Source organism: Collinsella aerofaciens (genome assembly GCF_040926405.1).
Taxonomy (GTDB): domain Bacteria; phylum Actinomycetota; class Coriobacteriia; order Coriobacteriales; family Coriobacteriaceae; genus Collinsella.
In genome coordinates this window covers 86,750-182,833 of the sequence record NZ_JBCOIG010000001.1, presented here as the reverse complement: position 1 = coordinate 182,833, position 96,084 = coordinate 86,750, and the positions used below count along the sequence as shown (strand labels likewise).

General features: G+C 59.4%; 86 protein-coding genes and 6 tRNA genes. 72 read left to right on the top strand and 20 right to left on the bottom strand.

The genetic code is table 11. The features are described from left to right. Positions 1–334: 334 nt before the first annotated feature. From cobT to cobK, 9 genes are read left to right on the top strand one after another with little or no spacing between them, the layout of a single operon-like run. Entirely contained in the window at positions 335–1,477 is a 1,143-nt protein-coding gene (gene cobT / locus AB5758_RS00860) for a nicotinate-nucleotide--dimethylbenzimidazole phosphoribosyltransferase (protein ID WP_368141554.1), read from the top strand. Next, complete coding sequence (locus AB5758_RS00855; protein WP_195444312.1) at positions 1,474–2,022, top strand: bifunctional adenosylcobinamide kinase/adenosylcobinamide-phosphate guanylyltransferase; 549 nt, start codon at positions 1,474–1,476, stop codon at positions 2,020–2,022. The genes cobT and AB5758_RS00855 overlap by 4 nt, the downstream gene beginning before the upstream one ends. Next, complete coding sequence (locus tag AB5758_RS00850) at positions 2,019–2,786, top strand: adenosylcobinamide-GDP ribazoletransferase (RefSeq protein WP_368141555.1); 768 nt, start codon at positions 2,019–2,021, stop codon at positions 2,784–2,786. Before AB5758_RS00855 ends, AB5758_RS00850 begins: the two co-directional genes overlap by 4 nt. Next, positions 2,783–3,784 carry a histidine phosphatase family protein gene (locus AB5758_RS00845; protein ID WP_368141556.1) on the top strand — a complete coding sequence of 334 codons (1,002 nt, stop codon included), beginning with the start codon at positions 2,783–2,785 and terminating at the stop codon, positions 3,782–3,784. Before AB5758_RS00850 ends, AB5758_RS00845 begins: the two co-directional genes overlap by 4 nt. After that, positions 3,784–4,758 (top strand): adenosylcobinamide-phosphate synthase CbiB, encoded by a 975-nt coding sequence (gene cbiB / locus AB5758_RS00840; protein WP_161161406.1) that lies wholly within the window; start codon positions 3,784–3,786, stop codon positions 4,756–4,758. Before AB5758_RS00845 ends, cbiB begins: the two co-directional genes overlap by 1 nt. Beyond that, on the top strand, positions 4,755–5,978 hold the full coding sequence (locus AB5758_RS00835; protein WP_225093548.1) for a pyridoxal phosphate-dependent aminotransferase: 1,224 nt from the start codon (positions 4,755–4,757) through the stop codon (positions 5,976–5,978). The genes cbiB and AB5758_RS00835 overlap by 4 nt, the downstream gene beginning before the upstream one ends. Next, positions 5,971–7,974 carry a cobyric acid synthase gene (locus AB5758_RS00830; RefSeq protein WP_368155318.1) on the top strand — a complete coding sequence of 668 codons (2,004 nt, stop codon included), beginning with the start codon at positions 5,971–5,973 and terminating at the stop codon, positions 7,972–7,974. Before AB5758_RS00835 ends, AB5758_RS00830 begins: the two co-directional genes overlap by 8 nt. After that, the gene (locus AB5758_RS00825; RefSeq protein WP_161145596.1) at positions 7,975–8,616 is read left to right on the top strand and encodes a precorrin-8X methylmutase; all 642 of its coding nucleotides are present in this window, start codon (positions 7,975–7,977) and stop codon (positions 8,614–8,616) included. Beyond that, positions 8,613–9,386, top strand: a complete 774-nt coding sequence (gene cobK / locus AB5758_RS00820) for a precorrin-6A reductase (protein WP_161144927.1) — start codon at positions 8,613–8,615, stop codon at positions 9,384–9,386. Before AB5758_RS00825 ends, cobK begins: the two co-directional genes overlap by 4 nt. Before the next feature lie 211 nt (positions 9,387–9,597). On the opposite strand, the gene AB5758_RS00815 is transcribed toward cobK, so the two are convergent. The 6 genes from AB5758_RS00815 to metK form a co-directional block, all read right to left on the bottom strand. Beyond that, positions 9,598–10,812 carry an ABC transporter permease gene (locus AB5758_RS00815; protein WP_138374705.1) on the bottom strand — a complete coding sequence of 405 codons (1,215 nt, stop codon included), beginning with the start codon at positions 10,810–10,812 and terminating at the stop codon, positions 9,598–9,600. After that, entirely contained in the window at positions 10,809–11,582 is a 774-nt protein-coding gene (locus AB5758_RS00810; protein ID WP_368141999.1) for an ABC transporter ATP-binding protein, read from the bottom strand. Before AB5758_RS00810 ends, AB5758_RS00815 begins: the two co-directional genes overlap by 4 nt. Beyond that, positions 11,582–13,015, bottom strand: a complete 1,434-nt coding sequence (locus AB5758_RS00805) for an efflux RND transporter periplasmic adaptor subunit (RefSeq protein ID WP_368152654.1) — start codon at positions 13,013–13,015, stop codon at positions 11,582–11,584. The genes AB5758_RS00810 and AB5758_RS00805 overlap by 1 nt, the downstream gene beginning before the upstream one ends. 131 nt (positions 13,016–13,146) lie before the next feature. After that, on the bottom strand, positions 13,147–14,871 hold the full coding sequence (locus AB5758_RS00800) for a L,D-transpeptidase (protein WP_368141789.1): 1,725 nt from the start codon (positions 14,869–14,871) through the stop codon (positions 13,147–13,149). Positions 14,872–15,020: 149 nt separating this feature from the next. Then, positions 15,021–16,628 (bottom strand): L-serine ammonia-lyase, iron-sulfur-dependent, subunit alpha, encoded by a 1,608-nt coding sequence (gene sdaAA / locus AB5758_RS00795; protein WP_138112491.1) that lies wholly within the window; start codon positions 16,626–16,628, stop codon positions 15,021–15,023. Positions 16,629–16,939: 311 nt separating this feature from the next. Then, entirely contained in the window at positions 16,940–18,220 is a 1,281-nt protein-coding gene (metK, locus tag AB5758_RS00790; protein ID WP_022094972.1) for a methionine adenosyltransferase, read from the bottom strand. Positions 18,221–18,538: 318 nt separating this feature from the next. Between metK and gltX the strand changes: the two genes are divergently transcribed. From gltX to AB5758_RS00755, 7 genes are all read left to right on the top strand, one after another. Continuing rightward, on the top strand, positions 18,539–20,014 hold the full coding sequence (gene gltX / locus AB5758_RS00785) for a glutamate--tRNA ligase (protein ID WP_138112493.1): 1,476 nt from the start codon (positions 18,539–18,541) through the stop codon (positions 20,012–20,014). An 89-nt stretch (positions 20,015–20,103) separates the two neighbouring features. Further along, the gene (gene priA / locus AB5758_RS00780) at positions 20,104–22,557 is read left to right on the top strand and encodes a replication restart helicase PriA (protein ID WP_368152717.1); all 2,454 of its coding nucleotides are present in this window, start codon (positions 20,104–20,106) and stop codon (positions 22,555–22,557) included. An 18-nt stretch (positions 22,558–22,575) separates the two neighbouring features. Continuing rightward, the gene (def, locus tag AB5758_RS00775) at positions 22,576–23,112 is read left to right on the top strand and encodes a peptide deformylase (protein WP_138112497.1); all 537 of its coding nucleotides are present in this window, start codon (positions 22,576–22,578) and stop codon (positions 23,110–23,112) included. A gap of 362 nt (positions 23,113–23,474) precedes the next feature. After that, positions 23,475–24,395, top strand: coding sequence for a methionyl-tRNA formyltransferase (gene fmt, locus AB5758_RS00770; protein WP_138112499.1), 921 nt, complete (start codon positions 23,475–23,477; stop codon positions 24,393–24,395). Further along, a complete protein-coding gene (locus tag AB5758_RS00765; protein WP_368141928.1) occupies positions 24,392–25,792 on the top strand; it encodes an RsmB/NOP family class I SAM-dependent RNA methyltransferase in 1,401 nt (466 codons plus the stop codon). Before fmt ends, AB5758_RS00765 begins: the two co-directional genes overlap by 4 nt. A gap of 190 nt (positions 25,793–25,982) precedes the next feature. Continuing rightward, the gene (locus AB5758_RS00760; protein WP_368141926.1) at positions 25,983–26,372 is read left to right on the top strand and encodes a hypothetical protein; all 390 of its coding nucleotides are present in this window, start codon (positions 25,983–25,985) and stop codon (positions 26,370–26,372) included. Between the two features lie 309 nt (positions 26,373–26,681). Continuing rightward, positions 26,682–26,918, top strand: coding sequence for a hypothetical protein (locus AB5758_RS00755; RefSeq protein ID WP_368141925.1), 237 nt, complete (start codon positions 26,682–26,684; stop codon positions 26,916–26,918). A gap of 87 nt (positions 26,919–27,005) precedes the next feature. Here AB5758_RS00755 and AB5758_RS00750 read toward each other — a convergent pair whose 3' ends face one another. The 7 genes from AB5758_RS00750 to glgB form a co-directional block, all read right to left on the bottom strand. Beyond that, entirely contained in the window at positions 27,006–27,242 is a 237-nt protein-coding gene (locus tag AB5758_RS00750; protein WP_225093557.1) for an FmdB family zinc ribbon protein, read from the bottom strand. An 88-nt stretch (positions 27,243–27,330) separates the two neighbouring features. Continuing rightward, positions 27,331–30,627 (bottom strand): 4-alpha-glucanotransferase, encoded by a 3,297-nt coding sequence (locus tag AB5758_RS00745; protein WP_368152623.1) that lies wholly within the window; start codon positions 30,625–30,627, stop codon positions 27,331–27,333. 429 nt (positions 30,628–31,056) lie between these two features. Continuing rightward, positions 31,057–33,321 (bottom strand): glycogen synthase GlgA, encoded by a 2,265-nt coding sequence (gene glgA, locus AB5758_RS00740; RefSeq protein ID WP_368141574.1) that lies wholly within the window; start codon positions 33,319–33,321, stop codon positions 31,057–31,059. Positions 33,322–33,411: 90 nt separating this feature from the next. Then, positions 33,412–34,539 (bottom strand): glucose-1-phosphate adenylyltransferase subunit GlgD, encoded by a 1,128-nt coding sequence (gene glgD / locus AB5758_RS00735; protein WP_368141573.1) that lies wholly within the window; start codon positions 34,537–34,539, stop codon positions 33,412–33,414. Between the two features lie 4 nt (positions 34,540–34,543). Continuing rightward, positions 34,544–35,692 (bottom strand): glucose-1-phosphate adenylyltransferase, encoded by a 1,149-nt coding sequence (locus tag AB5758_RS00730; RefSeq protein WP_006233920.1) that lies wholly within the window; start codon positions 35,690–35,692, stop codon positions 34,544–34,546. A 108-nt stretch (positions 35,693–35,800) separates the two neighbouring features. Then, entirely contained in the window at positions 35,801–38,227 is a 2,427-nt protein-coding gene (locus AB5758_RS00725) for a glycogen/starch/alpha-glucan phosphorylase (RefSeq protein ID WP_138374690.1), read from the bottom strand. A 94-nt stretch (positions 38,228–38,321) separates the two neighbouring features. Next, positions 38,322–40,583 carry a 1,4-alpha-glucan branching protein GlgB gene (gene glgB, locus AB5758_RS00720; protein ID WP_368141572.1) on the bottom strand — a complete coding sequence of 754 codons (2,262 nt, stop codon included), beginning with the start codon at positions 40,581–40,583 and terminating at the stop codon, positions 38,322–38,324. Between the two features lie 331 nt (positions 40,584–40,914). Here glgB and AB5758_RS00715 point away from each other — a divergent pair, with 331 nt between their 5' ends. From AB5758_RS00715 to AB5758_RS00635, 17 genes are all read left to right on the top strand, one after another. Next, positions 40,915–41,604: an HAD family hydrolase gene (locus AB5758_RS00715; protein ID WP_138374689.1), complete on the top strand. Its 690-nt coding sequence runs from the start codon at positions 40,915–40,917 to the stop codon at positions 41,602–41,604. 9 nt (positions 41,605–41,613) lie between these two features. Next, positions 41,614–42,255, top strand: a complete 642-nt coding sequence (locus AB5758_RS00710) for a thiamine diphosphokinase (protein WP_368141571.1) — start codon at positions 41,614–41,616, stop codon at positions 42,253–42,255. Between the two features lie 70 nt (positions 42,256–42,325). After that, positions 42,326–42,401, top strand: a tRNA-Ala gene (locus tag AB5758_RS00705). A 766-nt stretch (positions 42,402–43,167) separates the two neighbouring features. After that, a complete protein-coding gene (loaP, locus tag AB5758_RS00700) occupies positions 43,168–43,722 on the top strand; it encodes an antiterminator LoaP (protein ID WP_368155317.1) in 555 nt (184 codons plus the stop codon). A 129-nt stretch (positions 43,723–43,851) separates the two neighbouring features. Next, positions 43,852–44,538 carry a sugar transferase gene (locus tag AB5758_RS00695; RefSeq protein ID WP_368155316.1) on the top strand — a complete coding sequence of 229 codons (687 nt, stop codon included), beginning with the start codon at positions 43,852–43,854 and terminating at the stop codon, positions 44,536–44,538. Further along, positions 44,538–45,314 (top strand): WecB/TagA/CpsF family glycosyltransferase, encoded by a 777-nt coding sequence (locus AB5758_RS00690; RefSeq protein ID WP_368141568.1) that lies wholly within the window; start codon positions 44,538–44,540, stop codon positions 45,312–45,314. The genes AB5758_RS00695 and AB5758_RS00690 overlap by 1 nt, the downstream gene beginning before the upstream one ends. Then, a complete protein-coding gene (locus AB5758_RS00685; protein ID WP_368141567.1) occupies positions 45,315–46,373 on the top strand; it encodes a polysaccharide biosynthesis protein in 1,059 nt (352 codons plus the stop codon). A 1-nt stretch (position 46,374) separates the two neighbouring features. Then, the gene (locus AB5758_RS00680) at positions 46,375–47,592 is read left to right on the top strand and encodes a polysaccharide biosynthesis C-terminal domain-containing protein (protein WP_368141566.1); all 1,218 of its coding nucleotides are present in this window, start codon (positions 46,375–46,377) and stop codon (positions 47,590–47,592) included. Between the two features lie 4 nt (positions 47,593–47,596). Next, positions 47,597–48,778 (top strand): non-hydrolyzing UDP-N-acetylglucosamine 2-epimerase, encoded by a 1,182-nt coding sequence (gene wecB / locus AB5758_RS00675; RefSeq protein ID WP_368141565.1) that lies wholly within the window; start codon positions 47,597–47,599, stop codon positions 48,776–48,778. A 2-nt stretch (positions 48,779–48,780) separates the two neighbouring features. After that, positions 48,781–49,311 carry an acyltransferase gene (locus AB5758_RS00670; protein WP_368152605.1) on the top strand — a complete coding sequence of 177 codons (531 nt, stop codon included), beginning with the start codon at positions 48,781–48,783 and terminating at the stop codon, positions 49,309–49,311. Beyond that, entirely contained in the window at positions 49,298–50,404 is a 1,107-nt protein-coding gene (locus AB5758_RS00665; protein ID WP_368141563.1) for a glycosyltransferase family 4 protein, read from the top strand. The genes AB5758_RS00670 and AB5758_RS00665 overlap by 14 nt, the downstream gene beginning before the upstream one ends. Next, the gene (locus tag AB5758_RS00660) at positions 50,401–51,009 is read left to right on the top strand and encodes a hypothetical protein (protein WP_368141562.1); all 609 of its coding nucleotides are present in this window, start codon (positions 50,401–50,403) and stop codon (positions 51,007–51,009) included. The genes AB5758_RS00665 and AB5758_RS00660 overlap by 4 nt, the downstream gene beginning before the upstream one ends. Continuing rightward, positions 50,988–51,641 carry a hypothetical protein gene (locus AB5758_RS00655; protein WP_368141561.1) on the top strand — a complete coding sequence of 218 codons (654 nt, stop codon included), beginning with the start codon at positions 50,988–50,990 and terminating at the stop codon, positions 51,639–51,641. Before AB5758_RS00660 ends, AB5758_RS00655 begins: the two co-directional genes overlap by 22 nt. Before the next feature lie 69 nt (positions 51,642–51,710). Beyond that, positions 51,711–52,718: a stealth family protein gene (locus tag AB5758_RS00650; RefSeq protein WP_368141560.1), complete on the top strand. Its 1,008-nt coding sequence runs from the start codon at positions 51,711–51,713 to the stop codon at positions 52,716–52,718. A 9-nt stretch (positions 52,719–52,727) separates the two neighbouring features. Continuing rightward, positions 52,728–53,861 (top strand): hypothetical protein, encoded by a 1,134-nt coding sequence (locus AB5758_RS00645; RefSeq protein WP_368141559.1) that lies wholly within the window; start codon positions 52,728–52,730, stop codon positions 53,859–53,861. Continuing rightward, the gene (locus tag AB5758_RS00640) at positions 53,858–55,057 is read left to right on the top strand and encodes a hypothetical protein (protein WP_368152606.1); all 1,200 of its coding nucleotides are present in this window, start codon (positions 53,858–53,860) and stop codon (positions 55,055–55,057) included. The genes AB5758_RS00645 and AB5758_RS00640 overlap by 4 nt, the downstream gene beginning before the upstream one ends. Beyond that, the gene (locus AB5758_RS00635; RefSeq protein WP_368141919.1) at positions 55,057–56,376 is read left to right on the top strand and encodes a lipopolysaccharide biosynthesis protein; all 1,320 of its coding nucleotides are present in this window, start codon (positions 55,057–55,059) and stop codon (positions 56,374–56,376) included. The genes AB5758_RS00640 and AB5758_RS00635 overlap by 1 nt, the downstream gene beginning before the upstream one ends. A gap of 72 nt (positions 56,377–56,448) precedes the next feature. Here the strand turns inward: AB5758_RS00635 and AB5758_RS00630 are convergent, their stop codons facing one another. Further along, positions 56,449–56,946 carry an RICIN domain-containing protein gene (locus AB5758_RS00630; protein ID WP_368141918.1) on the bottom strand — a complete coding sequence of 166 codons (498 nt, stop codon included), beginning with the start codon at positions 56,944–56,946 and terminating at the stop codon, positions 56,449–56,451. Between the two features lie 124 nt (positions 56,947–57,070). Next, positions 57,071–58,285, bottom strand: a complete 1,215-nt coding sequence (locus AB5758_RS00625; RefSeq protein ID WP_368155315.1) for a transglutaminase domain-containing protein — start codon at positions 58,283–58,285, stop codon at positions 57,071–57,073. A 290-nt stretch (positions 58,286–58,575) separates the two neighbouring features. Here AB5758_RS00625 and AB5758_RS00620 point away from each other — a divergent pair, with 290 nt between their 5' ends. The 36 genes from AB5758_RS00620 to AB5758_RS00450 all read left to right on the top strand — a co-directional run bounded on the left by AB5758_RS00620 (position 58,576) and on the right by AB5758_RS00450 (position 89,652). Beyond that, a complete protein-coding gene (locus tag AB5758_RS00620; protein ID WP_368141914.1) occupies positions 58,576–59,403 on the top strand; it encodes a DUF2971 domain-containing protein in 828 nt (275 codons plus the stop codon). A 240-nt stretch (positions 59,404–59,643) separates the two neighbouring features. After that, complete coding sequence (locus tag AB5758_RS00615) at positions 59,644–60,594, top strand: macro domain-containing protein (RefSeq protein ID WP_368152608.1); 951 nt, start codon at positions 59,644–59,646, stop codon at positions 60,592–60,594. Beyond that, positions 60,548–61,096 (top strand): TIR domain-containing protein, encoded by a 549-nt coding sequence (locus AB5758_RS09730; protein ID WP_438266097.1) that lies wholly within the window; start codon positions 60,548–60,550, stop codon positions 61,094–61,096. The genes AB5758_RS00615 and AB5758_RS09730 overlap by 47 nt, the downstream gene beginning before the upstream one ends. Before the next feature lie 296 nt (positions 61,097–61,392). Next, entirely contained in the window at positions 61,393–62,496 is a 1,104-nt protein-coding gene (locus tag AB5758_RS00610) for a hypothetical protein (RefSeq protein WP_368141724.1), read from the top strand. A 269-nt stretch (positions 62,497–62,765) separates the two neighbouring features. Further along, positions 62,766–63,275, top strand: a complete 510-nt coding sequence (locus tag AB5758_RS00605) for a Panacea domain-containing protein (RefSeq protein ID WP_368141725.1) — start codon at positions 62,766–62,768, stop codon at positions 63,273–63,275. Then, a complete protein-coding gene (locus tag AB5758_RS00600; RefSeq protein WP_195361984.1) occupies positions 63,275–63,772 on the top strand; it encodes a Fic family protein in 498 nt (165 codons plus the stop codon). The genes AB5758_RS00605 and AB5758_RS00600 overlap by 1 nt, the downstream gene beginning before the upstream one ends. Before the next feature lie 523 nt (positions 63,773–64,295). Further along, positions 64,296–64,370, top strand: a tRNA-Val gene (locus AB5758_RS00595). A 379-nt stretch (positions 64,371–64,749) separates the two neighbouring features. Continuing rightward, the gene (locus AB5758_RS00590) at positions 64,750–65,907 is read left to right on the top strand and encodes a putative endonuclease domain-containing protein (protein ID WP_368141727.1); all 1,158 of its coding nucleotides are present in this window, start codon (positions 64,750–64,752) and stop codon (positions 65,905–65,907) included. A gap of 422 nt (positions 65,908–66,329) precedes the next feature. Next, positions 66,330–66,402, top strand: a tRNA-Ala gene (locus AB5758_RS00585). Positions 66,403–66,599: 197 nt separating this feature from the next. Further along, positions 66,600–66,675 (top strand) — tRNA-Ile (locus AB5758_RS00580). Between the two features lie 447 nt (positions 66,676–67,122). After that, positions 67,123–67,195 (top strand) — tRNA-Ala (locus AB5758_RS00575). A gap of 75 nt (positions 67,196–67,270) precedes the next feature. Next, a complete protein-coding gene (locus tag AB5758_RS00570) occupies positions 67,271–69,304 on the top strand; it encodes an ABC-F family ATP-binding cassette domain-containing protein (protein WP_368141585.1) in 2,034 nt (677 codons plus the stop codon). Beyond that, complete coding sequence (locus tag AB5758_RS00565) at positions 69,291–69,587, top strand: hypothetical protein (RefSeq protein ID WP_055287415.1); 297 nt, start codon at positions 69,291–69,293, stop codon at positions 69,585–69,587. The genes AB5758_RS00570 and AB5758_RS00565 overlap by 14 nt, the downstream gene beginning before the upstream one ends. A gap of 9 nt (positions 69,588–69,596) precedes the next feature. Continuing rightward, complete coding sequence (locus tag AB5758_RS00560) at positions 69,597–70,280, top strand: site-2 protease family protein (protein WP_195503900.1); 684 nt, start codon at positions 69,597–69,599, stop codon at positions 70,278–70,280. An 84-nt stretch (positions 70,281–70,364) separates the two neighbouring features. After that, positions 70,365–71,177, top strand: a complete 813-nt coding sequence (locus AB5758_RS00555) for a segregation and condensation protein A (RefSeq protein ID WP_152068179.1) — start codon at positions 70,365–70,367, stop codon at positions 71,175–71,177. A gap of 11 nt (positions 71,178–71,188) precedes the next feature. Then, the gene (gene scpB, locus AB5758_RS00550) at positions 71,189–71,908 is read left to right on the top strand and encodes an SMC-Scp complex subunit ScpB (protein ID WP_368141584.1); all 720 of its coding nucleotides are present in this window, start codon (positions 71,189–71,191) and stop codon (positions 71,906–71,908) included. Beyond that, on the top strand, positions 71,895–72,869 hold the full coding sequence (locus AB5758_RS00545; protein ID WP_349129058.1) for a pseudouridine synthase: 975 nt from the start codon (positions 71,895–71,897) through the stop codon (positions 72,867–72,869). Before scpB ends, AB5758_RS00545 begins: the two co-directional genes overlap by 14 nt. A gap of 67 nt (positions 72,870–72,936) precedes the next feature. After that, entirely contained in the window at positions 72,937–73,623 is a 687-nt protein-coding gene (gene cmk / locus AB5758_RS00540; RefSeq protein WP_368141583.1) for a (d)CMP kinase, read from the top strand. A 3-nt stretch (positions 73,624–73,626) separates the two neighbouring features. Continuing rightward, on the top strand, positions 73,627–74,355 hold the full coding sequence (locus tag AB5758_RS00535) for a lysophospholipid acyltransferase family protein (protein ID WP_368141582.1): 729 nt from the start codon (positions 73,627–73,629) through the stop codon (positions 74,353–74,355). Between the two features lie 2 nt (positions 74,356–74,357). Beyond that, positions 74,358–75,257 carry a 4-hydroxy-3-methylbut-2-enyl diphosphate reductase gene (locus AB5758_RS00530; protein WP_148346665.1) on the top strand — a complete coding sequence of 300 codons (900 nt, stop codon included), beginning with the start codon at positions 74,358–74,360 and terminating at the stop codon, positions 75,255–75,257. Positions 75,258–75,259: 2 nt separating this feature from the next. Further along, a complete protein-coding gene (locus AB5758_RS00525) occupies positions 75,260–76,702 on the top strand; it encodes a DUF512 domain-containing protein (protein ID WP_368141581.1) in 1,443 nt (480 codons plus the stop codon). 10 nt (positions 76,703–76,712) lie between these two features. Then, entirely contained in the window at positions 76,713–78,047 is a 1,335-nt protein-coding gene (gene der / locus AB5758_RS00520; RefSeq protein WP_006236029.1) for a ribosome biogenesis GTPase Der, read from the top strand. Further along, complete coding sequence (plsY, locus tag AB5758_RS00515; protein WP_148346663.1) at positions 78,040–78,723, top strand: glycerol-3-phosphate 1-O-acyltransferase PlsY; 684 nt, start codon at positions 78,040–78,042, stop codon at positions 78,721–78,723. Before der ends, plsY begins: the two co-directional genes overlap by 8 nt. A gap of 9 nt (positions 78,724–78,732) precedes the next feature. Continuing rightward, complete coding sequence (locus AB5758_RS00510; protein ID WP_368141580.1) at positions 78,733–79,740, top strand: NAD(P)H-dependent glycerol-3-phosphate dehydrogenase; 1,008 nt, start codon at positions 78,733–78,735, stop codon at positions 79,738–79,740. Between the two features lie 18 nt (positions 79,741–79,758). Next, positions 79,759–80,430 (top strand): ribulose-phosphate 3-epimerase, encoded by a 672-nt coding sequence (gene rpe / locus AB5758_RS00505; RefSeq protein ID WP_196031248.1) that lies wholly within the window; start codon positions 79,759–79,761, stop codon positions 80,428–80,430. 6 nt (positions 80,431–80,436) lie between these two features. Continuing rightward, positions 80,437–81,615, top strand: coding sequence for a cysteine desulfurase family protein (locus tag AB5758_RS00500; RefSeq protein ID WP_368141579.1), 1,179 nt, complete (start codon positions 80,437–80,439; stop codon positions 81,613–81,615). Further along, positions 81,612–82,421, top strand: a complete 810-nt coding sequence (locus AB5758_RS00495; protein WP_368141578.1) for a Nif3-like dinuclear metal center hexameric protein — start codon at positions 81,612–81,614, stop codon at positions 82,419–82,421. Before AB5758_RS00500 ends, AB5758_RS00495 begins: the two co-directional genes overlap by 4 nt. Further along, complete coding sequence (locus AB5758_RS00490; protein ID WP_117877380.1) at positions 82,418–83,137, top strand: zinc ribbon domain-containing protein; 720 nt, start codon at positions 82,418–82,420, stop codon at positions 83,135–83,137. The genes AB5758_RS00495 and AB5758_RS00490 overlap by 4 nt, the downstream gene beginning before the upstream one ends. 3 nt (positions 83,138–83,140) lie before the next feature. Further along, entirely contained in the window at positions 83,141–84,352 is a 1,212-nt protein-coding gene (gene coaBC, locus AB5758_RS00485; RefSeq protein ID WP_368141577.1) for a bifunctional phosphopantothenoylcysteine decarboxylase/phosphopantothenate--cysteine ligase CoaBC, read from the top strand. An 80-nt stretch (positions 84,353–84,432) separates the two neighbouring features. After that, positions 84,433–84,509: transfer RNA gene (locus AB5758_RS00480), tRNA-Pro, on the top strand. A 293-nt stretch (positions 84,510–84,802) separates the two neighbouring features. Beyond that, positions 84,803–85,507: a CDP-alcohol phosphatidyltransferase family protein gene (locus AB5758_RS00475; protein ID WP_138374202.1), complete on the top strand. Its 705-nt coding sequence runs from the start codon at positions 84,803–84,805 to the stop codon at positions 85,505–85,507. Between the two features lie 66 nt (positions 85,508–85,573). Further along, on the top strand, positions 85,574–86,008 hold the full coding sequence (locus tag AB5758_RS00470) for an FHA domain-containing protein (RefSeq protein ID WP_006236002.1): 435 nt from the start codon (positions 85,574–85,576) through the stop codon (positions 86,006–86,008). 3 nt (positions 86,009–86,011) lie between these two features. Continuing rightward, complete coding sequence (ftsR, locus tag AB5758_RS00465; protein ID WP_368155314.1) at positions 86,012–86,890, top strand: transcriptional regulator FtsR; 879 nt, start codon at positions 86,012–86,014, stop codon at positions 86,888–86,890. Between the two features lie 40 nt (positions 86,891–86,930). Beyond that, positions 86,931–87,461 (top strand): adenine phosphoribosyltransferase, encoded by a 531-nt coding sequence (locus AB5758_RS00460; protein ID WP_118227237.1) that lies wholly within the window; start codon positions 86,931–86,933, stop codon positions 87,459–87,461. 59 nt (positions 87,462–87,520) lie between these two features. Further along, on the top strand, positions 87,521–88,621 hold the full coding sequence (locus tag AB5758_RS00455) for a coiled-coil domain-containing protein (RefSeq protein ID WP_052044182.1): 1,101 nt from the start codon (positions 87,521–87,523) through the stop codon (positions 88,619–88,621). A gap of 164 nt (positions 88,622–88,785) precedes the next feature. Next, complete coding sequence (locus AB5758_RS00450) at positions 88,786–89,652, top strand: DegV family protein (RefSeq protein WP_138112615.1); 867 nt, start codon at positions 88,786–88,788, stop codon at positions 89,650–89,652. Positions 89,653–89,725: 73 nt separating this feature from the next. Here AB5758_RS00450 and AB5758_RS00445 read toward each other — a convergent pair whose 3' ends face one another. Next, positions 89,726–90,337 (bottom strand): DUF1836 domain-containing protein, encoded by a 612-nt coding sequence (locus tag AB5758_RS00445; RefSeq protein ID WP_368141586.1) that lies wholly within the window; start codon positions 90,335–90,337, stop codon positions 89,726–89,728. A 153-nt stretch (positions 90,338–90,490) separates the two neighbouring features. Further along, positions 90,491–91,429 carry an NAD(P)/FAD-dependent oxidoreductase gene (locus AB5758_RS00440; protein ID WP_349091206.1) on the bottom strand — a complete coding sequence of 313 codons (939 nt, stop codon included), beginning with the start codon at positions 91,427–91,429 and terminating at the stop codon, positions 90,491–90,493. Positions 91,430–91,489: 60 nt separating this feature from the next. On the opposite strand from AB5758_RS00440, the gene AB5758_RS00435 reads away from it, so the two are divergent. After that, entirely contained in the window at positions 91,490–92,848 is a 1,359-nt protein-coding gene (locus AB5758_RS00435; protein ID WP_368155312.1) for an MGDG synthase family glycosyltransferase, read from the top strand. 495 nt (positions 92,849–93,343) lie between these two features. Here AB5758_RS00435 and dut read toward each other — a convergent pair whose 3' ends face one another. Genes dut through AB5758_RS00420 form a run of 3 tightly spaced genes read right to left on the bottom strand, consistent with a single transcriptional unit; the run spans position 93,344 to position 94,736 of the window. Continuing rightward, positions 93,344–93,787: a dUTP diphosphatase gene (gene dut, locus AB5758_RS00430; RefSeq protein WP_035138481.1), complete on the bottom strand. Its 444-nt coding sequence runs from the start codon at positions 93,785–93,787 to the stop codon at positions 93,344–93,346. 4 nt (positions 93,788–93,791) lie between these two features. Further along, positions 93,792–94,235: a transcriptional regulator NrdR gene (nrdR, locus tag AB5758_RS00425; protein ID WP_022093781.1), complete on the bottom strand. Its 444-nt coding sequence runs from the start codon at positions 94,233–94,235 to the stop codon at positions 93,792–93,794. Between the two features lie 51 nt (positions 94,236–94,286). After that, the gene (locus AB5758_RS00420; RefSeq protein ID WP_035138484.1) at positions 94,287–94,736 is read right to left on the bottom strand and encodes a LysM peptidoglycan-binding domain-containing protein; all 450 of its coding nucleotides are present in this window, start codon (positions 94,734–94,736) and stop codon (positions 94,287–94,289) included. Between the two features lie 163 nt (positions 94,737–94,899). Between AB5758_RS00420 and lexA the strand changes: the two genes are divergently transcribed. Both lexA and AB5758_RS00410 read left to right on the top strand, forming a co-directional pair. Continuing rightward, positions 94,900–95,544 (top strand): transcriptional repressor LexA, encoded by a 645-nt coding sequence (gene lexA, locus AB5758_RS00415; protein ID WP_035138488.1) that lies wholly within the window; start codon positions 94,900–94,902, stop codon positions 95,542–95,544. Further along, positions 95,544–96,084 (top strand): heparan-alpha-glucosaminide N-acetyltransferase (locus tag AB5758_RS00410; RefSeq protein WP_368155311.1); only part of this gene is annotated, 541 nt, incomplete at its 3' end. The genes lexA and AB5758_RS00410, both read left to right, overlap by 1 nt.

Sequence of the window (96,084 nt, the reverse complement as noted above, 5' to 3'; positions counted from 1 at the left end):
GGGCGGCGCTGGCCTGTTGTGGGCGCCCTTGTGGGCGCAAGCGAGAACGGGGGAAGGCTGTCACATTTCGGGTACGTGGAGCTCACTTCCCAACGCGACGGGCTCTACGGGCCGCGCGGCACACGCATCCGCGCGCACGAGTTCCACTACTGGCAGTCCACCTGCCCGGGCGGCGACTTTTGGGCGCAAAAGCCCCGGCGCGACAAAGGCTGGCCGTGCATGACGACTACCCCGTCCCTGGTTGCGGGCTTCCCGCATGTGTACTATCCTGCGAACCCCGACGTTGCGCGCGCGTTCGCGTCTGCCGCAGCGTCGTTCGCAGAGAGGAGACGGCATGGCTGAAGCAACCGAAACCGCGCTTGCCTGCATCCGCGAGGAAGTCGAGCGCGCGTTCTCGTCGGCGCCGGGCGCCGTGCTCGAAGCCGCGCTCTCCCGGATCGCGCCCGCAGACGAGTGCGCCCGCGCCGCCGCGTACGCCGCGTGGGACTCCATCGCGCACCCCTTGGGGGGATTGGGCGACTTTGAAGATGCCGTCGCGCGTATCGCCGCAGCTCAGGGGAGCGCCGAGGTGGCCGAGTTTCCCCGTGCGCTCGCAGTATTCTTCTCCGACAACGGGGTCGTTGCCGAAGGCGTGTCGCAAAGCGGACAAGACGTGACGCGAGCCGTCGCGCGCAACATGTGCGAGGGAGCCACGAGCGCCTGCCGCATGGCGGCGTTCGCGGGTGCCGAGGTCGTGCCCGTCGACGTGGGTATGGCCCGGGGCATAGAAGACGCGCGCATGGTACGCGCGAACGTGCGGCGGGGGAGCGGCAACATCGCGCACGGCCCCGCTATGTCTCGCGATGGGGCTGTGCGCGCGATCGAGGTAGGAATCGCCGTCGCGTGCGGGCTTGCTCGCGCCGGCGTGCGCCTTCTCGCCGCGGGCGAGATGGGCATCGGCAACACGACCACCTCGGCGGCGGTGGCCGCAGTGCTCATCCGGGCGGACGCGCGGAGCCTCGTCGGCCGCGGCGCGGGGCTCTCGGACGCCTCGCTCGCGCGCAAGCGCGACGTGGTCGAGCGCGCTATCGACGCGAACTCGCCCGATCCCGCCGACCCGATCGACGTGCTCTCGAAGGTGGGCGGATTCGACATCGCGGCGATGTGCGGCTTCTACCTGGGGGCCGCGGCCTCGAAGGCGCCGGCGCTCCTCGACGGGGTCATATCCTGCACGGCGGCCCTGTGCGCGGTGCGCCTTTGCCCCAACGCCTTGGGCTACCTCGTGGGCACCCACGCATCGAGCGAACCCGCAAGCCAGGAGCTCCTTCGCGAGCTCGGCATAAAGGCACCCCTCGTCGCAGGCATGCACTTGGGCGAGGGCGCGGGCGCCATGGCGTATCTGCCCCTTCTGGATTCGGCGCTGCGCGTGTACCGGGATGGGAAGACGTTCACGGCGACTGGCATGGCTGCTTACGAGCATTTCGAGGCTGGGAAATGACGGTGACACTCGTCATCGGCGCCGCCGCGAGCGGCAAGAGCGCCTATGCCGAGTCCCTGTGCCTCGGGCACGACGGCCCCCGCGTGTACCTGGCAACGATGGAGCCCTTCGGGGAAGAGGGCGCCCGCCGCATCGCGCGCCATCGGGCGCTGCGCGAGGGCAAGGGGTTTTCCACCCTCGAGCGCACGCGTGACGTGGGCGCCGCAGCGTCCGGGCTTCCGTGCGGCTGCACGCTTCTTTTGGAGGACGTGGGCAACCTGGTTGCGAACGAGCTCTTCGCGGAAGGCGGCTTGTCCCCACGTGACCCCGACGCTGCGGCGCGCGAGGTGCTCGGAGGCATCGAACGGCTCGCTCAGGCCGCTGCGTATACGGTGGTGGTCACCGTCGACGTGTTCGCCGATGGGATGCGCTACGATGAGGGGACCGAGGCATGGAGGCGCGCGCTCGCGCGCGTGAACGCGGGCGTGGCGGCGCTGGCCGACCGCGCAGTCGAAGTGGTATGCGGGATTCCCGTGTGGATGAAAGGCGAAGGACCTACAAGGTGAAGATAGCAGAGGCAATCGGCGCGGCGTTCGGAACGTTCTCGCGCATCCCCGTCCCGAAATCGGCCTGGACCGATTTCGGGTCAACCCATGCGCTTGCCGCGTTTCCCCTGGTGGGCCTTGCGGAAGGCTTCCTCATGACGGCGTGGGGGCACGTGGCGAACCTGCTCGGCGTGGCCGCGACCATCGTCGCGGCCGTGCTCGTGGCGTTGCCTGTGGCGGTGACGGGAGGCATCCACCTAGACGGGCTCTGCGACACCTCCGATGCGCTTGCAAGTTGGGCCCCGCGCGAGCGAAAGCTCGAGATCATGCACGACCCGCGGGCGGGCGCCTTCGGGGTCATCGGTGTTGTCGTGTACCTTATTCTGCAGTTTTCCCTGTTCACCGCGCTGCCGCTTACGGCGGGGGCGTTCCTCGCGCTTCTGTGCTCGCTCGTGTTCTCCCGCGCGCTTTCGGGGCTCGCCGTAGAATGCTGGCCTGCCGCGCGGGCGGACGGCATGGCCGTGGGGCTCTCGCCTGCGAAGAAGCGCGCGGCGATCGTCGTGCCGCTTTGCGCTTTCGCTGCGGCTTCGGCTGCAGGGATGGTCGCGTGCGCTCAGGCCGTCGGCGCCCTTATGGCGGTGGCGGGGCTTTTGGCGCTCGCGTGGTACCGCCATGTTGCCCTGTCCCGCTTCGGCGGGGTGACGGGTGATTTGGCCGGATGGTTTCTGCAATGGGCCGAGCTCGCGATGCTTGCCATGCTGGTGGCGGGGGGCATGCTCCTATGATTCTCGTGGTAGGTGGCGCGCATTCGGGGAAGAGGACCTTCGTGCGCGAAAGGCTCGGGTTCGCGGCGGACGATTTCGTCGACGCGGCGCAGCTTGCGGAGGGCGGCGTGCCCGCGGCTTTTGCCGGCCGTGTCGCGTACCGTGCTGAGGAACTCGTACGCGCGCTCGACGCTGACCGGGCGCTCGAGCGGCTGATCGGCTTCGACGCAGTGATTCTGCCCTTGGTCGGCTCGGGGGTCGTCCCCATGCGTGCGGAAGACGCCCAATGGCGCGAGCGCGCGGGGCGCCTGGGATGCGCGCTCGCTGCGCGCGCCGACGTCGTCGTGCGCATGACGTGCGGGATTCCCCAGGTCATCAAAGGAAACCTTGCCGATGCGCCTCGAGGGACGCAGGGCGCGGGCGCGCCTTTGGAAGTCGTCTTCGTGCGCCATGGTGCCACGGCGGGCACGGAAGACCATCGCTACAGCGGGGCGGGCACCGACGAGCCCCTGTCGAGTGCGGGCGAGCGCGCTTTGCGCGACCTCGCGTGCGATCGTGACGTGTTCCGTGTTATCACGAGCGGCATGGCCCGCACCGACCAGACGGCTCGCATCCTCTTCCCGAACGCGGAGCTTATGGCGTGCCCCGGTCTGCGCGAGATGGATTTCGGTGACTTCGAGGGGCGAAGCGCCGCCGAGCTTAAAGAGGATGTGCGCTACCACGCCTGGGTAGACTCCTGGTGCGAGACGCGCTGCCCGCATGGCGAGGGCAAGAGCGATTTCACCCGCCGCGTCGTCGCGGCGTTTCGGGAGGCGTGCGAATCGGAGCGCGCCCAGGGGAGTAGGCGCGCCGTCTTCGTCGTTCACGCGGGTACCGTGAAAGCGCTACTCTCCGAGCTAGCTGTCCCGAAAATGGGATATTTCGACGTGCATACCGAGCCGGGCGGCGCATGGGCCGCCACCTGGGATGGGCGCTGCCTTCGCGACGTTCGCCCCGCTTCGGGGGGCGATGCCCGGTGATGACGATTCTTGCCGTCGCCGCCGGGTTCGCGGCCGACCTTGCCTTCGGCGACCCGCGCTGGCTTCCCCATCCCGTCGTCGCCATGGGGCGCGCGATCACGTGGGCCGAAGGCCGCCTTCGAGGCGCATTCCCGCAAACGTCCGCGGGCACGCGTGCCGCAGGGCTTGTGCTCGCCGTGGCGCTTCCGCTTGCGTGTGGGCTTTTGACCTGGGGTATCCTACATCTTTGCGGCATGGTTCACTCCGGCTTGCGCTTCGTGGCCGAGGCATGGGCGAGCTATCAGGTTCTCGCGACATGCGAGCTGCGCCGCCAGAGCCTGGCCGTGGCCCACGCGTTCTCGAAGGGCGGCCTTGTCGCGGCGCGCGAAGCCGTCGGGCTCATCGTGGGACGCGACACGTCTGTTCTCGACGAGCAGGGCGTCGCGCGCGCCGCCGTGGAAACGGTGGCGGAGAACGCGAGCGACGGCGTCATCGCGCCACTTTTCTACCTTATGATCGGGGGTGCGCCCTTGGGCATGGCGTACAAGGCGGTGAACACGCTCGACAGCATGGTGGGCTACAAAAACGAGCGCTACATCGACTTCGGTCGCGCCTCGGCGCGCCTCGACGATGCGGTGAACTGGATTCCCTCGCGCTTATCGGCCCTGTTCATGATCGCCGTGTGCCCGATCGTCGGGCTCGACGCGCGCGGGGCGGCGCGCATCTGGCGCCGCGACAGGCGTCGCCATGCGAGCCCCAACTCGGCGCAGACCGAGTCAGCGTGTGCGGGCGCGCTCGGGCTGCGCCTGGCAGGACCCGCGGTGTATTTCGGCAAGCTCGTTGAGAAACCGACGATAGGCGACGCGTCCCGCGAAATCGAGTGGGGCGACATCGCCCGGGCGACAAGGCTCATGCTCGCCGCGTCCGTATGCGCGCTCGTCGTCTTCGGCGCCGCGCGCGCGGCGGTCGTGCTCGCCTTGGGGGCGATGGCATGAGGGAAGACCACGCCGCGCTCCGGGCTGCCGGGGGAATCCTGCGCGCCCGTACGCATGGGGGCAGCGCGCAATCGCTCGGCATCGGTTGCGAAGGGGGCGCCTCCGATCTCATCGACTTCTCGGTGAACGTGAATCCGGCAGGCCCCTCGCCGCGCGCCGTCGCCGCAGCTTGCAAGTCGCTTTCTCGAATCGACGCCTACCCCGATAGGGAAAGCCTCGCCCTCGTTCGCGCCCTAGCGCGCGCCCAGGGCATTCCCGAAGATACTATCGTCTGCGGCGCGGGCGCGTCCGACATCATCTGGCGGCTCGCTGCGGCGGTGCGCCCGAAACGCATCGTCGTGTGCGCGCCGACGTTCTCTGAATATGCGGAGGCGGCATCGTACTACGGTGCATGCGTGCAGGAGTTCCCGCTCTCCGAAGCGGACGACTTCGACGTGCCCGCCTCCTTCGCCCGCGCGATCGAGGGGCCGGGAGACGTGGCGTACCTCTGCAATCCGAACAACCCGACGGGGCGCCTCGTCGACCCCAGCGTGATCGATGCCGCGGCTTGCCGCTGCGAGCAGGTGGGCGCGCTGCTCGTCGTGGACGAGTGCTTCCTCGGATTTGCGCCCGACGCCCGCGAAAGGAGCGTGGCCGCACGCGCCGCGTGTTCGCACCATGTGGCCGTGCTCTCCGCGTTCACCAAGCTCTACGGAATGGCAGGGTTGCGGTTGGGGTATCTGATCAGCGGAAACGCCCAACTCCTCGAGGGGATTCGCCGGGCGGGACAGGCGTGGCCCGTCTCCTCGGTCGCCGAGGCCGCAGGCATCGCCGCCCTGGAAGACGTCGAATACGTCTCGCGCACGCGCGATGTACTGGCGGGCGAGCGAGCGTGGCTTTCCCACGAGCTCTCCTCGCTCGGGCTTTCCGTCGTGCCGTCGGATGCGAACTTCCTTTTAGTCCGCATGCCGGCGAAAGACATCCCCGAGCGCCTGTATAAACAGGGGGTTTTGGTCCGCACGTGCGACTCGTTTTCGGTACTGTCCCGTTTCTGGTGCCGCGTCGCGGTGCGCACGCGCAAGGAGAACGCCCGGCTTGCGATGGCGTTCAGCCGCGCGCTTCGGGCGGAAGGCGCATCGGGCGAAGGCGAACCCGACGAACGGGGCGGCGCTTCTTGCAGCGACGCTATGGCGGGCGCGGATGGCCGAGGCTCGGCGAAGGAGGTCGATACCCGTGGGTAGGGCGAAGCCCATCATGATCCAGGGCACCATGTCGAACGCGGGGAAGAGCCTGCTTGCGGCGGGGCTGTGCCGTGTGCTTTCGCAGGACGGCCTGCGCGTGGCTCCCTTCAAGAGCCAGAACATGGCGCTCAACAGCGGTGTCACGGCCGATGGGCTCGAGATGGGGCGCGCCCAGATCATGCAGGCCGAGGCGTGCGGCATCGCGCCCGACGTGCGCATGAACCCCATCCTGCTCAAGCCCGAAAGCGACCACCGAAGCCAGCTCATCGTGGCCGGCAAGGCGCAGGGAGCCTTCGCTGCGAGGGACTACTTCGCGCGAAAGAAGGCGTTCATGCCGCAGATTTTGGAGGCGTTCGATTCGCTCGCGGAGGAAAACGACGTCATCGTCATCGAGGGCGCCGGCAGCCCCGTCGAAATCAACCTTGCCGAAAACGACATCGTCAACATGGGGCTCGCGCGCGCCGTGTCCTCCCCCGTGCTGCTCGCGGGCGACATCGACCCAGGCGGGGTGTTTGCCCAGCTCTACGGCACGGTCGCGCTCTTTGCGCCCGAGGATCGCGCTCTTTTGCGGGGGCTTGTGGTGAACAAGTTCCGCGGCGATGTGGAAATCCTGCGCCCGGGTTTGGCCCCGCTCGAGAAGATGTGCGGGGTTCCCGTCGTGGGGGTCGTGCCGTATCTTACGCTCGACCTGGACGACGAGGACTCGCTCGCGCCGCGCCTATCTGCCCGCGAGGCGCGCGGCGTCATCGACGTCGCCGTCGTGCGCCTTCCACATCTGTCGAACTTCACCGACTTCGACCCGCTTTCGCGCGTGCCCGGCGTGGGCGTGCGCTACGTTTCCTCGACGACCGATCTGGGCCGACCCGACCTGGTGGTGCTCCCCGGCTCGAAGACCACGCTCGACGACGCGCGCTGGCTTGCGGCTAGCGGCATCGGAGCCTGTGTACGCGCGCTTTCGGGTGCGGGCACGCCGGTGCTCGGCATATGCGGAGGCTACCAGCTTTTGGGTGACGAGCTTTCCGACCCGCACGGCAGGGAAGGCGCTGGCACCGCGCGCGGGCTCGGGCTCATCCCTGCAAGTACGGTGTTCAGGGAGGAAAAGCGCCTCGCCCAGTCGGAGCTGCGCATCACAGGCGCCCAAGGCGCGTTCTCGGTGTGGAACGGCATGACGGCTCGCGGGTACGAGATCCACGACGGCGAAACGATCGTCTCCTGCGCCCCTGCGGGCACGATTGGCGGCAAACCAGACGGCGCGGCCTGCGGAAACGTGTTTGGAACCTATCTCCACGGCCTGTTCGACGAACCGGGGGTGGCGCTCGCCCTCGCTCGCGCGCATGCGTGGCCTGCCCGAGAGCGTCGTGGGTGCTGTGGGCGCGGCGTCCGCGGCCGATCACCGTGCGCGCGAGTTCGACCGCCTGGCCGACTCCGTGCGCGTGGCGCTCGACATGGAGTATGTCTACCGCATTATCGAGGAGGGCGTATGATCCACGTGTATCATGGCGACGGCAAAGGCAAGACCACGGCGGCGATGGGCCTCGCCCTTCGCATGCTCGCCGCAGGCCGCCGCGTCGTCGTCGTGCAGTTCCTGAAAGACGGCGAAAGCGGGGAGGTGCGCCTGCTCGCCGAGCATTTCGGCGTGCCCGTGTTCGCGGGGAAGGCGTCGGACAAGTTTACCTGGTCCATGACGTCGGAAGAACTTGCCGCGACGCGCGAGCTGCACGATGGGAACCTCGCTTCCGCGCTCGCCGAGCTCGAGGGCGCGCAGGAGGGACTGCTCGTGCTCGACGAGGCGCTCGACGCGCTTTCGAAGGGGCTTGTCGACGAGGCGCTCGTGGACCGCGCGCTCGATATGTCCGCGCGCGGCGTCGAAGTAGCGCTCACCGGGCGCGCGCCTTCCCGCAAGATCGTGGAGAAGGCCGACTACATAACCGAGATGCGGTGCGAGAAACACCCCTACGCTCAGGGGATAGGTGCAAGGGAAGGAGTGGAGTACTAGATGGATTCCAAGGAGATGGCGCCCGGCGACATCGAGCGGCGCAGCTTCGAGATCATCACCGAAGAGCTCGGCGGCCGCACGTTCCCGCCGCTTGAAGAGCCCGTCGTGAAGCGCGTCATCCACACCACTGCCGACTTCTCGTACGCCGATTCCCTCGTATTCACCCATGACGCCGCGCACTGTGCTCTCGACGCACTGCGCGCAGGGGCCACGGTGCTCACCGACACGAACATGGCGCTCGCAGGCATAAGCAAGCCCGCGCTCGCAAAGCTCGGCTGCAAGGCCGTGTGCTACATGGCCGACCCTAATGTCGCCGCGGCTGCGCGCGCCGCGGGCACGACTCGCGCCGTTGCGAGCATGGACAAAGCTTGCGGCATCGAGGGTCCGCTCATCGTGACCGTCGGTAACGCCCCCACGGCACTTCTGCGCCTCGCCGAGCTCATGGACGCGGGGAAGATCGCGCCCGCGCTCGTCGTTGGGGTGCCGGTCGGGTTTGTGAACGTGGTCGAGGCGAAAGAGGAGCTACTCGCGCGACGCGTGCCGGCCATCGTCGCGAGGGGTCGCAAGGGCGGTTCGACCGTGGCGGCCGCCATTATGAACGCGCTGCTCTACCAGATCACGCGCCCAGGCGGCCCGAAGTGACGGCGCCCGCATCCGCGCCGGCGCTGCGCATCTTCGCCGGCACCACCGAGGGCCGCCTTCTGTGCGAATGGGCGAGCGGGGCGGGCATCCCCGCCCGTGCCTACGCGGCAACCGAGTACGGAGGCGAGCTTTTGGGCCAGCTTCCGGGCATCGAGGTGCATGCGGGCAGGCTCGACGAGGCCGACATGGAGCGCGAGCTTTCCGGCGCGTGCATCGTCGTCGATGCCACGCACCCCTTCGCCACGCTCGCAAGCGGCAACATCCGGGCCGCTTCGCTCGCCGTGGGTGCACGATGCCTGCGCCTTGCGCGCCCGGCCGAGGCGCTGCCCAAAGGCGTCGTGCCGGTCGCGTCGATCGCCTGCGCGGCGCGCTTTCTCTCCGAGAACCCGGGTCGCGCGCTTCTCACGACGGGGAGCAAGGAGCTTGCTCCCTACACGCGCGTCGCCGATTTCGCGGAGCGCTTCTTCGTGCGTGTGCTCCCGCTGCCCGGTGCTATAACGAAGTGCATCGACGCGGGGTTTTCGCCGTCGCACGTCATCGGCATGCAGGGGCCCTTCACCCGCGAGCTCAACGAGGCGATGCTTCGGCAGGTGGGCGCCCAGTGGCTTGTGACCAAGGACTCGGGAACCGTAGGCGGCACGGCTGAGAAGCTCGCCGCAGCGCGCGACGCTGGAGCGCGCTGCATCGTGGTCACCCGTCCCGCCGAGGGAGGCGGGGCCCTTTCGCTTCGGGAAGTGGAAGACGCGCTCTTACGGGAGTTCGCGCGCTAGGTGCTCGCCGCGCATGCGTGCCCTCCCGCCTGCGAGGAGGAGCGCCCCGAGCAAGCTCGAACCGTACAAGACCGTCATCCGCCAATAGCTCGAGGACGACGCCCGGAACTGGCGCAAGCAGCCCTTCAATAAGTTGCGGTGAAATAGTGTCTGTATTTGCTGCTAGATAGCATATTTAGTCCCTAATTCACCGCAACTTGTTGGTGGTGGCTTACTGGTAGCGTAGGCACTCCACCGGGTCGAGCTTCGCCGCGCGGCGAGCGGGGTAGAAGCCAAAGATCACGCCGATGCCGACGGAGACGGCGAAGGCCAGCATCACCGTGGCGATTGAAAAACTCGGTGTGATTTGCCCGCTGGCACCGAGCTCGCCAAGAATCCCGGATCCGGAGGCAAACATCGCGAGGCCCCATGCCAGCAGATAGCCAATCAGGACACCTAGCAGTCCGCCGGTGACGCACAGCGCCGAGGATTCGGCCAAAAACTGCGCGGTGATATCGCGACGACTTGCGCCCAGAGCACGGCGGATGCCGATCTCACGGATGCGTTCAGATACGTTGGTGAGCATCATATTCATAATGCCGATACCGCCGACAAGCAGCGAGATGCTGGCGACAGCACCCATGATGAGCGAGAATGCGCCCATAAAGGAGTTGAGTGCATCGATAGCGCTTTTCATGGAGGTTGCCGATACACTGTCGTACTCGTCCTCCTCCTCGATGCCCTTCATCGCGCGCACCTTGGACTCGATGGTTTTGCAGAGCTCATCCATGTCCGTGCCCTCGGCGGCAAGTGCCGTCACGCTGGGGAATGAAGGATTCTCGTCGCCAAACAGTCCGGAGATAGTTTCGCGTGGCATATACAGCGTGAGCGAGCCCATGGAGTCGCTGCCGCCATCAATCACGCCTACAATCTGCACCTCGCCGTTGGACACCTTGATGGTTTTCCCCAGCGCATCCTGTTCGTTGCCGTAAAGCTGATCGGCGCCGTTGCGGCTGATGAGCGCCACGCGCGAGCCTGATTGGGACTCGGCCTGGGAATAGGTGCGCCCCGCAACGAGCTTGCTGGCCCCCACGGCGTCGAGCATGTCGCTATCGACACCCTGTGCCATGACGGTATAGCTTTTATCGCCGGTCTTATACTCGGTATACGCGCTGTCGACAATGCCGATCTGCTCTATCTGCGGCACCAGTTTTTGAAGCTTCTCGATGTCCGACTCGGTGAGTTCTTGCGACGAATAGATTTGCACCATGCGTGCCGCATTGAGGCCCAGACTGTTGACCAGGCTGTTTTGGATGCCGCCGATGAGCGAAGTCATGGCGATAACCGAGGCGATGCCGATGACAATGCCCAGAATGGTGAGCAGGCTGCGCCCCTTGTTGGCCTCGAGCGAGTGAAGGGCTTCCTGGATGAGATCGCGGGCGCTCATGCCACCACTCCTTTCGGCGGGTTGGCGGAGGCGGAAATCATGGGCAGGCTATCTACGGCGCTGCGCAGGGTCCGCGGTGCATGTGGAATATACGCGCCGTCGTGAATGCGACCGTCGCGGATGGTCACGGCACGGTCGGCCTCGGCGGCGATGCCGGGGTCGTGTGTGATAAGCACGATGGTTTTGCCGCGTTTCTGGAGCTTATGGAAGGTCTCCATCACAAGCGCTCCGGTAGCGGAGTCCAGGTTTCCCGTAGGCTCGTCGGCCAGAATGATGGGCGGGTCATTGACGAGGGCGCGCGCGATTGCGACGCGCTGCATCTGGCCGCCCGAGAGCTCGGATATGCGGTGGTCCCAGTGGTCGACGGGCAGCGTGACAGCCTGCAGCGCATGCACGGCGCGCATTTCGCGCTGGCTACGGGGCACATTGGTGTAGGCCAGCGGCAGCATCACGTTTTCGATAACCGACAGGCGCGGCAGCAGGTTGAAGCTCTGAAAGACAAAGCCAATGCTCAGGCCGCGGGCTTCGGTGAGCTCGTCATCGTCAAGCTCGGCCACGTTGAGCCCTTGCAGGTAGTAGTCGCCCGCCGTCGGCTTATCCAGGCAGCCTAGGATGTTCATGAGCGTTGATTTGCCCGAGGCCGAGGGGCCAGTGATAGCGACGAATTCGCCGGGATTTACCGCCAGGCTCACGTTGTGCAGGATGTGGGCGCAACCCGCCTCGCTCTCAAAGATGCGGTGCACGTTGCGGATGTCGATAACGGGACGCATTACATGTCCTCATCGGCAGACATACTGCCCGAATCCGCGCTGTAGCCGCCGTCAGCCGTTGCGTCCGCTCCGGTGTCCATGACGAGCGTGTCGCCATCGCGCAGCTTGGTAACCGGTACGTTGGGGTTGATCTCGTTGCCCTGGTCGTCGCGCTTGACCTGTGTCTTGCCGACTACGGCTTCGTTGTCGTTTTGCGTCACGACGGTCACCTTGACGCGGCGCGTTTCCTTGCCTTCGTCATCGGTTGCCACGTTGACGTAATAGTGTTCGCCGTCTTCGGTCATGAGCGCCATCGTCGGCACCATCACCACGTCGTCGAGCTGCTCGGTCACCACCGATACCTCGGCCGTCATGCCCGGCTTCAGGCGCGCGTCGGGCGCCTCGATGAGGATGTCGACGTTAAAGGTCACGCTGCCGCCGCCGTTGGCGGCGTCGGAGTTTGCCACCGACGCGATAGCCGTGACGGTGCCCTGGCTCACGATATCGGGAAAAGCGGGATACGTGACGTTGGCGCTCTGCCCAACGGCGATCTTGGCGATGTCCTTTTCGCCCACCTGCACGGTCACCTTCATCTTGGATAGGTCGGCGATCTGCATGCACTGCTTGCCGCCGCTCGTATCGCTTTCGCCCATGATCATGCCGCCTGTTACCGTGGCGCCCACCTTGGCGTTGAGCTCCACGATGCTACCCGAGCTCGGGGCCGTGACCGTGCGACTGGCGGCCTTGGCGTTCGCCTGGTCTAGGTTTGCCTGGGCCGAAGCGAGGCTGCGCTGCGCGGCCGATACGGCGTTCGTGTCCACTGATGCAGCGGAGACGCCAGCCGCTGCGGAAGCTCCATCGACGTCCGTCGTTGGGGTGGCCTGCGCGACAGCGGCGGCTTTCTGCGCGTTGGTGAGGTCTTCCTGGGCGGCTGCAACTGCACGCTGCGCCTCGGCAACGTTGCGATCGAGCTCGTCGTTTTTAATGGTCATAAGCACGTCGCCCTCGCTGACGGATTGGCCTGCCTGCACGTTGATCGAATCGACCGTGCCGTCGACAGAAGGGGAGACCACTGAGGATGAAATGGGTTTGAGCTGGCCTTTCGCCTCGACCGTTGTGCTAAACGTGCCCTCGGTCACCATGTCGGTCACAGCCCCGCTAGCGCCCTGTGGCTGCGCATTGATAACCAAGGTTGCGACAATGGCAATGAGTGCGATGGCACCTACGACGCCGGCGGCAATACCGCGTCGAATCAGCTTTTTGTGTCGACGTTCGGCGCGTTTTGCCTTGAGCTTGGCATATGCCTCTTCATCGGAAATCTCGGCCGTATCGTTCGTGCGTTCGCTCTGCTTGTCGGCATGTACGTTTGTAATCAGAGGAATCGTTTCGGTGGCACCTTCGGGCGTGCACTCGGTATCATCTGGGCCCGGGGTGATCGTGGGGACATTCGGCATAGCGTCTCCTTTATAGAAAAACCTCGATAATTATAAGCGCCCACCGGTTGGGGCGGGCGCATAGGACGGTTTCTTTCGGAACTGTTAGATTGGTCGCAGCAGTTCCACGTTGTAGGAATGCGCGCGTTGCACTACGAGTGGACAACCACGCACAGGCCGACTTTGATGCAGTCGTGAAGTGCCTTGGCGTCGGCCAGGCGCAGGTTGATGCAGCCGTGACTGCCGCACCACTTGTACGACTCGGCGTTATCGAAGCTCTTGTCGTTTTGCCAGGTGGCATCGTGGAAGCCGATCATGTTGCCCTCAAACGGCATCCAGTAGCTCACCGGGCTCTCGTATTTGGGCTTACCGGTTTCGGGGTCCTTGGCTCCAATCAGGGTGCTGCCGCCGTCGTTGCTGTTGATCTGCCACACGCCCTCGGGGGTTGCGTCTTCGCCCGGTTTGCCGGAAATAAAGTTGGCCTCCCAAACGATATTACCGTTCTCGTCATAGTAGCGCGCGTGCTGCTCGGACAGGTCGACGTCGATATACGCCTTCCAGTCGGGCTCTCCCTTTGCGGTAAAGGTGTCGGCCTTCTGGGAGTACTTGATCTCGATTTCGCCGGTCTGTTTGTTGTTAATGGCGTCCTCGACCTGCTTGGCGAGCGAGCTGCTGTCGATGGACCAACCAAAGTCACCGCCTTCGACGGCGCACTGCTTGCCATCGGCGCGCGTCCACCAGCGAGTGGAGCCCACGGTATTAAAGCCGTTGGCGAGCTCGGCTGCCCAGCTTCTGATCTGCGTCGTATCGAGTGTGGGGTTGGCGGGATCGGCAAAGCTGATCCACTGCAATACGGAGCTGCCATCAACCTTGCCGGCATCCTCGCCGTTGAGCTTGAGGGTCACGTTGACGCCTAGGAAGTTGTTGGCGGCATCGCATGCGGCCTGAATCTGATCATCGGTCAGCGTTCCATTGAGCGGCTCATAGGCATCGTTGCCGAGCTTGGAAAGATCTACGGTCTCGGCCAGCGAGGCAAGTTCGAGCTCGGCATACTTAATGACGTGCTCGCGGTTGAGTTTTTCGTTGGAGCGCGCCTTCTCGACGGTAAACTTGCCCGCTTGCTCGTCATAGGAGCTATTGGCCTCGAACGTGCCCGAACGCCCCTCGTTAAACTCGTCGATGGCGGCGCCCAGATCCTTCTCAAATTTCTTATGGTCAAAGGTGCCGGAGAGCATGGACAGGTCGACGTCTTGATCAAGATCGACTTCGTTGGAGGTAGCGGTTGTTTTGGTCTTGCCGCTTAAGGATTCCACAAGGCGGACCGGCCATATAAAGGCCTCGTTGTGGCCGATAATCTCTTTTGCGGCAGCTTCGCCGTCGACGATGGGCTCATCGGAGTCGGGCTGATAGGTCCAGCTAAAGTCATCGCCTGTCACGGTGAGCTTATAGTGCTTCCATGCCGAGTTGACCTTGGTTGCGGCAGACGAAGCGTTGGAGAACGAGACGTCGACGCCGGCGATGGTGGTGTTGGGGTAGGCTACCTGCGAAAACGCTACGACGCCCACGATATAGACAATGACGATAAGACCCAAGACGACAAAGAGCGTCGTCTTTTTGCCCGACTTATTGTTGCCGGCGGACTTGCGCGCGGGGCCGCGATCACCTCGGGTGTGCGTGGGGGGCAGCTTGGGCGCGTTGCCGTTTGCCTGGCGTTGCTGACGTTGTTGACGCTGCTGGTTCGGGCGTTGGGAAGCGTTTGTCGCACCACGCTGCTGACCGTGGCTCGGCGCGATAGGACGCGGCGACTGAACGCCGCCGGTGTGCTTGCTCGGCTGCTGCGGATCGGGAATCAGTTGAGTTCGATCGTTTTGCGACATCGTATGCATATCCTTCGAATTTCGCCTTGCGGCTCATCGTGTTTTTACTGGGCTTGCATTATAGCGATTGCCCTGCTGTTTGTGGTACGGAAACGGTGGCATTCAAAAGAGGTGGGACATTTGTCCCACCTTTGAGTCGTTCTTAGCCGTTATCCGCACACACCGCATTTTGCACAGGCTGAAAGTGCGGCCGGTGCCTGCGCGATGCCGCCCTTTGCCGTCTCGCGTAGCGTGGCCGGCAACGCGTGACCCACCGAGAGCATGACATGTGCCATCTGGTCAAACGGCACCAAGCTCTTAATGCCTGCGAGGGCGAGTTGTGCCGAGCTAAAGGCCGCTGCCACGCCGATGGCGTTGCGGTTTTGGCAGGGCACCTCCACGAGGCCACCGACGGGGTCGCAAACGAGGCCCAGCAGGTTACTCAGCGCGATGGAACTGGCGTCGAGAGCCTGCTCGGGCGTGCCGCCGAGCATCTGCACCAGAGCGGCGGCTGCCATGGCGGCGGCGCTTCCCACCTCGGCCTGGCAGCCGCCCTCGGCGCCGGCGACGCAGGCGCTCGTGGTGAGGTTGAGACCGATGGCGGCTGCGCAGTAGAGCGCGTCCATGACCTGCTCGTCGTCGAGCTGAAGGTGATCGGCGAGCGCCAGCACGCAGCCGGGCACAACACCCGCGGAGCCGGCCGTGGGGGCGGCGACGATCACGCCCATGGTAGCGGAGCGCTCGAGAACGGCCATGGCGCGGGCAACGGCGTCGGTCTGGACGGCGCCCATCAGGCTTGCACTCAAATCGTTGCGGCGGGTTGCTTCGACGAGCTTGGCCTCGCCGCCGATAAGTCCGCCGAGCGAGCGCTGCGGATTTGCGATAGGGGCTGTGGTCTCTTCGCGCATGACGTCGAGCACGCGGCGCATGGCGGCGACGGCGTGGGTCTCGCCGGTCAGACGCGCCTCGCGCACGGCCATGACGGCACCGATGCTGAGTCCCAGTTCCTCGCACGCATCGAGCAGCTGCTCGCCGTCGTCGAAGATCTCCTTTGCCGAGACACCGGGGGAGAGCGACGAGGCAGAACCGGGGAGCTCGATAAAGGTCGCGTAATCGACATTGTCGAGTTTGCGTAGCATGGGGATAACGGTGTCGTCGGGCGCGCCGTCGGTCTCAAAGACGGAGTAGGCCTGGCCGCCCACTTCGGTGCGGTAGGTACGGCAAAACGCGATGTTTACATGGGCGTAGGCGAGTAAGTTCGTGAGTGCGGCGAGTACGCCGGGAACATCCTGGTGCGCCACGAAGAGCGTGGAGTACATGCCCGAGATGTCGACGCCGACGCCGTTGATGCGGCTGATACGCATCTTCCCACCGCCCAGACTTTCGCCGCGGACCTGTGCCGTGGCGCCCGTGTCGTCTACCATGTCAATGTCGACGGTATTGGGGTGGATGGAGGCGTCGTCGCCCTTGATGTCAAAGTGATATTCGAGGCCCTGCTCGCGAGCGAGGTCGAAGGCCTGCTTGATATTCTCGTCATCGGTGTCGAGGCCTAGGATGCCCGCGACGAGCGCACGATCGGTGCCGTGGCCGCGGTAGGTGTGGGCGAAGGAGTTCCACAGGCCAAAGGTGGCTTTGGTGATGCGGCCTTCCAGCAGGCTGGCGGCAACTTGGGCGCAGCGTAGGGCGCCGGCGGTGTGCGATGAGCTGGGGCCGACCATGACGGGGCCCAAGATCTCGAATGCCGAGGTCGTAGCTAGTGTTTGCGGCTTGCCTGCCATGGCTGCTCCTTCTTTGTCCCGTCGTTCCGAGGGCTTTGGTATTTGGTCGCCTGCTCGGGCAGTCCTGCTCGCACGGAGAGCACATTAAGTGCTCTCCGGCTCGTGCGGAACTCGCGACCGACCAAATACCAAAGCCCTCGGAACTAAGGATACATGGTAGAGGCGCGTGTGCTGCAAAATTCATTAGCTGGTGACGCAGCGTGGGCTCATATCGAAGCATCTTCACCACCGTTTAAATAAAAAGAAGTACCGGTTGGGAGCGGTACTTCTTTTTTAAGCGCTTATGTCGTTGAAACCTTGGCGGTTCTTAATTACAGGCCGCAGGCTGCTTTGAGTTCTTCGACTCGATCGGTTTTCTCCCAGGTGAAGTCGGCGTCTTCGCGGCCGAAGTGACCGTAGGCTGCCGTCTTTTCGTAGATGGGGCGACGCAGGTCTAGGTCGCGGATGATTGCGCCCGGGCGCAGGTCGAAGGTCTTCTCTACGGCCTCGACGATCTTGTCCTCGGCAACATGCGCGGTACCGAAGGTGTCGACCATGATTGAGAGGGGCTTGGAAACGCCGATGGCGTAAGCAAGCTCGACTTCGCAGCGGTCGGCCAGGCCGGCGGCGACCACGTTCTTGGCGACCCAGCGCGCGGCATACGCGGCGGAGCGGTCGACCTTGGTGCAGTCCTTGCCGCTAAAGGCACCGCCGCCGTGACGGCCGTAGCCGCCGTAGGTGTCGACGATGATCTTGCGGCCGGTGAGGCCCGTGTCGCCCATGGGGCCGCCCACGACAAAGCGACCGGTGGGGTTCACGTAGATGTCCGCGTTGTCCCACGGCATGTTCTCGGCGGCCATGACCGGGGTGATGACGTGCTCGATAAGGTCGGCCTTGATCTTGCCCATGTCCTCGATCTCGGCGGCGTGCTGCGTGGAGATGACGATGGTCGTGACCTCGACGGGCTTGCCTTCCTCGTAGCGCACGGTGACCTGGGTCTTGCCGTCGGGACGCAGATAGGCGAGGGTACCGTCGTGACGCACGGCGGCCAGGCGCTCGGCCAGGCGGCTTGCCAGGTAGTGTGGCATGGGCATGAGGGTCTTGGTCTCGTTGGAGGCATAACCGAACATCATGCCCTGGTCGCCGGCACCGATCAGGTCGATCGGGTCGGTGGTAGCGCCGGTCTGGGTCTCGAAGGACTCGTCAACGCCCTGGGCGATATCGGGTGACTGTTCGTGGATGAGGCTCATAACGCCGCAGGTGTCGCAGTCAAAACCGAACTTGGCACGGTTGTAGCCAATGCGGCGGATAACACCGCGGGCGATTTCCTGTACGTCGACGTAGGCCTGGGTGCGAATCTCGCCGGCGACGATGACGGTGCCGGTGGTCACGAGGGTCTCGCAGGCGCAGCGGACGTTCTCCACGTTGGCCGGCACGCCGTTGGGGGCGATGTAGCCCTGCTCCTGGAGCTCTATTTCTTTAGCGAGGATTGCGTCGAGGACGGCGTCGCTGATCTGGTCAGCGATCTTATCGGGATGACCTTCGGTCACCGACTCCGACGTAAAAACAAAGGACCCGTGTTGGGGCGGGATGGAACGAAGTTCTTCTGACATGATTGTCCTTTCAAAAACGTGTCCCGGCGACCGTTACCATTCCGCCGGGCTCTCTATGCAAGGGCACATCATAGCGCGTAAATCAAACATTCACACCCTTTCCGCACCTACTCATTGGGGACAGACATAAATGGCCGGCCGGGTACTCATTGGGGACAGGCTTAAACGAACAGTCTTACCTAAATGCCGACAGGTTGCCCAAAGACTGGTCATTTAAGTCTGTCCCCAATGAGTAGGTCGGTGCCCTTTGTGCGGAGGTTGCTTTGATGCTTTATACTGGTGCGGTTAGACATCCATCCTGCAATCGAGGAGATTTCCATGGCATCAGACGTTCGCGTCCGCTTTGCACCCTCACCGACGGGCAAGCTGCACATCGGCGGCGCCCGCACCGCTATCTATAACTGGGCTTTCGCCCGCGCAAACGGCGGCACGTTCATCCTGCGCATCGACGACACCGACCCTACCCGCTCCACCGACGAGAACACGCAGATCATCCTGCGCGCCATGCGTTGGCTGGGCCTGGACTGGGACGAGGGTCCCGAGGTGGGCGGCGATTTTGGCCCCTACGCCCAGACCGAACGCCTGGACCTGTACAAGCAGGCTGCCCAGAAGCTTTGGGACGAGGGCAAGGCCTATCCGTGCTTCTGCACCAAGGAGCAGCTCGACGCCGATCGCAAGGCCGCGCAGGAGCGCAAGGACCCCTTCCAGGGCTATCAGCGCCGCTGCCGCGATCTTGATCCCAAGGAGGCCCGCCGCCGCATCGAGGCCGGCGAGTCCTACGTCCTGCGCATCAAGGTGCCCGAGGACCGCGGCGACGTCGTCATCCACGACGCCGTCCACGGTGAGGTGACCTTCGACGCCAAGGAGCTCGACGACTTTGTCATCTTCCGCTCCGATGGCACGCCCACGTACAACTTCGCGACCGTCGTCGACGACGCTATGATGAAGATCACCCACGTCATCCGCGGTGACGACCACCTGTCCAACACCCCGCGTCAGGTCATGGTCTACGAGGCCCTCGGCGCGCCCGTGCCCACGTTCGCCCACATCTCCATGATCCTGGGCGCCGACGGCAAGAAACTCTCCAAGCGCCACGGCGCTACCTCGGTGGAGGAGTACCGCGACGCCGGCTACCTGTCCGACGCCTTCGTCAACTACCTGGCGCTGCTCGGCTGGTCGCTCGACGGCGAGACCACGATTATCCCGCGCGATGTCCTGGCCAGCAAGTTCTCGCTCGATCGCATCTCCAAGAACCCGGCGACCTTTGACCCCAAGAAGCTCGATTGGGTCAACGCTGAGTACATCAATGGCATGTCCGATGCTCAGTTTGCCGACGAGATCATGGTCCCCGAGCTGCACGAGGCGGGTCTCATCGAGGGCAATGTCGAGTACGGCGAGGATTGGATCGATGCGCTTGCCGCCATCGTCAAGCCGCGCACCAAGATGCCGACCGACGCCGTGACCGTCGCCGCTCCCATCTTCGCTACGGCCGAGACGCTCGAGTATGACGAGAAGTCCGTCAACAAGGGCCTGGCCAAGGAGGGCATGGGTGCCATTCTGGATGCCGCCAAGGCCGCGCTCGAGGGCGTGGACGAGTGGACGGCTGCCAACATCGACGCCGCGCTTGAACCGCTGCCCGAGCAGATGGACCTTAAGAAGCGCGTGGTGTTCCAAGCCGTGCGCGTTGCCGTCTGCGGCAACATGGTGAGCCCTCCGCTGGGCGAGACCATGGCACTCGTCGGCCGCGACGACTGCCTGGCGCGCATCGACCGCGCCCGCACGATGGCGCTGTAGCAGCCGTGTAAACGCACGTATCCGAGCCCCGTTCACCCCGAGCGGGGCTCTTGTTTCTGAAGACGAATGGGATGGGAGGTGCTGGGGCCATGGCCGAGCAACTGTCGCTGTTTGGTTCGCCGGAACCGGAGGAGGCTTCGAAGCCCGCGGCTCCTGCCGCCGCTCCGGCGCAGCCCGGGCCCGCACCCGAACCCGTCGCCGCCTATGCGAGCGTGGTTCTCGACATCCCGACGCGTGCGCTGTCCGAGCCGTTTGCTTACGGCATTCCGCAATCCCTCGCCAACGAGGCCCAAGTCGGGTCTACGGTCCTGGTCCATTTTGGCAACCGTGCGGCCGCGGGCTATATCATTGACATTGCGTCTGAGCTGGGCGACCTGCAAGGCAACAAGGTCCTCGATCCTGCGCGCATCAAGCCCGTCGAGGCGATTCTCAGCAAACCGCTCTTTACCGCGGAGGCTGCCCGTATCGCACGTTGGATGAGCCGCGAGTATGTCGCGACGCTTTCCGAGTGTCTGCGCCTGTTCTTGCCCCCGGGCGGCAGCCCGCGGGTGGTCAAGGGCGACGACGGCGTGTGGACGGTTGAACGTCCCGCCGTCAAGCCTATCCAAAACCGCTGGGTCATGCTCACGCCCGAGGGATTTGACTATACGCCGCCCAAAACCGCCGTTCGCCAGCGTCAGCTCATCGAGGCGCTCCAGTGCGGCCCGGTCACGACGCGCGACCTCAACCTGCTCTATAACAGCATGTCGGCGACCATCAAGGCGCTCGAAAAGCGCGGCGTCGTGGTGGTAGAGGAGCGCCGTGCTTGGCGTGGCTGCAACGAGCAGACCACGCTGTCCTCGGCAAGCGGTAAGGCGCCGGTCTCCCTTACCAACGGTCAGCAACAGGCACTCGCACAGATTGAGCGCGCCCGTCTGGACGCTCATGGCGACGTGGTGCTGGTTGACGGCGTCACCGGCTCCGGCAAAACCGAGGTGTACCTCTCCGCCATCGAGCGCGTGCTAGCGGCCGGCCGTTCGGCCTGCGTGCTCGTGCCCGAGATCTCGCTGACGGCTCAAACTGTCGGCCGCTTCCGCTCGCGCTTCGGTGAGACGGTCGCTGTATTCCATTCGCGTCTTTCTGCTGGTGAGCGTCTGGACCAGTGGGATATGGTCGCCAGCGGTGCCGCACGTGTGGTCGTGGGCGCCCGCTCGGCGCTCTTTTGCCCGCTCAGCGACTTGGGCCTCATCATCATCGACGAGGAACATGAGACCAGCTACAAGCAGGGTTCCAGCCCGCGCTACCACGCGCGTGAGGTGGCGGCCGAGATGGCTCGCCGCTATCGCTGCCCGCTTGTGTTGGGCTCGGCCACGCCTTCTGCCGAGGCCCTCGACCGCTGCCGTCGCGGCATGTACAACGGTGCCACCTGGACTCGTGCCGAGATGCCCGAGCGCCCGGGACACGCCGTTCTGCCCGAGGTCCGCATTGCCGACCTGCGGCGCGAGTTTTCGCACGGCAGCCGCTCAATGTTTTCAAAGCCGCTGATGGAAGGCTTGGAACGCGTGGTTGAACGTCGCGAGAAGGCCGTGCTGCTGCACAACCGCCGCGGTTTTGCGCCGTTCCTTATGTGCCGCGAATGCGGCTGCGTTCCCACCTGCAACCACTGCTCCACCGCGCTCACGTATCATGAACGCACGCACACGTTGCAATGCCACACCTGCGGTTCGTCCTGGCGCGTGCAACCCTATCCGGCGCCCACGAGCCGCTGTCCCAAATGCGGCAGTCGTTATCTGGCAAAAATGGGCCTGGGCACGCAGCAGATTGAGGACGCGCTGCACCAGATGCTGCCCGAGGACGTCGCCATCATTCGCATGGACGCCGATTCCACGCGTGGCAAGGACGCGCATAAAAAGCTGCTCGAGCAGTTCGATGCGGCCGATTGCGCGGTGCTGCTGGGTACCCAGATGATCGCCAAGGGCCTCGACTTTCCCGAGGTCACGCTCGTGGGCGTGGTCAATGCCGACTTTGCGTTAAAGCTGCCCGATTTTAGAGCGGGGGAGCGTGCCTACGATTTGCTGGAGCAGGTCGCGGGCCGCGCCGGTCGCGGCGATCGCCCCGGTGAGGTCATCATCCAGACCTATCTGCCCGAGGACCCGGTCATTCGCGCCGTCGCCGAGCACGACCGTTCGATCTTTACCGACTACGACCTGGACCAGCGTCGCGACGCGCTGTATCCGCCGTTTGTTCGCCTGGTCAACATCTTGGTGTGGTCGGCGAACCGAGACGAAGCGCAAGACTACATCGGTCGCATCGCGAAACTCCTCAAGCGCCGCTGGCATGTCGCCGCTCCCGACTTTTTGAGGGCGGGGAGTGCTGCGCCGCAGGTGCTGGGCCCTGCTTCGTGTGTAATCGAGAGAGCAAAGGACCGTTATCGCTTCCACCTGCTTGTGAAGTCGCCCGTGGGGTACCATGTCTCTGATGATATCGATGCTTGCCTCAAAGAGGTGGGTTCCGTGCGTGGCGTGAGCGTGAGTGTTGACGTCGACGCCTATGATTTGATGTAACAACCCGAAAGGATGGCCATGGAAGCCAACGGAATCGTACTGTCGCCCGACCCTCGTCTGCGCCAGGAGTGCGCTGTCATCGAGGAAATCACCCCAGCGATCGAGGCGCTTGCCGAGAAGATGAAGAAGATGATGTTCGAGAACGGCGGCTGCGGCCTGGCTGCTCCGCAGATCGGCGAGCTCATCCAACTCGTCACCATCGACTGCGATTACAGCGACAAGAACGACTATGACCCGTACGTGCTCATCAACCCTGTCATTGTTGAGCAGAGCGACCATCTGGTGCCGTTTAGCGAGGGCTGCCTGTCCATTCCCGGCATTAGCTGCGAGATCGAGCGTCCCGACCATGTCGTCGTCGAGGCGTATGACCTGGATGCCAGCCTGATTCGCTACGAGGCCTCGGGCGATCTGTTCTGCGTGTGCCTACAGCACGAGATCGATCACCTGCACGGCAACACCATGTTCGAGCGACTCAAGCCCATGCAGAGGCTCAAGGCAGTCAAGGAGTACCAGGACGCCTTGGCCCGCGGCGCTCGACCGGGCGAGACGGAGTAGGTCCCTCCGTCCCCTTCCGCCGCAGGGCTTAGGTTATTGCTCCATGCTCAAACAGTCCTGCTCGCACGAAGAGCCCATTAAGTGCTCTTCGGCTCGTGCGGAACTGCGCGTGGAGCAATAACCTAAGCCCTGCGGCGGAAGGGGACTGCGTTTTCGTGCTCCTTTTCGCCCGGGTGCCGTCGGGCCAGGGAGGGGCGTCTTCGCTGATAGTCTTTGTTGAGAGGGAGCTGCTTTTATGCGGCTCTTTCTTTGGTTTTGGGTATATTTGTTCTTGTTGAATTGTTATTGCGGATGGGCTGGGTACTTGGCTTTCCGCTGTTATTTGTAGCCGTCTCGGCTTTGGTTGAGGGGAGACGTTCTCTATGCGTATTGTGTTTATGGGTACGCCTGATTTTGCTGTGCCTTCGTTGGCTTCGCTTGTTGAGGCTGGGAACGAGATTGCGCTTGTCATTACTCGTCCTGATGCTGTTCGTGGGCGTGGTAAGAAGCTTGAGCCTTCTCCCGTTAAGGCCAAGGCGCTTGAGCTGGGGTTGCCGGTTGTTGAGGCTAATCGTATGACGCCGGAGGTTGTTGAGGCGCTCCAGGCTGCGCAGGCTGATATTTTCTGTGTGGCTGCCTATGGCTGCATTTTGCCCGATGAGGTGCTGCATATGGCGCCGCTCGGTATTGTGAATGTTCACGCTTCGCTGCTGCCGCGTTGGCGTGGCGCTGCTCCTATTCAGCGTGCCATTCTTGCTGGTGACGATGTTGCCGGCGTTTCCATTATGCGTATTGGACATGGCGTGGATACCGGCGCTTATTGCGCGCAGGCCTCGACCTCGGTTGCCGGTAAGCATGCCGAGGCACTGACGATGGAGCTTGGCCAGCTGGGCGGTAAGCTGCTGGCCGATACGCTGCCCGCGCTTGCCGATGACACGGCGGTGTGGACCGAGCAGGATGAGTCCCTTGTCACGCATGCTGCCAAGATTTCTAAGCAGGAGATGCGTTTGGATCCTCAGATGTCGGCGCTCGATTGCGTGCGTCATGTCCTGGCTTCGTCTGACACCGCACCCGCCCGTTGTGTGATTGCCGGCAAGACGGTTCGCGTGCTCGATGCTGCGCCGGCTGATGTGTCGCTTGGCGAGGGCACTGTTGCCGTCAAGAGCAAGCGTGTCTACCTGGGGCTTTCCGATGGTGCGGTTGAGCTGCTCGAGGTTAAGCCCGATGGCAAGCGTGCCATGGCTGCTTCTGCCTGGGCTGCCGGCCTGCAGGGTGCCGATCTGACGTGGGGTGTTTTGTCATGAGCAAGCTTTCCCCCGCGCGCAAGCTTGCGCTCGATGTGTTGATGGAGGCCGATCGCCGCGGTATGTACGCACGCGACGTGCTCTCTGCCCGCGCTACAGCTAAGGCCATTGACCAGCGCGATTCTGCTTTTGCGGCTCGTTTGGCACTTGGTGTTGCAGCCACCCAGGGCATTTTGGACGAGCTGCTCGACCAGTTTCTCGATAAACCCAAAAAGGTCGCGCCGCGTGTTCGCATGGCGCTTCGCATCTCGGCCTTTGAGATGCTCTACCTGCATACGCCTGGCCGCGTTGCGGTGAGTCAGGGCGTTGAGCTGGTGCGCAGCGGAGCTAAGTCTGCCGCCGGTTTGGCCAATGCCGTGCTGCATAAGGTCGCGGACAACGTCGAGGACTTTGCCACTGCGGCGGATGCCGATGAGTCCGAGCGCCGATTGGTTCGTCTGTCGCGCCTGTTGGGTCTGCCGCGTTGGCTGTGCGCTCGTATTATGGCTTCGTTTGACACACCGGAGGGCGCGCTTAGCTTTGCCGGTAATCTGGCCCCCGCTCCGCTGGCCCTGCATGAGAACGCCTTTGCGACCAAGCCCGATCCGTATATCTCGCAGTTTGTTGCGCCTGTGTTCCCGGGTTGCCATGCGCCGGTCGATGCACAGGCCACAGTTGCGTCGGGTGTGTTTGAACGCGCGGCGGCCGTGGCCTCGGACCTTAACGCTCAGCTCATCGCTACTGCGGCTACTCGTCCCGGGCGCTGCCTAGAGATTGGCGCCGGTCGTGGTACCAAGACGTATGTGATGATGTGCCAGGCTAAGCGTGCCGGCTACGACCGTCAGCACAATGCACTCGATTTGCACGATCGCAAGTGTGATCAGAATCTTGCGCGCCTGCATAAGGCTGGTATCAAGGGCGTTCGTACCGTCTCGGGTGATGCGTGCGAGCTCGATACGGTCCTCACGTCGTTCGATGCGATGCTTGGTAAACCCGTTCTGTTCGATACGGTGTTTATCGATGCCCCGTGCTCGGGTACCGGCACCATGCGCCGTCATCCTGAGATTCCGTGGCGCTTGACCGAAAAGGACGTGACGGTTGAGCTTCCTAAACTGCAGCAGACGATGCTCAAGGAAGCCGCCGCGCGCGTGGCTGCCGGCGGTGAGCTTATCTATGCCACCTGCTCGGTTTTTGCTGAGGAGAACACTCAGGTCGTGGATGCCTTCCTGGCTTCTCCCGAGGGTGCCGGCTTTACCGTGGCGCCGCTCTCCGAGGCGCAAATCCTGCAGCTGCCCGAGTTTGCCCAGGCTAAGAAACTCGTCTCCGTCCGCCAGAACGCTCGAGGCCTCTTCCAAAGCGTGCCGGTAAACGCCGACTCCTACGACGGCCACTTCTGCGCCCGCCTGGTCCACAAGTAACAACTAAGTTGCAGTGAAATAGGGATTGAATAGCGGCTTCTACCCACCAAACAGTCCCTATTTCACCGCAACTCATAAGGAAGATTTTTCTGGAACTGGGATTAATAAATGGGGTATGAAAGTAAGCGGTTGGGTTTGGTAAGTTTCTGGATGCATGAACCGCTCGCAGATTTAATATTGAGGGGTTAAAATGAACGAACTTAATAGTGACAAGATTGACAATCCTGAAGATAATACTCAGGAAAATGAAGAGGTTGAGAATTCTTCGATTAAAAAGCGGGTAATTATTGGTGCCGGTATTGTTGCTCTGCTCATTGCTGGTTGTGTCGGTGGTTATGCTGGTTACAATTACAAACAAGCATGTAGTGAACATAATCAGCAGGTTGAAGTTTTGTATTCAAAGGCTAGCGATAGTGTTGCTGCCTTTAAGGCTGATCCTGGGTTACTAACTTTTGAGCAACGTCTTGATACCATTAAAAATGCTCAAAATAATAAAGAGATTTTGAATAAAGAAATCTCTAATGACAGTTTTAAGTATGCGGATGGCACTTCCCCTGATTGGACGAAGTTGCTCAATTAATACGATTCCATTATTAAAGACTGTCGTAATGCTCAAAATGATGAGTGGAATACTTCTGTAACTGACCATGTTAATTTTGATGTAAATTCTACTGAAGATACTGACTCTCTCCAGCAGCATATTAATAGCCTCAATGGCCTTCTTAATGATATTTCTAATAAAGATAATCAGAAGCTTATTTTTGAAGATGCCAAAAAGGATTCTAAGAAGTTCATTGATCAAATCAATGAACAGATTAGTCGTTATCAAACTCGTATTGATGATGTAAATAAGGCAAAAGCAGAGGCTGAGGCGAAGACTCAAGAGGAAGTGGCGCAGACTCAGCAGCAGGCTTCTCAGCAAAACAATTATTCCAACAATTCTTATAGCGGTAATAATTATTCTGGTGGAAGCGGCTATTCGGGAGGCTCCTCTAACGGCGGCGGCAAAGTAGTCATTAAAACTATGGATGTTTATGACGAAAATGGCAATTACGTGGGGTCTACTCATTGGTATAGCGATGGTACCTGTGACGATCCCTATTCTGCTGGTATGGGCGGATTTTAAAATATGCTAATTATTAAAAATTAATTAGCTACCTATAGCGTAAAGAAGCGGCCTCGCGATCGGGCTTGATCGCGGGGCCGCTTGTCACTAGTGGTTATGCGGGCAGTTGGCGCAGCAGCCACTGGTGGCGCTGGTGCTGGAGCCGCCACTGCGCTGGTCGGTGTTGTAGAAACCGCTGCCGTCGAACTTAATGCCGCTGGCCGAAAACGTCTTGGATGCCGGGGCACCGCAGCTAGGGCATACGACCTCGGGCGTCTCGGACATGGGGTGCTCAACCTCAAACACGTTGCCGCAGCTCGTGCACTTGTAATCGTAGCGCGCCATAATACTTCCTTTTCAGCACAAAGCGGGCAGATCGCTCTGCCCGCAAAAATTCAAACAGCTGTAACTGTACCCTATATCGGGGGTTTTATCACGCTTCGCCCCAGAATCTATGGGTGCTGCGCAGGAGCTTCGCAGTTTTCTGTTCGGCCGCAGCAATGTCGGCCTCCTGCGCCTGCCATGTCCAGTTACCCGTGGCCACGCCCGGCACGTTCATACGTGCATCGTCGCCCAGCCCCAGCACGTCCTGCAGCGGCATCATAACGAGCGGAGCATCGCTGGCCAAGGCGTTGCCCATGAGCTCGCCTGCCAATGCAATGCCGCTCGGCTCGTCGCCGCCCGCAAAGGAGTGCGTGCACCAGCCGGCAAGCGTCGAGGTGTCGTGCGTCGAGGTGTACAGGATCTTGCCCGGCGTGGGATGAATTCCGCAGCGAACGTCGTAGTTGCTAAACTCCAGTACGTCCATGCCGGGGAAGCCACAGGTCGAAGCCATCGCGCGAACACCAGGCGTCAAATAGCCCAGGTCCTCGGCAATAAAGTTGAGCGGACCCAGCTCGTCGTAGGCCGTCTGGAACAGGTCCTTGCCCGGACCAGCCAGCCAGCGACCTTCAGAACAGGCCTTGCCGGCGGGGATGCTAAAGTAGCTGTGGAAACCCAGGAAGTGGTCCAGGCGCACGCGGTCGTAGAGTGCGAACGCACGGCGCAGGCGGTCGAGCCACCAGCGATAGCCATTCTCCTTCATGTGATCCCAGCGGAAGGTGGGGTTGCCCCAGACCTGGCCCTCGGGTGCAAAGTTGTCGGGCGGCGCCCCCGAAATCTCAATCGCCTTGCCGGTGTCGGACAGCCAGAAGTTTTCGGGCTCGCTCCACGCGTCGGCCGAATCGTCCGAGACATACATTGGGATATCGCCGATGACCTCGATGCCCTTCTTGTGTGCATAGTTCATAAGCTCGCACCAGGCAAGGTCAAAGCGATACTGCATGTACGCCTGCAGCTCGGCCTCGTCGTGGAATCGCTTGTCATCGATCAGGTACTCGTTGTAGCGCGCGACATCCGCCGGCCAATCGTGGCGTGACAGTCCCTCAAAGTGCTTCTTTACCGCCATGTAGACGCAGTACTTCTCGAGCCAGTCGGCGTTGCGATGTTTAAACGCCGTGTACAGCGGGTCGGCATCCTCGCCGCCGCGGGCCTTCCAGGTGACGAAGTCGGCAGCCAGCTCCTCGTGGCCCTCGGGCAGCAGGTCGATATTGCCTGCAAAGGCCGAGGGGCCGGCGTAGGGGGAGCGGAAGAAGTCCGTGGGATTGACGGGCAGGACCTGCCAGTAACGCATGCCCATGGCGGCCAGATGGTCGATAAAGCGACGCGTGGGCGCACCGATTGTGCCGGGTTTGCCGTCATCGGTCGGCACCGAGGTGATGTGGCACACGACGCCCGCGCCGTGATCGAGCGGCTCCTGCAGGCGCTTCTCGGAATGGTGATAGATGATCGAAGAGCCCAACGGGTACAGGTCGAGCGTGACGGTACCGTTGTGGATCTCGCACTCGTGGCCGCTGATAACGTCGCTTGCACATTCGCCGAGCGCTGGGATCGTCACGCAGTGCGAATTGCGCAGACTGCGGTTGATGATAACCGTCGCGGCCTCGCCGTCTTTGCCCGTGCGGGTGTAAGCCAAGACTTCGTCGTTGAGCGCAAAGGCCTTGATCTCGCCATCGACCATAAAGGGCAGCGCGCGGCGCACGGCAGACGCGTTCTTAACGATGGCCAGCGTGTCGAAGTCGTGGAGTTGGTCCTTGGTCGGCAGGGTACGGCGGTTGCCCGGATCGGTGAGGCCCTCCAAGCCGTACTCATCGCCGTAATAGATTGAGGGTACGCCCGGGAAGGTCATCTGCATGAGCGTCGCCAACCAAAAACGGCTCTTGGCCAGGCCCATCGAGTTATCGTCCAGGCGCCATTTGCTGCGCTCGCTCTCGGGCAGCTGTGACTCGTCGGGGCCACCGCCGAGTACTGAGATGATGCGAGGACGGTCGTGGCTCGAAAGCAGATTGAGTGCGCAGGCCAGTGCCTCGCGCGGGTAGTTCTCGCGCAGGGTCTCGATGTCCTCGGCAGCCTGATATGCGTTCTTGTAGCCCATCAAAAAGCCGATGACCATGTCGCGGAAGGGGTAGTCCATGGCAGAGTCGAGCTCAGAACCCTGCAGATAGCGGCGTAGATGGCCATAGCTGATCTTGTTGGAGGCGTCTTCCCAGACTTCGCCGAGCAGCAGCGCATCGGGCTTTTCGGCGAGCACGGCCTTTTTGATCTCGGCCAGGAAGTCGTCGGAAAGCTCGTCGGCCACGTCCAATCGCCAGCCGTGGGCACCGGCGCGCAGCCATTTGCGAATCACGCCGTCCTTGCCCAGGAGCTTCTCGCGCACCAGCTCGGAGCTCTCATTGATGGCGGGCATGTTGCCCACGCCCCACCAGCAGTCATACGAACCGTCTTCATGGAAGTAAAACGCATCGCGCCACGGCGAGTCCTCGCTCTGCCAAGCACCGACGCCGGGATAATTGCCGTAGCGGTTAAAGTAGATCGAATCGTCGCCCGTGTGGTTGAAGACGCCGTCCAGGATGATAGAAATGCCGAGCTTCTCGGCCGCCTTGCACAGCTCCGTAAAGTCCTGCTCGGTGCCCAGAATCGGGTCGATCTTGGTGTAATCGGCCGTGTCGTAGCGGTGGTTGCTCGCGGCCTCAAAGATGGGGTTGAGGTAGATGGCCGTAAAGCCTAGCTCGGCAATGCGGGGCAGGTCATTTTGGATACCCTTGAGCGAGCCGCCGTAAAAATCCCAGGTCTTGATGGAGCCGTCTTCGGCACGCTCGTACTCGGGCGGCTCGTTCCAGTCCTCGACCATGCGGCGCTGGATTCCGTTGCGCGGTTTTTCGATCTCGGCCAGCGTACGCTCGCGCCAATGCTCGTCGCGGGCATAGCGGTCGGGGAAGATCTGGTAGACCATGCCCCGCTCGTACCAGGTGGGACGGTTCTCGCGGTGCTTGTAGACGGTAATCTGGAACGACGGGACCTCGGCGTAGTCGTAGGTCACACCCTCGCCGCCGGTGCGGCCCTGCGGTGCACCCAAGCGGACCTCGGGCTGGCCCTCGATATTGCAGATAAAGCTGTACCAGATAAGACAGGGCTCAGTGCACTCAAGCTCTACGGTAAATATGCCGTCGCCCTCGTGCGTCATGGGGTACAGAGACTCACCGACTTCATCGACCCAGGTACGCAGGGTGAGCGTTGCCTGGTTGGGGTCGGCATCCTCCAAAATCACCGATAGCGAAACGGAAGTTCCAGTGGTCACAGCGCCAAACGGAGTACGAAACTGCGGCAGACGGCTGTTGTGAATCAATCTCATAATACGGTCCAGTTCAATAGAATCACGGCCTGCGGGCCATGGGCTTTACGCACAGGATATAAGTATATCTGTTGTACACAGGCTGTATAAACAACATTCGTTTACCATCGGCGAACGGTTGTCCTAGAAAATCGTTTTACCACCCAAATTATCGCGATATTCGAAAACGCCCAGGCGGATACTATTTGTAGTCAAACAAAAGTACATCGGTTTACTACGACGAATTGAATGATCTCAACCACGGTCAATTTGGTGATATTAAATCCGCAGGTAGAAGCGTTGCCAATTTCATAGAATACTCTCCGTGGTCGGCCAGAGCTATTTTGTCGTAGTAAACCGGCCCTCTTTTTAATAGAGAAGTTCAACCAAGAAGAGGGCGCCTGGTTGGGGCGCCCTCTTTTGCGTTGGATTAAGTTTTAATCGTCCAGACTAGTGACGCTTGCGGGTGGCCGTTGCCTTGCGGACGGAGGTCTTCTTGGTCGGAGCCTTTTCCTCGGCTGGAGCGGCGGGGGAGACCGGGGCCTTCTTGGTGGGCTCGGTCTTTGCCTTAGTCTTGGGAGCGGTCTTGGCCTCAGCGGCCTTCGGCGCCGGCTCGGCCTTTACTGCGGGCTTGTCCTCGTCCTTAGCCTCTGCCTTGGAAGCAGCAGCCTTGGTCGTGGCCTTTTTGACCGTCGTCGTAGCGCGCTTGCGCGTGGTGGTTTTGGCGGCCGGCTTTGCCTCGACAGCTACCTTGGCCTTGGGCTCGGAGGGCGCCTCCTCGACCTTGACGGCGGGCTTTGCAGCGGCCTTCGGGGTCGTCTTCGCGGCGGCTTTCGTCGTAGCAGCCTTGGTCGTCGTCGACTTCGCAGCCGTGGCCTTCTTAGCGGTCGTGGTCTTGGTCGCGGTCGTCTTCTTGGCAGCGGTCTTGGCCGGAGCCTTTGCCGCGGGCTCGGCCTTTACCTCGGGAGCGACCTCGGCCTCGGCGGCCTTTTTGGCAGCGGCGGTCGTACGCTTGCGCGTAGTCGATGCCTTGGCAGTAGTTGCCTTAGCGGCGCTAGTCTTGCTAGCAGCGGCCTTCGTGGTCGTGGCCTTCTTAGCCGTCGTCTTGCGGACCGTCGTCTTCTTGGCGGCAGGCTTCGCGTCGGGCTTAACTTCGGCCTTGGCCGCCGGCTTCTCCTCGGCCTTGGGCTCCTCAGCGGCAGCGGGCTCATCGACAGCTGCAACATCAGTCACACCCGCCGGCCTCTCAATCTCCGGGTGCATAAAGAAGTACAGGTCCAGATACTTGTCGGCCGAGCGCGTCCAGCTAAAGTCCTGGCTCATGGCCTGCGTGACCAGCTGGTTCCAAGCGTCGCGGTTATCCCAGAACAGGCGCGCCGCGCGGAAGACCGCGTCGCCCATCTCGTCGCCATTAAAGTTGCTAAACGAGAAGCCCGTACCCTCGCCGGTAAACTCGTTATACGGGATAACGGTGTCCTTCAAGCCACCGGTCTCGCGCACGATTGGCAGGGTGCCGTAGCGCATGGCGATGATCTGCGACAGACCGCAGGGCTCAAACTTCGAAGGCATCAGGAACATGTCGGCGGCGGCGTACATACGCTGCGACAGTGCCGGATCGAATTCGATGCGCGCGGCCATGGTGCCAGGGTACTTGTCCTGGAAGTAGCGCAGGCCGTCCTCGTAGTCGCGGTCGCCTGTGCCCAGCACGGCCACCTGAACGCCGCCGGACAGGATGCGGTCGAGCGCGTACATGACCAGGTCCATGCCCTTCTGGCGCGTCAGGCGAGTAACCATCACCATAAGCGGGCGGTCGTCGCGAACCTCGAGGCCTAGCTCTTCCTGCAGCTTGGCCTTGCACACGGCCTTGCCGGAACGATCGTCAATCGTGTAGTTGGCGGCAATGCGCTTGTCGGTTGCCGGGTCAAAGCCCGCCACGTCAATGCCATTCAAAATGCCCTGCAGCGCGTAGGAACGCTCGCGCAGCACGCCGTCCAGGCCCTCGCCAAACTCGGGTGTCTGGATCTCGCCCGCATAGGTGGGGCTCACCGTTGTGATGGCGTCGGCATAGTGCAGCGCGCCCAGCATGTAGTTGATGCTGCAGGCGTCGCAGCGCAGCTGCGAGGCGGCCGCCGGAATATGCGCCACACCCAGGATGTCCTCCATCACGGTGTCGCTAAACTGGCCCTGGAACGCCACGTTGTGGATCGAGAACACGGTCTTGACGCGGTCGTACAGCGGCAGGCCCTGGTAGAACTCGCGTAAGAACACTGGTGCCAGTGCCGTCTGCCAGTCGTTGCAATGCAGGATGTCGCACTCAAAGCCGGCCGGCAGGTGCTGCAGGCTCTCGGTGATGGCCTTGGAGAAGAACGCAAAACGCTCGCCGTCGTCAAAGAAGCCGTACGGATAGTCGCGCGCAAAGTAGCGCTCGTTGTCGATGAACATATAGGTGACGCCGTCGTGCTCGAGCTTCTCGAGTCCACAGTACTCATTGCGCCAGCCCAGGCTCACGTAAAAGTCGGAGAAGTGCTCCATCTGCGCCTTGTACTCGTCCTTGATGGTGGCGTACTTGGGCACCATCACGATAACCTCGGCGCCGGCGCGCACGAGCGCCGCAGGCAGCGAGCCCGCCACGTCGCCGAGGCCACCGGTCTTAACAAACGGTGCGCACTCGGCCGAGGCAAACACGATCTGCATCTTTTTGCTGGAATCTGCCATATTGTCTCCCATGTTGCAATTCGAGAATAGCCGCCTGGCGCTAACCGGGCGGCTATTCTACATGTTTCGAGCGATGTTGCGGTGCCAACGTTAACGTACGATGGTGGTGTCGGAAGTTAACGGAGCCTTGCCCAGCACCAGGATGTTCTCGGGCGTGCCCCGAAGCTCGGTGTTGGTGGGAACCACGTTGTTCTTGTCCAGAATGGCGTTCTCGACGCGTGCGCCGCTCTTGATGATGCAGCTCTGGTTGATGATCGAGTTGGTCACCGAGGCGCCTTCCTCGACCACAACGCCGCGCGACAGGATCGAGTTGCGCACGGTGCCCTTGATGATGCAGCCGGCCGAGATGATTGAGTTGCACGCGTGGCTGCCGGTCGCATAGCGCGAAGGCGGCACGTCGTGGGCCTTGGTCAGGATCGGGCGCTCGGGATCGAAGAGCTGGTCGGCAACGGTCTGGTCGAGCAGGTCCATGCTGCGGCGATAGAGCGACTTCTCGCTAAATACGCCCACGACCTCGCCCTTGTACTCGTAGCTGCATACATCTATGTTGCCAAAGTCGCCCTGGAGTGCCTCGAGCAGGTCCAGATAGTCGGCGGCCTGGTAGTGGTCGATAATCTCGAGCAGCGTCTCGCGGTTGACGATGCAGCAGTCCATAGAGGCGTTGTCGCCGTACACGACGCCGGCGCTCACGCCCGTCAGGCGGCCGTTCTCGTTAATTTCGAGTTTGGTCTCGTCATCGACGTTGTGCGTGGCCTTGCAGTACACCACGGTCATCTGGGCACCGGAGTTCTCGTGCGCGTCGATGATGGTGTTGAGGTCCATGTTAAAGATGATGTTGGTGCCCATCATCACAACATAGGGCTTGTCCGAGCGCTGGAACAGCGTATTGTTGGAGATGATGTCGCGTAGCAAGAAGCGCATGCCGCCCTTGGTGGTGCCATACGCGTTGCCGGGCACCATGAACAGGCCGCCCTTCTTGCGGTCCAGGCCCCAGTCCTTGCCCGAGCCCACGTGGTCGATCAGCGAGCGATAGTTGCCCGGCATGACGACGCCGACGGTCTTAATGCCGGCATTCATCATGTTGGACAGCGGGAAGTCGATCAGGCGGTAGCGGCCCAAAAACGGTACGGACGCAATGGGGCGGTCCTTGAGCAGCACGCTGCCGTAGGTCGAAGAGTAGTTAGCGGTGATATAACCGATGGCCTTGCGATTGATCATCGGATCATTCCCCCTTCCCGATAACGACGTCATTTCCAACGACGGCCGTATCCTTGGTGGTATCGACAGAGCCGAGCTTCACGCCCTCTTCGACCGTGGAGTTCTCGCCCAGAATAGCGCGGCATATGTGCGCACCGCTCTTAACGTGCGCACCCGGCAGCAGCACGGAGTCCTCGACCACGGCGCGCTCCTCGATGATGACATCGGTCGAAAGGATTGAGTGGCGAGCGGTGCCGTAAATCTTGCAGCCGTTGGAGACCAGGCAGTCATCCAGGCGGCCGTCCGGGCCAATGTAGTGCGGCGGACGCGTGGTGATGTTGGACATGATGGGGAAGTGCTTGTCGAACAGATCGAACTCAGGGTTGTTGCCCAGCAGGTCCATCGAGGTCTCGTGGAAGCTGGCGATGGTGCCGACGTCCTTCCAAAAGCCGTGGAACTCGTAGCTGTACAGGCGCTTGCCCTCGCCGAGCAGCTTGGGGATGATGTCCTTGCCAAAGTCGTGGCTCGAGCGCTGGTCCAGAGCGTCCTCCTCGAGTGCTTCGATCAGCACGTCGGCCGAGAAGATGTAGATGCCCATGGACGCGAGGTTCGAATCGGGCTTATCGGGCTTCTCGGTGAACTTGGTGATGCGGCCGTCCTCGGGGTCGGTGGTCAGGATGCCAAAGCGGCTGGCCTCCTCCCACGGCACGGGCATAACGCTCACCGTGAGGTCGGCGTTGTTCTCGATGTGCGTCTTGAGCATCTTGCGGTAGTCCATGCGATACAGGTGATCGCCCGAAAGAATCAGGACGTACTTGGGGTCGTTGGCCTTGATGTAGTCGAGGTTCTGCGTAATGGCATCGGCCGTGCCCGCATACCAGGCACCACCGGTCTGCGTCTCGTACGGCGGCAGGATCGACACGCCGCCGTCGCGGCTGTCCAGATCCCACGCCTCGCCGGAGCCCACGTAGGCATGCAGCAGGTAGGGGCGATACTGCGTCAGAACGCCCACTGTGTCGATGCCCGAGTTGGAGCAGTTGGAGAGCGAAAAGTCGATAATGCGGAACTTGCCACCAAAGCTAACCGCCGGCTTGGCGATCTTTTGGGTGAGTGCCCCCAATCGGCTGCCCTGTCCTCCTGCGAGGAGCATCGCGATGCATTCTTTCTTACTCATCGATTTCTCCTTCTGTCATCGATGTTCCTAAACCCATTAGCGACGGGCGCGGCGCAACGTCACGCCCGTCGAGTAATGCCGTGCTGGCATAGGGGAGCTCGCGCGCCTTTACGCGTGCCAGATCTCGTCGCGGTACTCGCGAATGGTGCGGTCGCTCGAGAACCAGCCACTCGAGGCGGTGTTGAGCAGGGCCTTGCGGTTCCAGGTCTCCTGGTCGCCGTAGCTGCCGGTGAGCTTCTCCCACGCATCCACGTAGCTGCGGAAGTCTGCCATGACTAGGTCGGGGTCGTTGTTGTTCATGAGCTCGTTGTAGATGCTCTCGAAGTTGCCCGAAAGACCCGCAAAGGTGTTGTCCTTGAGCTCGTCCATCACGCGGCCCAGACGCTCGCGATCGTTGTTGAGCGTATCCCAGGCAAAGTAGCTGTTCGATGCCCAGAGCTGCTCGACCTCGGGAGCGGTCAGGCCAAAGATAGCCTCGTTCTCGCGGCCGGCCAGGTCGGCGATCTCGATGTTGGCGCCGTCGAGGGTGCCCAGCGTAATGGCGCCGTTCATCATGAGCTTCATGTTGGACGTGCCCGAGGCCTCCTTGCCGGCCGTGGAGATCTGCTCCGAAATCTCGGCGGCGGGGTAGATGAGCTGGGCGTTGCTCACGCGGAAGTTGGGGATAAAGCAGACCTTCATGACCTCGTTGACGCGCGGGTCGTTGTTGATGACGTCGGCCACGGAGTTAATGAGGCGGATGGTCTCTTTGGCGAAGGTGTAGCTCGAGGCAGCCTTGCCGCTAAAGATGAAGGTCGTCGGCGTCACGTGGAAGTTGGGATCCGCGATGCGACGGTTGTAGATGTCCATCACCTTCATGATGTTCATGAGCTGGCGCTTGTAGGCGTGGAAGCGCTTCACCTGAACATCGAAGACGGTGTTGGGGTCGATGACCAGACCGGTCTCGGCCTTAACGTAGGCGGCCAGGCGCTCCTTGTTGGCACGCTTGGAGGCACCAACGGCCTTCAGGAACTCGGTGTCGTCCTTAAACTCCTTGAGTTTCTCCAGCTCAAAGGCGTCCTTCAGCCAGCCATCGCCAATGGCCTCGGTCACGAGCTTGGCGTAGGTGGGGTTGGCCTCGGCAAAGAAGCGACGGTGCGAGATGCCGTTGGTCTTGTTGTTGAACTTTTCGGGCGTCAGGGCATAGAAGTCCTTGAGCACGATGTTCTTGATGATGTCGGAGTGAATCTTGGCCACGCCGTTGACGCTGTGGCTGCAGATCACGGACAGGTTGGCCATGCGAATCTCGCCGTCCCATAGAATGGCGGTCTGGCGCAAACGCTCCTGCCAGCCCTCCTGGGTGGTGTCGAACGACTCGTGCCAACGACGGCTGATCTCATCGATGATCTGATACACGCGGGGGAGGAGCTTGGAGAACGTGCCGATGGGCCACTTCTCCAAGGCCTCGGGCAGGATGGTGTGGTTGGTGTAGCTCACGACCTGCGTCACGATGTTCCAGGCGTCGTCCCACTCGAGCTTCTTCTCGTCGATGAGGATGCGCATGAGCTCGGGGCCGCACATGGCGGGGTGCGTGTCGTTGGTGTGGATGGCCACAAACTGCGGCAGCAGGTCCCAGTTCTCGCCGTGCTCCTTCTCAAAGGTGTCGAGCAGGCTGTAGATGCCGGCCGAGACAAACAGGTACTCCTGCTTCAGGCGCAGCAGACGGCCGTGCTCGCCGGCGTCGTTGGGGTAGAGGATGGCGCTGATGGCCTCGGCCTCGGCGCGCTCGGCGTCGGCCAGGGCATAGTCGCCGCGGTTGAAGGCCTCAAGGTCAAAGTGCTCCTCAACCGGCTCGGCGGCCCAGACGCGCAGCTTGTTGACGGTCTCGCCGGCATAGCCCACAACGGGGATGTCATAGGGAACGGCCAGGATATCCTGCGTGTCCACCGTGCGGTAGAACGTGCGGCCGTTCTCCTCAAAGCCCTCAACATGGCCACCAAACTTGATGGTCACGGCCTTGTCCTGACGGCGGACCTCCCAGGGATAGCCGTGGGTGAGCCATTCGTCGGTGGCCTCGACCTGGCTGCCGTTGACGATTTCCTGCTTAAACAGGCCGTAGCGGTAGCGCATGCCGTTGCCGTAGCCGGCAATGCCCTCGGCTGCCATGGAATCCAGGAAGCATGCGGCCAGACGGCCCAGGCCACCGTTGCCCAGAGCCGGATCGGGCTCCTGGTTCTCGATGACGGACAGGTCGAAGCCCATGTCGTCGAGCGCCTCGGCGACCATGTCGCGCACGCCAAAGTTGAGCAGGTAGTTGTCAAGCAGGCGGCCGATCAAAAACTCGATCGAGAAGTAGTACACGCGCTTCTTGCCCTCGGCGGTGACGCGGGCGTCGCTCTTGGTGGCAACGGTGCGTGCCTTCTCGGCCACGAGCTTGGCCAGGGCGTTAAAGCGGTCCAGATCGCTGGCAGCCTCGACGCTCTTGCCGCTGATGCTCATGACGGCATCGCGATAGAGCTCGGTAAACTCCTGCTTGTTGTCGAAGATCTTATTCATACGTTCCTTTCCCCCGGGGATGTTTCTCCCGGAACGGTTATGACTTGTATCCTACGCCCCCGCGGGGCGGGTAATTACAGCTGTAACGCTTTTGTTACGCATCCTTGGCAGATGGCTTAACAGCAGCTGCCTTGGCCTTGGGAGCAGCCTTTTTAGTGGATGCCTTTTTGGCCGTGCTGGACTTGGCCGAAGCCTTGGCAGCAGACTTGGCAGCCTTCGTCTTAGCCGGAGCCTTCTTAGCAGCCGCGGTCTTGGGCTTTACCGAGGACGTCCGCTTGCGCGTCACCTTCTTGGGCTCTTTAACCACGGGCGGCTTATAGCTGCTGGGACCGCGGCGCTTAAGCACCACGCCTGCCAGGCCGGGCACCTTAATTTCGATGGAGTCCATCTGCCCGTTCCAGGGATAGGGCTCGCTCGAGCAGGTGTAGGGCTCCTCGCCGGCGTAGCCGCTGCCGCCAAACTCGGGACGGTCGGAATCGAAGATGACCTCCCAATCGCCCTCGCGCGGCACGCCCACGCGGAAGCTCTCATAGCTCGCCGGGTCAAAGTTGATCAGGATCACCAGGTCGTCATCGACGTCCTCGCCCTGACGGACAAAGCTCACGATGGACTGCTTGGAGTTGTCCGCGTCGATCCAGGTAAAGCCATCGTCGGTGTAGCCGCGCTCGTACAGGGCGGGCTCGGCGGTATACAGGTGGTTAAGCGCCTTGATAAACGCCTGATGATGACGGTGGGTCTCGTACTCCTCGGTCAAGAACCACTGAATGGACTCGTAGTAGCGCCATTCAATAAACTGGCCGATCTCGTTGCCCATAAAGTTGAGCTTGGCACCGGGGTGCGTCATCTGGTAGAAGGCCAGCGTGCGCAGGCCGGCAAACTGGCGCCACCAGTCGCCCGGCATGCGGCCGATGAGCGAGCACTTGCCATGCACGACTTCGTCGTGGCTCAGCGGGCAGATGAAGTTCTCGGTAAAGGCGTACATGATGGAGAACGTGAGCAGGCCGTGGTTGCCGGGGCGCCACGGAAAATCGGTCTGCATGTAGTGCAGGGTGTCGTTCATCCAGCCCATGTCCCACTTGTAGTGGAAGCCCAGGCCGCCGTCCTGCGGCGGATAGGTCACGAGCGGCCATGCGGTGGATTCCTCGGCCATCATCATCACGTCGGGGTAGTGCGCCTCTACGGCACAGTTGACCTGACGGATAAACGCGCTGGCGTCCAGGTCCTCCTCGGTACCGTACTTGTTGAACTTCTTTTGGCTGGGATCGTCAATGCCAAAGTTGAGGTACAGCATACTGGACACGCCGTCCATGCGAATGCCGTCCACGTGGAAGTTCTCAAGCCAGTACAGCACGTTGGAGACCAGGAAGGAGCGGACCTCGCCGCGGGCGAAGTCAAACTTGTGCGTGCCCCAGTTGGGGTGAATCTCGTGCTCAAACAGCATGTGGCCGTTAAAGGTGGCAAGGCCGTGGGAGTCGGCGCAAAAACCGCCGGGTACCCAGTCCATGATCACGCCGATGCCTGCCTCGTGGCATGCATCGATAAAGTGCATGAGCTGCTGCGGGTTGCCGTAGCGCGACGTTGCGGCGTAATAGCCGGACGTCTGGTAGCCCCAGGAGCCATCGAAGGGATGCTCCATAAGCGGCATGACCTCGATATGCGTATAGCCCATGTCGCGCACGTAGTCCACGAGCTCCACCGACAGGTCGTCGTAGGTATAGAACTCGCCGCGCTGCGCGGGGAAGGGATCCATGGGTCCGGGGTAGTTGCCGTACTCGTCGGGCTCGCCCTGCGGCGCGTCGCCGTGGCGCTTCCACGAGCCAATATGCACCTCGTAGATGTTAAGGGGCTGCGACATGTGGTTATGGCTGGCGCGGCGCTTGAGCCATGCGGCGTCGTTCCAATTGTAGCCATCGAGGGTCCACAGCACGCTCGCGGTACCCGGAGGGCACTCGGCCTTAAAGGCGTACGGATCGGCCTTGTAGAGCTTTTCGCCCTCGTTGGTCTCGATGAGATACTTATAGAGCTGGCCCTGCTCGGCGCCAGGAATAAAACCTTCCCAAATAGCACTCGTATGCATGGGCGCCAGTGGGTTGGCTTCCTCGTCCCAGTCGTTAAATTCACCAATGACATGGACGCTCTTTACGTCGGGAGCCCAAACGCAAAAACGCCAGCCGCGCGTACGGTTCTGCGTGTCGGGGTGCGCGCCCATCTTTTCCCAGCTGCGCTCCCACGTACCGATGCCAAACAGATAGACATCGTCCTTGGTGAGCTCCGGCGCGTGCGGGGCGGCTTTACGGATAGCAGGCTTTTTGGTTGCTGGCTTTAGCTTTGTATCGCTCACGTTTGATCCCATCATGACGCGGCAGCGTGTTGCCTTGGTGACTAGATGCGAAAGGTCCAAGGCTGCACGAATCGAAGGGACGGCGATAGTTCTATGATTCGTTCCACCTCGCGTGCTCGGTGGAACTTTCGGCAGAAACTACGATAACACCTGTGCGTTAGTTTTATGGACGAAAGCGGATTTGCGGGGGCGTTTAATCGGTAAGCGACATGTTTATACCACTGGCAGAATTGACGTGGTAAAACTCTTGACAGTTTTACCAATTTGGGTTTCAAAATTGTTTGGCTGACGTTTGGTAAAACGTTTTTAGCAGGATGTTTACCATTTGATATCGAAAGGTTCGTTTATGTCCCATACCGCCGCTCCCAAGGTTGCTTTTATTTTCGATTGCGACGGCACGCTGGTTAATAGCACCCCCGTTTGGGCCTATGCACAGCCCGAGTTATTGCACCGCCACGGTGTCGACGTGACCGTGGATGACTTTGCCCAATTTGAGCACCTGTCGCTGGAGGACGAGTGCCAGGCCTACCACGACACGTGGGGCATTGGCGCGAATGGCGAGGAGCTGTATCGCGAGCTGGGCGAGATTTTGATTGATGGGTACTCCAAGGTGCCGCCGCGCGAGGGTCTCCTGGCATTTTTGGAGCAGGCGAAGGCGGCGGGCATTGCCATGTGCGTGGCTACGTCCACGCCGGCCGAGCTGGTGCAGTCCGCGCTCGCTGGTGCCGGGCTCGACGCTTACATGGAATTTGTTACCACGACGGGCGAGGCAGGACGCTCCAAACAGTTCCCCGACGTATACGAGCTGGCGCTGCGCCGCCTGGAAGAGCGCCATGGGCACAAGTTTGAGCGCGCATGGGTGTTTGAGGACGCCGTTTTTGGCCTTAAGAGCTCTGGGGTCGCCGGCTTTAAGCGCGTGGGCATCTATGACCCGCACGGCCGCATGAAGCGCGACGAGGTGCGTTCCAACTGCGATATCTTTATCGACAGCTATGAAGAGCTGGACCTTGACCGTGTGCTTTCGTTTGAGGGATAGGCGAGGGCTGTGGCTTGCAAAGTATTAGTGGTCTGCGGCTCGCCCGTGGTGGCAAGCGCGGATCTGTTGCGTAGGCTAGCAGGGGAGTGCGACCACGTTGTCGCCGTGGACCGCGGACTCGACGCGCTGCTGGGCGCGGGATTGGGCTGCGACGTATATGTAGGGGACGCCGATACGGTAAGCGAAGCCGGTCGCGCTCTTGTTGATGCCGCTGAGGACTTTGAAGTTGAGCGCCACGACCCGTACAAGGACTATACCGATCTGGCACTGGCGCTCGATTCCGTCCGTCGCCGCTGGCCAGGTGCCGAAGTAGTTGCGACCTGCGCCACTGGCGGCCGTCCGGACATGGCGCTTTCCGTACTGGGGCTGCTTGCAGGCTACGAGGATGCCCCTATCTGGATCGCCGAGGATAAGGTGGTCGCCCGCTTCCTTCGCGCAGGCGAATCGTGGACCATCGAAGGTGCCGAAGGCAAGACGTTCTCCATCATCGCCATAGCCCCTGGGACGGTGGCAAGCGAATACGGCCTAGAATGGGAGCTAGATCACAGCCCCCTGGGCTTGTTAGCCGACACGGGCATCAGCAACGTCGTCAGGTCAACAGCCACGATCCAAGTCCACACCGGAACCGCCATCGCTTACCTATATCAATAGGCATTTAGAGTCTGACCCAAAAAAGTCCTTGCACGTCGCGCCAACTTCCCCTATAGTATCTCCTCGTCACGGGGGCGTAGCTCAGCTGGGAGAGCGCTTGACTGGCAGTCAAGAGATCAGGGGTTCGATCCCCCTCGTCTCCACCATCGTGAATGCAAAGGCCTTCGGGATTTCGAAGGCCTTTTTTCATGCCAAAACACCACGCGCTACAAACCCCACCTACGCCAACAAAAAGTTGCACAATTAATTTCCCATCTCTGTACATACTTTGTTAGTCAAGCGCAATTACCAGTGCAGCTCGCTGCTCCATTTAGGCTTCAGGAACGTCTCCAATCACCGCCAATACCTCAATAACCTGCATCAATGTGAACAACATCCCAAAACAACCCCCTTAAGCACGTCAAATGAACGATATGTTGTCCAACGCAGCCTAAATCAGTTTCACTAACAGCTTGTGCTAGAATAACTAACGTTACATGGGTTCAACTGTGCTCACGGCTCCAGCAAGTCACAAAGCGCAGGGTCGATCAGCATCCGGCCGTAACGGCGGTGCCAGAAACACCACGAGCTCCAATAAAGAAGTCATGCGGCTCTTTTAATTTGCGTTGATTTATTTATGAGATGCAAATTCTGGTAGTTCGTATGCCAAAACGTAGCAGTCCTGCAGCTGACTGCGTGCGGTCCAGTTTTGTACCCGCTTGACTGGCCCGCACGCAGTAAGCTGGGGACGCGGTCATTTTGCGATACACGTCCGCGTCTCGAGCAACTGCACTTATACATACCGTTCACGGTGGGGCAGAGCCACGTGCTTGTCTAACTGGGCTCAGGGTTTGAATATGGAGCGCCTTCGCGCACAAGCGCCCTGGCGAAGCCATACCCAAACCCCGTGAGCCACACGTAAGACAGAAGGGGGTGGTGCTCGTGTGGTATGTGATCCAGGTCATTAACGGTCGCGAAGACATAATGCGAGAGCGCATCGAGCACATGGTGCCGGCTTGTGCCATGCAAGAGCTTTTTTATCCCCAATTTCAAACCGAGATTAAAGTTCACGGCGAATGGGTCAATACGACCAAATCGCTCTTTCCCGGTTATCTTATCTGCGACACGGCAGATCCCCGTACCGTGCAACAGTATCTGCTGCGCATGGACGACTTTGCCCGAGTGCTTTCCCAGGACGGTCAGTTTGTGCCGCTGGCAAAAGAAGAGGTCCAGCTTATTGGCGGCTTTACGCACAGGGGAGACCGCGTAGTGCCCATGAGCGAGGCCCTAAAAGACGGTGACCAGGTCATAGTGACGGCAGGTCCGCTGTTGGGCCACGAAGGCCTTATCAAAACCATTAACAGACGCAAGAGCACTGCTTATTTGGAGCTCGACCTGTGCGGTCGACGAGTGACTACGCGCGTTGGCCTTGCCGTGCTTTCGGTCGAGCAGCGTGTAATGCGAAACCTTAAAAAGGCGATCGCTTAGCTGCGGGCTGTCGCTATGCAGAACAGGGAGGATCCCCGACCTGGGGACGAAGTGTTGGAAGAGAACGTGTCGGATAAACCTCAATATGCAACGGATGCGCCCGCGGGGGCGGCGTTCATCGCTCGGGCCATGGAACGGCGTGAGGGCGCCGGTCGCTACAAGGCCATGCAATCCATCATGGACTGGGATCGCTCGCGCCTGGCCTACCGTGCCGTTAAGCGCGCGTTCGACATCGTATTCAGCAGTGTCGCGCTCGTCGCTATCGCGATCCCAAGCCTAATTCTCGCCGCGGCCATCCGGTTGGAGAGCGAGGGCAGCCCCTTCTACAGCCAGATCCGCGTGGGACAGACCCGCCCCGACGGCAGCCTGACAACATTCCGCATGTGGAAGTTCCGTTCCATGTACAAGGACGCCGACGAGCGCCTCATCGAGCTAATGGATCAAAACGAGATCGACGGCGCCATGTTCAAGATGAAGGAGGATCCGCGCATCACCAAGATCGGGAAATTCATCCGCAAACATTCCATCGACGAGTTCCCGCAGTTCCTGAATGTGTTCCTGGGCCAGATGTCGGTCGTGGGCCCGCGTCCGCCGTTGCCGAATGAGGTGGCCGAGTACACCGAGTACGACCTACAGCGCCTGGCCGTGAAGCCCGGCATTACCGGATGGTGGCAGGTTGCTGATCGAAACTCAACTGGTTTCGACGGTATGGTCCAGCGAGATCTTGAGTACATTGCGAGGCGTGGCATTCTCACTGACTTAAGGATTATCGCCCTCACCGTTATTGAAGTAATCACGGGAAAGGGTGCGTTTTAGTGCTTAAGTCCTATCATCATTATCCCGAATTAAACCGTGTGCCCGTGATCGATGTCCCGATCACGGGCACCAATATGTCTGAATGCGTCGATTTCATTACCCATAATATCGATAATCTGCATGGCGAGTATATCTGCGTCTCTAACGCCCATACGTCGGTCATGGCCCATGACGATCCCAGCTACTGGTCCTGTCAGGCTGAGTCCGTTATGTCCGTTCCCGATGGGAAGCCCCTATCGGTTGTCGGCCGAAAGACGGTCGCGTCGATGGGGCGCGTGACCGGTCCGGATCTGATGCGCGAGATTTTCAGTATTTCCGCTCAGCACGGATGGAGCCATTACTTCTACGGCAACGAACAGAAAAACCTCGAGGCGCTCAAGGAATCGCTTCAGGAAGAGTATCCAGGCTTGGAAATTGCTGGCATGGAGCCTTCCGTCTTTCGTCCGCTTTCCGATGGCGAGAAACGAGACCTTTCACGACGCATTGCCGATTCTGGCGCCGACTTTGCATGGATTGCACTTGGCGCTCCGCGCCAGGAAGTCCTCATGCATGAGCTTAAAGGCGGCCCTCAGCCACTGATGATCGGCGTAGGGGGAGCCTTCAACGTCCTCGCCGGCGTGGTGCCGGAGGCACCGATTTGGATGCAGAACCTAAGTCTCGAGTGGCTATACCGCCTGATGCAGGAACCGAAGCGACTATTCAAACGATATCTCGTTACTAATACCAAATTTCTCTTTTACCAGTTCACGGGCGCTAAACGCAAGGAAGGCAAGTAGATGAAACCCACCACCGCATTCAAAGACAAGACCCTCATGATCACGGGCGGCACCGGCTCGTTCGGCAACACCGTGCTCAAGCACTTCATGGACACCGACCTGGCCGAGATCCGCATCTTCTCCCGCGACGAGAAGAAGCAGGACGACATGCGCCACCGCCTGCAGGAGAAGTCGCCCGAGCTCGCCTCCAAGGTGCGCTTCTTCATCGGCGACGTCCGCAACGCCCAGAGCGTTCGCGACGCCATGCACGGCGTGGACTACATCTTCCACGCCGCCGCCCTCAAGCAGGTTCCCTCCTGCGAGTTCTTCCCCATGGAGGCCGTGCGCACCAACGTCATCGGCACGGACAACGTCCTGCACGCGGCAATCGACGAGGGCGTCGACCGCGTCGTGTGCCTGTCCACCGACAAGGCCGCCTACCCCATCAACGCCATGGGCAAGTCCAAGGCCATGATGGAGTCCATCATCTACGCCAACGCCCGCAACGGCGCCGGCCGCACCACCATCTGCTGCACCCGCTACGGCAACGTCATGTGCTCGCGCGGCAGCGTCATCCCGCTATTCATCGACCGCATCCGCAAGGGCGAGCCGCTGACGGTCACCGACCCCAACATGACCCGATTCCTGATGAACCTTGACGAGGCCGTCGACCTGGTGCAGTTCGCCTTCGAGCACGCCAACCCGGGCGACCTGTTCATCCAGAAGGCGCCCGCCTCCACCATCGGCGACCTCGCCGAGGCCGTGCAGGAGGTCTTCGGCCGCGTGGGCACCCAGGTGATCGGCACCCGCCACGGCGAGAAGCTCTTCGAGACCCTCATGACCCGCGAGGAGCGCCTGCGCGCCGAGGACATGGGCGGCTACTACCGCGTCGCCTGCGACTCGCGCGACCTGAACTACGACAAGTTCGTCGTCGACGGCGAGGTCGAGACCCAGGCCGACGAGTCCTACACCTCCCACAACACCGAGAGGCTCGACGTGGAGGGCACCATCGCCAAGATCAAGACCGCCGAGTACGTGCAGCTGGCCCTGGAGGGCCGCGAGCACGAGGCGGAGCAGTAGGGTGCGCGTCCTCGTCACCGGAGCCAGGGGTTTCGTCGGGAAGAACCTCTGCTGCGCGCTGAAGAACATCCGCGACGGCAAGGACCGCCGCGAGAGATACGCGGGCCTGCTCCCGCTCGAGGTCATGGAGTACGACGTCGACTCGACGCCCGGGGAGCTGGACGGCTACTGCTCCCGAGCGGACTTCGTATTCAACCTGGCCGGAGTCAACCGCCCCGAGGACCAGTCCGAGTTCATGGAGGGCAACTTCGGGTTCGCCTCCACGCTGCTCGACATGCTCGAGCGCCACGGCAACACGTGCCCCGTCATGCTCTCCAGCTCCGCGCAGGCGAGCCTTTCGGGTCGCTTCGAGGGATCGGTCTACGGCGAGTCCAAGCTGGCGGGGGAGGGCCTGTTCCGCGAGTATTCCGAGAGGACCGGCGCGCCGGTGCTCATCTACCGCTTCCCGAACCTCTACGGCAAGTGGTGCCGCCCGCGCTACAACTCCGCCGTGGCCACCTTCTGCGACGCCATCGCCAACGGCCGACCCTACACCGTGAACGACCCCAATGTCGAGCTCGAGCTCCTCTACATTGACGACCTGGTAGACGAGATGCTGGGGGCGTTGCTGGGCCAGGAGCACCGCTGCGGATACGAGGGGCTCGAGCGCGTCGAGGGCGACGGGTTCTGCTACGTCCCCGGGACCGACGTGAGGACCCTGGGCGAGATCGTGTACCTGCTCGGCTGCTTCCGCGACAGCCGCGAGACGCTGTCGGTTCCCGACCTCGCGGAGGGCTCCTTCTCCAAGAAGCTCTGGAGCACGTTCCTTTCCTACTACGAGCCGGGGCGCTTCGCCTACGGCCTCAAGCCCAACGTGGACGCGCGCGGCTCGTTCACGGAGTTCCTGCGCACGCCGGAGCGCGGCCAGGTGTCGATTAACGTGTCCAAGCCCGGCATCACCAAGGGCAACCACTGGCACATGAGCAAGTGGGAGAGGTTCCTGGTGGTCTCCGGCACCGCCTCCATCAAGCTGAGGAAGGTGGGGGAGGACGCCGGGGGCAACCCGTTCCCCGTCGACGAGTACGTCGTCTCGGGTTCGGACATGCACGCCGTGGAGATGATCCCCGGCTACACGCACTCCATCACCAACCTGTCCGACACCGAGGACCTCGTGACGGTCATGTGGGCCAACGAGCCCTTCGACCCCGAGGACCCCGACACTTACTACGAGGAGGTCTAGCCGCATGGGCAAGGACTATTCCGACATCGCATTCAAGGACGACGGCCGCCTGAAGCTGCTGATCATCGTGGGCACCCGCCCCGAGGTCATCCGCCTGTCCGAGGTCATCAAGAAGTGCCGACGCCACTTCGACTGCCTGCTGGCGCACACCGGGCAGAACTACGACTACACGCTCAACGGCATCTTCTTCCGCGACCTGGAGCTTGACGACCCCAACGTCTACCTGGACGCCGTGGGCGCCGACCTGGGCGAGACCGTCGGCAACATCATCGCCGCGAGCTACAAGCTCATGGTCCAGGTGAAGCCCGACGCGCTCCTTATCCTGGGCGACACCAACAGCTGCCTGTCCGCCATCGCGGCCAAGCGCCTGCACATCCCCATCTTTCACATGGAGGCGGGCAACCGCTGCAAGGACGAGTGCCTGCCCGAGGAGACCAACCGCCGCATCGTCGACGTGATCTCCGACGTTAACCTGGCCTACTCCGAGCACGCCCGCCGCTACCTCAAGGACACCGGCTGCGCCCCGGAGCGCACCTACGTCACCGGGTCGCCCATGGCGGAGGTCCTGCGCGCCAACCTGGACAAGATCGAGGCTTCGGATGTCCTTGCCGCGCTCGGCCTGGAGCCCAAGCGCTACATGCTGCTCTCCGCCCACCGCGAGGAGAACATCGACACCGAGGCGAACTTCACGAGCCTGTTCACGGCGATAAACGCTCTGGCCGAGAAGTACGACATGCCGATCCTGTACTCCTGCCACCCCCGCTCGCGCAAACGCCTGGAGGCCACCGGCTTCCAGCTGGACCCGCGCGTGCGCATGCACGAGCCCATGGGCTTCCACGACTACAACTGCCTGCAGATGAACGCCTTCGCCGTTGTGTCCGACTCCGGCACCCTGCCAGAGGAGTCGAGCTTCTTCGCGAGCGTCGGCCGCCCGTTCCCGGCGGTGTGCATCCGCACCTCGACCGAGCGCCCCGAGGCGCTGGACAAGGCCTGCTTCACGCTGGCCGGCATCTCCGAGAAGGGTCTGCTGCAGGCCGTCCATACGGCCGTCGAGCTCGACGCGGAGGGGTCGTTGCCCGAGGCGCCCGTGCCCGACTACGCCGACGAGACCGTGTCCACCAAGGTGGTCAAGATCATCCAGAGCTACACCGGCGTCGTGGACAAGATGGTGTGGAGAAAGGCTTAATAATGGATCTCGCCTATAGGATCCTCGACGGAGTCTCCCGTGCTTATAACAAGCTACTTCTTATGCCCTCGCTACGAAGCTCCTTTGCTTCATGCGGCGAGAACGTGACACTCGGCCGCCGCAGCGAGATCTCCGGAGCGGGAAATATCTACATGGGTCACGATGTGTACCTGGGTCCCGGAACAACGCTGCTCACGTCCCGAGCGAAAATTCGCATCGGCAACTATGTCATGAGCGGACCTAACTTAACCGTGGTTACAGGTGACCACCGCACGGATATTCTCGATCGTCCCATGATGAAACTTACAGATGAGGAGAAGACTCCCGATAACGACAAAGATGTCGTTATCGGTAACGACGTGTGGATGGGCTGTGGCGTAACGATCCTCAAGGGTGTCCATATCTCTAATCACTGCGTAATTGCCGCTGGCGCCGTCGTGACCAAAGATGTGGAGCCTGAGTATTCAATTTGGGGGGGGGTTCCCGCTCGCTGCCTAGGTTCGCGGCTTAAGGATGACGATGGTTTCAGTTGAAAATAAAGTGAACGCGAAAGTTCTGATGGTCGGCCCCGACCTTTCTCTGCATGGCGGGATTGTCTCCGTCGTACGGGGCTATCTTGATGGAGGTCTCCCTGAGGCATGCAACGCCTTCGAGTACCTGGGGACGGGGGTCGGTTCCTCAAAATTCGGTAAGTCTCTCGCATTTACGCGGGCGCTAGCTCGCTATGTGAGGGTTATGTCTTCCTATGACATCATTCACCTACACATTAGTGCCCGTGGGTCCTACAAACGTAAGTCAATTATGGCCCGTATGGCACATAAAGCAGGCAAGTACGTAATACTGCACGATCACGACGGGGAGTTTAAGAAGGCTTTTGAAGAGGGTGGAGACGCCTACCGTCGTGACGTAAGGGAGACCTTTAGCATCGCCGACCGAGTAGTGGTTTTGTCGGAAGAGTGGCGTGACTACTTTGCAGAAAACGTTTGTGACTCTGAAAAGATTGACGTTGTCCATAACGGTGTTAAAGTGCCGGCGCAGCCGTGCTCACCTTGTTCGCGTCAAGACGTCCTGTTTTTAGGACGTCTTGACGCGAACAAGAGCCCGGATGTTCTCTTGCGCGCGTCAAGAGAAGTCCTGTCGCGTTTCTCGGAGACTAAAATTGTCTTTGGCGGAGACGGTGAAATCGAGAAGAACAAAGCGCTCGCTGAGGAGCTAGGCATTGCTGACCGCTGCGAGTTTTGCGGCTGGGTCACCGGTGGCGAACGCGAAGCCCTGTTCGAGCGGGCCGCGGTGTACTGCCTTCCCTCTAAGAATGAAGGTATGCCCATGAGCGTTCTCGAGGCAATGTCTCACGGTATACCCACCATAGCCACAGCCGTCGGCGGAGTACCACGGCTCATTGAAAGCGGCACTAATGGATTCCTTATCAAAGTCGACGATGTCAATAACCTCGCTCATTTGATTGATAAGTTGTTGTTCGATTCTGAACTTCGTAAAGAAATAGGCGATGCTGGAAGAAAAGTTGTTGCCGATCGATTCAATTCCAAACATTCAATTGAACAAATACTAAATCTGTACAAAGAAACAGATTCATGCATTCAATATGGCAGCAGGGATGATGAATGACCTCGATTGAAAAGGCCAAGAAGCCACAAAATTACGGAAATTTATATCAATACCTATTATGGCTTAGTATTTTTCTGTTGGTGTTTGAAGATCCAATCCAGCAGTGCTTTCCGATATTTGGATATTATGACGAAGTTTTTGCACTGTTTGGGGGATTGTATTATTTATTTTCTCGACGCAGCAAAGTGTTTTTAGGAATATGGTGGCTCATTGTTCTATATGTAACTGCTGGTTTGATGAGTTCATGTCTATATTCAACCCAGCCAATACTAGCATGCATAGGAGATATATTCCTAAATTTAAAATTCTATCTGGCCATGGCATTTGGGCTTGCAGCAAGTAACGACTTTGTTTCCGTTCATCGAGAAAAGATGATCCTCATTGTTCGTATTTTGACATACTGCCTGACGGGATTATTGCTTCTAAATTTAGTTTTTAACTGGTTTCCTGGTCAAGAGTTCAGATTTGGTATAGCGATACCAAAATTGTTTTTTTCTCATTCTGAATACCTTGCCGGAGCGCAAATTATTCTTCTCGCAATCGGATTATATTTGACGAGAAACCTTGGCGTAGGAACTTACGCATGGGTTTTTTTGCTGCATTAAATGTATTTTGCACATTTCGATATAAAGCAATGGCAGCTGCCATCTTTGCCATTGCTCTGTTTTATGTTGTGCTAGTCCGGCGTAAATCTATTTCAAAATGGAATTTGATTTGCTTATGCATCATTGCTGTATTCATTGCTTGGGGTCAAATAGTTGAGTATTACTTCGCTGGAAATGAAACTGCACGTGACTTGCTCGGGACCACATCCTTGCAGATAGCTTTTGATTATTTTCCGCTTGGCACTGGTTTTGGGTCGTTTGCATCTTACATGTCTAAAGTTTATTACTCTCAAGTGTATTTTTCTTACCATCTATCATCTGTTTACGGTCTTATGAATATTCCTGATGGCGGCTCCTTTATTTCGGATGTGTACTGGCCTATGGTTCTTGGGCAAACCGGGTTTTTAGGACTCCTTTGCATTCTTTCAATTTATATAAAGCTTTTTAAAATGATTCAGAGTGGATCCAGTAAGGACCCTAATAGGTACATTTGCTTACTTCTTCTATTTCTATATTTGTTGATACAGTCGACAGCTTCAGCAGCTTTTGTTGGCCCCCTTTCAGTTCCAATTGGCTTTTTACTAGGGGCGTTAGCTTTTGATAGAAGATTTAAAGTCGGTTCAATTAAATAATTGTCTCCTTGAACGGGGATAAACAATCACTACTGATAACTAGGAATTCTTTCGAGGTCACAGAACGTTATGAAGATTGATTTTGTAATTCCATGGGTTGATTGCACGGACCCAAATTGGCTTTTTGATCGATATAAATATAGCAATGAGTCAAGCGAGATAATCACCCCCAATCAGGATAAACGTTATAGAGATTGGGGTTTGCTACGTTATTTTTTTCGAAGTGTTTCTTCCAACGCGCCATGGGTTGGCACTATTCATTTTCTGACATATGGTCATTTACCCGAATGGCTTGATTGTTCAAATCCAAAAATCAATGTTGTAAAGCATAGTGATTTTATCCCCAATGAGAATCTCCCAACTTTCAATTCCAATGTTATCGAATTGAATGCCTACAAAATTGAGGGGCTTTCTGAGCACTTTGTTCTATTCAATGATGATTTGTTGATTCTTGATAAGACCACAGAAGACGATTTCTTTCATAAAGGACTACCAAGAATTACAGCAGTTCTAAATGCAGCAAGTCTTGCACGAGGTGACAATTTCTACGTCCCCTTTAACTGCGCTAGCGTTTTAAGCTCACATTTTAAACCACTTGCGTGTGTAAGCAGACATCCACTAAAGTGGTTCAGCCCAGGCTATGGCATCATGTGCTTGAGAACGCTCGTTTTATTGATATATCCTACATTCAAAGGTTTTTATGAACCCCATCTCTGCAATTCATTTTTAAAGTCTACCTTCGAAGAAATTTGGGAGGTAGAAAGGCAAGAGCTTGAGGCGACTTCTTCTCATCGTTTTAGAGAGGCAACCGACGTATCTAACTGGCTCATGAAAGATTGGCAGTGCGCAAAAGGAGATTTTTATCCACGTCCAGTTTCTTTCGGACGGTCCTTTTCATTTGGTGCTAATTTCGATTCAACCCTGGAAGAGGCTGAATCGTATCTTCGCGGGCGCAAGGGAAAGGTCGTCTGCCTCAATGACGGCGACCTCACGCCGGAGCAGTACGAGACTGCACGGACGAGGATTCTCGCCTGCCTTGACGAACTTTTCCCCGACAAATGTGAATTCGAGCTTTAGGGGCAAACGATGCACGTAATCAAAGAGGCTGCCAAGACCCTTGTCGCAAAGCTTGGCTTCCAAACGAATAGGCGTATCGTCGTCTTCGAGTCCGACGATTGGGGTGCCGTGAGGGTCCCGGATTCTGATTCACTTGCGGCATTTGAGAATCGCTTCCCCTCTTTCAGGCTCGATCACTACCAATCTTTTGACGGCTTGGAGAAGAAGGCCGACGTAAGCGCCCTCTCTTCATTGCTGCGCGAGAATGCGGTGCGATTTCGGGCTTCCGCGCCAGTGTTCACACTGAACTTTGCAACCGCCAACCCAGATTTCAATCGATGCGTTCCTGGCAACGTTGATGTAGCGCACTTTGGATTCGAGCCCATCGATAAAACCTACCGAATCTATGACGGAGACGAGGGGGTACTTGATTTCGTTCGGCTGGGCTGCGGTGAAACAGCACTGCATCCTCAGCTCCACGGACGAGAGCATCTCAACGCTACGGCATGGCTCGCCGATGCGGCCACCGACCCTGTTGTGGAATATGCCCGCGGCTTGAGAATGGTGGGGCTGGACGACGCCCTCTACAATGGGATTGACGCACTCAACATCGGAAACACTCTGATCGACGTGAGCGGATACCTTGAAGACGCGGTCGCGATTTTCAAACGCCTTTTTGGCTTCACTCCTAGGAGCTTCATCCCGCCATGCTACGTTGCCAATAAGGAATGTGAGCGCATCGCCGCTGGGCTGGGCATCGAGACGATCCAATCGTCGCCGAAGAGGAATGTCCCGAAAGGGAACGACTCGTATTTGAGGAAGATTAACGTTTTCGGACACTCCAACGTGCCTGGGCAGTGCCGCTTAATCCGCAATGTGCAGTTCGAGCCCTCGCGTTCTATGTTTCAAGGCAAGAGCGTCGACGAGTGCATCGACGCTGCTTTCGCCGAAATCGAGACGGCTTTCAGGCGTAGGCAGCCGGCGGTGGTGTGCACCCATCGCGTCAACTACACTTCACGCGTGGATGAGAGACATCGTGCATTCTCGCTCGAGGCCCTCGACGGGCTTCTGCAGGAGTTGGCGAGGCGGTACCCGGACTGCGAGTTCATGACGTCCGACGAATTGGGACGGGCGATTCTTTCTGGAGGTGTTATAGATCGATGACTTGTGAAAGACACATCGACTTCCCCAAGGGTTGGCGTATTCTGGTCGTAGGCGGCGACCACCACAACACCCTGGCGAGCCTGAGGAGCCTCGGAAGAGACGGGGTCCCGTTCGACTTGCTTCTTCATTCGGGTATGAAAAGCGCCGACAGTCTCATAGTACCGTCCTCTAAGTATTGTCCCAAGAACTTCGAGCTTGTCGATAACAACGTAGAGGCCATCTCCGAAGGTTATCGGTCCTGGCTTACGGACAAAGATCCAAGATTGTGCATCGTTCTCGCCAGCTCGGACCTTTCCGCCTACGTCGCCGACCGCGAGCTTGCCCCGAAAGGCATCGTCACGTATTCGTTTTCAGGCGAGCCCGGCAGGGTTGCGGGATTGATGGACAAGTACGAGCAGTATGTTTGGGCGCAAGCGCACGGCGTGCCCATGGCGCGTTCGGTCATCGTAACGAGTCGTGATCACGCGGCGGCCGGGCTCACCTTTCCCCTCATATTGAAGCCGCTCGTGAGCGCGTTCGGCGAGAAGACCGACATCGCGATTGTGGACTCCCCGGATTCCTACGCCGCTGCCATCGCCCGCCTATTCGCGGACGGCTACGAGCGACTCTTGGTCCAGGAGGTCGTGGATTTCGACTACGAGGCCGTGGCCTCGGGGTGCATCTTCCTTTCGAATGGAAAGGAATCGCATATTACGCTGCGAAAAGAGCTCACGTTCCCAAGGAAGGCCGGCAACGTCGCCATCGGGCGTTCCGAGGCGGCTCCCGAGATGGAAAAGCTCCTCGAAAAAGTAATCGGCGAGCTCTCGAGCGAGGGCTTCAGGGGCATGTTCGACATCGAGGTCTTCGCCACCAGGGATGGGGCGGTCCTAAACGAGATTAACTTCAGGCAGAGTGGAAACATGTTCGCCTGTCTCGACGGCGGTATGTCGCTGCCGCTTCTTTGGACCCTCGACGCGGCGGGGGAGGTTATTTGCCCTCCCGAGCCATTCGGTGGACGGTTGAGGATTGTCGCCGAGCCACAGCTCGTCTCGGGAGTTACCCACGGGCAGATAGGCGTCGGCGCAGCGATTGCTGCCATGGCGGGGGCAGATAGCTTCGCCTTGCGCGCGAAAGACGACAAGGCGCCGTCTCGGAGGTTTTTCCTCGGCGGCTTCGCGGCCAAGCTCTCCAAGGCGCTACGCAAGAAGGGACGTTGATGGGCGGTAGGTTGAAATTGCTGCTGGATCGGCTCAACGGCAACGAGTTTTGGCTGAAACTCGCCAAGAACGTCTCCACGATTGTGGTGGGGCAGGGGGGCGCCTCTGCGCTTAACATGGTTACGACGTTCTTGTCCGCCGGGTTCCTTGGGGCCGCAGGCTACGGGTCGTTGATGATCGGCCAGACGTTCATGCAGGCCGTAGACGCGTTCCTCAACTTCCAGTCTTGGCAGGGAGTGATTCGTTATGGGTCGATTTGCCAGGAGCGAAGGGACGACGCCGGACTCGCCGCGACTATAAAGGCTGGTTTCTTCGTAGACATCGCCTCCGCCCTCATGGGTTGCGCGGTCGCTTTCGCGATTGTTCCGCTCGTCTCGAGCTTGCTCGGATGGGATGACGTCTCCACGCTCGCCGCGACGATATTCTGCTTCGAGATTGCTGTGCATGTCGAGGGCACGCCGACCGGAGTGCTGAGGCTTTTTGATAAGTTCAAATATGTCGCCATCCATGCGGTCGCCGTGTCGGCGCTGAAGCTCGTCCTCGTCGCGGCAGTGTTCTACGCTGTTGGCCCGAACGTCGCTGCAATTGCGTTTGCCTACTGCGCGGCGGACGTCCTAAAGAGCGTGTCGTTGTTCGCTATCGCACTCTTCGTTGTCGGTAAGCGCGTCGGTCTGAAGGGCGTGGCTGCTGCCAGGAGGCGCGACCTCCCTAGGGGCTTCTTCTCTTTCACGATGTGGTCGAACCTGGCCGCGACCGCCGACGCGCCAATCCAGTACTTCGACGTATTCTTCCTATCCATGCTTTCCAGCGAGGTCGTTGGTGTGTTCAAGTTCTTCAAGCAGCTGCTCTCGGCTTTCACCTTACTCTCGACGCCGGTGCAGCAGGCGATTATGCCTCAACTCGCGGAGCTGATGGCCAAGGGGCAGGACGACCAAGCTTTTGCCGTTGTGAAAAAAATCGAGCGCATGGTCTTCAAGGTCGTCGCACCATGCGCGGCCTTGGCAATCATCGCGGTTCCGCCCGCTCTCTCGTTTTTCATGGATCCAGTCTACGGGGGCTACTGGCACTTGTTCGCCACCCTTGCAGCGCTGACTGTCGTTAGCATCACCTTCTCGGCGCTACACCCATGCTTTACAGCCTACGGGCTGTCGAAACAGTCTGCGGGGATAACACTTCTGGCCAACGTAATCTACCTCATCGCCTGCTACCTTCTTCTGGGTGTTATCGACATTATGGCGATTCCGCTGGCCATGGGCGTCCAGTATGCATTGACGATCGGCCTTAAATCCTTGTTTATCAAGAAGGTCGTTCTTGCCTAGGCCTGTGGCCCGTTGATGAAAGACGTAATTCTCCTTGAAGGCTCGGCGCAGCTCATATGCGCCGAGCCTTTTCTAATGGCTTTCGAGCACCCACTTCTGTGCCGTGGTGCCGTTTGACCGGTACAGCTGGACGTTGGTCCCGGGGGCGGACTTGCCGCCCGCGGCGTCGAGCACGCACGAGGGGTTCTTCGCCGAGGCGATCGTCACGGTCCCGTCCGCGTTGTCGGCGATTGCCCAGCGCTGGGCGCCCGTCCCGTTGCGCGTGAATTGCTGGACGTTGCCGCCGGGCCGGGCCGAGCCGCCTTGGACGTCGAGCGCCAGCCCCGATTTCGCGTTGGTTATCTCGTAAGCACCGGCATGCGCGTCGTATCGGAAGCGGAGTACCTGGGCCGAGGTTCCGTTTGCCGTCCAGAGCTGCACGTTTGCGCCGGGGTCGAGCGAGCCCGACGCTACATCGAGCGAGGCATCGCCGGACAAGGCGCTTTTAACGGTGAAGTAGCCGTCGAATTCGGTTGGTTTCGGGTCGGGTTTTGCCTCAGGATAGTTAGCCTCGAAGTTGAACTTCGACAACCACCGGTAGCTCGAGACATTTGTAACGTTAGATATGGCCGTGAGTGCGACTCTGCCGTTGGCTGTGCGCCATTCCCGTTGGTTCATCGCGTACGCCACGAGCGCGTTTTGTATCCCCGAGATGCTAGGTGGGAAGCTGCCGTTGTCGGCATTGATGGAAAACAGGTCTCCTTTGCATCCAAGTGTTGCTGGATGCGCTCGGCGTAGGTGGAAGCCCACTCGTCGGCCTTGCGGTTTTGGATGAAGTAATTGTCTTTGAGGCTCGTTGAGCGGGTAGCGTAATCGTCGGTGGAGTAGATTTTTCGTGTCCCGGATGCGCAATTGCCATGAGCTCGTCAGTGAGGCAGAAGTACAGATGACACTGATCTAAATCACCGTAGAAGTTATCAGACGTATCATCCCAGGTACAGTCGACCTGATACCATTCGTCATCGAACTTAACTGCATTCCACGTATGCCCATCATAGGTATCGCGGGTTTCGGCGTTTTCTATACCTGCGGTGGAAAGTAGTTTCGCATACGCTGATTCATAGGCCTGACACGTCCCAAGCCCCCTCGTAAGAGCGCTTTCCGCCGAGGACCACTTGAGCGAATCGTCGTATTCAAGTTGATCGAGAAGCCAGTCATGAAGGTAGAGGGCTATTTCGTATTCAGTACCATCTGTCTCTAGCTTGGCTTGTGACACTGCTTTATTGACAATGCTCGCAACGCTGGGATATGCATCATCTGCAACCTGGATATACGTGTTGGTGCGCAAGTAGTAAACGCCCGACGCCTTGTCCATGAGGTAAAAGCGGAAGTTATATGATCCGGTAGCCGTCGTTGTGAACGTAAAGTCGTGGCTAGCGCACGCGTCGGTGTACTTTGTCCACTCTCCGCGGCTTGGGTCGGCGACCGACTCGTAGACGTACTCATTGGGGTTGGAGTACGAGGGCGCATCCATGCGGAAAAGATAACTGCCACTGCCGCCTGTTGCGCTCACGTGGAAGGTCGTTAGCTGTCCAAGTACTGGATCGTTCCATTCGACGGTGAGGGTGACACTGCCGCTATTGGCGCTATCGCTGTGCTGATATCCACTTACTGCGGCCTTTATGGCTTGTTCCGAATTAGGAGACATGTCGGAAGCTAGGGAAACCTGAGGTTCCGCCTGATGTGAAATTGGATTCGTGAGATCGGAATCATTTTTGATGGACTCATTGCCGATCTCTCTTGTATCGATGTCGCCTGTCATGCTACCGCTCGAATTGTCCGCTGCGCCAGTCTCAGACTGCTCCAAGGTGTTTTCTTGAAGCCGTTCTTCTTCCGCTAAAACCCTTACAGGTATTGCTGCGCTAAGCATGGATACGCAAAGAACTGCGCAGAGCGATCGGTAAAAGACTCGTTTCATAGCGGTGCCTCTCGACAAGGTGGGTGCCAAGGCCCGGAGGCGGCGCCAGGCCAACACTCCGTGTATATGTAAGTGGGGTTATTTTACGGTAACGTCAGTCAACAACTGCGAACTTTTTGGATAAAGTTGGGGAGGGGAGAGGGGTGCTTGGGACAGTTTGGCACAGATTGATTTTTCATAATCATGTCTATAAATTTTGATAAACAGTGATATGGACTCATTGTTATAGCTAGGAGCTAAACATGGAGGCACCCGCCGTTCTCTATCATTATGCAAGCCTAGATACGCTGGCCTTGATTCTGCATAATCGGACTATCAGGTTCAGCCGGTTAGATAAGGTTGATGACCCACAAGAACAGCGTTCAGCAGACTCTCAAAATCTTGGAAAAATGAAGCTCGTCAGTTGTTGGACCTCTTCTGATGAGGAGAGCATCCCCATGTGGCGCGAGTATGCTGGAGCTGAATGTGGAGTAAGAATCCAAATGAAGAGTCATCCGTTTAAGCGGTACTCTGTGTCTACCGAAAGCCTAAGTAAGCTATCTAGTGACGCAGTTTTGAATACTCCTAGTGGCAAGTTTGATGGACTTCAATTGCCGCTCGAAGACTTTTGGGATAAAAAATATCATTTTAAAGAAATGGCCCGAAGCGTTGAGATGCTTCATGAAGTCCAGTATACGAACGATAAGTCGCTTCTATTTCCAGAAGTGATACGAAGTTGCGGGAACGGTTGGATCGAGGCTGATTTAAGTGCGCTTGGGATCCACAAGGCTACCGCCTGGTCATACCAGAAAGAATGGCGCTATGTTTTGACGGGAGTTCCTGTGGGCATCGCCTCCATTATCAAGGGTGACGCTGAAGCAGTTAAGAAAGCTGCTGAAGTCATACTTGATAGATGCGATCCCGGAATTCCTTCCTTTTACGATTTGGCTATCTCAGACGAAGCATTTTCCTCGATGAAGATCGTCGCCTCCCCAAAGATGACTCCAGGCAACCGAGTGATTTTGGACGCGTTGGTGCAGAAATACGCACCCGGTATTGAGGTTGCAAAGAGCACGATTGAGCTTTCTTAAATAGACGGTAACGTGAAGCCGGAAGTCACCATGTGTTGCCCCTGCGACTTCATAGTGGGGAAGATGATGCTCTTCTATTCCAAAGTTCAAAAGGTCAGATCGTACCCTCAGATTGCTCTAGAAGTACTTAGTAATAGTGATTATCGGCAATATGGGAGGGGCCTATGAGCAGCTGCTGATGCATCCCATCGTATTAAAACCAATTTGTTACTTCTTGGGGTACAAAAATGAGCAGGCTACATGAGGAAAAATGGCAAACTAGATGAATGCGAAAAGGCTAAGATGGAATCAGCATTTAATTTCGTCTGTGGAAGAGTTCGCTTGCTAAAACAAATTATTCATATAGTTACATGGTCGCTCGTAAAAAAGTCTTTTAAATGGTCGTTTGCAATCATTGGTGCAATTTCGACGATTATGGGAGTTGCGGGCGTGTCTCTCATCGACCTGCTTCCGAAAGATTCGGGATGCCCGTTTAGGCTCTTTGTGCTCGTCATCCTATTTGTCTTACTGGCCTTCTTCGCAGCGATTGTCACATACCATCACAATAAAGACGGAGTCCATTTGGTTATTAACGGAATGGACGTAGACATTGTGGTCGACGACCTTTTTTGTACTGAGGGCGTTAAGGTCATTCCGTTCAATGAATATTTCGACATTAAGGTTGACGACAGGGTAATTTCAAAAAATTCCCTTAACGGCATTTTTATTGAGAAGTATGCCGACCGGAACGCTCTCAAGCAGGCTGTCGAAGAAAGGCAACCGAGTTTGCTGAAACCCTATAAGGCTGGGGATGGCCGAATTTGCTATCCTCTCGGCACTATTAAGGATTGCGACGGATTCGCCATGCTCGCCTTCACCCATATGGATGAAGTGAATCGTGCTTATCTTCGTCGTGGTCAGTATGAGGAATGCTTGCTCAATATGTGGGACGAGCTCGATCGGATGTATGCAGGCAGGCGAATCGTACTTCCGTTGTTGGGGTCTGGAATAACAAGGTTCGAAAACGGAAAACCCTCAGAGGATGATCTTCTTCGTTGCATGCTTTGCACCCTGAGGGCTTCGAAGCATCATTTTAAGGAAGGCGTTGTTGTCGTGTTAACGAAGAAGACCGCTGCACGCATGAGGTTATTCGAGGTTAACGGTTATGCAGAGGCCTGGAACAATAGGATTGGAGAGAAAGATGGTTTATAGGACAAGAACCTACATCGCCGCAGACTGGGACGGTGATCGAGATGTGGTCGAGCAGCTGCATAAATGGAACGACAGTAATTATTGGGGGCTTTCGTTCCCGGACGCTCACGACCTACAGCAGTCGCGCGACTCCAGTTTGCCATGCAGCATAAAGAGCTCTCTGAAAAAGAGAATGGACGGATCCAAACGATTTGTACTTATCGTTGGGGATGCGACCGACACAGTAACTAAAGGAAGCTGCCAGTACTGTGGGAGCTATGATTCGGGAACTTCGAGCTGCGATCGCTTGCATAGCATCGACTATCGTAGCTACATTAAGTACGAATGCGATAAAGCCGTTGAGGCCGGCATTGACATTGTTGTTCTGTACAACTCCGCGCGCGTCACTAGGTCGAAATGCCCTTTAAAAGTTAGATTCGAAGGAAATCATGTTCCTATGAAATGCTGGAAAGATGGTGTACTCAAATGGGATTACGACGCTGTCAAAAAAGCACTCCAGTAAAGACTTTCCACGTGCAGTGCTGAATGATGGGGCAAGAGGCCTTACCGGAAAGTCTGTTTAAATCCATCCAAATTGTCATGAAACACGCGAAAAAAGGGCGTGCTCTTGGTGGCCTACGCGATTATGTTAGGCATAATCTCCTTTCACCGACTGACAAAACGATTTACGCCTAATTATTGGCGCTGCTCAGGGACATTTTCTTTGTTTACGGCTTGATCTCGCTAAACTAATAGCTGCTGCTACCAGGGCATTTTCTGGTGCACATTCTATTGGCTCCTGCGAAGATCGGAGCGGGTATGTTTGCTGCCGAGTCCTACAGCAGCCGTCATTACATTGCGTTTGTTGCCGTGGCCTGCCTATGCGTTTTGCTAGGCGGGCCTTCTTATGCCGCGGGCGCGGAGAGCCTCATCATCGCGGGCGCGACGTACTACGAGCCGGGCGTGTCGGGCCCCGGCTGGGCCTGGACCGATGCCGACCAACTGGAGCTTAACGGCTACGCGGGCGAGGCCATCGGCGCCGAGGGCGACCTGGTGCTGACGCTTGCCGGGCAAAACTCCGTGACGGAGTCGCATGCGCCCGATGCGGACATCACGCTGTGCGGCATGGAGGTGTGGGGCAACCTGACGCTTCGCGGAACCGGGACCCTGACGGCGACGGGCTCGCAGTGCGGGATCCACGTTTCGCAGGCGCTCGTGGTGGACGGATGCACCGTCGATGCCCGGGCGGACGGGGCCGATATTACGGACGAGGCGGTTGCCGGCGCGATCGCAGGCGACATGGCCGTGCGCGGCGGCGGGCGCGTCGTTGCCGCGGGCGCCGGGTCCGGAGTGGGCGTGCGCGCCTACGGCGTGTATCTGCAGGACGATGGCATTGGGGATGGCGCGGCCGGCAGTCGGCTTTCCGTCGATGCCTCGTGGCTGGATGCGACCGGTGCCGATGGCGGGGTTGCTTGCACGGGTGGGTCGCTTGTGTCTGCGCGGTTTGTGGCGCCTGCTGGTGGGGTCTTTGGTGCTAGTGGCGTGGTGGATGCCGGCGATGCGTTGGCACCGCATGTGGTGGTTGAGCCCGATGTCGCCACACCTCCGGCGGGGGAGACCGAAGGGGTCGATGTGCCTGGCGGTGGGGCGGACAAGTCTCCCGCCGATACTAGCCCTGCTGCCGCAGAGCCCACCACAGGGCCCACGGCAAATCCCTCGCTGAAACCCGCGGCCGCGACAACCAAGTCAACAACGACAGTAACCAAGACCACAGTGTCCACGCCGTCCAAGTCCAAGTCCGCCACCGCGACCACTGTGGTACTCCCCAAGACCGGCGACAACTGCTGGATTACAGCATCAATGACGCTTTTCCTTCTTGGCATAACGCTCCTAGGCGTCGCGAATCACTGCTATAACGTCTAATAAGTATTTTGCTGACAACGATTTGAATCTGAGCTTCGGCTGACTCTTAAAGCCAGCGCAAACGGTTAGCATCTGCTAAACCATTTTTGCTCTCGGTCTTTTGAGAAAGTACGCACGACGAATTCATGTCCGCGCGTTATGAAAAAATTTGTCGTGTAGATTAGAAGAGAAATCATCGAGGCCCAACTCGACATATCTTTAAATTGGGTACATAATCAGCCCGTTTAAGGTCTATAGGATAAGTTTTGCCAACTGAGGGGAGAGTGAAAATGGAAGCGCTGAACGTTGCGAATTACATCATTGATAACTGGAGTGACAAGTTCGAGATTACGAATCTCAAGCTGAATAAGCTCGTCTATTATTCGCAAGTCGAATCGTTGCGCAAATACAATCGTCCGCTTTTCGATGACATCGTTGAGGCTTGGCAGTACGGTCCAGTTGAACCTGTGGTCTATCATACGTTCTCCTCGTATGGCCGAAACTGCATCACCAACTCGAGTGACTTAGCGATACTTGACGGGACTTCTAAAAAACTCATTGATTCCGTGATGGATAAGCTTGGGATGCTCACTGCGTTTGATTTGGTCACCTTGTCGCATAAGCCAGATGGGGCATGGGCGAGCGTATATTCGCCGAACAGGGATAACCCCATCACTCCGGAGGCAATTCTTGCGTCTAATGATGGTTTAGACATTAACGACGTCGTAACAATCGATCAGGCCGTGCAATCAACAATTGCAGCCATGCCCAATGCGCTGAGGCTGCTGGAGAACTCCTAATGTCTCTCATAATGGGGCAATCGGCCCCTATCGATCCCCTTGTATTTGATGATGAGGAAGCGATAGGGGCTCTTGCCTCTTCTGTAATGTATGCGCACGAACGCTTGCTTGCATCTGGAAAATGCTACACAACCTGTATGACGGGCGATAGAGCCGCCCTAATTCATGGTCGAATTGAATCTGTTCTATCAAACGCATTTTGCACTATCTTTGGGCAGTCCCCGATTGATAGGTTTTCGGACATCTTCGACCAGGCAAGCTATATTGCGGAACACATGGCAAAGGACCACATCTTTGAGGATGGAAACAAGAGGACTAGCCTAGTTATTGCCTTTGTCATTATTAGCTTGAGAAACGTATTGGTGGACTTTTCCGATAACCCAACTCCTGAAGATAACCCCTACTATGAATGGATTCAGGACCTGGTCTCCGGGAAACGCACGCGCGAAGAGCTCGCAAGCGAGTTGCGAAGGAACAGCAAGCCTATGAGGCCTTAGAATTATCTTGCGCTTGAGTTTTGGTTCCGTATATCGCTGCCGATACGCCAACTTTTTCGGAAGTGCGGGGAAAACAGAATCCGTCGACCACAACCCGCTATTTACCAACAAAACCGCAGTTCGCAAAAGTACAAAACTGGGGTCCGATTGGTAGATCTTCATTTTTCCCCGCACTTGCGAAATTGCCTTCCAATAGGGACTAATCAACGTGCGTCGATTGTCTCCCATCAGTCAGTTGGCGAAATATGCCTGAGATTACGCATATCGATGCGACATTTGTCGTCTTTCGCGTGCCGCGTCGCTACGAGAACCCACGGGCGCTGACCTGGCCTACAACAACGCGCGACTTATCTGCCGTCCCGAGACCTCGTGGATTAAACGATAAAGGGTGGTTAAGCTGCGGTTTTGTTGGTTGACTGGGTTGAAACAGTGCGGTTTGCTCTCACGAATTTAAAATCGGGGGCAAAAAGTTCTTGGAAAACCTCGCGCAGCTATGTTAGTATCTCTTTTGCCGAAAGGCGACGGGCGATTGGCTCAGGGGTAGAGCATATCCTTCACACGGATGGGGTCACAAGTTCGAATCTTGTATCGCCCACCATCTAAAGCACAGGTCAGAGGTGTTAAGCCTCTGACTTTTTTCTTTTTGACACCAAGCTTGACACCAAAATCGAATCGAAAAATTTAAACGCGTTTCTAGCTGATCTCTCCTGTGCTGACGTCATCGCGCGTTTTGCATAAAGCTCATGCGCTCTTTCATTGAATTTGCCATGGGATTCACGCACAAATGTGGAGATAGGGACCACGGCCCCAGAACGCCTGCCAGCAGATTTGTGCCACACGGCGATCTTTAGGCGAAATGCGTCAAGCTATTTGTCGGCATTTGGTCAGCTTCCGGTACTTACCCGCATGATGCCGCCATTGATAATCGGTCTACCTGCAAACATAACGGCACGCAGCCAAAGCTAGGGGAGGCCCATATGGACGAGATCGTCTGCGCAAACACCGCATTCCGCTACTGGCGCTGCCCGCCCCAAGTGCGCAACCTCTACCCGCGACTGCCAAGCCCAGAAGACGGCTGGCGAGCCCTAGCCCAAGCCCCTTTCGTAACCGATATCCTCAAGACCCCGATTATTACCACAACAGTGCCCGGTGGCGTTAACTACCATTCGGGATTACGGACAACAATCCACTGTGATGATGCTTCGGGGGTGGATAGCACGCTGGAAACCGCGATGAGCTTTAGGGTTACCAATCCACTTGCGACGCTATTCACCATGGCGCGCTTTATGTCTCCAACCGATCTTGTCCTTGCCATGTACGAATTTTGCGGATGGTTCTCAGTCTTTGAGCCCACCGCAGCAGCAGAAGCGGAACTAGATAAAGCCAAAGACGCTGCCGAGAATGCAACCACCGAATCCCTCTTCGACCTTGATGAAAGCCAAGACGAACCACAATGGAAACGCGTTTATGCGCGCATAAAAGTCAAAGAACAGGTAAATACGAAGGGGCCCAACGGACAAAAGAAAACGAATGAGGTCACAAGGCTAAAGGGCACTTCGCTCTGGATGAGAAAGCCGCTCATCGAATTACACGAGCTTCATGAGTACGCCAGTAAGATGAAAAGACGAAAGTGGGGTACGAAGTTTTACAGCGCCGCGCAGTTGGTGACAGGTATAGCAGCTTCTCCACTTGAAGTTGCAGGAATTTTATTGCTATCGCTTCCTCGATCTCGCGGCGGTGCCGGCTTTCGAAACGTTTATGTTAACGACCTTACGCCGCTTACCGCATCGGCGCAGAGCATTGCAGGGCAAAAAGTCTGCTACGGGGATATCGTGATCGTAAATCCAACCATAATGAAGGCAGGCATCGTGGAGATTCAGGGAGAGGTTATCCACGGATCAGGCGCCGTGCTCGACCACGATGCCAAACGCATGACGGCGCTGCAAAGTATGGGGTATGACGTCTTTCTGGTTACGCACGACATGCTTAACGATGCCGAGCAGCTTGATGCGATCGTGCGAAGTCTTTGCTCGCGCTTGGAATTGCGCTATAGGTGCAAAACTAAGGCGCAAAAGACGACGGAAATGGAGTTACGAGCCAACGTACTATGCAACTGGCTGGAAATCGGTCGTTAGACGGGTGCCTTGCTCACTTCCGGGCGCCCTCGGTCGGCTGCCTGCGATGCCGCCGCCACGAAACCGGCCCATCTACTACGTTTAACCCCGACCCCTAGAGCATACCCCGTATTTCGCGAAAACCGCAGGCCGTCTACCTGCGGTTTTATTTTTGCCCGAGGCGCCATGGTCGGGGGATGCCGGCCAAACGTAGTAGATGGGCCGGTTTCGTGGCGGGAGGCCCCGGGGGCGGCCGGGGTGGAGCCTGATGGGAGGGCGGTGGCAGCGCCGCCCGCCCGCGGGGCGCGCCCCGCGGGCTTAGTCGGGCATCGCGGGCCCATCGCTCTCGAGTCCGTCCCGCATCCGCGCCGCCGCCCCAGGAAAGTTTTTCCAAAATTGTCCTTGCATCGACGGGGGAGTTCCCGTATAGTACTTCTTCGCACGGGGGCGTAGCTCAGCTGGGAGAGCGCTTGACTGGCAGTCAAGAGGTCAGGGGTTCGATCCCCCTCGTCTCCACCCGAGCATTGAATGAGGCTCCAACGCAAGTTGGGGCCTTTTTTCATATAGGCACATAAGGTCAAAGGCGGCACCATGATCCTCCTGGTCGACAAGATCGTCCGTTGAACGGGCGCCGCGTGCATGGTAGTATTTCACGACGTGGTTCAAGATAGGGATCTGTTCTATTGGCCTCTATCGCACACGCCATTTTATAAGGGCTCTTGGCGCAACGGTTAGCGCAGGGGACTCATAATCCCTGGGTTCTGGGTTCGAATCCCGGAGGGCCCACCAGAGAATCAAGGGGCCGGGCAAATAGCCCGGCTTCTTTTTGCCATAGTTCCCACTCCATATGCCTGCCAAATTGCTTTGATAAACGTTTGCAGTTCAAATCCACGTAAAAGATTATGCTGGTTGACAAGAACCGTTTCAAAACTATGCCGGATTACGGGGCTGGACCCGGACCGGCCGTCCATACCCTGCATTTCACGGAATGCGCAAGCCGTCTACCTGCGGTTTTGATTTTACCGATGACGGCATGCTCGGGGGTTCCCGGCCTGGCCCCGTAAACCGGCATGGTTTTGAAATCGCCGGGTCGGCGGGAGCGCGATTGGCCCCGGTAATGGGCCTGGCGCCGGCAAGACGGCCGTTGGGCGGATGGCGGCCCGCGCCGCGATTGCGAAATTTTCCAAAATTGTCCTTGCATCGACGGGGGAGTTCCCGTATAGTACTTCTTCGCACGGGGGCGTAGCTCAGCTGGGAGAGCGCTTGACTGGCAGTCAAGAGGTCAGGGGTTCGATTCCCCTCGTCTCCACCCGAGCATTGAATGAGGCTCCAACGCAAGTTGGGGCCTTTTTTCATATAGGCACACAAGGTCAAAGGCGGCACCATGATCCTCCTGGTCGACAAGATCGAAAAAAGCTTCGGCGCGCGCGTCCTCTTTAGTGGCGCGTCCTTCCAGATCAACCCCGGCGAGCGTTTTGCGCTCGTGGGACCCAACGGCGCCGGCAAAACCACCATGCTCAAGATCATCATGGGCATCGACAGCCCCGACGCCGGCCAGATCCAGTACGCAAAGGACTGCCAGGTAGGCTACCTAGAGCAGGAAACCAACCTGGAGCACAAGGACACCACCATCCTTGCCGAGGTCATGGCGGCCGCCAAGGAAATTCGCCGCATGGGCGAGCGCGCCAACGAGCTGCAGGCCCAGATTACCGAGCTCTCCGAACAGGGGAAGGATGTCGACGCGCTCCTCAACGAGTACGGACAGGTCCAGGACCGCTTTGAGCACCTGGGCGGCTACGAGCTCGAGAGCAACGCCCGCAAGATCCTATCTGGCCTGGGCTTTAAGGTCACCGACTTTGAGCGCCCGTGCTCCGAGTTCTCGGGCGGCTGGCAGATGCGCATCGCGCTCGCCAAGCTCTTCCTGCGCCACCCCGACCTGCTGCTGCTGGACGAGCCCACTAACCACCTGGACCTCGAGAGCGTCCAGTGGCTACGCGGCTTTATCGCCAACTACGACGGCGCCGTACTCATCGTCAGCCACGACCGCGCCTTCATGGACGCCTGCGTCGACCACGTGGCCGCGCTCGAGAACCGCCGCGTGACCACCTACACCGGCAACTACAGCAGCTACCTCAAGCAGCGCGAGGACAACCTGGAGCAGATGCGCGCCAAGCGCGCCGCCCAGGAGCGCGACATCGCCCACATGCAGGTCTTCGTCGATAAGTTCCGCTACAAGCCCACCAAGGCTGCCCAGGCTCAGGAGCGCATCCGAAAGATCGAGCAGATCAAAAAAGAGCTCGTCATCCTGCCCGAGGGCCACAAGCACATCGACTTTAAGTTCCCCGATCCGCCGCGCTCGGGCGACATGGTCGTGGGTCTGGAGGGCGTGTCCAAGTCTTACGGCAACAAGCACATCTACAGCGATATCGACCTCAAGCTCTACCGCGGCGAGCACGTGGCGCTCGTCGGCCCCAACGGCGCCGGCAAGTCCACGCTCATGAAGATTCTCGCCGGCCTGGAGCCGCCCACCACCGGCACCCGCGATCTGGGCACCAACGTCGGCGTCGCCTACTACGCCCAGCACGCACTCGAGGGCATGACCGAGTCCAATACCGTCCTGCAAGAGATCGACACCGTCACGCCCAAGTGGACCGTGCCGCAGCAGCGCAGCCTGCTGGGCGCCTTCCTGTTTAGCGACAACGATTCCATCGAGAAGCAGGTCCGCGTCCTCTCCGGCGGCGAAAAGGCGCGTCTGGCACTGGCCAAGATGCTTGTGGCCCCCGAGGCACTCCTGTGCCTGGACGAGCCCACCAACCACCTGGACATCGACTCGGTGGACATGCTCGAGAACGCCCTGCAGAACTTCCCCGGCACCATCGTGCTGATCAGCCACGACGAGCACCTGGTACGCGCTGTGGCCAACCGCATCATTGACATCCGCGATGGCAAGGTCACGGTCTACGACGGCGACTACGACTACTACCTCTACAAGCGCGAGGACCTCGCAGCCCGCGCCGCCGCCGAGGCGGCAGGGGAGAGCGCGCCCGCCGCGGCCAAGCCCACCAAAGCTAGCGCCGCCCAGGCCGACACCCCCGCTGCCGCTCCTAAGCCGGCCGAGGGCAAAAAGACCAAGGAGCAAAAGCGCGCCGAGGCCCAGGCCCGCGCCGCGCTCAACAAAAAGCTCAAGGGCGTGCGCAACCAGCTAAAGAAGATCGAGGCGGAGCTCGACAAAAAGCGCGCCCGCTATGACGAGCTTATGGAATTGATGGCAAGCGAAGAGCTTTATGCCGATCAAGACAAGTTCAACGCCGCGCTGGGGGAATATAACGGCCTTAAGCAAGAGCTGCCCAAGCTCGAGGACGAATGGCTGGAGCTTTCCACCCAGATCGAAGAGGAGACCGCGCGTGAACTCTCGTAAGGCCACCGCCGTGGCGATGAGCATCATCGCCACCGCCTGTCGCATCTGCGGCATCTTTATGAGCGCGATGACCGTGCTGCTGTGTTTTAGCGGCCTCACCGCCAAGCTGCAGATCGTGGGCTTTGTCGTTGAGCTTTCGCGCGCACTGCCGAGCGCCATTGCAGGCTACGGCGTTATCACCTCGCCCTTTGGCGGCGTGTTCCGCCTGGATTATGCCATCGTCGCCGTCATTCTGTTTGTGGCCGACTACCTGCTCACGCGCACCTCGCGCCGCGTCCGCTAGGGGAGCACCATGTCCAGCAGCTACCTCATGAACCTGCTCGCCAGCGCGATTGCCGTCATCGTGGGCATCGTTATCCACGAGAGCGCGCACGCAGCCGCGGCCTGGGCACTCGGCGACAAAACGGCCCGTTCGCGCGGACGCGTCTCGCTCAACCCGCTCAACCATATCGACCCGTTTGGCACCATCATCCTGCCGCTGCTCATGCTCGCAGCCGGTGGCCCGGTGTTTGCCTTCGCCAAGCCCGTGCCCGTCTACCTCAACAACCTCAAGCACCCCAAGCGCGACGAGGTCCTGGTGAGCGTAGCCGGCCCCGCATCGAACATCGCACTCGCGTGTCTTGCTGCCGCCCTCATGCGCCTGACCTATGGCAACCTCTACACCAGCATGTCATTTGCCCTGGCGTCGCAAATTATGAACTTCGGCGCCACGTTTATCGTGGTCAACTTGTCGCTCGCGTTCTTTAACCTCATCCCGATCCCGCCGCTCGACGGCTCATCGATTATCGTGCCGTTCCTCAAGGGCAAGGCGCTCGCCAACTACTACCGCCTGCAGCAATACGCCATGCCCATCCTCATCCTGGTTCTGTACCTGTTGCCCATGTGGACCGGCATCGATGTGATCGGCCGCTATTTCGACGTTACCGTGTATCCACTTGCTGAGCAGCTGCTTAACTTCGCAATCGCCGGTATCTAAGGTAAACTAACAGGTCGACCGTGCAAAACGGTCGCAACATGCACCCAAACCGCGCCGCGAAGGCGCCGTCAAAGGAGGTCGAAGATGTCGTATCGCGTGTCGACGCAGGTCTACAGCGGACCGTTCGACCTGCTGCTGCAGCTGGTAACCCGCCAAAAAGTAGATATCGGCGCCATCTCCATCAGCGAGGTGGCCGAGCAGTACCTTGCCGAGGCCGAGCGCATCGAGGCGCTGGACCTGGACGTGGCGAGCGACTTTTTGCTGGTCGCGGCAACCCTTTTGGACATCAAGGCTGCCTCTCTGGTGCCGCAGGAGGCCCCGCGCAAAGTCGATGACGACGATGACGAGTTCGACGAAGACCTTGAGGAGCTCAGCACGCTTGACGGCGACGCCCTGCGCGAGGTCCTGATCCAGCGCCTGATTGCCTACAAGCAGTTTAAAGGCGCGGCTGCAGCCCTCGGTGCCCGCATGCAGGCCGAAAGCCGCATGCACCCGCGTGTGGCCGGCCCCGACCCCGAGTTCCTAGGCCTTATGCCCGACTACCTTGCCGGCATCACGCTGCGCGGTCTCGCCGTCATCTGCGCCGACCTGGACGGGAAGCGACAGACCTTCTTGCTGGAGGCCGAGCACGTGGCACCCCATCGCGTTCCGCTCGACCTGACGGTGGCCTCAGTCGACCGCTTTACCATGGCGCACCAAACCTGCACCTTCCGCGAGCTACTGGACGGCGATGCCACCACCGAGCAGCTCGTCGTCACCTTCCTAGCTATGCTTGAGCTCGCCAAGCGCGGCTCGCTCACGCTGAGCCAGGACGAGATCTTTGGAACCATCCGTATCAACCGCGTCGAAGGCGCCGAGGCCTATGTGCCCGGCGAGGGCCCCGAGCTCACCGAATAGGAGCCGCAACCATGTCAACCCTTTCCACGCTGGAGGCAAACAGCCTCAAAGGCGCCCTCGAGGCGCTGCTGCTGGTGTCAAGCGACCCAGTGAGTGCGCCCGCGCTGGCCGGCGCACTGGATATCGCCCCCGGCGAGTGCGCGTCGCTGCTCGCCGAGCTCAAGGTTGAGTACGAGGAGGCCAACCGCGGCTTTCAGCTGCGCGAGGTCGCCGGCGGCTGGCGCCTGTTCACGCACCCCGCCTACCACGACGTGGTCGAGGCCTATGTGTTGAGCTGGGACACGCAAAAGCTGTCCCAGGCGGCGCTCGAAACCCTGGCCGTCATCGCATACCACCAGCCCGTAACGCGCGAGGTGGTCAAGGGCATCCGCGGCGTCAACTCAGACGGCGTCATCGCGTCGCTCGTGGACAAGGGTCTGGTGCGCGAGCTCGGCCGTGACCCCCAGCGCGGTCAGGCCATCATTTACGGCACGACCAACGCCTTCTTGGAAAAGTTCGGTCTGCGCTCCACCCGCGACCTGCCCGATCTGGAGCAGTTTGCCCCCGACGAGCAGTCGCGCCAGTTTATCCGCGAGCGCCTGAGCGGCCGCAGCATTCAGTCTACGCTCGAGGAACAGGCCGAAGATCTGGACGAAGAGAGCGAACTGATCGATACCGATGTTGAGGACACCGATGAAGAGGAGCTTCTGCTCACAGGTGCTACCTCGGAGGATATACATGACGAGGACTAACGAAGCAGGGGAGACGCGCGTCGCAAGCGCCACGGACACCGCAGCGCCCGTAGGCGACGCGGTGTCCGTCTACCCGCACACCATGCGCCTGCAGCGCTTTTTGGCACGCGCGGGCGTGGCGAGCCGTCGCGGCTCAGAGGACCTGATGACCGCTGGCCGCGTGACCGTCAACGGCCAGGTCGCGACCGAGCTGGGCACCAAGGTCGATGTCGACCACGATCACATTGAGGTCGACGGCATGCCCGTCAAGCTCGACCAGGGCGCCGTATACCTGATGCTCTACAAGCCGACCGGCTACCTCACCACCATGAGCGACCCGCAGGAGCGCCCTTGTGTGGCCGACCTGGTCCCGCGCGACCGCTTTCCGGGGCTCTTTCCGGTGGGCCGCCTGGACCGCGACACCACGGGACTGTTGCTCTTCACGACCGACGGCGACCTTTCGCAGGACCTGCTGCATCCCAGCAAGCATGTCTATAAGACCTACCAGGCACTCGTGGATGGCCAACTGACCGATCGAGACTTGGAACCACTCCGCCGCGGCATCGAGCTCGACGACGGCCCGTGCCAGCCGGCAATCTGTCGCATCATCAACGCGCGCGAGGCTGAAGCCGTGGCCCCGCAGGGTGTGAAGCCCGGTACCACCGCCGTGGAGGTCATCATCCGCGAAGGCCGCAAGAACCAGGTCAAGCGCATGCTGAGCAAGATCCACCACCCGGTGATCCGCCTGCACCGCTGCAACTTTGCCGGCCTGGAGCTCAAGGACGTGGCCAAGGGCTCGTGGCGCGAGCTCACCGACCGCGAGGTGCAGATCCTCAAGGCCGGCGGCATCCCGCCCAAGCAGGCGAGCTCCAAGCGCAACGGCGGCAAGCCCCAAGACACGCCTGCCAGCCGCACGCGTCACCACGGCAGCCATGGCTCAGCACCCAAGCGCAACACCTACCGCGAGCGCTACACGGGCTAGGCAAACCCGCCGCGCCCCAACGCCCGCGAACCATACCAGCACGTCAACCATCGAAAGGAAGCATTGCATGATCGTCGCCATCGACGGCCCCGCCGGATCCGGCAAGTCCACCATCGCCAAGGAGATCGCCCGTCAGCTTGGCTTTAACAAGCTCGACACGGGCGCCATGTATCGCGCCGTCACCTTCGCCGCGCTCGACCGCGGCATCGATCTGGATAACGAGGCGGCCATCGACGCTCTCGCCGAGCAGATTGAGATCCGCTTTACCAACGGCACCGGCGAGGACACGCGCCTGACCATCGACGGCCAAGACGCTTCGGCCGCCATCCGCACCCCGCAGGTCGACGCCAACGTGTCCAAGGTCTCGGCCTATCCGGGCGTGCGCGCCGCCATGCTCATCCACCAGCGCCGCGCCGCCGAGGACCGCGATATCGTGGCCGAGGGTCGCGACATCGGCACCGTCGTGTTCCCTAACGCGCAGGTCAAGGTCTTCCTGACCGCCGACCCGCGTGAGCGCGCCCGCCGCCGCGTGCTGCAGCGTCACCAAAACGACGCCCAGCCGCTCAGCACAGCGCAGCTCGAGGCCGAGGTCGACGAGACCCTCGACGCCCTTAAGCAGCGCGACAAGCTTGACAGCAGCCGCGAGGTCGCCCCGCTCGTGCCCGCCGAGGACGCCGTGCACGTCGACTCCACCGCCCACACCATCGACGAGGTCGTCTCGATAATCGAGGACCTTATCAACCAAAGGAGGTAGCCCATGCGCCTGTTTCAGCAGACGCCCGAGGACTATTACAACGCCCCCTACGCCGAGTTTCCAGCGCTCATCCGCGGCACCGTCGTCGTAGTCATGGCCATCCTTTGGGCCTTCTCCAAGCTCATGTGGCGCTGGAAGGTCGAGGACGCCGATCTTCTGTTTGAGCGCCAGGAAGGCCGCGGCAGCGTGGTCATCTGCAACCACACCTCGATGGCCGAGCTCTTGGCCGTGGAGACGGCGCTGTTCTTTGGGGGGCGCCGCATTCGTCCCATCTTTAAGTCCGAGTTCGCCAAGAGCAAGATTGTGCGTTGGGCCTTTAGCCGCGTCGGCGGTATCCCCGTCGAGCGCGGTACCGCCGACATGAAGTGCCTGCGCGCCGCCCAGCATGCGCTGCAGCGCGGCGAGGACGTCCTGATCTTCCCCGAGGGCACGCGCATCCGCTCGCGCGAGATCAAGCCCGAGGTCCACGGCGGCTTTGCGCTCATTGCCCAGATGGGCAAGGCGCCCGTCAACCCGCTCGCTATCTGCGGCTGGTCCGATATTACGCCTGCGGGCAAAAAGCTCATGCGCCCTAAAAAGTGCTGGATCCGTGCCGGCAAGGCCATCTCGCTATCCGATGCACCGGCCGAGCTCAAGCGCAAGGAGCGCCTGGCATGGTTTGAGTCCGAGGCCATGAACCGCGTCTACGCTATGCGAGACGAGCTGTGCGCCGAGCATCCGGGCAGGTACTAGCCATGAGCGAGAACGTTACGAACACTGCCGCGACCGCGTCCGACCAGGCAACAGCGCCTACCATCGAGATCGCAGCACACGCCGGCACTTGCTACGGCGTACAGCGTGCGCTCGATATGGCGCTGGCCGCCGCGCCGCAGGCAGGGGAGTGCACTCAGGTTCATACCTTGGGTCCGCTCATCCATAACCCCATCGTGGTACGCGAGCTCGCTGAGGCAGGCGTTGGCTTGGCCGAAACCCTGGATGACGCCGCAACCGGCACCGTGATCATCCGCGCCCACGGCGTGGTGCCGCAGGTAATCGATGCTGCCCGCAAGCGCGGCCTAAACGTGGTCGACGCCACCTGCCCCTACGTGAAGAAAGTCCATATGGCAGCCGAGCGCCTGGTGCGCGAGGGCTACCGCGTGGTGGTCGTAGGCGAGCCGGGTCACCCCGAGGTCGAGGGCATTCTTGGCCACGCCGGCAAAGATGCACAGGTCGTGAGCTGTGCCGCCGACGCCAATGCCTTGTCGCTCAAGGGCAAGGTAGGCCTCGTCGTGCAGACCACCCAGACCGCGCAGAACCTCGCCGAGGTCGTGGCAGCTATCACCCCGCGCGTGCAGGAGCTGCGTGTGATCAACACCATCTGCGCCGCCACGAGTGAGCGTCAACAGGCAGCAGCCGCACTTGCCAACCGCTGCGACTGCATGGTAGTCGTGGGCGGCAAGAACTCGGGCAACACCCGCCGCCTGGCGCAGATTTGCGCAGACGCCTGCGAGCGCACGTATCACATCGAGGAAACTTCCGAGCTCCAGGCCGCATGGTTTACCGACGCTCACCACATCGGTATCACCGCCGGAGCCTCCACCCCGCAAGAACACATCGAACGCGCCGTCACGCGCATCAAGGAGCTTTGCTGCTAACCATGGACCAGACCGTACCCGCATACGCCGCCGAGGTGGCCGATTACGGGCGCAGCCGCGACCCCGAGCCGGGTGAGGGCGCGCTCGTTAAGAACGTGCGTCCCGAATCGCCCGCATGGGATGTGGGTATCGAGCCGGGCATGCGCGTGCTCACGGTCAACGGCGAGCAGCTTACCGACATGATCGTGTGGCTCTGGGAGGCAGACGACGACACGGTCGACCTCGAGGTTTTCGACCCGCGCGATGGCACCGTCACCCCCGTGGGGCTCGATCGATTTCCCGGAGAGGATTGGGGTCTGGAGTTCGACGGCCCCATCTTCGACGGCATGCGTACCTGTGTGAACGCCTGCGTGTTCTGCTTTATGACGATGCTCCCCAAGGGCGGCCGCTCCACGCTCTATATTCGCGACGACGACTACCGCCTGAGCTTTTTGCAGGGCAACTTTGTCACGCTTACGAACCTCACCGACGAGGACGTGCAAAACGTCATCCAACGCAACATGAGCCCCATGAACGTGTCGGTCCACGCCGTGAGCCCCGATGTCCGCCGACGCATGATGGGCCGCAACGCCCAGCGCGGCATGGATGTGCTCGAGGCCATCATGGCCGCCGGCATCGAGATTCACGCGCAGATCGTGTTGTGCCCCGGCATGAACGACGGCGAGGAGCTGGAAAAGACCCTGCGCTTTTGCGAGGAGCACGAGCAAATCACAAGCCTGGGCATTGTGCCGCTCGGTTTTACCAAGCATCAGAACCGTTTTAGCTGGTCCTACAGCGACAAGCCCGAGCTAGCGCGCGAGACCATTGCCATGATCCGTCCCTACCAGGATCGTGCCTACGAACGCTTTGGCCGCCACACCTTCCAGATGAGCGATGAGTTCTATCTGGACGCCGGCATCGATCCTCCCGAGGCAGACTTTTACGACGGGTACCCGCAGTACTACGACGGCATTGGCATGATCCGCTCGTATCTGGACGAGACCGACGACGTGCTGGCTACCGACGCCGAGCGTCTGGCCCGCGTCCGCGAGGCCGTCGCCGCCCGCAACCAGCGGCTTCTGTGTCTCTCGGGCGCCAGCGCACGCGACACGGTGGCCCGCTTTGTGGAGTCGCCCCAGGGACTCGCCGGCACTGTCACGGCCATCAAGAACCGCTATTTTGGCGGCAACGTGGACGTGACCGGCCTCATCGTCGCGTGTGACATTCTGGAGCAGCTGCCGCAGGATCTCTCTGGGGTTATGCTCTTTGTGCCTAAGCTCATGTTCAACGCTGACGGCATGACGCTTGACGAGTATCATCGTGACGATTTACTCGCAAGCCTTACCAGTCGCGGCGCTGAGGTTCATGTGGTGTCGACCATGCCGCATGAGCTGCTCGATACCCTGGAGCACATCCTTGGCATTGTGCCTGCCGACTCTACTAATTCCGCTAACCCTACCCATTAAAGGAGAGCAGATGAAACCTATCGTCGCCGTCGTCGGACGCCCCAACGTGGGCAAGTCCACGCTCGTTAACCGCCTGGCCCAGACCTCGGACGCCATCGTCCACGAGTCCCGCGGCGTCACGCGCGACCGCTCGTATCACACGGCCGATTGGAACGGTCGTGAGTTCACCATCGTCGACACGGGCGGTATCGAACCGCTCAAGAGCGATGACGTCTTTGCCACGTCCATCCGCGACCAGGCGCTCGCCGCCGCCGAGGAAGCCGCCGTCATCCTGTTTGTGGTCGACGGCCGCACCGGCGTTACCGAGGAGGACGAGTCGGTCGCCCGCATGCTCAAGCGCTGCGACAAGCCGGTCTTTCTGCTGGTGAACAAGCTCGACAACCCCGATCGAGAGAACGACAGCATCTGGGAGTTCTATTCGCTCGGTATCGGCGAGCCCACGCCGCTCTCGGCGCTGCACGGCCACGGCACCGGCGACCTGCTCGACGATATCGTGGCCCTGCTTCCGGAGGAAGAGGACGAGGTCGCCGATGAGTTCCCCGACGCGCTGAACGTCGCCATCATCGGCCGCCCCAATGCCGGTAAGTCGTCGCTGTTCAACCGCATCCTGGGCGCCGACCGCTCCATCGTGTCCAACATTGCCGGCACCACGCGCGACGCCATCGACACGGTCGTCGAGCGCAACGGCAAGCACTACCGCATGGTCGACACTGCGGGTATCCGTAAGAAGAGCACCGTGTACGAGAACATCGAGTACTACTCCATGGTCCGCGGCCTGCGCGCCATCGACCGTGCCGACGTGGCGCTGCTCGTCGTCGACGCCTCCGTGGGCGTTACCGAGCAGGACCAGAAGGTCATGGGCTTGGCCATCGAGCGCGGCTGCGCCATCGTGGTGCTGCTCAACAAGTGGGACCTGCTCGACGACGATCGCAAGCGCGAGGCCTGCATGGAGACCATCGACCGCCGTCTGGGCGTTATGGCTCCCTGGGCCCAGTACCTGCGCATTTCGGCCCTGACCGGCCGCAGCGTCGAGAAGATCTGGGCAATGGTAGACGCCGCCGAAAAGACGCGCTCGCAAAAGATCAGCACCTCGCGCCTCAACACGTTCCTCACCGACCTGCGCGAGTTCGGTCATACCGTGGTGGACGGCAAGCGTCGCCTGCGCATGCACTACGTGACCCAGACGGGCGTCAATCCGCCGACGTTTACGTTCTTCGTCAACCACAGCGACCTGGTCAACGACACCTACCAGCGCTACGTGGAGAACCGTATGCGCTCGACCTTCGACTTTGCCGGCACGCCCATTCGACTCTTCTTTAGGAAGAAGGAGCAAAAGGATGCATAATCCGATTCTTCTGACCGCCATCTGCGCCGTGGTCTCGTTCTTTATCGGAGCGATTCCGTTTGGCCTGATCTTGGGCCGCGTGTTCAACCACACGGACATTCGCAAGGCGGGCTCCGGCAACATCGGCACCACCAACGCGCTGCGCGTGGCCGGCCCCAAGGTGGCCGCGCTCACGCTGCTGCTCGACTGCCTTAAGGGCGCCATCTGCGTCCTTATCGCGCGTCCGCTCATTGCCGACTTGGGCTATGGCTTCCCCGTGAGCATTATGGCCCCCGGCGCCGCCGGCGACTGGATGCTCGGCGTCATCTGCCTGGCAGCGGTGTGGGGCCACATCTTCTCGCCCTACCTCAATTTCCATGGCGGCAAGGGAATCGCAGTTGGTCTGGGCGTCATCCTCGCCTGGTATTGGCCAATTGGCCTGTCGCTGCTGGGCATGTTTATCGTGGCCGTCGCCATCACCAAGTTTGTGTCGGTGGGCTCGCTTGCCGCGGCCATCGGTCTTCCCATCGCTGCTTGCGCGGTCTTTCCGTACAGCAGCCTGGGCCTCAAGTTCTGCATGGCGATAATCGGCATCACCGTGGTGTGGGCCCATCGTGCGAACATCAAAAAGCTCATGACCGGTAAGGAGTCCAAGCTCTCGTTTACCAAGCGCGTCACCGAGCCCGACGATAAGTAGGAGAGAGTCATGAATGTTGCGCTGATTGGCTCCGGCTCCTGGGGAACCGCCGTCGCCGGCCTTGCCGCCGCGCGAGCCGAGCGCGTGACCATGTGGGCCCACAGCGAGCAGACGGCCGCCGGCATCAATGGCGAGCACCGCAACCCCCGCTACCTTGTGGACTACAAGCTGCCCGGCAACGTCGTCGCCACCACGGACCTGGTGCAGGCACTCGACGGCGCCGAGGCCATCATCTTCGCCGTTCCTTCGACGCACCTTCGCAGCGTGTGCCACCAGGCCGCGCCCTTTATCGCCGCCGATACCCCGGTGCTCTGCCTCACCAAGGGCATTGAGCCCGAGTCCGGCCTGCTCATGAGCGAGGTCATCGCCAGCGAGATTGGCAACGAGACGCGCGTGGCGGCGCTCTCGGGCCCCAACCATGCCGAGGAGATCTGCCGCGGCGGGCTTTCTGCCGCCGTCATCGCCAGCGAAGATCCGCAGATAGGGGAGATCTTTAAGGACCTACTCCTGTCCACGGCCTTTCGCATCTATCTGTCGCAAGACATGACCGGTGTCGAGGTCTGCGGCGCCATGAAGAACGTTATCGCCATCGTGTGCGGCATTTCCGCCGGCTCGGGCGCGGGCGACAACACGCTTGCCCTCATCATGACGCGCGGCCTGGCCGAGATTAGCCGTCTGGTGCATGCCCGCGGCGGTCAAGCTATGACCTGTATGGGACTTGCCGGCATGGGTGACCTCATTGCCACCTGCACCTCCGAGCATTCGCGCAACCGCACCTTTGGCTACGAGTTTGCCCACGGCGTTTCGCTCGACGAGTACCAGACGCGCACGCATATGGTGGTGGAGGGCGCCGTCGCCGCCCGCAGCGTGAGCGAGCTCGCCCGTTCACTGGGCGTAGACATTCCACTCACCTTTGCCGTGGAGCAAACGCTCTACAACGGTGTTACTTTGGATAGGGCGCTCGAGATTCTTACCGATCGCGTCCCTTCTCAAGAGTTCTACGGACTCACCGACTAGCGCAGAAAGGCTTCTACCATGGGTTCCATCAAAATCGCTCCGTCTGTCCTTTCGGCCGACATGGCCAACCTCAAGGGCGAACTCGACAAGATCGCCGGCGCCGACTACGTGCACTTCGACGTTATGGACGGTCACTTTACCGGCAACCTCACCTTTGGCGTTGACATCCTTAAGGCCGTCAAGCGCTCCACCGATGTACCGGTCGACGCGCACCTCATGGTGTCGAACCCCGACGAGACGGTCGATTGGTACGCCGACGCCGGTGCCGACATGATCACCGTGCACTACGAGGCTTCCACGCACCTGCACCGCACGCTCACCCATCTGCAGCAGCGCGGCGTCAAGGCCGGTGTGGTGCTCAACCCCGCCACCCCCGTGTGCGTGCTCGAGAGCATCATCGACGTCGTCGATATGGTGCTGCTGATGAGCGTGAACCCGGGCTTTGGCGGCCAGAGCTTTATCCCGGGCACCATCGCTAAGCTCCACGAGCTCAAAGCCATGTGCGAGCGCCACGGCGTGTCGCCCATGATCGAGGTCGACGGCGGCATCTCTTCCAAGAACATCGCCGAGGTCGTCAAGGCCGGCGCCAACGTGCTCGTAGCCGGCTCTGCCGTATTTAAGTCCGAAGATCCCGCCGCCGAGGTTGCGCTGCTGCAAAAGCTGGGCAACGAGGCCGCACAGGAGGCATAAACCCTTATGACCGCAGGTCAAAACCGCATACCCGTGAATCTTGACTATGCCGCCTCGACGCCCATGCGCGCCGAGGCGCGCCTTGCGCAGCGCGAATACGACGACAGCGAGCTCGCCGGCGTCAACCCCAACTCGCTGCACTCGCTTGGCCGCAAGGCCGCCGCACGCTTGGAAGTCGCTCGTCGCGAGATCGCCCGTAGCTTTGGCGCGCGCGTCCGCCCGTCCGAGATTATCCTTACCAACGGCGGCACCGAGGCCAACCAGCTGGCGCTGCTCGGTCTTGCCGAGGGCGCTCGTCAGCGCGATCGAAAGCGCGATCGTGTAATCGTTTCGGCCATCGAGCACGATTCGATTCTGGACAACCTGCCGCTGCTGCGTGCCGCCGGCTTTACCGTCGACCTGGTGCAGCCCTGCCGCGCGGGCTACATTGAGCCTGCCACGCTTGTCGAGCTGCTCGACGATGACGTGGCGCTCGTGAGCATTATGGTCGCCAACAACGAGACCGGCATTGTGCAGCCCATCCGAGAGCTGGCCGCCGCCGCACATGCTGCCGGCGCCTTGTTTCATACCGATGCCATCCAGGGCTACTTGCATATTCCGCTCGATGTCACCGAGCTGGGCGTCGATGCCATGACCGTTGCCGCGCACAAGATCGGCGGCCCTGTGGCATCCGGAGCGCTTTACCTTAAGAACCGCACGCCGCTGCGTCCGCGCATCTTTGGCGGAGGACAGGAAGCCGGACGACGTGCCGGCACGCAGGACCTGCGCACGCAGCTGGCCTTTGCCGCTGCCGCCCGCACGTTGGCGCCACGCGTGGCCCAGGAGCGTACGACGCTGCAAGCCCTTTCCGACAAGCTCTATGCCACGCTTACGGCTCATCCGCGTATTCATGCCACCATGGGCGACTACGCACAGGCCGATCGTCTGCCGGGTATGGTTTCGATCTACGTCGACGGCATGGACTCCGAGGAGCTCATCGTCAAGCTCGACGCCGCCGGCTTTGAGGTATCGGCAGGATCGGCGTGCTCAAGCGGCAGCATGGATCCCAGCCATGTTTTGAGCGCAATGGGCATCGGTCGTGAGCAGGCATTGGGCGCACTGCGCATTTCCTTTGATGACCGCGTGAATCCCGACGATCTGGACGACTTTGCCCAGACGCTACTCTCGATCGTAGGCGCCGCATGATCGTCGCCGAGCTCGAGCGTGCGCTGCTGGCGCGCTATCCCAAGGCGGACGCCGAGGGCTGGGATCATGTTGGGCTATCTGTGGGTGATCCCGCTGCAAAGATCACCGGTGTTGCCTGCGCGCTCGACGCGACCGAAGCCAACGTGAACCGCGCCCTCGAGGCCGGTGCCAACGTGCTGCTGACGCATCATCCCATCTATATCAAGGCGCCCGAGGCCTTTTGTCCGGCGGATTCCGCGCGTCCCCAGTGCAGCGCTGCACTGTACGAGGCAGCTCGTTGCGGCGTGAGCATCATCTCGCTTCATACCAACCTGGACCGCTCGCACGAAGCGCGCGTTCGCCTGAGTGAGTTGCTGGGCGCCGAGCCCATGAGCTCGCTGGAGCATGTGGACGAGCCTGAGCTCACCGGTCTGGGTGCACTCGCGACCCTCCACGACGCTTGCAACCTGCGCGATCTTGCCGCGCGCGCCGCCACGGCATTTGGTAACGACCCGCGCGTGTGGGGCGAAGCCGAGCGCCCGTGCCGCACCGTCGCCATTTTGGGCGGCTCCCTGGGCGACTTTGGAGAGTTCGCCATCGCCGCGGGCGCAGACGTTGTCGTGACGGGCGAGGCGGGATACCACGTGGCGCAGGACCTTGCCTTGCGTGGGCTGCCGGTGATCTTGCTCGGCCACGACCGCTCCGAGGAGCCGTTCGTGGATATCTTGGTGAACTCTGCAGTTGACGCCGGGGTCGACCCCCGTCATGCGATTAAAATACTGAACCCTTGCCAATGGTGGACTGTGACAAAAGGAGAGAACTTATGAGCGCCGGCGCTACGCTACTCAAGCTGCAACAGATCGATTTGGAACTCGCCCGCAACAAGAGCGAACTTGCCAATATGCCGGAGCTCAAGGAGCTCGCTTCCAAGCGCAAGACCTATGTGAAGCTCAAGTCCGAGATGACAAAGCTCTACGCCCAGCGCAAGGACCTGGACATTGAGCTCGACGACCTAAACACCACCGAGATCCAGACCAATAACGCCATCGAGGCCGCCAAGAAGCGCCATGTCGACGGCTCCGACTACCGCGAGGTTCAGGACCTGGAGAATGAACTCGCCACCCTGGCCAAGCGCCTGGACAAGATTGAGCACACCCGCAAGGATGTCGTCGTCGCCCACAAGGAGGCGCTCGACCGCGAGGCTCGCGCGCAGGCTATCATCGCCAAGTTCGAGGAGGGTGTGAAGGCCGATACCAAGGCTGCCCGCGCCAAGGCCGCCGACCTGCAGGCTCAAATTGATGCCGCCACCAAGGAGCGCACCGCGCTTGCCGCCACGCTGCCGACCGACGTGCTCACCGATTACGAGCGCCTGCTCAAGCAGTTCCGTGGCCTGGCCGTCGAGACCATTCAGGGCAACATCCCCACGGTCTGCCACACCGCGCTGCAGGCATCGTCCATGAGCGACCTCAACCACGACGGCAGCGAGATTACACACTGCCCGTACTGCCACCGACTCTTGGTGCTCCCGAGCAAGGAAGCTTAAACGATGGCGGCGCCCAATAATTCATTGCAACTTGAGGGAAAAACGATCCTGCTGGGTATTACCGGCGGGATCGCGGCCTATAAGTCGTGCAATATCGTGCGCCTGCTGCAAAAGCGCGGCGCACGCATCAAGGTCGTTATGAGCGAGCATGCCACGGAGTTTGTGGGGCCGCTTACGTTCCGCGCGCTCACGGGCGAGCCGGTCGCCGTGGGCCTATTCGACGACCCCTCCGACCCCATCCACCACATTTCGCTTGCACAGGAACCCGACCTGGTGGTCGTGGCGCCTGCCACGGCAAATATCATCGCTAAGATGGCCAACGGCATTGCCGATGACCTCATCTCCACGACGCTGCTCGCCACGCCGCGACCCATTGTAATCGCGCCGGCCATGAACAATGGCATGTGGAAGGCGCCGGCAACCCAGGCCAACATGGCCACGCTGCGCGAGCGCGGCGTTCACGTGGTAGGACCCGGCAGCGGCTACCTTGCCTGCGGCGACGTCGACACGGGACGCATGAGCGAGCCCGAGGACATCGTCGAAGCCATCTGCGAGGTGCTCAACCCCGTGCCCCAGGACCTTGCAGGCAAGCGTATCGTGATCACTGCCGGCCCCACGCATGAGCCAATCGATCCGGTGCGCTTTATCGGCAACCGGTCGTCGGGAAAGATGGGCATCGCCCTGGCGGGGGAGGCCGTACGCCGCGGCGCTGCGGTCACGCTCGTGCTGGGACCGACGTCGCTCGATGTTCCCCGCGGCGTGGAGTGCGTGCGCGTGCAAACCGCTGCAGAGATGCTGCAGGCCGCACTGAGCGCTTTTCAGACGGCCGATGCGGCCATTTGTGCGGCAGCTGTCGCCGACTACACACCCGCCGCTCCCGCCGACCATAAGCTCAAAAAGGCCAACGAACGCCTCGATCGCATCGAGCTGGTCGAGACCGTTGACATCTTAGCCGAGCTTTCGCGTCAGAAGGGCGAGCGATGCGTGATCGGCTTTGCGGCCGAGACCGACAATGTTGTCGAGTACGCCGAACGCAAATTGGCCCGCAAGGGCTGCGATGCCATTATCGCCAACGATGTCTCACGCGCCGATTCGGGCTTTGGAACCGATACGAACAAGGCCTGGATCGTGAGTAAAGCGGGTACGCAAGAACTTCCTGTGCTAACAAAACCCCAGCTCGCAGATACAATTTTGGACTTGCTTCAAAATTTGTAAAAAAGTTCTTGCACAAGGCTAAAGTTTCGGGTTAATATACTCCCTGTTGCGAGCGAGAGCAGAGCAACAAACAAAAGCTTCGGGACGTGGCGCAGCTTGGTAGCGCACTTGACTGGGGGTCAAGGGGTCGCTGGTTCGAATCCAGTCGTCCCGACCAGAAGTTTGCAGGTCAGGCACCTAGTGCCTGACCTTTTTTGTTTTAATCACCATGATTATTTTGCTTAAAGCAACAACGTTCCCGCTCGATGTAATCACCGAATCAAAACGTGTACATCAGCCACCAAAATCGACATTTTTCGACATGTTTGGAGGCTGATGTACACGAATGCGAAATCCCCGCCGCCTAAAAGCGCCCTCCACATGTCTGGACTCTCTATGCTTACGCTGGATAGACATCGCCGGAACGGGTATAGTATCGAAAGTTTTGTCGTTAACCAGCGGGGGAGTCCTGTGGGCATCAAAAAGAAGATCAAAAAGGAGCTTATCGGCACTTCCGATTACCCGTCGAATAAGATCTTTACGATCTCCAATTTCATCACCTTTACGCGCCTGATCCTCACCCTGGTATTTCTATACCTGTTTGTGACGGACAACAACCGCGTCATCGCCATCGTTATCTACGCCGTTGCCGCCTCCACCGACTGGATGGACGGTCAGATCGCTCGCATGACTAAGACGGTCTCATGGCTCGGCAAGGTCATGGATCCCATTTGCGACCGTGCGCTGCTGTTCACCGGCGTCTTGGGGCTGGTGGTCCGCGGAGAGCTGCCCATCTGGGTCTGCGTGCTCATTATTGGCCGCGACATCTATCTGGGCATCGGCACGCTTATCGTGCGCCATTATCACCGTCGCCCCATCGATGTTGTCTTCCCCGGAAAGATTGCCACAGCGCTGCTCATGACCGGCTTCTCGCTCATGCTGCTCGGGTTCCCCGTTATTGACGGCCTGCATCTTTTACCTTCAGCCCTTACGGCCTTCCCGGGCCTCAACGGAAGCTCGATGCCCCTCGGCATCTTCTTTGTGTACGGCGGCGTGATCTTCTCCATGCTCACCGCTGTCATCTACTCCATTAAGGGCGGAGCGGCCATTAAACAGGCTCTCACGCATCCCGAGGACGAGGACATCGACTTTCTGAACCCTGAAATCGAAGACTGATTCGTTGGGGTATGATTACGTACGGTTCATTATTTGCGGCACGTCCGCGATAAGTTAGGGGTTGTCATGGACAACATGGTTAACAATATGCCTCAGAATGATAAGACTGCTGACGCTACCTGCGTATTCCGCGTGCCTTCAAGCGACGTCACCGTTCCCGACCTCATGGCCAACGTGCGCATCACCGCCCCCGTTCTGTCCATCGTCAAGGGTCCGCAGACTGGTGCCGCTTTTGAGCTCGAGGATGACGTGACCACCATTGGCCGCGATCCCGCGAACGGCATCTTCCTCAATGACATGACCGTTTCGCGCAGCCACGCGCGCATTATTCGCGAGGGCCTCGGCGCTCGCATCGAGGACTTGGGCTCGCTCAATGGCACCTGGGTCGACGGTGCCATCGTCAATGCAGCCCCGCTGCACGACGGTTCTTCCGTCCAGATCGGTACGTTTACGCTCATCTACCACGAGAGCACGCCGGAGCGCATCGAAACCGGTGAGTAGGGCATGGCCGAACGCAACTATCTGAGTATCGGCCAAGTCGTCAACCTACTTCGAGGCGCATACCCCGATCTTTCGAACTCAAAAATTAGATTTCTAGAGGATGAGGGGCTCATTACCCCTCATCGTACGCCTAAGGGATACCGTCAGTACTCCAAGGAGGACGTTGATCGCCTGGAGGTCATTCTGCACCTGCAGAAGACCCGCTATATGCCACTCAACGTGATTAAGCAGCGCTTGGAAAACGCCACGGACCTGTCAACGCTCGCTTACGAGGTGGGCTTGCTGTCCGATGTTCCGCTCAAGACGGAGCCCAAGGAGACTAAGCAAAAGCTGCATCCTATCGAGACCATTCCCGATATGCTGGGCGTCGAGATTTCGTTTATCCGCTCGCTCGCCGAGAACGACCTCATTCGCATCATCAAGAGTCCGCAAAATCGTGAGCTCGTCGATGGTCGCGATTTCCCGATCATCCGCTACTGCTCCGAGCTGTCACGCTTCCATATCGAGCCGCGCAACCTGCGTCAGTACGTGTCTTCCGCCAACCGCGAGTCCTCGATGTTTGAGCAGGTGCTCGTGAGCATGCTCGGCATTGACACCTCCGATGACGAGCGCGACGCCAAGCTCGAGCGTGCGTTTAAGAAGCTTCACGACCTGACGGAGGGCGTGCACACCGCGCTGCTCAAGAACCGCGTTTTTGAGTCGCTCAACGCCGTGGTCGAGGACGCCGACATCGATGCACTCGATGAGGAAATCACTCGCTCCGAGTCAACCAAGGCCAAAAACGAAGAGATAGGCGCGCCGGCTTCGCACGAGGATTCCCTCGTAAAGCCGCTCAAGGTCGTCACCCCTTCGCAATCCGGCACCGCCACCGCGGGCAAATAACAGCTGCCGCTTATCCGGCAACCCATTGAAAGGTCATGCAATGTACGACTTCGAATCTCAAATCGTCGACATCCCCGACTATCCCGAGCCCGGAGTCATCTTTAAAGACATCACGCCGCTCTTTGGCAATCCCGAGGCGCTCAAAGCCATGACCGATGCCCTCGCCGAGCACTTTGCCGGCATGGGAATCACCAAGGTCGTGGGTCCCGAGGCTCGCGGCTTTATGGTTGGCGTACCGGTGGCTGTAGCCCTTGGCGCCGGCTTTGTTCCCGCACGTAAACCTGGCAAGCTACCGCGCGAGACCGTAAGTCAGAGCTACGAGCTCGAGTACGGCACCGATTCAATTGAGATCCATGCCGACGCTATCAGCTCTAAAGATACCGTGTTGATTCTGGACGACTTGGTCGCGACGGGCGGAACCGTCGAGGCAACAGGTAAACTGGTGCGAGATATGGGCGCAAAGCTTGTCGGTTACGGTTGTATCCTTGAGCTTGCGTTTCTCAACCCGCGCGAGAAGCTCACACCGTCTAATGACGATGTGGAGCTCTTTAGCCTGGTGACGGTGGACTAGCCGTTACCCTTAGTTACTGGAAAGGAAGCTACATGCGCACAGCAAACACGCACAAAAACATGGCACGCTGCGCTGCTACGGCAACCCTCGCTTGTGTTTTGGGCTTGGGCCTCGCGGCTCCTGCCTACGCCGATACCGCATCCGACCTTGCCGCTGCTCGTACGAAGCTCGAGCAGATCGGTACCCAAACTCAGCAGATTTACGATGAGCTCGCCACGCAGACGCAGGCGCTCGATCAGACTGCTGGCGAGATCACGCAAAAGCAGCAGGAGATCGCCGATGGTCAGGCCAAGCTCTCGACCTATGTCGCCGGCGAGTACAAAACCGGCGGTCTGAGCCTGCTTCAGGTTCTGACGGGCGTCGATGACCTGAGCGATATGCTCAACCGTCTGTTCTACTACGGCAAAGTTTCCGATAAGCAGGCTCAGACCATTCAAGAGGTCAAGGAGCTCAAACAGCAGCTCACCGATAAGCAGGCCGAGCAGGAAAAGAACGTCGCCACCACGCAAAAGAAGGTCGACGAGCTTAACGCCCAGCAGGCTGAAGCACAGAACGTCGTAAACTCTCTGGATTCACAGCTGCAGGCTGAGCTTGCCGCTGAGGCCGAGGCCAACGCCGCGCTGCAGGCCGGCATCAACGCCAGTACCGCCGAGAAGGCCACGGTGAGCAACGAGACTGCCGGTGCGACCGAGAACACCAACAACGGTGGCCAGACCAGCAATAACAACAACCAGGGCGGCAACACTCCGGCTCCTACGCCGGCACCTGCTCCGACACCGCAGCCCTCCACGCCTGCCCCGGCTCCGACGCCTTCTGCTCCGAGCCAGTCCGTCGATGGCGGTTCTGTTGTCTCGCGTGCATACAGCAAGCTTGGTTGCGCCTATTCCTGGGGCGGAATTGGCCCGAACAGTTTCGACTGCTCTGGTTTTGTTAGCTATTGCCTCACTGGTCGCTATTGCCGCCTGGGCACCACGGGCACCTTTATGGGCTGGACGCGTGTGTCCGATCCGCAGCCCGGTGACGTTGTGGTCAACTCGTACCACACCGGCATTTACATCGGTGGTGGTCAGATGATTCATGCTTCCGACTACAACACGGGTGTTATCATCAGCTCCGTTGCCGCCGGCATGAACAACAACTATATCTTTGTGCGTTACTAAGTATTCAGATAAAGCAAACGGATATGGACCTCGTGGCTTTGAGTCATGGGGTCCATTCTTTTGCCTTTAGTGCAGTCCGCTATCTAGTTTTGAATACTAGATAGCGGCCCAATCGGTCTGCAAGATGGCTATAATTGAATGGGAACGATTAGAAAGGACCCTCTATGAGCTGGGCACTTATCTCCGATTCAAGCTGCAACCTCCGCGATTGGCAACCGATCGCACCCCATACCACCTTTGCATTTGCTCCCCTCAAAATTCGAGTGGGGGAGCGTGAATTCGTCGATGACCTTTCGCTCGATGTTCATGAGCTCAACTGCGCTGTTCAGGCGGAGACGAATGCCTCTTCGAGCGCTTGTCCCAGCGTGGGGGAGTGGGCCGAGCTCTTCAAATTGGCAGACAAGACCATCTGCATGCCGATCTCTGAGGGCGTGTCGGGCAGCTACAACGCGGCAGCCACGGCTCGCGATATGGTTCTTGCCGAGGAGCCCGACCGACAGATTCATCTAGTCAATTCACGCGCAGCTGGCGGCAAAATGGACCTCATTTTCTTGCTGTTCGACCGCTATCTTGCAAGCAATCCGAATGTCTCATTCGAGGATGCTTGCGCATACTTCGATAGCCTTGAACAGAACAGCAAAATCCTCTTCAGTTTGTGCAATTACGAAAACCTCGCCAAAGCCGGACGTATCCCTAAGGCAGCCGGCGTCATTGCCAACAAGCTCAATATCCGCATTTTGGGCACGGCGAGTGAGGCCGGTAAAATCGAACTCGTCGGGCACACGCGTGGCGAAAAGAAGATGCTCAACAAGATCATCGACACTATGGAAGCCGAGGGCTTTACGGGCGGTGAGGTCATCATCGATCACGTTGAGAACGAAGCTGGAGCCCAGGCGCTTACTGATCGCATAGTCGAACATTGGCCCTGCTCCAAGACCATCATCATGCCCTGCAACGGCCTGGATTCCTATTACGCCGAGATGCACGGCCTGATCATCGGCTACGGCATGGGCGTAGCTTCGGGCAAATAAAGTCCAACCAAGCAAAAAAACGGGCGGGACAAAGCGACAGATGGCTCTTTGTCCCGCCCGTTTTATACGTCGGCTAGCTATTAAACCCGTTGAACTTGAGATAGCTCATCAAGTAAGCCTTCGAAACAAAGGATGAAACCGCGCTGCGCACAAGCAGCGACTCACGCGTTACCTGATGCGCCGTATCGGGAACCGGCGTCTGCTCGACGGAAAACGCCGAACGAATCGATGCCTCGAGCTGATCGACCACATAATCAAAGGCCGTCGGGGCATCGTAGCTCAAACGCTGAATGTTAAAGAGTGCCTGCACCGCAGCAATAGGTAGCACCTGCTTAAAGATGCAGATAGCGATCAGGCGGGCAATCTGCTCGCGGCCATATTGCTTTTTGACCGGAGCAGGCACCAGGCCGACCTTCACGTAGTTATTGATCATCGATGGCGTAATGACAGGCTGCTCAACGCAAATGGACAGCGGCTCCATCCACAGCGCAACATACTCAATAACCTGGTCGCGGTAGAGCGTCACATTGGGCAACTGGTTATAGCGCGGCAGACACAACGTATTAAGTTTGCGCACGATATCGGACTGAATAAATGCATCGGGCAGCACCGTAGGCTGAATATCCTCAGGCTTAATGCTGACCGATGTATCGGACATCGGGATAACGCGTTTGGCGTGGTTCATAAGGATCCTCCGTTCATTTTCTATATTGTATTCTAGATTATCTAGTTTTGCATACCACATAGCCGGCAAGATAAATGGCGGGATAGTGCACTGATGCATCATCCCGCCATTTAGTTAATTGATAGCAACCTTACATAAGATATATTATCGTACTTATCCGCGGAGAAACGCGTATGCGCCCGTTGCTGCTATGGCTCCGTCAGAAACGGCGGTCACAACCTGACGTAAGCGCTTGGAACGGATATCGCCAGCAGCAAATAGACCTGGCGTGCGGGTCGCCATGGATTCATCAGTCAGAATGCCGCCATCAGGCGCCAGATCGACAAGATGCTCAACAAGCTCGGTATGGGGTTGCGTCCCGGTAAAGACAAAGATGCCAAACGAGCCAGGCTCAAAGGTCTCAGCATGCGTCTTACCGCTTGCATTGTCCTTGAACGTAATTGTCGTGGGCATCGCTTCACCAGAAAGCTCAACAATACTAGTTTGGTACCTAACTGTAATATTGTCCTTTTTGAGTACTTTCTGAACAACACCATCAGGCGCACGGAACTGGTCGCGACGCAGCACGATGGTCACACTGCTGGCAATGTCTGACAGGAACAGTGCCTCTTCGCATGCCGAATTGCCACCACCGATTACAAAGACCTGTTTGCCGCGGAAGAACATGCCGTCACATGTTGCGCAATATGAAACGCCACGACCGCGATAGGTATCCTCGCCAGCGAAACCTGCCGGACGCGGCGTGGCACCCATGCAAGCGATAACGCTCGAGGCAAGCGTATCGCCCATATCGTGATGCACCGTAAACAGCGCTGCATCGGCATCGTAATCGATACCCGTAACCATGCTCCATGTAACCTGCGCTCCCAGCCCCTCTGCATGTTGCTGAAAACGCTCGCCGAGTTCGGCGCCACTCAAGAGCGGAATGCCCGGATAGTTCTCGACCTCATTGGTCGTGGCGATCTGTCCACCCGACATGCCCTGCTCAATCACGGTCGTCGTCAGGTTGGCACGCGCAGCGTAAATGGCGGCAGCATAGCCCGCGGGGCCTCCACCGATAATCGCAACATCAATCGGCTGATCGGTAGTCATGAAGAATCCTCTCGTCGAAACGTTGTCGTTCTTTGCGCTCATACCCAAATTTACGTGAACATGACACTCATGCACTACAATGATAAATCGCGTAACAAAGCTGAAGGGGAGTTATCGATGGATCAAACGCAGACGAGCAATAGCGCTCCCCTGCCCATGCAAGCCACTCCCCAACCGGAGCAAATGACCGTTTTACCTGCACAAAAACCCCTGGTAACCATTGTGCACGCATCAGTTGGATCGGGCCACAAAGCCGCCGCCAACGCGATTGCACAAGCATTTGACCTTATCCGCGGCACCAAGGGAATCCCTGAGGATATTGAAATTGAAGTGCTCGATATCCTTGATTTTGGACGTATTAAATTCGACGGCAATAAGACCGCGGCTTCTTTTACGGGAGCAACACGCCCCATCTACGACCTGACCTGGCGATATACGCTTACGGGACATCTTCTTTGGGGTGGCGGCACGGCATGGTCGCGAATTATGTTCCCCGCCTTCAACGAATATATTCGTAGCCGCAGGCCCATAGCTGTGGTCGCAACGCACATCACAGCAGCCAATGTTGCCGTGGGTGCCCGCGTAATTACGGGTATCGATTATCCGGTCATCTGCGTACCGACCGACTACGAAGTCGAGGGCTGGTGGCCCCACAAGGACACCGATCTATTCTGTGTTGCCAACGAATTTATGGCCGAAACGCTCCGCCCCCGTAAGGTCCCCGAAGCAAAGATTCGCATTACAGGTATCCCCATTCGCGCCGGGTTTGACACGGATTACAGTCGCAAGGAAGAACTTCAGAAGTTCAACCTCCCCGTCGACAAGACCATTGTGCTGGTAATGGCCGGCGCCAGTTTACCTCAACCGTACGTTCGCTTTCGCGCGGAGATGGACCGCACCCTCCCCTTCCTGCGCAGCTTCGAGGACATGCACTTTATCTTTTTGCCGGGCAAGGATAAGGAATACGCCACCCGACTCAAAACGCTCTTCGACGCCATGAAGCTCGAAAACGTCACAGTTCTGGACTACGTGGATGACATGGCGGCCCTCATGCACGGCTGCGACCTGGCAATCCTCAAGTCGGGCGGGCTCACCGTCACTGAGTGCCTGTGCGCGCATCTGCCGATGATTCTGCTGGGCAAATCATACGGTCAGGAAAAGGCCAACACAACGATGCTCACCGGCATGGGCGCCAGCATGCATGTCACCACCGCACGAGAACTCATCGTAACCCTACGTCACTTGCACGACCATCCCGAATCACTCAAAGCCCTACTCATCAACGGCGAAGTACTACGCCGCCCTCACGCTGCCAAAGACATCGCCATCGCAACCATGGAGCTCGTAGGCAAGCCCCAAAAGCGCAAACGAGCCTTCTGCCGCTTCTACTGGGGCGGAAAGCCCGCGCATATCCGCTAGTCGAATGTCCGCCGCTCTGCCGGAGCCGCCCTTATATCGTTCCACGCGCAGTTTCGCAGCGAAGCGAGAATGTTTGAGCATGGAATGATATAAGGGCGGCTCCGGCAGAGCGGCTGCGTTTACTTACTAGCAGCTACTTCGGTATCCCCTCCATTAGAACCTGCAAAGGTAAAACAGGAAAATATAAATACAGTAAGCCGATGCGACAAAGGCGGTATCCCTTTGCCGCATACTAACTAGAACCTAAAACACATTCCCGGTTAGGATTTACAAGGATGTAGTCCAGCTAATAGAGAGTCAGAACAACAAACAAGTCGTAATTATATTGATGAGGCCCACCGCGCAAGTCGAAATACATATTCAAGTATGTGGCCTCTCACCCGGGGCCCACACATATCGTCCCGCGCGCAGTTTCGCAGCGTAGCGAGAATGTTTGAGCACGGGATGATATGTGTGGGCCCCGGGTGAGAGGCCAACTCTACATCTTGAAAATGATTAAGCGACGCCGCTGGAGCCGAAGCCTCCGTTGCCTCGGTCGGTTTCGTCTAGTTCTTCTACTTCTATGAGGTTAACCGTGGGGACTTCTTGGATGACGAGTTGGGCTATGCGGTCGCCTTTGTTGATTTGGATGTTGTTTGAGGGGTCCAGGTTGATGAGGATAACCTTGAGTTCTCCTCGGTAGTGGGCGTCGATGAGGCCAGGCGTATTGACTATAGACAGGCCCTGCTTGATGGCGAGACCGCTGCGGGGCTGGACGAAGCCGGCGTAGCCATCGGGCAGGGCGATGGCCAGCCCGGTAGAGACCAGACGACGTTCGAAGGGCTTCAGGACGCAGTCCTCGTTGGAGCGCAGATCCAAGCCGGCATCGGTGGGATGGGCGTATTTGGGAAGCTCGACGGTGGGGTCGAGACGCTTTATGTTGACGGTAATGCAGGACATGGAATCACCTTAGCTTGTCGAGCTCTTGCAGAAACTCATCGACGTCTTTGAAATCGCGGTAGACCGAGGCAAAGCGGATGTACGCCACCTTATCGATCTTGGCCAAGCGCTTGAGCACCATGTCACCCAACTCATGCGACGTGACGGCCGTCAGCGTGCGAGAGCGCAGCTCGACCTCGATATCGTCGATAATCTCATTGAGCTTCTTAGTGTCGATATCGCGCTTGATGGTGGCACGCATCAAGCCGACGAGCAGCTTATTGCGATCGAACCGCTGCTTAGTTCCGTCCGACTTAATGACCTCAATTGGGTCTTCGCATCGCTCGAACGTTGTAAAGCGGTAGTTACACGAGCAACATTCGCGACGGCGCTTAATGGTGTTATTTGACTCCTGCATACGGGAATCAACGACGCGGGTATGTGCCTTGCCGCATTTAGGACAGCGCATGGTACCTCCTCTTAAACGATAACAAGAGTACCATGCGCAGCGCGATAATGATTACGAACGAGCAGGAACCTTAAGATGCGCACTGGCGGCGAGCGAACCATGCTCCAGATGATTGACGTTACGGATCATGTCGGAAGTCTCTTGCGTGGAAAGGCCTTCGATTGGATATTCCTCGGCAAGCGACCAAAGAGAATCACCAGGCTGAACGCGAATGGTCTCGTAGGTAACGTTGGAAACGGACTCGGCATACGCGGCGTGACGAGCGCTAAAGACCGACGTAGCGAGGACAAAAAAGAGCGTGAGCGCAACGGCGACGGCAACAATCGTCGAGACCTTCAGGGCAGCGGGAGTCGGCGCGGCAACAGCATACTGAGTGCGAGCAGACTTTACGGGCAAAGGCTGATAACCGGAACGTCCACCCTTGACAACAGTAAAAGCGGGCGCGGCAGGCGTCTCGAGCTTAAGGGCGAGGTTTCCCTGGACCATATTCGTTGCGTTCATCATGTTCTCCTCTCGCGTGTTTTGCTGAGAACAGTTTTATCAAGCCGCGCGGACAAAAATGTCTAGCGCGAGAACGAATGTTCGGTTATTATTATCTTCGAACAGTTGTTCCTGTCAAGCAAAATTCGAACATTTGTTTGACATGGGTAGAGAGGATGCCCTGATGGCTCGCAAAATTACCAAGCGTCAGCAGCAAATTTACGACTTCATCAAGGAATATCAGCAGGAGAAGGGTTATCCGCCCAGCGTGCGCGAGATGGCTTCTGCCGTGGGCCTATCCTCTCCCAGCACCGTGCACGCCCATCTCTCTGCCCTGGAGGCGCGCGGGCTACTCAAGCGCGATGCCACCAAACCGCGCGCCCTGGAACTCTTTAACGAGGACGGTTCCTCTGTCTCAATTTCTAAATCTGACGAGCCCACCGCACCTCGCGGAACGGTCTCGCTACCGCTCGTTGGTCGCGTCGCGGCTGGGATTCCCATTCTGGCCGAGCAGAATATCGAAGACACTTTTACTATCCCGACCGAAATCGCCACTGATCAGGGTTCCTTTATCCTTGAGGTGCATGGGAGCTCAATGATCAATGTCGGCATCTTCAATGGCGATTACATCATCGTCCGTGAACAAAAGAGTGCCATGAACGGCGAAATTGTCGTGGCCATGATTGATGGTTCAGCGACCGTCAAGACATTCTACAAGGAGCAGGGACGCGTACGCCTGCAGCCCGAGAATGACACCATGGAGCCTATCTATGCAACGAATCCCATCATCTTGGGCAAAGTCGTCGGCTTAATGCGCCGGTTCTCGTAATGCAAAAACGCATCACCATCTTTGATACCGTCCGCGGGTTTACGATGATTTCAATGGCAGGTTTTCACGCTTGCTACGATCTCGCCTACCTGTACGACTGGGATATGCCCTGGTTTACCCAGACCGTCTTTCAAGACATCTGGCGCGCCAGCATCAGCTGGGTATTTTTGTTTATCGCGGGTTGGATGTGCACCCTTTCGCGCAACAATATCAAACGTGCCGCCAAATACGCCTTAGCAGCACTCGTCGTCTGGCTGGCAACAACACTTGTCTCAGTCGACGATTCGGTTAATTTTGGCATCATCTACTGCATGGCCGCATGTACCGGCATCGTGGCGTTGACCGATCCCGTCCATAAGAAGATATCGGCGAGATGGGGCATGTCGCTATGCCTTGTGTTGTTCGCCCTCACCTGGAGTATCCCCAAAACGATCTACCCTGTCCCCTACCTGGCGTGGCTGGGATTTCCGAGCCTTGGGTTTGTTTCAGGTGATTACTACCCCATCATCCCGTTTATCTTTATGTATCTTGCAGGATACT

What these genes read in the sequence shown, in the direction of transcription:
- cobT (WP_368141554.1), top strand. Translation starts at nt 335, where the DNA reads ATGGCTGAAGCAACCGAAACCGCGCTTGCCTGCATCCGCGAGGAAGTC.
- AB5758_RS00855 (WP_195444312.1), top strand. Translation starts at nt 1,474, where the DNA reads ATGACGGTGACACTCGTCATCGGCGCCGCCGCGAGCGGCAAGAGCGCC.
- AB5758_RS00845 (WP_368141556.1), top strand. Translation starts at nt 2,783, where the DNA reads ATGATTCTCGTGGTAGGTGGCGCGCATTCGGGGAAGAGGACCTTCGTG.
- cbiB (WP_161161406.1), top strand. Translation starts at nt 3,784, where the DNA reads ATGACGATTCTTGCCGTCGCCGCCGGGTTCGCGGCCGACCTTGCCTTC.
- AB5758_RS00835 (WP_225093548.1), top strand. Translation starts at nt 4,755, where the DNA reads ATGAGGGAAGACCACGCCGCGCTCCGGGCTGCCGGGGGAATCCTGCGC.
- AB5758_RS00825 (WP_161145596.1), top strand. Translation starts at nt 7,975, where the DNA reads ATGGATTCCAAGGAGATGGCGCCCGGCGACATCGAGCGGCGCAGCTTC.
- AB5758_RS00815 (WP_138374705.1), bottom strand. Translation starts at nt 10,812, where the DNA reads ATGAGCGCCCGCGATCTCATCCAGGAAGCCCTTCACTCGCTCGAGGCC.
- AB5758_RS00810 (WP_368141999.1), bottom strand. Translation starts at nt 11,582, where the DNA reads ATGCGTCCCGTTATCGACATCCGCAACGTGCACCGCATCTTTGAGAGC.
- AB5758_RS00805 (WP_368152654.1), bottom strand. Translation starts at nt 13,015, where the DNA reads ATGCCGAATGTCCCCACGATCACCCCGGGCCCAGATGATACCGAGTGC.
- AB5758_RS00800 (WP_368141789.1), bottom strand. Translation starts at nt 14,871, where the DNA reads ATGTCGCAAAACGATCGAACTCAACTGATTCCCGATCCGCAGCAGCCG.
- sdaAA (WP_138112491.1), bottom strand. Translation starts at nt 16,628, where the DNA reads ATGGCAGGCAAGCCGCAAACACTAGCTACGACCTCGGCATTCGAGATC.
- metK (WP_022094972.1), bottom strand. Translation starts at nt 18,220, where the DNA reads ATGTCAGAAGAACTTCGTTCCATCCCGCCCCAACACGGGTCCTTTGTT.
- gltX (WP_138112493.1), top strand. Translation starts at nt 18,539, where the DNA reads ATGGCATCAGACGTTCGCGTCCGCTTTGCACCCTCACCGACGGGCAAG.
- priA (WP_368152717.1), top strand. Translation starts at nt 20,104, where the DNA reads ATGGCCGAGCAACTGTCGCTGTTTGGTTCGCCGGAACCGGAGGAGGCT.
- def (WP_138112497.1), top strand. Translation starts at nt 22,576, where the DNA reads ATGGAAGCCAACGGAATCGTACTGTCGCCCGACCCTCGTCTGCGCCAG.
- fmt (WP_138112499.1), top strand. Translation starts at nt 23,475, where the DNA reads ATGCGTATTGTGTTTATGGGTACGCCTGATTTTGCTGTGCCTTCGTTG.
- AB5758_RS00765 (WP_368141928.1), top strand. Translation starts at nt 24,392, where the DNA reads ATGAGCAAGCTTTCCCCCGCGCGCAAGCTTGCGCTCGATGTGTTGATG.
- AB5758_RS00760 (WP_368141926.1), top strand. Translation starts at nt 25,983, where the DNA reads ATGAACGAACTTAATAGTGACAAGATTGACAATCCTGAAGATAATACT.
- AB5758_RS00750 (WP_225093557.1), bottom strand. Translation starts at nt 27,242, where the DNA reads ATGGCGCGCTACGATTACAAGTGCACGAGCTGCGGCAACGTGTTTGAG.
- AB5758_RS00745 (WP_368152623.1), bottom strand. Translation starts at nt 30,627, where the DNA reads ATGAGATTGATTCACAACAGCCGTCTGCCGCAGTTTCGTACTCCGTTT.
- glgA (WP_368141574.1), bottom strand. Translation starts at nt 33,321, where the DNA reads ATGGCAGATTCCAGCAAAAAGATGCAGATCGTGTTTGCCTCGGCCGAG.
- glgD (WP_368141573.1), bottom strand. Translation starts at nt 34,539, where the DNA reads ATGATCAATCGCAAGGCCATCGGTTATATCACCGCTAACTACTCTTCG.
- AB5758_RS00730 (WP_006233920.1), bottom strand. Translation starts at nt 35,692, where the DNA reads ATGAGTAAGAAAGAATGCATCGCGATGCTCCTCGCAGGAGGACAGGGC.
- AB5758_RS00725 (WP_138374690.1), bottom strand. Translation starts at nt 38,227, where the DNA reads ATGAATAAGATCTTCGACAACAAGCAGGAGTTTACCGAGCTCTATCGC.
- glgB (WP_368141572.1), bottom strand. Translation starts at nt 40,583, where the DNA reads ATGATGGGATCAAACGTGAGCGATACAAAGCTAAAGCCAGCAACCAAA.
- AB5758_RS00715 (WP_138374689.1), top strand. Translation starts at nt 40,915, where the DNA reads ATGTCCCATACCGCCGCTCCCAAGGTTGCTTTTATTTTCGATTGCGAC.
- AB5758_RS00695 (WP_368155316.1), top strand. Translation starts at nt 43,852, where the DNA reads ATGGAACGGCGTGAGGGCGCCGGTCGCTACAAGGCCATGCAATCCATC.
- AB5758_RS00685 (WP_368141567.1), top strand. Translation starts at nt 45,315, where the DNA reads ATGAAACCCACCACCGCATTCAAAGACAAGACCCTCATGATCACGGGC.
- wecB (WP_368141565.1), top strand. Translation starts at nt 47,597, where the DNA reads ATGGGCAAGGACTATTCCGACATCGCATTCAAGGACGACGGCCGCCTG.
- AB5758_RS00670 (WP_368152605.1), top strand. Translation starts at nt 48,781, where the DNA reads ATGGATCTCGCCTATAGGATCCTCGACGGAGTCTCCCGTGCTTATAAC.
- AB5758_RS00665 (WP_368141563.1), top strand. Translation starts at nt 49,298, where the DNA reads ATGGTTTCAGTTGAAAATAAAGTGAACGCGAAAGTTCTGATGGTCGGC.
- AB5758_RS00660 (WP_368141562.1), top strand. Translation starts at nt 50,401, where the DNA reads ATGACCTCGATTGAAAAGGCCAAGAAGCCACAAAATTACGGAAATTTA.
- AB5758_RS00655 (WP_368141561.1), top strand. Translation starts at nt 50,988, where the DNA reads ATGGGTTTTTTTGCTGCATTAAATGTATTTTGCACATTTCGATATAAA.
- AB5758_RS00650 (WP_368141560.1), top strand. Translation starts at nt 51,711, where the DNA reads ATGAAGATTGATTTTGTAATTCCATGGGTTGATTGCACGGACCCAAAT.
- AB5758_RS00645 (WP_368141559.1), top strand. Translation starts at nt 52,728, where the DNA reads ATGCACGTAATCAAAGAGGCTGCCAAGACCCTTGTCGCAAAGCTTGGC.
- AB5758_RS00640 (WP_368152606.1), top strand. Translation starts at nt 53,858, where the DNA reads ATGACTTGTGAAAGACACATCGACTTCCCCAAGGGTTGGCGTATTCTG.
- AB5758_RS00635 (WP_368141919.1), top strand. Translation starts at nt 55,057, where the DNA reads ATGGGCGGTAGGTTGAAATTGCTGCTGGATCGGCTCAACGGCAACGAG.
- AB5758_RS00625 (WP_368155315.1), bottom strand. Translation starts at nt 58,285, where the DNA reads ATGCTTAGCGCAGCAATACCTGTAAGGGTTTTAGCGGAAGAAGAACGG.
- AB5758_RS00620 (WP_368141914.1), top strand. Translation starts at nt 58,576, where the DNA reads ATGGAGGCACCCGCCGTTCTCTATCATTATGCAAGCCTAGATACGCTG.
- AB5758_RS00615 (WP_368152608.1), top strand. Translation starts at nt 59,644, where the DNA reads ATGAGGAAAAATGGCAAACTAGATGAATGCGAAAAGGCTAAGATGGAA.
- AB5758_RS09730 (WP_438266097.1), top strand. Translation starts at nt 60,548, where the DNA reads ATGCAGAGGCCTGGAACAATAGGATTGGAGAGAAAGATGGTTTATAGG.
- AB5758_RS00610 (WP_368141724.1), top strand. Translation starts at nt 61,393, where the DNA reads ATGTTTGCTGCCGAGTCCTACAGCAGCCGTCATTACATTGCGTTTGTT.
- AB5758_RS00605 (WP_368141725.1), top strand. Translation starts at nt 62,766, where the DNA reads ATGGAAGCGCTGAACGTTGCGAATTACATCATTGATAACTGGAGTGAC.
- AB5758_RS00600 (WP_195361984.1), top strand. Translation starts at nt 63,275, where the DNA reads ATGTCTCTCATAATGGGGCAATCGGCCCCTATCGATCCCCTTGTATTT.
- AB5758_RS00590 (WP_368141727.1), top strand. Translation starts at nt 64,750, where the DNA reads ATGGACGAGATCGTCTGCGCAAACACCGCATTCCGCTACTGGCGCTGC.
- AB5758_RS00570 (WP_368141585.1), top strand. Translation starts at nt 67,271, where the DNA reads ATGATCCTCCTGGTCGACAAGATCGAAAAAAGCTTCGGCGCGCGCGTC.
- AB5758_RS00560 (WP_195503900.1), top strand. Translation starts at nt 69,597, where the DNA reads ATGTCCAGCAGCTACCTCATGAACCTGCTCGCCAGCGCGATTGCCGTC.
- AB5758_RS00555 (WP_152068179.1), top strand. Translation starts at nt 70,365, where the DNA reads ATGTCGTATCGCGTGTCGACGCAGGTCTACAGCGGACCGTTCGACCTG.
- scpB (WP_368141584.1), top strand. Translation starts at nt 71,189, where the DNA reads ATGTCAACCCTTTCCACGCTGGAGGCAAACAGCCTCAAAGGCGCCCTC.
- AB5758_RS00545 (WP_349129058.1), top strand. Translation starts at nt 71,895, where the DNA reads ATGACGAGGACTAACGAAGCAGGGGAGACGCGCGTCGCAAGCGCCACG.
- cmk (WP_368141583.1), top strand. Translation starts at nt 72,937, where the DNA reads ATGATCGTCGCCATCGACGGCCCCGCCGGATCCGGCAAGTCCACCATC.
- AB5758_RS00535 (WP_368141582.1), top strand. Translation starts at nt 73,627, where the DNA reads ATGCGCCTGTTTCAGCAGACGCCCGAGGACTATTACAACGCCCCCTAC.
- AB5758_RS00530 (WP_148346665.1), top strand. Translation starts at nt 74,358, where the DNA reads ATGAGCGAGAACGTTACGAACACTGCCGCGACCGCGTCCGACCAGGCA.
- AB5758_RS00525 (WP_368141581.1), top strand. Translation starts at nt 75,260, where the DNA reads ATGGACCAGACCGTACCCGCATACGCCGCCGAGGTGGCCGATTACGGG.
- der (WP_006236029.1), top strand. Translation starts at nt 76,713, where the DNA reads ATGAAACCTATCGTCGCCGTCGTCGGACGCCCCAACGTGGGCAAGTCC.
- plsY (WP_148346663.1), top strand. Translation starts at nt 78,040, where the DNA reads ATGCATAATCCGATTCTTCTGACCGCCATCTGCGCCGTGGTCTCGTTC.
- AB5758_RS00510 (WP_368141580.1), top strand. Translation starts at nt 78,733, where the DNA reads ATGAATGTTGCGCTGATTGGCTCCGGCTCCTGGGGAACCGCCGTCGCC.
- rpe (WP_196031248.1), top strand. Translation starts at nt 79,759, where the DNA reads ATGGGTTCCATCAAAATCGCTCCGTCTGTCCTTTCGGCCGACATGGCC.
- AB5758_RS00500 (WP_368141579.1), top strand. Translation starts at nt 80,437, where the DNA reads ATGACCGCAGGTCAAAACCGCATACCCGTGAATCTTGACTATGCCGCC.
- AB5758_RS00495 (WP_368141578.1), top strand. Translation starts at nt 81,612, where the DNA reads ATGATCGTCGCCGAGCTCGAGCGTGCGCTGCTGGCGCGCTATCCCAAG.
- AB5758_RS00490 (WP_117877380.1), top strand. Translation starts at nt 82,418, where the DNA reads ATGAGCGCCGGCGCTACGCTACTCAAGCTGCAACAGATCGATTTGGAA.
- coaBC (WP_368141577.1), top strand. Translation starts at nt 83,141, where the DNA reads ATGGCGGCGCCCAATAATTCATTGCAACTTGAGGGAAAAACGATCCTG.
- AB5758_RS00470 (WP_006236002.1), top strand. Translation starts at nt 85,574, where the DNA reads ATGGACAACATGGTTAACAATATGCCTCAGAATGATAAGACTGCTGAC.
- ftsR (WP_368155314.1), top strand. Translation starts at nt 86,012, where the DNA reads ATGGCCGAACGCAACTATCTGAGTATCGGCCAAGTCGTCAACCTACTT.
- AB5758_RS00460 (WP_118227237.1), top strand. Translation starts at nt 86,931, where the DNA reads ATGTACGACTTCGAATCTCAAATCGTCGACATCCCCGACTATCCCGAG.
- AB5758_RS00455 (WP_052044182.1), top strand. Translation starts at nt 87,521, where the DNA reads ATGGCACGCTGCGCTGCTACGGCAACCCTCGCTTGTGTTTTGGGCTTG.
- AB5758_RS00450 (WP_138112615.1), top strand. Translation starts at nt 88,786, where the DNA reads ATGAGCTGGGCACTTATCTCCGATTCAAGCTGCAACCTCCGCGATTGG.
- AB5758_RS00445 (WP_368141586.1), bottom strand. Translation starts at nt 90,337, where the DNA reads ATGAACCACGCCAAACGCGTTATCCCGATGTCCGATACATCGGTCAGC.
- AB5758_RS00440 (WP_349091206.1), bottom strand. Translation starts at nt 91,429, where the DNA reads ATGACTACCGATCAGCCGATTGATGTTGCGATTATCGGTGGAGGCCCC.
- AB5758_RS00435 (WP_368155312.1), top strand. Translation starts at nt 91,490, where the DNA reads ATGACACTCATGCACTACAATGATAAATCGCGTAACAAAGCTGAAGGG.
- dut (WP_035138481.1), bottom strand. Translation starts at nt 93,787, where the DNA reads ATGTCCTGCATTACCGTCAACATAAAGCGTCTCGACCCCACCGTCGAG.
- nrdR (WP_022093781.1), bottom strand. Translation starts at nt 94,235, where the DNA reads ATGCGCTGTCCTAAATGCGGCAAGGCACATACCCGCGTCGTTGATTCC.
- AB5758_RS00420 (WP_035138484.1), bottom strand. Translation starts at nt 94,736, where the DNA reads ATGAACGCAACGAATATGGTCCAGGGAAACCTCGCCCTTAAGCTCGAG.
- lexA (WP_035138488.1), top strand. Translation starts at nt 94,900, where the DNA reads ATGGCTCGCAAAATTACCAAGCGTCAGCAGCAAATTTACGACTTCATC.